At 64.1% G+C, this 115,343-nt stretch carries 105 protein-coding genes and 1 pseudogene (2 of these 106 running past the window's edge); 50 read left to right on the top strand and 56 right to left on the bottom strand.

All coding sequences use genetic code 11. The features are described 5' to 3' along the window. The 7 genes from HYR72_11720 to gloB all read left to right on the top strand — a co-directional run. Positions 1 to 852: the 3' portion of an aspartate aminotransferase family protein gene (locus tag HYR72_11720; GenBank protein ID MBI1815640.1), read on the top strand. It extends 441 nt beyond the left edge of the window; the window shows 852 of its 1,293 coding nt (coding positions 442-1,293); the start codon falls outside the window, past its left edge; it ends in the stop codon at positions 850 to 852. After that, on the top strand, positions 849 to 1,871 hold the full coding sequence (locus HYR72_11715) for a Gfo/Idh/MocA family oxidoreductase (GenBank protein MBI1815639.1): 1,023 nt from the start codon (positions 849 to 851) through the stop codon (positions 1,869 to 1,871). The genes HYR72_11720 and HYR72_11715 overlap by 4 nt, the downstream gene beginning before the upstream one ends. 9 nt (positions 1,872 to 1,880) lie before the next feature. Then, the gene (locus HYR72_11710) at positions 1,881 to 3,074 is read left to right on the top strand and encodes a CDP-alcohol phosphatidyltransferase family protein (GenBank protein MBI1815638.1); all 1,194 of its coding nucleotides are present in this window, start codon (positions 1,881 to 1,883) and stop codon (positions 3,072 to 3,074) included. 219 nt (positions 3,075 to 3,293) lie between these two features. Continuing rightward, positions 3,294 to 3,467: a hypothetical protein gene (locus HYR72_11705; GenBank protein MBI1815637.1), complete on the top strand. Its 174-nt coding sequence runs from the start codon at positions 3,294 to 3,296 to the stop codon at positions 3,465 to 3,467. Positions 3,468 to 3,602: 135 nt separating this feature from the next. Beyond that, positions 3,603 to 4,694 carry a flippase-like domain-containing protein gene (locus tag HYR72_11700; GenBank protein MBI1815636.1) on the top strand — a complete coding sequence of 364 codons (1,092 nt, stop codon included), beginning with the start codon at positions 3,603 to 3,605 and terminating at the stop codon, positions 4,692 to 4,694. Positions 4,695 to 4,708: 14 nt separating this feature from the next. Next, on the top strand, positions 4,709 to 5,578 hold the full coding sequence (hpnK, locus tag HYR72_11695) for a hopanoid biosynthesis-associated protein HpnK (protein ID MBI1815635.1): 870 nt from the start codon (positions 4,709 to 4,711) through the stop codon (positions 5,576 to 5,578). Positions 5,579 to 5,632: 54 nt separating this feature from the next. Next, positions 5,633 to 6,400 carry a hydroxyacylglutathione hydrolase gene (gene gloB / locus HYR72_11690; protein MBI1815634.1) on the top strand — a complete coding sequence of 256 codons (768 nt, stop codon included), beginning with the start codon at positions 5,633 to 5,635 and terminating at the stop codon, positions 6,398 to 6,400. 82 nt (positions 6,401 to 6,482) lie between these two features. Here gloB and HYR72_11685 read toward each other — a convergent pair whose 3' ends face one another. Both HYR72_11685 and HYR72_11680 read right to left on the bottom strand, forming a co-directional pair. Further along, positions 6,483 to 7,265, bottom strand: a complete 783-nt coding sequence (locus HYR72_11685) for a DNRLRE domain-containing protein (protein MBI1815633.1) — start codon at positions 7,263 to 7,265, stop codon at positions 6,483 to 6,485. Positions 7,266 to 7,323: 58 nt separating this feature from the next. Further along, positions 7,324 to 9,690, bottom strand: coding sequence for a glycoside hydrolase family 3 C-terminal domain-containing protein (locus tag HYR72_11680; protein ID MBI1815632.1), 2,367 nt, complete (start codon positions 9,688 to 9,690; stop codon positions 7,324 to 7,326). A gap of 128 nt (positions 9,691 to 9,818) precedes the next feature. On the opposite strand from HYR72_11680, the gene HYR72_11675 reads away from it, so the two are divergent. Together HYR72_11675 and pyrF are read left to right on the top strand one after the other, a co-directional pair. Beyond that, positions 9,819 to 11,537 carry a proline--tRNA ligase gene (locus HYR72_11675; protein MBI1815631.1) on the top strand — a complete coding sequence of 573 codons (1,719 nt, stop codon included), beginning with the start codon at positions 9,819 to 9,821 and terminating at the stop codon, positions 11,535 to 11,537. Positions 11,538 to 11,572: 35 nt separating this feature from the next. Then, positions 11,573 to 12,337: an orotidine-5'-phosphate decarboxylase gene (gene pyrF / locus HYR72_11670; GenBank protein MBI1815630.1), complete on the top strand. Its 765-nt coding sequence runs from the start codon at positions 11,573 to 11,575 to the stop codon at positions 12,335 to 12,337. Positions 12,338 to 12,450: 113 nt separating this feature from the next. Here the strand turns inward: pyrF and HYR72_11665 are convergent, their stop codons facing one another. Further along, complete coding sequence (locus tag HYR72_11665) at positions 12,451 to 12,912, bottom strand: hypothetical protein (GenBank protein ID MBI1815629.1); 462 nt, start codon at positions 12,910 to 12,912, stop codon at positions 12,451 to 12,453. 222 nt (positions 12,913 to 13,134) lie between these two features. Here HYR72_11665 and HYR72_11660 point away from each other — a divergent pair, with 222 nt between their 5' ends. The 5 genes from HYR72_11660 (at position 13,135) to HYR72_11640 (ending at position 22,631) form a co-directional block, all read left to right on the top strand. Further along, complete coding sequence (locus HYR72_11660) at positions 13,135 to 14,244, top strand: gluconate 2-dehydrogenase subunit 3 family protein (GenBank protein ID MBI1815628.1); 1,110 nt, start codon at positions 13,135 to 13,137, stop codon at positions 14,242 to 14,244. After that, positions 14,241 to 16,010 carry a GMC family oxidoreductase gene (locus HYR72_11655; protein MBI1815627.1) on the top strand — a complete coding sequence of 590 codons (1,770 nt, stop codon included), beginning with the start codon at positions 14,241 to 14,243 and terminating at the stop codon, positions 16,008 to 16,010. The genes HYR72_11660 and HYR72_11655 overlap by 4 nt, the downstream gene beginning before the upstream one ends. A 138-nt stretch (positions 16,011 to 16,148) precedes the next feature. Beyond that, complete coding sequence (gene hpnI, locus HYR72_11650; protein ID MBI1815626.1) at positions 16,149 to 17,399, top strand: bacteriohopanetetrol glucosamine biosynthesis glycosyltransferase HpnI; 1,251 nt, start codon at positions 16,149 to 16,151, stop codon at positions 17,397 to 17,399. 137 nt (positions 17,400 to 17,536) lie between these two features. Further along, positions 17,537 to 21,196: a hypothetical protein gene (locus HYR72_11645; protein ID MBI1815625.1), complete on the top strand. Its 3,660-nt coding sequence runs from the start codon at positions 17,537 to 17,539 to the stop codon at positions 21,194 to 21,196. Positions 21,197 to 21,239: 43 nt separating this feature from the next. Next, entirely contained in the window at positions 21,240 to 22,631 is a 1,392-nt protein-coding gene (locus HYR72_11640; GenBank protein ID MBI1815624.1) for an NAD(P)/FAD-dependent oxidoreductase, read from the top strand. Between the two features lie 33 nt (positions 22,632 to 22,664). Here HYR72_11640 and HYR72_11635 read toward each other — a convergent pair whose 3' ends face one another. Genes HYR72_11635 through nthB form a run of 5 tightly spaced genes read right to left on the bottom strand, consistent with a single transcriptional unit; the run spans position 22,665 to position 25,181 of the window. Then, the gene (locus tag HYR72_11635) at positions 22,665 to 23,048 is read right to left on the bottom strand and encodes a nitroreductase family deazaflavin-dependent oxidoreductase (GenBank protein ID MBI1815623.1); all 384 of its coding nucleotides are present in this window, start codon (positions 23,046 to 23,048) and stop codon (positions 22,665 to 22,667) included. After that, entirely contained in the window at positions 23,045 to 23,536 is a 492-nt protein-coding gene (locus HYR72_11630; protein MBI1815622.1) for an isoprenylcysteine carboxylmethyltransferase family protein, read from the bottom strand. The genes HYR72_11635 and HYR72_11630 overlap by 4 nt, the downstream gene beginning before the upstream one ends. Before the next feature lie 21 nt (positions 23,537 to 23,557). Next, a complete protein-coding gene (locus tag HYR72_11625) occupies positions 23,558 to 23,956 on the bottom strand; it encodes an SRPBCC domain-containing protein (GenBank protein ID MBI1815621.1) in 399 nt (132 codons plus the stop codon). Between the two features lie 8 nt (positions 23,957 to 23,964). Continuing rightward, entirely contained in the window at positions 23,965 to 24,555 is a 591-nt protein-coding gene (gene nthA / locus HYR72_11620; GenBank protein ID MBI1815620.1) for a nitrile hydratase subunit alpha, read from the bottom strand. Beyond that, complete coding sequence (nthB, locus tag HYR72_11615) at positions 24,552 to 25,181, bottom strand: nitrile hydratase subunit beta (GenBank protein ID MBI1815619.1); 630 nt, start codon at positions 25,179 to 25,181, stop codon at positions 24,552 to 24,554. Before nthB ends, nthA begins: the two co-directional genes overlap by 4 nt. A gap of 381 nt (positions 25,182 to 25,562) precedes the next feature. Between nthB and HYR72_11610 the strand changes: the two genes are divergently transcribed. Together HYR72_11610 and HYR72_11605 are read left to right on the top strand one after the other, a co-directional pair. After that, the gene (locus HYR72_11610; GenBank protein MBI1815618.1) at positions 25,563 to 25,751 is read left to right on the top strand and encodes a hypothetical protein; all 189 of its coding nucleotides are present in this window, start codon (positions 25,563 to 25,565) and stop codon (positions 25,749 to 25,751) included. Positions 25,752 to 25,755: 4 nt separating this feature from the next. Next, entirely contained in the window at positions 25,756 to 26,331 is a 576-nt protein-coding gene (locus HYR72_11605; protein MBI1815617.1) for a CoA pyrophosphatase, read from the top strand. A 71-nt stretch (positions 26,332 to 26,402) separates the two neighbouring features. Here HYR72_11605 and HYR72_11600 read toward each other — a convergent pair whose 3' ends face one another. From HYR72_11600 to rmuC, 5 genes are all read right to left on the bottom strand, one after another. Beyond that, positions 26,403 to 26,795 (bottom strand): YkgJ family cysteine cluster protein, encoded by a 393-nt coding sequence (locus HYR72_11600; GenBank protein MBI1815616.1) that lies wholly within the window; start codon positions 26,793 to 26,795, stop codon positions 26,403 to 26,405. A 120-nt stretch (positions 26,796 to 26,915) separates the two neighbouring features. Then, on the bottom strand, positions 26,916 to 27,701 hold the full coding sequence (locus HYR72_11595; protein ID MBI1815615.1) for a hypothetical protein: 786 nt from the start codon (positions 27,699 to 27,701) through the stop codon (positions 26,916 to 26,918). Positions 27,702 to 27,843: 142 nt separating this feature from the next. Then, positions 27,844 to 28,566 (bottom strand): nucleotidyltransferase family protein, encoded by a 723-nt coding sequence (locus HYR72_11590; protein ID MBI1815614.1) that lies wholly within the window; start codon positions 28,564 to 28,566, stop codon positions 27,844 to 27,846. A 96-nt stretch (positions 28,567 to 28,662) separates the two neighbouring features. Further along, entirely contained in the window at positions 28,663 to 29,733 is a 1,071-nt protein-coding gene (locus HYR72_11585) for a phosphotransferase (GenBank protein MBI1815613.1), read from the bottom strand. A 287-nt stretch (positions 29,734 to 30,020) separates the two neighbouring features. Next, on the bottom strand, positions 30,021 to 31,421 hold the full coding sequence (gene rmuC / locus HYR72_11580; protein ID MBI1815612.1) for a DNA recombination protein RmuC: 1,401 nt from the start codon (positions 31,419 to 31,421) through the stop codon (positions 30,021 to 30,023). A 164-nt stretch (positions 31,422 to 31,585) separates the two neighbouring features. Between rmuC and HYR72_11575 the strand changes: the two genes are divergently transcribed. From HYR72_11575 to HYR72_11555, 5 genes are all read left to right on the top strand, one after another. Beyond that, positions 31,586 to 32,245, top strand: coding sequence for a MotA/TolQ/ExbB proton channel family protein (locus tag HYR72_11575; GenBank protein MBI1815611.1), 660 nt, complete (start codon positions 31,586 to 31,588; stop codon positions 32,243 to 32,245). Next, a complete protein-coding gene (locus tag HYR72_11570) occupies positions 32,226 to 32,657 on the top strand; it encodes a biopolymer transporter ExbD (protein MBI1815610.1) in 432 nt (143 codons plus the stop codon). Before HYR72_11575 ends, HYR72_11570 begins: the two co-directional genes overlap by 20 nt. A gap of 41 nt (positions 32,658 to 32,698) precedes the next feature. Then, positions 32,699 to 33,121: a GxxExxY protein gene (locus HYR72_11565; protein ID MBI1815609.1), complete on the top strand. Its 423-nt coding sequence runs from the start codon at positions 32,699 to 32,701 to the stop codon at positions 33,119 to 33,121. Positions 33,122 to 33,147: 26 nt separating this feature from the next. After that, positions 33,148 to 33,513, top strand: coding sequence for a helix-turn-helix transcriptional regulator (locus HYR72_11560; protein MBI1815608.1), 366 nt, complete (start codon positions 33,148 to 33,150; stop codon positions 33,511 to 33,513). 358 nt (positions 33,514 to 33,871) lie between these two features. After that, positions 33,872 to 34,969, top strand: coding sequence for an AlkZ family DNA glycosylase (locus tag HYR72_11555; GenBank protein ID MBI1815607.1), 1,098 nt, complete (start codon positions 33,872 to 33,874; stop codon positions 34,967 to 34,969). A 210-nt stretch (positions 34,970 to 35,179) separates the two neighbouring features. Here HYR72_11555 and HYR72_11550 read toward each other — a convergent pair whose 3' ends face one another. The 15 genes from HYR72_11550 to HYR72_11480 form a co-directional block, all read right to left on the bottom strand. Further along, positions 35,180 to 35,956, bottom strand: coding sequence for a DUF4435 domain-containing protein (locus tag HYR72_11550; GenBank protein MBI1815606.1), 777 nt, complete (start codon positions 35,954 to 35,956; stop codon positions 35,180 to 35,182). 77 nt (positions 35,957 to 36,033) lie between these two features. Beyond that, a complete protein-coding gene (locus HYR72_11545; GenBank protein ID MBI1815605.1) occupies positions 36,034 to 37,371 on the bottom strand; it encodes an AAA family ATPase in 1,338 nt (445 codons plus the stop codon). Positions 37,372 to 37,980: 609 nt separating this feature from the next. Further along, entirely contained in the window at positions 37,981 to 38,406 is a 426-nt protein-coding gene (locus HYR72_11540; protein ID MBI1815604.1) for an OsmC family protein, read from the bottom strand. A 183-nt stretch (positions 38,407 to 38,589) separates the two neighbouring features. Continuing rightward, a complete protein-coding gene (locus HYR72_11535; protein ID MBI1815603.1) occupies positions 38,590 to 38,988 on the bottom strand; it encodes a PPOX class F420-dependent oxidoreductase in 399 nt (132 codons plus the stop codon). A 163-nt stretch (positions 38,989 to 39,151) separates the two neighbouring features. After that, entirely contained in the window at positions 39,152 to 39,520 is a 369-nt protein-coding gene (locus tag HYR72_11530) for a type II toxin-antitoxin system VapC family toxin (protein ID MBI1815602.1), read from the bottom strand. Continuing rightward, positions 39,517 to 39,765: a type II toxin-antitoxin system prevent-host-death family antitoxin gene (locus HYR72_11525; protein MBI1815601.1), complete on the bottom strand. Its 249-nt coding sequence runs from the start codon at positions 39,763 to 39,765 to the stop codon at positions 39,517 to 39,519. The genes HYR72_11530 and HYR72_11525 overlap by 4 nt, the downstream gene beginning before the upstream one ends. A 93-nt stretch (positions 39,766 to 39,858) precedes the next feature. Next, on the bottom strand, positions 39,859 to 40,731 hold the full coding sequence (locus HYR72_11520; protein MBI1815600.1) for a thioesterase family protein: 873 nt from the start codon (positions 40,729 to 40,731) through the stop codon (positions 39,859 to 39,861). A gap of 71 nt (positions 40,732 to 40,802) precedes the next feature. Beyond that, positions 40,803 to 42,404, bottom strand: a complete 1,602-nt coding sequence (locus HYR72_11515) for a hypothetical protein (GenBank protein ID MBI1815599.1) — start codon at positions 42,402 to 42,404, stop codon at positions 40,803 to 40,805. Between the two features lies 1 nt (position 42,405). Continuing rightward, entirely contained in the window at positions 42,406 to 43,704 is a 1,299-nt protein-coding gene (locus tag HYR72_11510; protein MBI1815598.1) for a DUF1566 domain-containing protein, read from the bottom strand. A gap of 627 nt (positions 43,705 to 44,331) precedes the next feature. Continuing rightward, on the bottom strand, positions 44,332 to 44,751 hold the full coding sequence (locus tag HYR72_11505; protein ID MBI1815597.1) for a Zn-ribbon domain-containing OB-fold protein: 420 nt from the start codon (positions 44,749 to 44,751) through the stop codon (positions 44,332 to 44,334). Between the two features lie 3 nt (positions 44,752 to 44,754). After that, positions 44,755 to 45,918 carry a thiolase family protein gene (locus HYR72_11500; protein ID MBI1815596.1) on the bottom strand — a complete coding sequence of 388 codons (1,164 nt, stop codon included), beginning with the start codon at positions 45,916 to 45,918 and terminating at the stop codon, positions 44,755 to 44,757. A gap of 117 nt (positions 45,919 to 46,035) precedes the next feature. After that, positions 46,036 to 49,230 carry a VWA domain-containing protein gene (locus HYR72_11495; protein MBI1815595.1) on the bottom strand — a complete coding sequence of 1,065 codons (3,195 nt, stop codon included), beginning with the start codon at positions 49,228 to 49,230 and terminating at the stop codon, positions 46,036 to 46,038. Between the two features lie 107 nt (positions 49,231 to 49,337). Continuing rightward, on the bottom strand, positions 49,338 to 50,150 hold the full coding sequence (locus tag HYR72_11490; GenBank protein MBI1815594.1) for a CbbQ/NirQ/NorQ/GpvN family protein: 813 nt from the start codon (positions 50,148 to 50,150) through the stop codon (positions 49,338 to 49,340). Positions 50,151 to 50,204: 54 nt separating this feature from the next. After that, positions 50,205 to 50,891, bottom strand: a complete 687-nt coding sequence (locus tag HYR72_11485; GenBank protein MBI1815593.1) for a DNA-3-methyladenine glycosylase — start codon at positions 50,889 to 50,891, stop codon at positions 50,205 to 50,207. Positions 50,892 to 50,953: 62 nt separating this feature from the next. Continuing rightward, complete coding sequence (locus HYR72_11480) at positions 50,954 to 52,144, bottom strand: tetratricopeptide repeat protein (GenBank protein MBI1815592.1); 1,191 nt, start codon at positions 52,142 to 52,144, stop codon at positions 50,954 to 50,956. A 209-nt stretch (positions 52,145 to 52,353) separates the two neighbouring features. Here HYR72_11480 and HYR72_11475 point away from each other — a divergent pair, with 209 nt between their 5' ends. From HYR72_11475 to HYR72_11465, 3 genes are all read left to right on the top strand, one after another. Continuing rightward, positions 52,354 to 52,920, top strand: a complete 567-nt coding sequence (locus HYR72_11475) for a hypothetical protein (protein MBI1815591.1) — start codon at positions 52,354 to 52,356, stop codon at positions 52,918 to 52,920. An 84-nt stretch (positions 52,921 to 53,004) separates the two neighbouring features. Then, on the top strand, positions 53,005 to 54,060 hold the full coding sequence (gene selD / locus HYR72_11470) for a selenide, water dikinase SelD (protein ID MBI1815590.1): 1,056 nt from the start codon (positions 53,005 to 53,007) through the stop codon (positions 54,058 to 54,060). Between the two features lie 1,177 nt (positions 54,061 to 55,237). Continuing rightward, complete coding sequence (locus tag HYR72_11465; protein ID MBI1815589.1) at positions 55,238 to 55,987, top strand: hypothetical protein; 750 nt, start codon at positions 55,238 to 55,240, stop codon at positions 55,985 to 55,987. A 171-nt stretch (positions 55,988 to 56,158) separates the two neighbouring features. Here HYR72_11465 and HYR72_11460 read toward each other — a convergent pair whose 3' ends face one another. The 6 genes from HYR72_11460 to HYR72_11435 all read right to left on the bottom strand — a co-directional run bounded on the left by HYR72_11460 (position 56,159) and on the right by HYR72_11435 (position 62,028). Further along, entirely contained in the window at positions 56,159 to 56,908 is a 750-nt protein-coding gene (locus HYR72_11460; protein MBI1815588.1) for an SDR family oxidoreductase, read from the bottom strand. 3 nt (positions 56,909 to 56,911) lie between these two features. Then, complete coding sequence (locus HYR72_11455) at positions 56,912 to 57,334, bottom strand: VOC family protein (protein ID MBI1815587.1); 423 nt, start codon at positions 57,332 to 57,334, stop codon at positions 56,912 to 56,914. A gap of 1 nt (position 57,335) precedes the next feature. Then, entirely contained in the window at positions 57,336 to 57,746 is a 411-nt protein-coding gene (gene mce, locus HYR72_11450) for a methylmalonyl-CoA epimerase (protein MBI1815586.1), read from the bottom strand. A gap of 150 nt (positions 57,747 to 57,896) precedes the next feature. Then, positions 57,897 to 58,676, bottom strand: a complete 780-nt coding sequence (gene lexA / locus HYR72_11445) for a repressor LexA (GenBank protein MBI1815585.1) — start codon at positions 58,674 to 58,676, stop codon at positions 57,897 to 57,899. 60 nt (positions 58,677 to 58,736) lie between these two features. After that, positions 58,737 to 60,668, bottom strand: coding sequence for an ABC transporter ATP-binding protein (locus HYR72_11440; GenBank protein MBI1815584.1), 1,932 nt, complete (start codon positions 60,666 to 60,668; stop codon positions 58,737 to 58,739). A gap of 31 nt (positions 60,669 to 60,699) precedes the next feature. Beyond that, positions 60,700 to 62,028, bottom strand: coding sequence for a hypothetical protein (locus tag HYR72_11435; GenBank protein MBI1815583.1), 1,329 nt, complete (start codon positions 62,026 to 62,028; stop codon positions 60,700 to 60,702). Positions 62,029 to 62,141: 113 nt separating this feature from the next. Between HYR72_11435 and HYR72_11430 the strand changes: the two genes are divergently transcribed. Beyond that, a complete protein-coding gene (locus HYR72_11430; protein MBI1815582.1) occupies positions 62,142 to 62,408 on the top strand; it encodes a BolA family transcriptional regulator in 267 nt (88 codons plus the stop codon). Between the two features lie 10 nt (positions 62,409 to 62,418). Here HYR72_11430 and HYR72_11425 read toward each other — a convergent pair whose 3' ends face one another. The 10 genes from HYR72_11425 to HYR72_11380 form a co-directional block, all read right to left on the bottom strand. After that, the gene (locus tag HYR72_11425; GenBank protein ID MBI1815581.1) at positions 62,419 to 62,661 is read right to left on the bottom strand and encodes a hypothetical protein; all 243 of its coding nucleotides are present in this window, start codon (positions 62,659 to 62,661) and stop codon (positions 62,419 to 62,421) included. 119 nt (positions 62,662 to 62,780) lie between these two features. Beyond that, positions 62,781 to 67,271, bottom strand: a complete 4,491-nt coding sequence (locus HYR72_11420; GenBank protein MBI1815580.1) for a response regulator — start codon at positions 67,269 to 67,271, stop codon at positions 62,781 to 62,783. An 11-nt stretch (positions 67,272 to 67,282) separates the two neighbouring features. Further along, complete coding sequence (cheB, locus tag HYR72_11415; protein MBI1815579.1) at positions 67,283 to 68,506, bottom strand: chemotaxis-specific protein-glutamate methyltransferase CheB; 1,224 nt, start codon at positions 68,504 to 68,506, stop codon at positions 67,283 to 67,285. A 20-nt stretch (positions 68,507 to 68,526) separates the two neighbouring features. Next, positions 68,527 to 71,889 carry an Hpt domain-containing protein gene (locus tag HYR72_11410; GenBank protein ID MBI1815578.1) on the bottom strand — a complete coding sequence of 1,121 codons (3,363 nt, stop codon included), beginning with the start codon at positions 71,887 to 71,889 and terminating at the stop codon, positions 68,527 to 68,529. After that, entirely contained in the window at positions 71,889 to 72,803 is a 915-nt protein-coding gene (locus tag HYR72_11405; protein MBI1815577.1) for a protein-glutamate O-methyltransferase CheR, read from the bottom strand. The genes HYR72_11410 and HYR72_11405 overlap by 1 nt, the downstream gene beginning before the upstream one ends. A 27-nt stretch (positions 72,804 to 72,830) precedes the next feature. After that, positions 72,831 to 75,413 carry a HAMP domain-containing protein gene (locus tag HYR72_11400; GenBank protein MBI1815576.1) on the bottom strand — a complete coding sequence of 861 codons (2,583 nt, stop codon included), beginning with the start codon at positions 75,411 to 75,413 and terminating at the stop codon, positions 72,831 to 72,833. 10 nt (positions 75,414 to 75,423) lie between these two features. Then, the gene (locus tag HYR72_11395; protein MBI1815575.1) at positions 75,424 to 75,987 is read right to left on the bottom strand and encodes a purine-binding chemotaxis protein CheW; all 564 of its coding nucleotides are present in this window, start codon (positions 75,985 to 75,987) and stop codon (positions 75,424 to 75,426) included. Then, positions 75,984 to 76,343: a response regulator gene (locus tag HYR72_11390; GenBank protein MBI1815574.1), complete on the bottom strand. Its 360-nt coding sequence runs from the start codon at positions 76,341 to 76,343 to the stop codon at positions 75,984 to 75,986. Before HYR72_11390 ends, HYR72_11395 begins: the two co-directional genes overlap by 4 nt. Before the next feature lie 30 nt (positions 76,344 to 76,373). Next, positions 76,374 to 77,780: a response regulator gene (locus HYR72_11385; GenBank protein ID MBI1815573.1), complete on the bottom strand. Its 1,407-nt coding sequence runs from the start codon at positions 77,778 to 77,780 to the stop codon at positions 76,374 to 76,376. Between the two features lie 32 nt (positions 77,781 to 77,812). Continuing rightward, entirely contained in the window at positions 77,813 to 78,823 is a 1,011-nt protein-coding gene (locus tag HYR72_11380) for a chemotaxis protein CheW (GenBank protein MBI1815572.1), read from the bottom strand. Positions 78,824 to 79,303: 480 nt separating this feature from the next. Here HYR72_11380 and HYR72_11375 point away from each other — a divergent pair, with 480 nt between their 5' ends. From HYR72_11375 to HYR72_11365, 3 genes are all read left to right on the top strand, one after another. Next, on the top strand, positions 79,304 to 81,208 hold the full coding sequence (locus tag HYR72_11375; protein MBI1815571.1) for a DUF1329 domain-containing protein: 1,905 nt from the start codon (positions 79,304 to 79,306) through the stop codon (positions 81,206 to 81,208). Positions 81,209 to 81,685: 477 nt separating this feature from the next. Continuing rightward, entirely contained in the window at positions 81,686 to 83,287 is a 1,602-nt protein-coding gene (locus HYR72_11370) for a DUF1329 domain-containing protein (GenBank protein MBI1815570.1), read from the top strand. A gap of 118 nt (positions 83,288 to 83,405) precedes the next feature. After that, positions 83,406 to 85,169: a penicillin-binding protein activator gene (locus HYR72_11365; GenBank protein MBI1815569.1), complete on the top strand. Its 1,764-nt coding sequence runs from the start codon at positions 83,406 to 83,408 to the stop codon at positions 85,167 to 85,169. A gap of 44 nt (positions 85,170 to 85,213) precedes the next feature. Here the strand turns inward: HYR72_11365 and HYR72_11360 are convergent, their stop codons facing one another. The 8 genes from HYR72_11360 to lptC form a co-directional block, all read right to left on the bottom strand. After that, a complete protein-coding gene (locus HYR72_11360) occupies positions 85,214 to 85,486 on the bottom strand; it encodes an HPr family phosphocarrier protein (GenBank protein ID MBI1815568.1) in 273 nt (90 codons plus the stop codon). 22 nt (positions 85,487 to 85,508) lie between these two features. Beyond that, on the bottom strand, positions 85,509 to 86,339 hold the full coding sequence (rapZ, locus tag HYR72_11355) for an RNase adapter RapZ (GenBank protein MBI1815567.1): 831 nt from the start codon (positions 86,337 to 86,339) through the stop codon (positions 85,509 to 85,511). 69 nt (positions 86,340 to 86,408) lie between these two features. Continuing rightward, entirely contained in the window at positions 86,409 to 86,870 is a 462-nt protein-coding gene (locus tag HYR72_11350; GenBank protein MBI1815566.1) for a PTS sugar transporter subunit IIA, read from the bottom strand. 9 nt (positions 86,871 to 86,879) lie between these two features. Next, positions 86,880 to 87,410 (bottom strand): ribosome-associated translation inhibitor RaiA, encoded by a 531-nt coding sequence (raiA, locus tag HYR72_11345; GenBank protein MBI1815565.1) that lies wholly within the window; start codon positions 87,408 to 87,410, stop codon positions 86,880 to 86,882. Positions 87,411 to 87,454: 44 nt separating this feature from the next. Beyond that, a complete protein-coding gene (gene rpoN, locus HYR72_11340; protein ID MBI1815564.1) occupies positions 87,455 to 88,942 on the bottom strand; it encodes an RNA polymerase factor sigma-54 in 1,488 nt (495 codons plus the stop codon). 9 nt (positions 88,943 to 88,951) lie between these two features. After that, positions 88,952 to 89,668: an LPS export ABC transporter ATP-binding protein gene (lptB, locus tag HYR72_11335; GenBank protein ID MBI1815563.1), complete on the bottom strand. Its 717-nt coding sequence runs from the start codon at positions 89,666 to 89,668 to the stop codon at positions 88,952 to 88,954. Between the two features lie 44 nt (positions 89,669 to 89,712). Then, positions 89,713 to 90,315, bottom strand: coding sequence for a hypothetical protein (locus HYR72_11330; protein MBI1815562.1), 603 nt, complete (start codon positions 90,313 to 90,315; stop codon positions 89,713 to 89,715). Further along, positions 90,290 to 90,901 carry an LPS export ABC transporter periplasmic protein LptC gene (gene lptC / locus HYR72_11325; GenBank protein MBI1815561.1) on the bottom strand — a complete coding sequence of 204 codons (612 nt, stop codon included), beginning with the start codon at positions 90,899 to 90,901 and terminating at the stop codon, positions 90,290 to 90,292. Before lptC ends, HYR72_11330 begins: the two co-directional genes overlap by 26 nt. A 171-nt stretch (positions 90,902 to 91,072) precedes the next feature. On the opposite strand from lptC, the gene rpmE reads away from it, so the two are divergent. The 8 genes from rpmE to hisF all read left to right on the top strand — a co-directional run bounded on the left by rpmE (position 91,073) and on the right by hisF (position 97,914). After that, complete coding sequence (gene rpmE, locus HYR72_11320) at positions 91,073 to 91,285, top strand: 50S ribosomal protein L31 (protein ID MBI1815560.1); 213 nt, start codon at positions 91,073 to 91,075, stop codon at positions 91,283 to 91,285. Positions 91,286 to 91,619: 334 nt separating this feature from the next. Then, on the top strand, positions 91,620 to 92,690 hold the full coding sequence (prfA, locus tag HYR72_11315; protein ID MBI1815559.1) for a peptide chain release factor 1: 1,071 nt from the start codon (positions 91,620 to 91,622) through the stop codon (positions 92,688 to 92,690). After that, complete coding sequence (gene prmC / locus HYR72_11310) at positions 92,687 to 93,580, top strand: peptide chain release factor N(5)-glutamine methyltransferase (protein MBI1815558.1); 894 nt, start codon at positions 92,687 to 92,689, stop codon at positions 93,578 to 93,580. The genes prfA and prmC overlap by 4 nt, the downstream gene beginning before the upstream one ends. Then, entirely contained in the window at positions 93,573 to 94,883 is a 1,311-nt protein-coding gene (gene hisD, locus HYR72_11305) for a histidinol dehydrogenase (protein MBI1815557.1), read from the top strand. Before prmC ends, hisD begins: the two co-directional genes overlap by 8 nt. After that, positions 94,883 to 95,515, top strand: a complete 633-nt coding sequence (gene hisB, locus HYR72_11300) for an imidazoleglycerol-phosphate dehydratase HisB (GenBank protein ID MBI1815556.1) — start codon at positions 94,883 to 94,885, stop codon at positions 95,513 to 95,515. Before hisD ends, hisB begins: the two co-directional genes overlap by 1 nt. Positions 95,516 to 95,651: 136 nt before the next feature. Continuing rightward, a complete protein-coding gene (hisH, locus tag HYR72_11295) occupies positions 95,652 to 96,374 on the top strand; it encodes an imidazole glycerol phosphate synthase subunit HisH (GenBank protein MBI1815555.1) in 723 nt (240 codons plus the stop codon). Beyond that, positions 96,368 to 97,099, top strand: a complete 732-nt coding sequence (gene hisA, locus HYR72_11290) for a 1-(5-phosphoribosyl)-5-[(5-phosphoribosylamino)methylideneamino]imidazole-4-carboxamide isomerase (protein ID MBI1815554.1) — start codon at positions 96,368 to 96,370, stop codon at positions 97,097 to 97,099. The genes hisH and hisA overlap by 7 nt, the downstream gene beginning before the upstream one ends. Then, complete coding sequence (gene hisF / locus HYR72_11285; GenBank protein MBI1815553.1) at positions 97,099 to 97,914, top strand: imidazole glycerol phosphate synthase subunit HisF; 816 nt, start codon at positions 97,099 to 97,101, stop codon at positions 97,912 to 97,914. The genes hisA and hisF overlap by 1 nt, the downstream gene beginning before the upstream one ends. A 319-nt stretch (positions 97,915 to 98,233) precedes the next feature. Here hisF and HYR72_11280 read toward each other — a convergent pair whose 3' ends face one another. Further along, complete coding sequence (locus HYR72_11280; GenBank protein MBI1815552.1) at positions 98,234 to 99,886, bottom strand: PD40 domain-containing protein; 1,653 nt, start codon at positions 99,884 to 99,886, stop codon at positions 98,234 to 98,236. 206 nt (positions 99,887 to 100,092) lie between these two features. On the opposite strand from HYR72_11280, the gene HYR72_11275 reads away from it, so the two are divergent. Next, positions 100,093 to 101,136, top strand: a complete 1,044-nt coding sequence (locus tag HYR72_11275; protein ID MBI1815551.1) for a ferritin-like domain-containing protein — start codon at positions 100,093 to 100,095, stop codon at positions 101,134 to 101,136. A 72-nt stretch (positions 101,137 to 101,208) separates the two neighbouring features. Here HYR72_11275 and glgC read toward each other — a convergent pair whose 3' ends face one another. The 3 genes from glgC to HYR72_11260 form a co-directional block, all read right to left on the bottom strand. Further along, entirely contained in the window at positions 101,209 to 102,459 is a 1,251-nt protein-coding gene (gene glgC, locus HYR72_11270; protein ID MBI1815550.1) for a glucose-1-phosphate adenylyltransferase, read from the bottom strand. A 169-nt stretch (positions 102,460 to 102,628) separates the two neighbouring features. Next, complete coding sequence (locus HYR72_11265; GenBank protein MBI1815549.1) at positions 102,629 to 102,865, bottom strand: DUF4926 domain-containing protein; 237 nt, start codon at positions 102,863 to 102,865, stop codon at positions 102,629 to 102,631. An 8-nt stretch (positions 102,866 to 102,873) separates the two neighbouring features. Next, positions 102,874 to 103,140: a hypothetical protein gene (locus tag HYR72_11260; GenBank protein MBI1815548.1), complete on the bottom strand. Its 267-nt coding sequence runs from the start codon at positions 103,138 to 103,140 to the stop codon at positions 102,874 to 102,876. 248 nt (positions 103,141 to 103,388) lie between these two features. Here HYR72_11260 and HYR72_11255 point away from each other — a divergent pair, with 248 nt between their 5' ends. From HYR72_11255 to HYR72_11195, 13 genes and pseudogenes are all read left to right on the top strand, one after another. Then, positions 103,389 to 104,057, top strand: a complete 669-nt coding sequence (locus HYR72_11255) for a site-2 protease family protein (protein ID MBI1815547.1) — start codon at positions 103,389 to 103,391, stop codon at positions 104,055 to 104,057. 103 nt (positions 104,058 to 104,160) lie between these two features. Then, the gene (trpS, locus tag HYR72_11250) at positions 104,161 to 105,141 is read left to right on the top strand and encodes a tryptophan--tRNA ligase (GenBank protein MBI1815546.1); all 981 of its coding nucleotides are present in this window, start codon (positions 104,161 to 104,163) and stop codon (positions 105,139 to 105,141) included. Between the two features lie 17 nt (positions 105,142 to 105,158). After that, positions 105,159 to 106,070 (top strand): segregation/condensation protein A, encoded by a 912-nt coding sequence (locus tag HYR72_11245; GenBank protein MBI1815545.1) that lies wholly within the window; start codon positions 105,159 to 105,161, stop codon positions 106,068 to 106,070. Then, positions 106,063 to 106,680, top strand: a pseudogene (gene scpB, locus HYR72_11240) (SMC-Scp complex subunit ScpB). The gene HYR72_11245 and the pseudogene scpB overlap by 8 nt, the downstream one beginning before the upstream one ends. A 73-nt stretch (positions 106,681 to 106,753) precedes the next feature. Continuing rightward, a complete protein-coding gene (locus HYR72_11235; GenBank protein ID MBI1815544.1) occupies positions 106,754 to 107,476 on the top strand; it encodes an rRNA pseudouridine synthase in 723 nt (240 codons plus the stop codon). 15 nt (positions 107,477 to 107,491) lie between these two features. After that, a complete protein-coding gene (locus HYR72_11230) occupies positions 107,492 to 108,262 on the top strand; it encodes an enoyl-CoA hydratase/isomerase family protein (protein ID MBI1815543.1) in 771 nt (256 codons plus the stop codon). A 207-nt stretch (positions 108,263 to 108,469) separates the two neighbouring features. Continuing rightward, positions 108,470 to 109,657 (top strand): MFS transporter, encoded by a 1,188-nt coding sequence (locus tag HYR72_11225; protein MBI1815542.1) that lies wholly within the window; start codon positions 108,470 to 108,472, stop codon positions 109,655 to 109,657. Between the two features lie 74 nt (positions 109,658 to 109,731). Continuing rightward, positions 109,732 to 110,829, top strand: a complete 1,098-nt coding sequence (locus HYR72_11220) for an LLM class flavin-dependent oxidoreductase (GenBank protein ID MBI1815541.1) — start codon at positions 109,732 to 109,734, stop codon at positions 110,827 to 110,829. Positions 110,830 to 110,990: 161 nt separating this feature from the next. After that, the gene (locus tag HYR72_11215; protein MBI1815540.1) at positions 110,991 to 112,343 is read left to right on the top strand and encodes a cytochrome P450; all 1,353 of its coding nucleotides are present in this window, start codon (positions 110,991 to 110,993) and stop codon (positions 112,341 to 112,343) included. A 103-nt stretch (positions 112,344 to 112,446) separates the two neighbouring features. Beyond that, positions 112,447 to 113,022 carry an SIS domain-containing protein gene (locus HYR72_11210; protein ID MBI1815539.1) on the top strand — a complete coding sequence of 192 codons (576 nt, stop codon included), beginning with the start codon at positions 112,447 to 112,449 and terminating at the stop codon, positions 113,020 to 113,022. Between the two features lie 41 nt (positions 113,023 to 113,063). Continuing rightward, a complete protein-coding gene (rfbB, locus tag HYR72_11205; protein MBI1815538.1) occupies positions 113,064 to 114,107 on the top strand; it encodes a dTDP-glucose 4,6-dehydratase in 1,044 nt (347 codons plus the stop codon). Beyond that, positions 114,091 to 115,020: a decaprenyl-phosphate phosphoribosyltransferase gene (locus HYR72_11200; protein MBI1815537.1), complete on the top strand. Its 930-nt coding sequence runs from the start codon at positions 114,091 to 114,093 to the stop codon at positions 115,018 to 115,020. Before rfbB ends, HYR72_11200 begins: the two co-directional genes overlap by 17 nt. Continuing rightward, positions 115,017 to 115,343, top strand: the 5' portion of a protein-coding gene (locus HYR72_11195) for a cupin domain-containing protein (GenBank protein MBI1815536.1). Its footprint extends 54 nt past the window's final position; 327 of the gene's 381 nt are visible here — the first part of the coding sequence; it begins with the start codon at positions 115,017 to 115,019; its stop codon lies beyond the right edge, outside the window. The genes HYR72_11200 and HYR72_11195 overlap by 4 nt, the downstream gene beginning before the upstream one ends.

The raw sequence follows: 115,343 nt of genomic DNA, 5'->3' as shown, positions 1-115,343 counted from the left end.
CAGAAGTGGGGACCGCTCCCCGGTGGCACGTATCAAGTGCCGTACGCCGACTGCTACCGCTGCCCACTCAAGCTGAACTACCCCGACTGTGGCGTCGCGTGTCTCGACTTCATGCGCCAGAGTCTCAAGACGACCACCGCGGGCATGATCGCGGCCGTGCTCATCGAACCCATGCAGGGCACCGCCGGCAACGTGATTCCACCGCCGGAATTCCTGCCGGGCGTGCGTGACATCGCGCATGAAAACGACGCGCTCTTGATCGTAGATGAAATGATCACCGGCTTCGGGCGCACCGGCTTGCCGTTCGGCTGCAATCACACCAACGTCGAGCCCGACGTGATGACCATCGGCAAAGGTTTTGGCAACGGCTTCCCGGTCACCGGCCTGATGTCGACGGACGAGATCACCGCCGCGCCACCGTTTTCGAAGGCGAGTTCCTCGTCGTCGAGTTACGGCGGCAATGCGCTCGCGGCGACCGCCGCGCTGACGACAGTGGAGACGATTCTCGACGAGGGCCTGATCGACAACGCCGCGCGTGTTGGCGCCTTCCTGCTCGACGAGTTGCGCGGCTTGCAGGAGAAGTACGAGTTCATTGGCGACGTGCGTGGCGCCGGGCTGCTGCTCGGCATGGACCTGGTGAAGAACCGCGCGACCAAGGAGCCGCTGGCGCGCGAGGTGTCGGAGGAGATCTTTCTCGGTGCGTTACGGCGCGGGCTGCTGCTGATGGGCTACTTCTCGCGCGTCCGCATCAATCCGCCGTTGATTCTGAGCGAAAGCGAAGCCCGTGACGGCGTCGCGATTCTCGACGAAGTGTTCGCCGATGTGGCGCGCAGCGGGCGGTACCGGCAATGAGCGCTCCACTGCGCGGTGCGATCATAGGGTTTGGCAACGTGGCCGAGCGCGGGCATCTGCCTGCGTGGTTGGAACATCAGGATATGCGCATCGTCGCCGTCGCCGATTCCGATGCGACGCGCCAAGCGCGCGCCCGAGCGCTCTTGCCGGACGCGACAGTGGGCGGTGATGCGGCCGAACTGTTCGCCAGCGTCGCGCTGGATTTCGTCGACATCGCGACGCCGCCGACGTCGCACGTGCCGTTGATCGTTGCCGCTGCGGCCGCCGGGCTCCACATCATTTGCGAAAAGCCGCTCGCCATCTCGGCACCGGACTACGCGCAAGTTTACGAGGCGGTGAGCCGCGCCGGGGTCACGTTGTTCACGGTCCACAATTGGAAATACTCCGAGCCGTTTCGCCGCGTGCGGATGCTGCTCGACGACGGCGCGATCGGACCGCTGACCGGCATCTCGTTCGAGACCACGCGTAACGGCTGCGCCGGTAGCGTCGGTGACGATTGGCGCACGGACGGCGTGCGCGCCGGCGGCGGTATCCTGGTCGATCATGGCTGGCACGCCTTCTACTTGATGATGGCGCTGGCCAATGAACGGCCGCGCGCGATCCGCGCGCAACTGGCGCGCCGCCGTTACCGAACGGCCGATGTCGAAGACAGCGCACAGTGCACGATAGAATTTCCCTCGCTGACGGGGCGACTAGATCTCACCTGGGCCGGAGATGAGCGCCGGACGCGCTGGCAGTTGGATGGCCGCGACGGCCACATCGAGGTCGATGACGATCGCGTCTCGGTGCAGCGCCGCGGCTCGGACGAGTCATTTGTGTGCGCTCAATCACTGTCGGCGGGATCGCACCATCCCGAGTGGTTCGCGGCGGTGATCGACGCGTTCCGCCGCGAAATCCTCGATCCCAGCGTCCGCGGCGAGAACTTGGCCGAAGCCGAGCAGTGCGTGCAATTGCTATCGCAAGCGTACGCGTCCCACGCCGCGGCGCGCGTACAACCGCTGCCCGCCGTCACGCGTTAACTTTTCACTGTGAACACTGCATTGATTTTGCCGCCGACGGCGGAAAGCTTTCGCACCATCGCCGGGCTGCCGTTGATTGTGCGGACGCTGCACAGTGCTGTGCGCAGCGGCTTCGAGCGCGTCGTGGTGATGCCGGGCAGCGAGACCGCCCGCCTGCAGACGCTGTTGGCGAGCGATGCCCGTCTCCGCCTCGTCGAACTCGCCGAGCAGCCGCCGGCCCGCGTTATTCGCGAAGGGCAGGTCGTCGTCATTCCAGGCGACTGCTTGGTGACACCGGCGACGCTGAATCAGATCTACGACACGCGCTTGAACGGTCGGTCCGTTGTCTTCAGCCCGGCGACCGGCGGCGAACCGCTGCTGCTCTGCCGCGCCGCCACGCTAGCGGAACTCGATGGCGCGCTCGAGAGTGGCAGCTCGACCCGCTGGCGCGCGCTCGGTGAAACCGATGCGACGGCTTTGACCGGCGCGGTGTGCGCGCGCGTCACCGACGATGCCTCCGCGCGCGCCGCAGAAACTGAACTGTACGCTCAGTTGCGGGCCGCCACCGCCGCGAACGATGGCCCGTTGGCGCGCTGGATCGATCGTTCGGTGTCGCAGTGGATCAGTCGCCGCTTGGTGCAAACGTCGCTACGGCCGAATCACATCACCATCATCGGCACCAGCGTCGGGTTGCTCGCCGCGTGGTGCATCGCGCGCGGGATCTACGGCTTCGAAGTTCTCGGGACGCTGCTGTTTCTGCTCGCCACCGTGATCGATGGTTGCGACGGCGAGGTGGCGCGGCTCAAGTTTCAAGAAACTCCGTTCGGGCAGACGTTCGATGTCGCCACCGACAACATCGTGCACGTCGCGATCTTCATCGCCCTTGGCCTTGGGCAGTACCGCCACCACCCCGACGGGTCCTATGGCGCGGTGATGGCGTTGCTGCTCGGCGGCTTCGCATGCGCGGCGGCGGCGGGCTACTGGTGTATCCTGCGGCACCCGGAGACGATGCGCACGAGCGGTCCGCCGCAAACGACCAAAGGCCGTATTCGTCGCGTGATGCTGCGCGGCTTCGAGGCGCTGCTCAATCGCGACTTCGCGTACCTGCTGTTCATCCTGGCCTTGGCCGACCGGCTGCACTGGTTCCTGTGGGGTGCGGCATTCGGTAGCTACGGGTTCGCCGCCGCGCTGGTCTGGATTTACCGCTGGCGCGACGCCGCCTGAAGTCTCGCCGATTTCTCGCGGTTGTCAGCGCGCCGCCGTCATCCGCTCGTCGTTCTCACCAACTTCGCCAATCCGATTGACCGGTCGTTCGGTCGCCCACGCGCCGCATCAACTCACAAGCCGGCCGCATCGGTCGATCCTCTAGCTGGCATGCGGCCTGCTCTTCCTCAAAGGCACAAAGGCATGGCGTTTGGCCGCACAACGAATCAAGGAGGTCCGATGAAAGCTCTCAAGCCTCGCACGACATTGTTTGACGTGGTTCGCATCGTTCAAGATCACGAGCCGTCTGACCAACGAGTGGTCGCGATCCTCACCGAGCTGGTGACCTCGGGCCGTCTGGTGTTTGCGCCCACGTCCGCCGAGCCCACGACCATCACCGATCTTGCCGCGTAACGCGGTTCGCTAGTCCCCCCCGGGCGGACGGGGCCTCCACCCTCCTCTGGCTCCGTCCGCCTCCCCCCTTCGCCCGCACAACACCTGCTGCTCGTGAACCTTGCTGCGGTTGCGCAATCCGTATACGTGGCAAGCGTGGCTGCGTCCCGCCGACGCGCTACGGGGGACACGACGACGAACGCATCGGATCAGGAACGCCCGAGCAACGGGGGCGCTGCCAGCGGCTCTGCGCGCTGGTTGCGGCTGCTGGAGCGCGGCCTTTTGGTGGGCGGCTTGGTGTTGTTTGCCGTGCTCCTGCATGAGATCGGCGCGCGCGTAGTCTTCGACAACGTGCGGGTGGTAGGGTGGGGCATCGTCCTGATCGTGGCGCAGGAAATTCTCGCCTACACGTTCAACACCTTGGGATGGTGGTTTGCGTTTCCGCCGCCGGGGCCGCCGATTCCGTTCGCGCAGTTGCTGAGCGCGCGCATGGCCGGCGATGCGATCAACTACGTCACGCCGACGGCGACAATCGGCGGGGAGTTCGTGCGCGTTCGCTTGCTGCGCGCCCGTGGCGCCACGACCTCGGTGGTGGCGTCGGTGGCGATCGCCAAGGTTGCGCAGACGGTCGGGCAAGTGGCGTTCATCGTCATGGGATTGATCCTGGTGCTCGATCGGGCGCCGCTGCCGGCGGCGTTGCGACGCGGAGTGTTGATCGGGGTCGCCGTGATGGCGGCGGTGGCATCGGCCCTGCTGATCGCGCAACGGCGCGGGCTGTTTGCGCCCGCGTTTCGTGCGCTGCAACGGACCGGCCTGGCGGCCGACCGCTTGACCGCACGGCTGCAACGTCTCGATGCCGAGATCGCCGCATTCCACGTCTCCAGCACCTGGGGCTTTGTCGCTTCGGCGGGCTGCTTCTTCGTTGGCTGGTGTCTCGGCGTGCTCGAAATCTATTTGATCCTGTACTTTCTCGGCGTCCCTGCCACTGTAGAACGCGCGCTGACCATCGAAGTGCTGTCCGCCACCATCGATGGGATGTTGTTCTTCGTTCCCGGAAAAGTCGGCACCCAAGAAGGCGGCAAGGTGTTGATCTTCACGCTGCTCGGTCTCGACGCGGCCAAAGGTCTTTCGCTGGGCATCCTGCGGCGGATTCGCGAACTGGTATGGGCGGGGATCGGCCTGCTGTTGCTGTCGCGCGCACACACGCTGCCGCAACCGGTTGCCGATCCCGCGGCGCTTGGCAACTGAACCACGTGCTAGCCATGACCGAGCGGAAGCGTCTGATCGTCTCCGCCGACGACTTCGGCATGTCGCCGGGCGTGAACGCGGCGATCGTGGAAGCGCATCGCGATGGCATTCTGACCGACGCCAGCTTGATGGTGAGCGGCGCTGCGGCGGATGAAGCCGTCGAACTGGCGCGCGCAGTGCCGCGGTTGAGCGTCGGCTTGCACTTGGTGCTCGCGCAAGGCCGCGCGACCTTGCCGCCGCGCACGATTCCCGATCTCGTCGACGGTGACGGTTTCTTTCGCAATCAGCCGATTCGCGCCGCGCTCGGATATTTTTTTACGCCGGGTGTGCGGGCGCAGGTGCAACGCGAGGTCGAAGCGCAGATCGAAAAATTTCTCGCCACTGGGCTGCCGCTCTCACACGTCGACGGCCATGTGAACATCCACATGCACCCGACGATCGTCAACATCTTGCTCGCGGTCGCCGATCGTTACGGCATCCGCGCCCTGCGACTCACGCGCGAGCCGCTGCGCATGGCGCTGCGCCTCAACCGTGAGCACGCGCCACGCAAAGTCGCCGAAGGGCTGACGTTCAGCGCGCTGAGCGCCTATGCGCGGCCGCGCATAGGCGCACGCAATCTCAGTTGTCCCGATCGCTTGTTTGGGTTGCATCAGAGCGGGCACATCACCGAGGTGTATCTTTCCCAACTGCTGTCGCTCCTCACGCAGGGTGTCACGGAACTGTACTGCCATCCCGCTCATCTCGACGACGAAGCGCGGCGTTGGCGCCCGCCCGACTACGAGAGCGAAGCCGAGCTACGCGCGTTGACTAGCCCGCGCATCGCGGAGCAGATCCGCGCGCTCGGCATCGAGTTGATGTCCTACCGCGACCTCGCGAGTGGCTGACTGGTGCTAGCCACGAGCGACTGGTAGGAATCCGTTCACTCATCCGGAGGACTCATGAAGGTCATCCCCATTGCGCAACTGATGGACAACTACGCCTATCTCGTCATCGACGAGGGCACCAAGTCGGCTGGCGTCGTCGACTGCGCCGAAGCGGAGCCGGTGCTGAGCGTGGTCGCGCGCGAGGGCGTCGCGCTCACCGCGATCTTGCCGACGCACCATCACCTCGACCATGTCGGCGGCAACGAGGATTTGTTGCGCGCGAAGCCTGGACTCACGGTGTACGGCGTCGATCAACGCATTCCCGGCCTCACCGATCGCGTTGAAGACCTCTCGACGGTGCGCGTCGGCAACTTGAGCGCCCGGGTGTTGTTCATTCCGGCGCACACCACCGGCCACATCGCCTACTACTTCGACCGTGATCGAGCGGTCTTCACCGGCGACACGTTATTCGCGGGCGGCTGCGGCCGCTTGTTCGAAGGCGATGCGGCGATGATGATCGGATCGCTATCCAAATTGATGGCGCTGCCGGACGACACGCAGGTGTACTTCGGCCACGAATACACCGAGAAGAATCTGCGCTTCGCGCTCTCGTTGGAACCGAAGAACGTCGATTTGCGCAAGAAGTACGACTGGGTGACCGAGCAAGCCAAGCGCAATCAGCCGACGACGCCAACCAGCATCGGCTCGGAGAAGGAGACCAATCCGTTCTTCCGCTGGCGCAGCCCCGAGCTGCGCGCGAGCATCGAGCAGAACTATCCCGGTGTGGCGATGGACGACGTCAGCGTGTTCGCCAAGACGCGCGCCTTGAAGGATGTGTTCTAGCGTCGCGTAAGGTGCTTCGCGCCGCGCACCAGCAATCAGTCCGTGACAGCGGGAGCCGCGAATCGGTAAGGCGCCGTCCTAGTCAGGTGAGATGCAGGCGGCGCGCGGCGATCAACGTCAGCAAGGCCGCCAAGACGAGCAGTGACACGCTGGAGAGCGTTGGCGCCGCCGGACGAGGTGGGTCGAATTCAATCGTCAGCTCGGGGACCGATGTCGTGTCGAGGTTTTCGCGCGTGTTGAATCGCTTCGCGGTTCCGGCGCTTTGCTCGTCGCCCTGCAGGAGCCAACCGAAATTGTTCGTCGGGTCGTCGAGCCAACCTTGGACGTCGGCGACCATTGCCGGAGTGGAACCCCACGTATAGTCGCCGTTGCCGCTGATCGAGATCGAGGCGCTGACGCTCGCGACGAAGTCGCCGCCGGCATTGGTCCATAAGTCCGTGCTGAAGAAGCGGTGCAGCCATGTGGCATCGCCGGTGGTCGCCGCCGTGCCGCCGCCGCCACCCATGATCTGGGCGTCGGACGTGCCTTCACCCCAATCGGCGCTGGCCCGGCGCAGAACGACTGACTCCGACCCGGCGATCGTCTGCGACATCGTGAGCGTCAACTGCGCGCTGCGAATCTTGGCTCCGGCCGGCAGCGTGCTCGCCACGTCGAAGGCGATCAGCGCGCGCCGGATCGAGCCGTTCTTTTGATTGGTGCGGCCGACGAACAAGAACTGCCCGGCGCCGTTGCTGAGTGCGCCCGTCGCGCTCTCGTAGAGCGTGTTGTCCTTGCTCGGAGTCATCGTCGTGACTCCGGCGAACGCGGAGTCGATCCACATCATCGTTGCCACCGCAAACCCAACCATGATCGTCGCGCGCCGCATTCGCTCCTCCTCGGTATGAAGTGACAGGGCTATAGTGCGCTCCCCCCTGTGCGTCAAACTATCTGCGCGACCGCACGGTGACCGGGGTCGAGAATACGCGCGCGGTCCCGATAACGGCGAGGTCGCCGACGATCTCGACCGTCGCGGTTTGCCGAATGTCGTCCGACGAACTGCCGACCATGATCTCGATCGCGCCAGGTTCGACGACGAAATTCATCTGGCGATCGACGAAGGCGAGCTGACTCACGGCGAGTTCGAAGCTCACGGTTTTCTGCTCACCCGGTTGTAGCGCCACGCGCACGAACCCTTTCAACTCCTTCACCGGACGCGTGACGCTCGCGACCACGTCGTGCGTGTAGAGTTGCACGACCTCCTCCCCCACGCGCTCACCGGCATTGGCCACATCGACGCGAATGCGCAGCGTATCGCCGGCGGTCACTCTCTCGGGCCTAACCTCCAGCGAGCCGTATTTGAACTCCGTAAAACTCAACCCGTGTCCGAACGGGAACAGCGGCTTGGCGCTCAGCCCGACGTAGTCGCCCTTCCAATGCGACCGGCCGCCGGACGGCTTGTGGTTGTAGTAGACCGGCACCTGACCCACCGAGCGCGGTAGCGAGATCGGCAGCTTGCCACCTGGATTGATGTCGCCGAACAAGACGTCGGCGACGGCGCTGCCACCTTCCTCTCCCGGCACCCACGCTTCGACAATCGCGGGCACGTGCTCGGCGATCCATTGGAGCGCGAGCGGCCTTCCGTTGATGAGTACCACGACGACCGGCGTACCGGTGGCGACGACGGCTTCGACCAACTGCTGCTGCACACCGGTGAGGCCGAGATCGGCGCGATCGATCGACTCACCGCTTGTGCAGCCATCGACCAATCCGGATTTCTCGCCAACCACCACCACCGCCACCTCGGCCTTGCGGGCCGCGTCGACCGCGGCGGCAAAGCCGTCGGTACTGACTCCAATGATGTCGCAACCTAGCGCGCTATGAACGGTCGTGCGCGGCGAGACGACCGCTTTGATTCCGTCGAGCACCGTGACCATCGGCACGCAGTGCTGCGCTAGGTTCACCGAACCCGCCGGCCGCGGCGACATGTCGCCTTCCTCGATCGCACCGAACATCATCTCGAGGTGCGCCGGGTAGTGATAGTCGCCCTGCAGAAGGCGAACGCTGTCGGCGCTCGGGCCGATCACGGCGATCGACCGCAGGTCTTTGCGCAGCGGCAGCAGGTTGCCGTCGTTCTTCAGCAGCACGATCGACTTCTGCGCGATCTCGCGCGCCAGCGCGCGCTGTGCGGATGTGTCGAACACCGCGGCCGCCGCGCCTGCATCGACGTAGGGACGTTCGAACAGACCGAGTTGGAATTTCATCCGCAGCACGCGGCGGACTGACGTGTCGACCAAGCCGACATCGACGCGTCCGGCTTCGATCGCGGCGCGCAGAGGCGCGCCGTAGCAGTGCAGCGCGGGCAACTCGACATCGATGCCGGCCTCGAGTGCGAAACGGGCGGCCTCGCCCTCATCGCGTGCGATGCGATGGTACTGGTGTAACGTCGCCACGGTGAAGTAGTCGGAGACGATCACGCCGTCGAATCCGAGCGCGCCACGGAGGAGATCACCGAGCAGCTCCTTGGATGACCCCAGTGGTACGCCGTCGATCTCGTTGTAGGCGTTCATGATCGAGGCGACCTTCGCTTCTTTGATCACTGCCGCAAATGGCGCGAGGTAGACTTCGAGCAACTCGCGCTTCGCGATGTGTGCCGGCGCCCAGTTCATGCCGCCTTCGGACGCGCCGTAGCCGAGAAAATGTTTGGCGGTGGCAACGATGCCCCGCGACAGGTCGTCGCCCTGCAAGCCGCGCACGTAGGCGATGCCCATCTGTGCAATGAGATATGGATCTTCGCCGAAGGTTTCCTCCGTGCGCCCCCAGCGCGGATCACGCGCGACATCGAGGACGGGAGCGAGCGAATGGTGCGCACCGACCGCGCGCATCTGGGCGCGGATCACGCCGGTCATGGATTCGATCAACGCCGGTTCCCACGTGCTGGCGAGTCCGATTGCTTGCGGGAAACAAGTTGCGCCGCGGGCGGTGTAGCCGGCGCAGCTCTCTTCGTGGATGATCGCCGGAATCCCGAGCCGGGTGTGCTCAAGCAGAAATGTCTGGATGCGATTGACCAGCGCGGCACTTTCACTGGGGCCAAGCACGGTGGCACCGCCGATGCGGGTAAGATGCCCGGTGCCGTGCACGAGCTTCTCGCGGGCCCGCGCTTCGGAGAAGACGCCATCGTCGAGCAAGCTGGTCGACCACACGCCGCCGATCTGCGCCAGCTTCTCCTCCAGCGTCATGCGTGACAGTAGATCACGTACCCGCGCGTCGAGGGGTTGGGTTGCGTCGCGATAGCGCGCTGGTGATTCCGCCATGCCGATCCTCCGTGGAAAGCCGGCAGGCTCTCTACACTGTCTCCGTATGCCACGACAATCCGATCGCACTTGACCTGCTTTCCGGCAGCTTCTAAGGTCGCCCCACTCTCACTACAGAAGGATCACTCGTGCGCTTTCGCCAGTCGCTGATTCCCACGCTCAAGGAAGTTCCCACCGACGCCGAGGTCATCAGCCATCAATTGATGGTGCGCGCCGGGATGATTCGCCAAGTCGCCCGCGGCATCTACGATTTTCTCCCGCTCGGGCTGCGCGTGGTGCGCAAGGTCGAACGGATCGTGCGCGAAGAAATGGACCGCGCCGGGGCGCAGGAGATTCTCATGCCCGCAATCTGCCCGGCCGAACTGTGGCAAGAGAGCGGGCGCTGGGATCGCTACGGCAAAGAGTTGCTGCGCATGAAGGACCGCTACGACCGTGACTTCTGCTTCGGCCCGACGCACGAGGAACTGGTCACCGACATCGTCCGGCGTGAAGTGCGTTCATATCGCGATCTGCCGCTCAATCTGTACCAAATTCAAGTCAAGTTCCGAGATGAGGTCCGGCCCCGCTTCGGCCTGATGCGCGGGCGCGAGTTCATCATGAAAGACGCGTACTCGTTCCACGTCGACGCCGACGATTGCTGGCGCGAGTATGAGAATATGGCGAAAGCCTACCGGCGCATCTTCGAGCGCTGCGGCCTGACGACGCGCCAGGTCGAGTCGGACACCGGTGCGATCGGCGGCAGCGCCGCGCATGAATTTCAGGTGCTCGCCGATTCCGGCGAAGACGCGATCGTGAGCTGCAACCGCTGCGAGTACGCCGCCAACGTCGAGCGCGCCGAAGTCGGGCCGATCCCGACGACGGCCGCGCCGCGGGCCGGCGAGATGCGCAAAGTGCGCACGCCCGGCAAGGGCAAGGTGGAAGCGGTCGCCGAGTTTCTCTCGGAGCCGCCCGACCGCTTCATCAAGACGCTGCTCTACGGCACCAGCAGCGGCACCACCGTGGCCGCGCTGGTGCGCGGCGATCACGAGATCAGCGATGCGAAGTTGAAGACCGCGCTGGGCGTGGAGTGGGTAGCGCTGGCCGACGAAGACACCGTGCGGCGGGTGTCGAACGCGCCGGTCGGATTCGCCGGGCCGTTCGGTCTCTCGGTCCAGATCATCGCCGATCACGCTCTGCGGGGGATCAGCGGCGCGGTCACTGGCGCCAACGAAGTGGATCATCACCTCGTCGACATCGACCAGGCCCGCGATCTTCCCGCGCTCCAGTTCGCCGACCTGCGCGCGGCGCGCGCGGGCGACCGGTGTCCGCGCTGTGACGGTGGCGTCTTCGAAGCGCACCGTGGCATCGAGGTCGGCAACATCTTCTATCTCGGCACCAAGTACAGCGTGCCGATGAAGGCGACCTACCTCGACGCCGGCGGCCAAGAGCACCCGATGGTGATGGGCTGCTACGGCATTGGTGTGACCCGCACCGCGGCGGCGGCGATCGAGCAGCACCACGACGCCAACGGCATCATCTGGCCGCTGGCGATCGCGCCGGCGCACGTCCACGTTGTGCCGGTGAACTGGAACGACGAGGCCTTACGCTCGGCCGCCGAGTCGCTTGTGGCTCAACTCGAACACGCGGGCATCGAGGTCTTGCTCGACGACCGCGACGAACGACCGGGAGTGAAGTTCAAGGACGCGGATCTGATCGGCATCCCGCTGCGCGTTACCGTCGGCGCCAAGAGCCTGGCGCGCGGCTGTGTGGAGTTCAAACACCGGCGCGACGCGCATGCGACTGACGTGCGCGTCGATGAAGTGGTCGAGCGCATCGCAACGATGGTGCGCACGGAGCTGGCCTCATGACCTTGCAGTGGCCGTTCGGCGGCCACCAGAGCGGGATGCGGTCGCGCCTCATCTTCGCGCTCGACGTGGGCTCGGTGCGCGAGGCGCTCGAACTGGTTGCCAAGCTGGCGCAGGACGTCGGCATGTTCAAGGTCGGCAAGCAACTCTTCCTGCATGCCGGCCCGCAGATCGTGCGCGACATCCGCGATCGCGGCGGCGAAGTGTTTCTCGATCTCAAGTTTCACGACATCCCGCGCACCGTTGCCAAAGCCGGCGTCGAAGCCGCGCGCATGGGCGCGCGCATGTTCGATCTGCACGCCTCCGGCAGTCTCGAGATGATGCAACGCACGGTCAACGAGGTCGGCAAAGTCTGCCGCAGTGAAGGCCTCCGCAAGCCGAAGATTCTCGCCGTCACTGTGCTGACCAGTCTGAACCGCGACGACCTCAAGCGCGTTGGCGTGATGAGCGGTGTCGAAGGTCAGGTGGTGCGCTTGGCGCGGCTCGCGAAGCTCGCCGGCATGGACGGTGTGATCACGTCGCCGCTCGAGATCGGCCGCATTCGCAAGGAGTGCGGACGCGGCTTCATCATCATCACCCCCGGTGCTCAAGCACAGGAGGGTGACGGCGACGATCCGAATCAGCAGCGCGCGATGACGTCCGAAGAAGCGGTCCGTGCCGGCGCTGACTACTTGATGGTAGGCCGGCCGATTCGGGACGCCAGCGATCCGGTCGCCGCCGCGCGCGACACTGTCGCCGCCATGGAGCGCGGCCTCGCCAGCGTCGAACGCCGCGTGCGGTTATTCAGCGAGCGGAAGCCGTGAACGTCGTGACTCGTGAACCGTGACTCGTGAGTGGCACAGGCTTCCAGCCTGTGGCTGTCCGACTACCTCCGGCGACTCACGCCTCACGGCTCACGATTCACGAGTCACGATTCTTACTTTTTCGCCGCTCCCCGTGGCCGCAGATCCATATCGGGCGGCGGTGCGTCGGGCAGCTTCCACACGATGTACGGCTTCTCCTTCAGTTCGTGGTAGGCGTTGGCCGCGTCGACGCACTTGTGGAAGGCCTCTTCGAAGGCGGCGAAGTCTTTCTTGTCCAGCGGCCCTTCGAGCGTCTTCCAGTTTTCTTCCATGTATTGATTCAGCGCGTCCTCGTGCTTCGGCCGGGTGAAGGCGCCGAGTTCGAACAGGCCTTTGATTTCCTTCCACTGGAACTTCGCCATCGGCCAGTTGCCGGCCTTGGCGGCGTAGAAGAGTTTCCACGTGCGGGCGCCGACCTCGGGCATGAGGCGGCCGAGGCCGGGCTGAATCGTCACCACGTCTTCGATCGACATGGCGCGGTGACCGCCGGTGAAGGTAAGTTCCTTGAGCTTCTCAGCAAGTTTTTCGTCGTCCATGAAGGAGTCCTCCGTAGCTGTGTTGGTTTCGCCGGAACGATCCGAGCGGATGGCGGCTGCTTAACCAAACCGTCGCCACGCCGTCAACCGTTGGTGAACGTTTGTTAGGCGGTCGCCCGGGGCTTCAAACCGAAACACTACCGAACCAGGTGGAGCTGCCGCGTTGGGTCACGGCTCTTTCGTTCTTGACAATCGAACACCCCCCGACTTAGAAGCCGCGCCATGTCGCGCGAGTCGAATGTTCGCTTCGACCTCCCACTCACGCGTCGGCAAGTCTTGCGGCTGGGTGCAATCGGCACCGTGGCGCTCGCGCTGCCAACGCGACGATTGCTCGCGCAGCGCGGCGGGGCGGCGGCCGGAGCGGTCGCGCCATTCCTCACGGCGGCGGAACTAACGACGGTGGATGCCGCGGTGTCGCGCATCATTCCGACTGATACGGTGCCGGGGGCGCACGAGGCGGGCGTCGCGGATTACATTCAAGGACTGCTGAGTGCGTTGCCGTTCGTTGACGCCAACTGCGACGATCGCCGCACGGCCGCCGACTTCACCGCCATCGCCCTGCGCCAGGGCACTGCCGACGACGCCGGCTGTCGCGGTGCCGACGTGAACGGCGACGGCGTGGTCGATGCGATCGATTTGCGCAGCGCCGAGGTTGCGTTCTTCGCGGCCCGCCCCATCTTCGGCGGCGGTCCGTTCAGCGGCCGGCAACCCTTCGGCGACTTCGCCGCCGGGCAGGCCACCGACGTGTTTCCCACGCCGAGCTTCGACAACGCGATCCCACTCAATCGCGTGCAGCGCTTGGCGTGGAAGGTGCGCCTCGATGGCGCCGCCAGCGTACCGGAGGTGGCGGACAATCCGCTCGCGACGACGCTCGACGAAGTCGACCTGCGGCGCAAGTATCGCGACGGCATCGCCGAGATCGAACAGATGAGTCACGAGCAGTTCAGCCAGCCGTTCGCGCGGCTCGCGCCCGATGATCAAGACACGATCCTCACGCTCATCAACCCCGACTTCGTGACCCTGCTCACCAACCATTCGGTTGAAGGGTTGCTCTGCGACCCGGTGTACGGCGGCAATCGCGATCGTATCGGCTGGCAATTGGTCGGCTTCGACGGCGACAGCCAACCGCTCGGTTACACGCTCGGCTTCGATGAGCTCACGCAGCAATACATCGAGCGGGCCGACAAGCCGAACTCGAAGCCCAACCCCAACGAGGGCTGTCACGCCTTCGGTTCGACCATGATTGCGTTCCTCACGGTGGTGGCGACCAACGATCTCACGAAGCCGAATGCCAAATTTCCCAGCCCATTCTGCTTCGAGGCTTCGACGTGAGCTTGCCGTCGACGGTGCCCAACGTTCTGGGCAACACGGCGCTCGACGCACCCTTCGATGTCGTGATCGTCGGCAGTGGGGCGGGCGGTTCAGCCGCCGCGCATGTGCTCGCCGGCGCCGGCATGAAGGTGCTCATCCTCGAAGCCGGCAACAACTACTTTCCCGGGCTCGACAACCCCGACCATCTGCCATTTCCGCTGTTCAGCAACGATGAGCTGAAGTTCGGCCGCCGCATGGTGTTGCAGGACCCGGTGGTGGAGCCGCGCACGTTTCGCCAGAGCGCGGCCGAGACGGCGCGCGCGCATCCGGACGTGAACGTGCTGGCGCGCAATGTCGGCGGCACCACGGTGCATGCCGACATGAAGTATCCGCGCTTCAACGAGATCGACTTCCGCCTGGCCTCGGCGCTGCGCGATGGCGGCCGAACCTTCGACGGCACCAGCTTCGTCGATTGGCCGCTCACGTACGATGAGCTGCAACCGTTCTACGTCACGGCCGAAAATTTGTCGGGCGTGAGCGGCCGCGCCGACGGGGAGGGGGCTGATCCGTTCGCGTCGCCACGTAGCGGCCCGTACCCGTTGCCGCCGACCGCGGAGATGTACGTCGCGCGCACCCTCGCCGATGGCGCACGCAAGAAGGGCTACCACCCCATACACTATCCCGGGGCGGTCAACTCGCGGCCCTACGGCGGGCGCCCGGCGTGCAACAACTGCGGCTTCTGCAGCGGCTTCGGCTGTCCCAACAACTCGAAGGGCTCGGCGGCGGTCACGACGTTACGGAGCGCGCTGCTCACCGGCAACTGCCAGGTGCGCTTCAATTGCTTTGCACGCCGCTTGGTACGCAACGGCAACAGCATTGCGGCGGTGGAGTACACCGACGCCGACGGTGCGATACAATCGGTCACCGCCGATCGCTTCATCCTCGCCGCCAGCGCGGTGGAGAGCGCGCGCTTGTGTTTGCTCTCCGATCGCGATGGGCCCGGGCTGGGCAACTCGAGCGATCAGCTCGGCCGCCATCTGATGTACCACTTCCAGACCACCGCCGTCGGCATCTTCAAGCAGCGCCTACACGGCGAACGGGGCAATTCGGTCAGCAACGGCATGGCCGACTTCCGCGGCGTGACCGAAGGCGGCATGAGTTTGCGCTCGGACGTTCCGCTCGGCGGCATCATCGAATTCGGCACCTCGTCGGAGCCGCTGCGTTCGAACAAGGCATTCCTGCGCCCGGACGCGTTGGCGTTCGCTCACTTGGTCGGCCTCCCGTTGAAGCAGTTGTTGGTCGAAGGCCCGTTTACCGCCCACATCGCGGTGTTGACGATGCAGGCCGAAGACGCACCGCAGCCGACCAATCGTGTACAACTCGATCCGACCGTGCGCGACGTGTACGGCTTGCCGGTGCCGATGGTGACGTACCAAAACCATGGCTTCGAACTCGACGCGCGCACCTTCTATCAGCCGAAGATGCTGCAGATCCTGGGCGCGGCCGGTGCGCAATTCGGATTCTTCCAGCCCTACGATCCCAGTGAGCCGCCCGACTCTCGCCACGTCATGGGCGGCTTGCGCATGGGCAGCGACCCGCACACGTCGGTGTGCGATCCGTTCGGGAAATTTCACGACCTCGACAACCTCTACAACGCCGACGGCGGCGTGTTCGTGACCAGTTCGGGGTACAATCCGACGCTGACGATCATCGCCCTCGCCTTGCGAACCGCCGGCCACATCGTCGCTCCCGGTCACGCGGAACGCGTGATCGCTTCGCACATTTGACTCGCTCACATTCACGCGCTACGAGGAACCAACGTCAGCATGACGGAGCCAACCGGCCGCGAGCCGGGCGGCTTTTTTTTGCGTCGCAGGCTGACCAGGTGGTTAAGGGAGTCACGAGCACGCCATGTGGGCGCCACTATGATGCTACCAGTCCTCCACGTCTCGGCGCTGCAAGCCGTGATCGGCATCGGGGTGTTGGCGTCGATCTGGTACTACCTGACCGTGCTCTACTCGGCACGGGAGTTCTTTCGCTGGGCTGACGGCCAACGCGCAGGCGCCGCGGCGGCACCACAGCCTGGCGTCTCAGTGCTCAAACCGCTCAAGGGTCTCGACGTCAATCTGTACGAGAATCTCGCAACCTTTTGTCGTCAGGATTACCGCGGCGCGTTCCAGGTGGTCTTCGGCGTCGCCGATGCCGGTGACAGCGCGATTGCCGTGGTGCGCCAACTGCAGCGCGACTTTTCCTCGCTCGACATCGAGTTGGTCATCGACCCGCGCGTGTACGGCACGAACTACAAGGTGAGCAACCTGCACAACATGTACGCGCGCGCTCGCCACGACGTGTTGGTGATCGCCGATAGCGATATCCGCGTGCCGCCAGACTATCTGTGCCGAGTGGTCGCGCCCCTGCACGATCCCGCCGTCGGCGTCGTGAGCTGCTTGTACAAAGCGGTGCGCCAAGGCGGCCTCCCGACGTTGGTCGAGTCGCTGTTCATCAGCACCGACTTCGACACCAACGTGATGGCGGCGCGCAAAGTGGAGAAGCCGAGCTACGCGTTCGGCGCAACCATGGCGCTGCGACGCGAGACGCTCGATGCCATCGGTGGCTTTCTCGCCATCCGCAACTATCTCGCCGACGACTACTACCTCGGCTACCTGGTTGCTCAACGCGGCTTGAAGTTGGTGTTGTCGGATCTCGTGGTCGAGACGGTCCTTGATGTCGGTCCCTGGGCACATCTCTTTCAACACCAAGTGCGCTGGGCGCGGACGTACCGCACCGTGCGCCCCGGCGGCTATTTTGGCAGCGTGTTCACCCAGGGCACCATGTGGGCGGTGTTCACGATGCTCTACTACGGGTTCAGTCCCACCAGTGTAGCGATTGCGGCAACCGTGATCGGCCTACGCCTGTGGTGCGCGAGTGCGATGTGCTTCCGCTACCTCCACACGGACAACACGCCGCTTCACATGCTGCTCGTCTTACCGAAGGATCTCTTCGTCTCCGCGGTGTGGCTGATTAGTTTTCTCGGCAACACGGTGAGATGGAGCGGTCACGATTTCCGCGTCCTGCGCGGCGGCGAGATGGTTCATGTTACCGCGCCCGCAACGACATCCGCTTGGCAACAACCCGCGCTCGCGGAGCCGACGTCATCGGCACCCGATTCACTCTAGCGACTCCCTTCTTCCATCGTGTGCGCACCACTCTCGTTGACCCTTCGGTCAACGCAGCGCGTCGATTTGTCTTGACCCTTTCGACTCCTCTCCTCTAAGACACGCGATGTCGGTTCGATCGCGGAAGGGGGCTCGTCATGAAACGGTGGATGGTTGCACTCACAATCGGCGTCGGAGTGTTCGTGGTTGGTCCCGCAATGGCGCACGCCGACGGCTTGCCGACACACAGCAGCGCAATTGCGGTGAGCAGCGACAACGCCGCCGTCTGGCTCGTCAACCCGGAATCTGGCACGGCCGCACGCATCGCGACCAGCAGCTTGACGAGGGTCGGCGAGTACGCGGTGGGTCGCAATCCTCGCACCCTCGCGCTCGACGCAACGCACGTGTTCGTCACCGCGCAGGACGACGATCTGATCGTCCGCTTCGACCAAACCGACGGAGGCAACGTCATTCGGCAGCAGCTGCAGTTCGGCTGCGCCCCGTTCGGCGTCGCCCTGAACGGCGACGGCACGCGCGTGTACGTCAGTTGTGAACGGACCGACACGTTGATCGTTCTGGATGCGGACCTTCACCAGCTCGCCGCGATTCCCGTCTTGGGAACGCCGCGCGGCATCGCCGTCAGCGCCGACGGTGCGCATGTTTACTTGTCGCACTATCTCACTAAGGAACCGAGCTCGACCGGCCACGTCAGCGAAATCGACGCGACGACCAACACCGTCGCGCGCACATTCGACATCCCGCTCGATACCAGCACCTGCGAGACGATCAACTCCGCGCCGGGCGTCTACAACTTCATGTCGGTGATCGCGCTGACGCCGCCCAACAGTCCCGCCGGCACGGCCAACCAAGTGTGGGTGGCGGGCACCAAGGAAAATGTCGCCGCCAAGGGGCTGTTCATTCGCAGCAGCTTTTTCAAAAACCTCCCCGAGGCGCAGCGCTTCCCGTTTCCGTTCAGCGGCTTTCCGGACGATGGCTCGACCTCGCGCCGGCGCAACATCTTCAAGCCGTCGTTTCACGAAATCATCCGCTCCTTCATCGCCAAGATTGATCTGACCACCGGCACGGTCAAGGAGTTCATCGACGTCAAGGGTGGCAACGCGCCCGCGGGTTTGGACTTCTCCGCCGACGGCACCATCGCCTACACCGTTGATCGCACGTCGAACCGCTTCGGACTCTTCAATTCGTTGCGTAGCGGCATCGTCAACGACGATCCGCCCGCGCACGGGCCTGGCAATTGCACCGCCAACCCCTTCGACATTCTCTACGAAGGGCCGCTGCTGATGAACCTGCCCCCGGAAGTCGAGCAGCGCGCCGATGAACCGACGCTGCTCGAAGTCGCCGGCGAGCCCAACGGTACCGCGCTGACCGGACTCGACTACGATGTCGACCTCAACGCGATGAAGCCGATCTCCGACGGCATCGGCACGACACCGATCGGCATCGCGGTGGCCCCGGACGGCGCGCGCGCGTACAGCGTCAACTCGCTCGCGCGCACGGTCACCGTCATCGACGTCCGCCCCGACAGCTATCGCTGCGCCACACCGCCGCACAATGCGTGTTCGACGCCGCTCGACTGCGCCTCGACCGGTCAGGGTGTGTGCGCCAACGGCATGCACGGCGGACAGATCCAACTGTGCATGAACGACGCCGAGTGCGATGCCGGCATCCGCTGCGTGCATCAGCGGAAATGTATGCCGCAGATTCTCGGCGTGGTGAACAGCACCGAGCATGATCCGCTGCCGCCGGAACTGCTGGACGGCGAAATTCTGTTCAGCACTTCGGCGCGCGATGCCAGCCTCGCCAACAACATCGGTCTCGACACGCCGGTGCCGCCCAGCAACTTTCAGGATCCGGCAACGTTGTCGAAGCCCGGCGCAGTCGTCAGCACCGGCCACGACGCCGAATATCTCGCGTGTACATCGTGTCACGCCGAAACCGGCAACGACGGCCGCACGTGGGACAACTCGCAGTTCGGCGCCAGCTTGCGTAACACCGGCGATCTGCGCGGCCGCGCGTCGCTCGCCCCTGGCACATGCAGTGACAAGGCCGCGGACTCCGCTAAGATTGATCATCCGTGCACGACGGACTCAGACTGCGGTAGCGGCTCACCGCTGACGACCTGTCAGGCCAACCTGAAATTCGTTCCGCTCGCCAATCCGTTGGTCGCGCCCGAAGCGCATCGCTTCTTCAATCCAATGGGCACCATTCACTGGAACGCCGATCGCGACGAGGTGGAAGACTTCGAGCATGCCTTCCGCACATTGCAAGGCGCGGGCGACTGCGACGGGAACGAACACTTGCCCGAGAAGTGCATCGGCGCCCTCATCATGCGCTCGCATACCACCGATCCGGTCAACGACTCCGACGATCTCGGCGCACCCAACCGGGCCATCCCCGGCACCAGCGGCATCGCCGGCATTCGCCTCACCCACATGGCCGACTACGTCTACAGCGAAACCGAGTACGTGCGGAATCCCAACATCGGCGCGCATGGTGAGGCGATTGTGTTCGCCGCCCAGCGCGGGCGCGCCATCTTCAACGATCCGCGCGTGGGTTGTGCACGCTGTCACAACGGCCCCTCCGACGAGAACCAACAATTCACCGACAAGCGGCCCCTGATGCCCGGCGAAGCCGGCTTCGATCCGAATCAGCCGGTGAGTGCTACCAATAACCCATACCTGCGACACGACGTCGGTACCGCCAACATCTTCGACAAGACCGATCCCTTCATGATCGCCGATACCACCGCCCCCGGCGGCGTCTTCCCCAATCGCGCGATGCCAATCCCGGGTAGTCGCGGCGCGCTCACCGAGTATCTCACCCCAACCTTGGTCGATGTGTGGAACACCGCGCCATATCTGCACGATGGCAGCGCGGCGACGTTGCTCGATGTCGTGATGCCGTGCAACTCGCACTTCGACGATTGCAACGCCGCCGGCACCGGCCGCAACGTCGACGACCGCCATGGTCGAACCTCGATCTTGTCGCGCACGCAGCTCGACGATCTGGTCGCATTCCTTAAGGCGCCGCACGGTCCCGTCGGCAACGCAGACGCTCGGGCGACACTCACCGTCACGACGGCCGCTACGGCGGCGCCCGACTTTGGTTTCACATTCCCGATCCCGATCACTGGAGCCCACATCGGTATGACCATCAACAGCCGCACGGGGATCGTCACGATGAACGGCGCCGACTTCCCCATTGGCGTGTTCCACACCATCGGTGGCGACGTGGTCTTCAACGTCGACGACAATGTCTTTACCGGCACGATCGACAGCGCCGGTAACATCTCCATCCCCAACGTCGGCATGACCCAGGCGTTGGAAGGTGCGCCGATTCGTTTCACGTTCAACCTCACGACCCAGACGTCGCAACTGCCGATGGACGACGATCCGAAACACACCATCAACGGCTCGGCGCTGAATCGATCGACTGGCACGGTCACGCTAGTCGACATTCAACTCAGCCCGCCCGACACCCCGGTGTTGGGCACGTCGACTCCCACCACGCTCAAGATTGTCGGCACACTGGATTATGCGCCGATGCAGATCGAGCGGGTCGGCGAAGTCACCGGCATGGTCACCGATGGCCAGGGTCATGCGGTAGTTGGCGCGTCCGTGCGCGGACGCGGGGGACGGCGCTCCGTCACGGACACCAATGGACACTTCCGCATCGCCCGGCTCGTTCTTGGTCAGCAGACGATTCGAGCGAGCCGGCGCGGCGTCGGGCGCGCGCAGATGGACGTGTTCCTGTCCGCCGCGGCGCAAATACGCGACGTGACGTTGCAACTGCACTGAGAAAGGATCGACACTTCACCACGCGGAGTTGCGAGGCCAGTTGATGTCACGGTGGGACGTCGTCGTCATCGGTGCCGGGCTCGGCGGCATGCTGACCGGCGCCATCTTGGCGCGCCGGGGCCGCCGCGTACTCGTGCTCGAACGCGAGCCACGTGCCGGTGGCCGCCTGCGCAGCTACGACGTTGACGGCTTCGTGGTCGACTGCGGCGCGTTCTTGTGGCCCAACAAACATCTCGATGAGGCGCTCGCCGCGGCCGGCGTCACCGACTGGATCGGATCCGAGATTCCCGCCGATCAGGTGATGCGTATCTTCGTGCAAGGTCTCAACGGCAAGCGCTTCGCGTTCCCATGGCTGGGGCGAGATCAGGCCGCGCTCGCCGACACGGTGCGAGAAGTCTATCGCATCTCACCGGAGGAGTTCCGCACCTTCAGCGGCGTCCTGGCGCAACTTGCGCAACTCGATGATGCCCAGACCGCCGTACTGATGCACACCACCGTCGGCGACTGGCTCGGCACCGCCGGCGCCAACCCCACGTCGGCCAACGCGCTGCGGCGCACGCTGATGCTGTTCGGCTCGAAGGAACCGATGCACGCGTCGATCGGTGAGTTCGCCCGCATGCTGCAACGCAACCGCACGCCGGGTCGGCCGGCAAAGCCCGAGTACTGCGGTGCCAATGCGATCGGCGGCGTGAGGGCGTTGGTTGAAGCGATACGGCACGCATTGGAACGCAACCATGCCGAGTTGCGCCTGGCCACGACGGTCGACGAGATCATCGTCGAAGGTCATCGCGCCACCGGAGTGTTGGCCCACGGCGCGGCCCCGTTCCAAGAACGCTTCGACGCCGACGCCGTGGTCAGCAACGTGCCGATCTGGGCCCTCTTCGATCTCATCTCCGATCGTCACTTTCCCAGCCAATTCGTCGCCAACGCGCATCACTACGCCAAGGTCGGCGGCACGGTGAGCGTCGCCTATGCGTTCGAAGACGTGCCGACGCTGCGCGAGACCGGCGCGCCCGATCGCTTCCTGGGCTGGACGCGTTTGCTCGTCGGCGCCACGCGCACGTTCGGCGGTGGCCTGATGTGGGCGTCGCTGCACTCGCCGCACAACGCGCCGCCCGGCAAGCACATCCTGCAAGGCATGCGACTGGTGCGCCCCGAAGTGCTCGGCGATCACGACGCCGTCGATCACATCGTTGCTGACTTCGACACGATGGTGCGCGAGATCTATCGCGACGTTGATGAGAAACTCCGCTGGCGCCGCCGCTGGGTCACCCGCGACGGCAGCGAATACATGATCTCGGCGGCTCCTCGACCCGACATCCGCGCCCCGTCGGTCGAGCACCTCTACTTCGTCGGCGAGACCATCAATCTTCCGTCGATCCAAATGGACGCCGCCGCACACTCCGCGCTCGAGTGCGCCCGACTGATCGGCTAGGCGAACAGCAGCGCTGTCTGCGCCCTTTGCGCTTCACTGCGTCCGCAAGCGGACGCGGAAGGCGCCGCCGTGGTCGGGCAGTCCGAACGTCTCGACCAACCACAGCAGCGGCCGGACGTACCAGTACTTCTGCCCCACTAACTCATTGACGTGCGCGCGCTCGGCGACCGCGGTGATGCGGCTCGCCGTGCCTTCGAACGTCTCGCCATCGATCTGCAACGACACCTTCGATCGCTTCTGCACGTTGCGCGTCCACTGACGTTGCACGTTCGAGGTCACGAGATAGATCGTGTCGCCCTCAACCAGGTACCAGATGGTCACTTCGTAGGGTTTGCCGCTCTTGCGACCATAGTGGGTCAAGCGCAGTGTCGAAGAGTCGGCCACACGGGCGAGGCGTTTCGCGAGCGTTGCGTTCATTGGAGGGGTCCTTCTTGGGAGTGCAGGTTCGGCAACCAACGTGGCACGCGCCGGCAGTAGGCGTCAAACGCCGCGCCGAACTGTCGTCGCAAGGTAGGCTCCTCGTACGTGAGGACGCGCAGGTGAAACAGCAGCATGAGCAACGTCACGTATGCGAGCAAGGTGGCGGACTCGAACAGCACGCCCTCGCCCGCAACGATCGATCCGACGCCGACGTACATCGGGTTGCGCGTAAATTGGTAGAGGCCGCGCACGACGAGTTGCTGCGGTGCATCGAGCGGGTTCGGGGTGCCGTGGCCGGCCGCAATGAAGTTCCACGCGCACCATAGATAGATGGCCACGCCCACAACGATGATCACCGCGCCGGCGAACCGTACGACCCCGAGCGGCAGCGGATATTCCATGTCCGACCGCAACAGCATCCGCGGCACCAGCACGGTGACTGATCCAGGCACGAAGATCGTGAACAGCAGGGTTCGAACAATCAATGACACGCGTTCGGTCATGGCTCAGGTGCGACGGTCGAGGTACGCGCGCCACGGTGTCCAGTAGTACTTCTCCCATCCGTGCTTGACGCCGTCGTAGTCGTGGTCGGCGACATTGACGTGCACGAGATCGATGCGACCGCCGGCGCCGTCGGGAGAAAAAGTCAGGACGAGAATCGAGTCCACATCGTCTTCTCGCCATTGGCTGGAGCGCCAGGTCTGCACAATGAGCCGCTGCGGCAGCGTATGCAACATGCGTCCCGAGAGCATGCCGTTGAACGCGCGAAACGGCGCGCCTGGCTCCGCAGCGATCGTGACCGGCGCACCCGTGATCGCCGCATGCCGCTCCGGATCGAGATAGGCATCGTACAAGTCGCCGGCGGGGGCTGAGAGTTGAACCGTTTGCTGAATCGTCTTCGGCATCGCTGCGCTCACAACCGCGCGATGCCGATCATCGCCTCGCGCGTGACGATTGCCGCCAGCTGTTCCTCGCTCCATCCGTCCGTGCCGGCGGGTCGCAGCGGCAGTACGAGGTAACGGGTCTCGGCGGTGGTATCCCACACGCGAATCTCGATCGACTCGGGAAGATCCGATCCCATCTCGCGCAATAGCGCGCGCGGCTCACGCACCACTCGCGCGCGGTAAGCGGGACTCTTGTACCAATCGGGCGGCAAGCCGAGCACCGGCCACGCGGTGCACGAACACTGCGTGCAGACGATCACGTTGTGAAGCGTAGGCGTGTCTTCGAGCACGACGATATATTCGCCTTGCGCTCCATAGAAGCCCAACTCGGCGCATGCGGCGGTGCCATCGTGCAGCAGCCGTTCTCGATAGGCCGGATTGATCCACGCGCGCGCGACAACCTTGGCGCCGTTCTGCGGACCGGTCTTGTCGGCGTAGCGTGTGGTCACCGAATCGATGAAGCCGTCCGGCACCAGTTGCTTGTCGCTCAGCGCCGTCTCCAGCGCCTGTGCGCGCGCCGCCGCGGTCGCAGGTGGAACGGGATATCGCGAGTCGCTCATGGCGCGTCCAAGTAGCTCTCCCACAAATCGACCACCACGGTCGCATTGTTCTCGGCTGCATCCGTCCACAACTCGCGCGCGGCGAAGCGCACATGATAGGTCGGCTCGCTGCGCTGCGGCAGACCGTGCGCGGCGACATCGGGGAACGAGAAGGGTGGGGCCACATGAATGACCACGCCCCGTTTGCCCCGCGCGTAGCGCGGTACCCGCGTATGGCCAACCGGATGCATTGTGCGGACGACCACTGCTTCGCCTACCGCGAAGCGTGGGCCGACGCGTTGAGCGACGTCAGTCGCACGCGGCGACAGCGCTGATCGCGACAGCGGAAAGACACCGCCGGCGCGCGCCTCCAGCTCGTCGTGGGTCAGGACGCCCTTTTCGACTAGCAACGTTGCGACACCGGTGAGCACGCGTTCGTAGTACGAGGCAGCCAAGTAATGCGCCGGGTTCATACGCTCGATCGCGTGGCGATACTCGTCGGCGTTGTACGCGCGCAGCACGACGATGCCGACAGCATTCAAGCCGAACACGCGCCGCTCCCATGGTTCGTGGAACACGGGTTCGTTCGGCTCGACCTCCACGCAACCAAACCCACTCATCCCGCCGAGATCGTGAATGCCATCCATAACGCGCCGCTCGCGCCCGATCTAGAGCCGCCGGGGTTCGCTTGTCAACGAGTTAGCCAATCGGTTGAAGGATTGCGTGCAGTCCAGTCACCGGAGCCGATCAGGCACAGCAATCGGGTCATCGAACCCAGAGGCCACCGTGTGCGTCCACATGCCCATAATTGGCATCGCAGCTCCGACGCGGCTGGACGAGCCATCGCGTGGGGCCGGCTCACAGAGACGTGGCCCATAGCCGAGCGCAGCGGGCGCGAATGAGAGCGCGAGGGAAAACCGCGCCGTCGGTTTTCCCTCGCTCCGTATGAGCGGTGCCGTTTCGGCCCGGAGACCCGCGTTGCGTCCATCGCACGATCCCCCTACACTAGCTTTCCACCCGGAGGCTTCATGACCACCCACACCGTCGTTCGCGCGCTCACGCTCACCAGCCGTTTGGTGTCGCCCGTCGTCACCACCGCGGCCTTGATCGGCCTGAGTATCTACGCGTGGCGGACGTGGATGCGGGTACGCGCGGAAGCGCAGTGGGAAGTCGACTGGGCGGCGTTTCAACAGCGGCACCTTGCGGACGACGAATGAAACCATGGACCTGAACGCGATTCGCGAACGGCTGCGGCACCATCAGCCGGCGGTCGCCGCGCACAACGGTTACTCGCGCGCCGCCGTGGCTATGATCCTGCGCGAACGCGAGCGGACCTGCGACGTCTTGCTGATCGAGCGCAGTGAGCGAGCGAATGATCCATGGTCGGGACACATGGCGCTGCCCGGCGGCCGCGAAGACGCGAACGACGGCGAGTTGTTCCACACCGCCGCGCGCGAGACCCACGAGGAAGTCGGCATCGACTTGCGCACCACGGCGGATCTGCTCGGTCACTTGGATGACGTGCAAGCCATCGCCCGCGATCGTCCGTTGGGCATGGTGATCCGTCCGTACGTCTACGCCCTCACTCGCGACGTCGTTCCCCAACCCGACCATCGCGAAGTCAAATCCACAGTCTGGCTGCCGCTCCCGTTTCTGACCACACCAGAAGCGAAAGGCACCTACATGCGCCGCCTCAACGGCAACGAGCAGGACTTCCCGGCCTTCGTCTACCAGGGCTACCGCGTGTGGGGCCTAACGTATCGCATGCTGACCGGCTTCCTCGAACTGCTCCGCTAATTCCGCATTCCCAGTCGGTGGTCCGACTCCGCCAATTCCGCATTCCGCAATCCGCAATCACAAGTCCGCAATCACAAGTCCGGCCGCCGGATCACAAACTCCATCACCTCGTCGTAGTGATAGCCGCAGTTCTGATCAGCGAGTTCCATTTCTCGAATGGGCTGGTCGTACCAAGGATAGCCGCGGCAAACGAGCGGGCGCTCCTCGTAGGCTTGGCAACGGCCGTCGTCACCGAGCTGATCGCAGCGATAGAGGTGCGCGTCCTTCGGCAGACGCAACACGTAGAACGGATTGCGCTCCAGCGCTTCGTCACGCGTCAGCGGATGCCAATGCTTGGCCGCGAACGGCATGTCGGAGGGAATGCCGAGCACACTGGTGATCGACGCCATCGCCCAAATCTCTTCGGGCGACTGCTGCAACGTCAACACGCGGCAACACGCGCCGCACTGATTGCAGAGGCTCATCGCTTCTCAGCAGCTAGTTGATCCTTCGTCCGGGATCGCTTGCACGGCCTACTCACTTTGGTTCGTATCCCAATCTCAGCGGAACCGCCGATTCGATGGAAGAGCGCCACCGACACCGGTTCATATCTTCCCATCGAGTAGTGCACAGATTGCCGACGCCCACTTGATCGCGTCGTATGCCGTGCTCCGAAGCGCCGGCTTACTGCCGTGGACGTCCCCCATGCTACGGCGAAGCGTCTGCAGCGCCTGGGCGGCGCGGTTGGTGGCGCATCGTACATCCTCTACGACGGAAGAGGCATCGGACTCCGACATACCCAATTCCACAAAGGCCTGCTCCATGTCATCGAACACGCAAAGCCGCTTGAAAGCGGTGTTTACCTTGGCTGAGAAGGAAACCTTTCCAGGATCGCCCAAGTCGAGAGAATGGTAGGCACTTTGGGTCGCGAGGTCCACCGCGCCGCATGCCGCGGTGATAGCGCCGCTCTCGTCACCATCAACAAGGCGAGCCGTCGCTTTTGCTATCTCGGAGGCCGACGATGGTGGGAGGTAGTGGGATTCTCGGGCATCCAGTAGGGCTACTGGAACAAACGTACCATCCAGGAACTGAAAGCCGTGGCGACTCAAGACTTCCTGGACTCGTGCTGCGATCTCAGGGTTCTGCTTCACGACTCTCTCAGCCAGGATACACAACGCGGTGACTTGAGCCTTGGCATCCAGCTCGCCGAATGCGAGGTCGATAGCGGGCAACACCGCAGCCCGCTTCTGGGCAGCTTGGCCCACAGGCAAACGAGTCATGTCGATCCCCGCAGCAGCCGCGATGTTCCGCGCATTCTGAATCGGCAGATCGCTGAATTCAGATCGGATCGCCGCGTAGAGTCGCTTGATCTCTTTGGGGCTCAGATCCATTCGACTTTCATCATGCCGCGGATTCGCCTATTGGCAGAGAGCCTCCGCACACGGCCCGCAGAATCGCTCACCGCGCAGCTCCTGCTTGCTCTACCAAGCGCCTCGCCTCAAGCTGTTACTGCGTACAGCAAATCGCCCGCTCTCACGGGGCGTTTAGAAACCGCAGATGTACGCTTGTCAAATCTCGACGACCCGTCTCTAAGCCGTCGGGCGTATCGATCACGCGCCAGTAGCCGTCGTAGCGATAGCCATACAGCACTTCGCCGGCTCGCAGTAGGTCGATCGCGGTGCGCTTGGCGATACTGTACACGCCGCGCTCCATGTACTCGAAGACGCGCGGCTCGAAGATCCACACGCCGCCGTACATCAGTGGCGTCAGGGGCATGGCGACTTCGGTGGGAACGCCGAGAAAACGGCGCACGCGATCGTCGGTATCGACTTCGATCGCGCCATAGCGCGCCACCTCCGGATCGTCGCGCAGCATCATCGTGCTGATCCCGCCGCGGGCGCGGTGGAATGCGAGCATCGCCGGCAGGTCGAGATCGACGATCGTGTCGGCGTTGAGGATCGCGAACGTGTCTTCGCGCAGAAAGGACTCCGCGTTCTTGATCGCGCCGCCGGTGTCGAGAATGGGATCTTCCTCGGAGTACGTGATGCGAACGCCGTACGCGCTCCCGTCACCCAACGCTGCGCGAATCTGTGCGCCGAGATGGTGCAGGTTGATCAGCACTTCGGTGATCCCCGCCGATCGTAGGAGCAGCAGCGGATACGCAATCAACGGCCGTCCCGCGACGTCGAGCAGCGGCTTGGGCGTGTGGTCGGTCGACGGACGCATGCGCGTACCGAAGCCGGCGGCGAGGATCATGGCGCGGGTCATGAGGGCAGTAGGCCGGGAAACAGTTGGCAGTAGGCAGGGGGCAGTAGGCAGCTTCGGAATCGGGCGGTCATGTGCGGCCGCCGATCAGTCGCGCAACTCGGGGAAATGTTGTGCGAGAATGGTCTGCACGCTGCTCAGCGCGGGATCGCGGGCGAGGAGGCGGCGGAGTTGCCGCAGCGTCGATGGCAAGTAGCGCAGGTAGCCCGGCTTGCCTTTCACCATGTTGAGATAGTGAAAGCGGCCGACGACTTTGAACGCCTTCTGCAACGCGCAGGCGAAGTATTGCGCGCGCAGCGCGTCGCGACTCCACGCGGGACCGCCACGCGCCTGCCATTGCCCGTGGTAGTAGTCGAGCAATTGGTCCTCCACCGCCGGCGTGATCTTGAGCGGCGTGTCGCGATCGCCGAGCAGTGTGCCGAGGTCGTAGGTCGCCGGTGCGAGCAGCGCGTCCTGAAAATCGATCACCCAGAGTCGGGCGTCGTGGACGAAGAGATTCCAACTGTGAAAATCGCGATGCGCGAGAAACCGTGGCGCAGCGCCGAGGTCAGCGGCGATCGCACCAAAGTGGCGGCGCAACTCGCCTAGCTCCGCGGGTGGAACAGGGTTCGGCAGACGCTTCTCCAATGCGTACTCGATGAAGTGTTCGAACTCCCAATTGAACAGCCGCTCGTCAAAGGCTTGTTGGAAGGCGACATGGTCGTCGTCCCGCCGGCGCGTACCGTCGAGCACGATCGTGAGCAACTGATCGATCGCGCGCTGATACCAGGTGACGATCTGCGCCGGCGGCAAGTCTTGGATGAAGTCCCACAGCGCCATGTCGCCAACGTCTTCGAGCACGAGGAACCCTCGCCGACCGGCGTCGAGATAGATCGCCGGCACGCGCACGCGCAGCGCGGCCAGCAGGCGATGCACAGTGACGAACGGCAGCTCGTGCGGCGGCGTTTTGAACACCGCCAACTCGTCGGACGAGATCGACTGGCCACTGTCAGCCAGGATCATCACCACGGCAGACGCGGGCACGCCGGCGCCGCGCAATCGCGCGCGCACGTAGCGCCGGGTCGACGCATCACCCGCCAGCGGCACGATCGCCTCCACGTCCGCGTTGGCGCCGAAGCACTCGATGAGAAGTATGCGAATGGCTTGCTCGTCAGGCACGCGCGACACTCTTCAGTAGTCGCAGGCTTTAGCCTGCGCCGGCTTTGCACACAAACTTCCGGCCGGCGCCCTTCGAGACGCCGCCAGAAGAAGGCGGCTCCTCAGGGCGAGCGGTTGGGTTGTGAGTTTACGATCTATTCTACCGCTCACGCTGAGGAGGACCCATCTTCTCAGGGGCCGTCTCGAAGCGCGCGGGCTTGGACGAGACCTCATGTGTAAGGGCGCCTGCGCTCCGAGCCGGCGCAACGTTCACGCCTCCGGGCGCACAGCCATGCGCCCGCTTCTCGTTACGCCTTGTCCGCCACCGACGGCAGCGGCAGCGTCACTTGCTCCTCGGGCGCCTGCAACGCGCGCGCGGTGGTCTCGATCGTGCGCGGCGCGTCGATCTCTTGCGCGGGACTGGCGCCCAACTCCTTGAAACGCCGCGCGCCGACGAGCACACGACTCTCAAACGAGCCGACGGCGCTGTTGTAGGATTCGACGCTGCGTTGCAGCGCTTTGCGCAAATCGTCGAAGTGCCCGGCCAGCGTCGCAATCCGTTCATAGAGCTGCTTGCCCAGATCGCTGATCTGCTGCGCGTTGGCGGCGAGTTGCTCCTGCGTCCATCCGTACGAAACGGCGCGCAGCAGAGCGATCAGCGTCGTCGGGGTGGCGAGCACGACGCGATTGGTGACGCCCTCCTCGATCAGCGACGGATCTTGTTCGAGCGCGGCGCTGAAGAAGGATTCGCCGGGCAAGAACATCACCACAAACTCAGGCGTCGACGGAAACTGCGACCAATACGCCTTGGAAGCCAGCTGGCTCATATGCGTGCGCAGTTGCCGCGCGTGGTCCTTCAGTTTGGCGACACGGGCCGCATCGTCCGGTGCTTCCAACGCATCGAGGTAGGCCTGCAGCGGCGTCTTGGCGTCGATCACGATCTGCTTACCGCCGGGTAATTTGATCACCACATCGGGACGCAGCCGGCCATCCTCCGTCGTCACGGTCTCCTGTTCGACAAAGTCGCAGTGCGCGATCATGCCGGCGAACTCGACCACGCGCTTGAGCTGAATCTCACCCCAGCGACCGCGTACCGTCGGCGACCGCAGCGCCTTCACCAAGTTGCCGGTCTCCGCTTGGAGCTTTTCTTGACTCTCCAGCAGCGACCGCACCTGCTGCGTCAAGCTGCCATACGCATGCTGGCGCGTTTGTTCGAGGGTCTGGATCTGCGCGTCAACCTTCTGCAGCGATTCCTTGAGCGGCATGACCAGAGTTTCGACCGCCTTCTGGCGTTGTTCGAGATCGCTCTTCGCGTCACCCTGAAACTTTTCCAACGTGGCCTTGGCGAGCTCGATGAACGATTGATTGTTGCTGCGCAGCGCGTCGCTTGAGAGCGCCTTGAAAGTGTCGGTGAGTTGCTGCGTCAGCTGCTCGATCTGAGCGAGCCGCTCGCTGGCGTTGCGGCGCTCGCTGTCCAGCGTCGCGTTCAATTCGGCGTGCTTGGCGGTGAGTTCGGTGACGCGTGCCCGCGCCTGCCGCAGCTCGTCGTCGGTCTGGGACGCGCGCGTCTGCGTCGCCTCGATCTCACGTTCGCGCGCGTTCAGCCGCTCGGCGAGCGCCGCCATCTGGGCCTGCGCGCGCGCGCGCGCGATCGCCCACATCGCAATCGCACCGCCGACCGCGCCTATGAGGAACCACATCACATCCATAACGGCGCCGAGCTATAACACGGAACTCGCCGGGCAGGCCATGTGTGAACGCCCGCGGGCCACCGACGTACCGTTGAATTGCGCGGCCTACAGGCCTCAGCTATAGCTCACGCGATGATTGTTCGTCCTGCTGTGCGGACGCCGTGCGCGGCAATCGCCTGACTATGACACCGACTGGATTCCTCGAACTGATCGAACACGGCGGCGTGGTGATGTACCCGTTGCTCGTGTGTTCGGTGGTGAGTCTCGCGGTCATCGTCGAGCGCTTGTGGTCGCTGCGGCGCACCACCGCGGGCTCGCGCCGGTTGCAGCGCGTAGCGCTGGAAGCCCTCGACGAGGGCGGTGTGACCGACGCGTTGGCGGTGTGTCGCCGCGATGATTCGCCGCTCGCGGCGGTGTATCGCGCGGTGTTGACCGGAACCGAGAAGGACGCTGACGCGCGCACCCGCATCGCCCAGCGCAAGCTCGCCGAAGCCGCGCGCGGCCTGAAGCGCTTCATCTGGCTGCTCGGCACGATCGGCAGCTTGGCGCCGTTCATCGGCTTGTTCGGCACCGTGCTGGGCATCATTCGTTCGTTTGAAAACATGGCGGCGGCAGGTTCGGGCGGTTTCGCAGTCGTGGCCGGTGGAATTTCCGAGGCGTTAATCGCCACCGCCGGCGGTTTGCTGGTCGGCGTGCTGTCGATTTTCGCCTACAACGCGTTCATCGTTCGCATCAACAATCACGCCGCGGTCCTGCGCGAGTGGGCGGACGAGTTCCTGATGCAACTCACCGCGCCAGCGGCGCGCGAAGGGAGCCACCCGCGTGTCGCTCAGTCCCGTTGATGTCGAGGGTGGCGGCGACGGCGGCGACATCGTCGCGGAGATCAACGTCACTCCGCTCACCGACATCTTTTTGGTGCTGCTGATCATCTTCATGGTGACCAGCACGGCGCTGACGCAGCAAGGCACGAAGGTCAACTTGCCCCGCGCCGGCACCGGCGGCAGCGAGCCGGCAAGTATCATCATCACCGCCACGGCGGATCATCGCATCGAGTTGAACGGCAAGACCGTCGCGCTCGACGCCCTGCGCTCCGCGCTGCAAGCCGCGCTGGAAAAAGCCACCGAGAAGCACGTCATCCTGCAAGGCGACCGTACCGTGATCCTCGAAGACGCGGTGCAGATCATGACGATCGCGAAGGAAGCCGGCGCCGAGAAGCTCGCCATCGCCACCGAACCGCAAGCGACGAAACGATGAGGGGCCTGAACTCTACCGCCGAGAGCGCTGAGGCCGCCGAGATGCAACCCAATCTGGACACGGTGACGGAGCGAATCATTGGAGCCGCGATCGATGTTCATACGGAACTCGGTCCTGGACTGCTGGAGTCCACCTATGAAGCCTGCCTCGTGTTCGAGCTGACGCGATCTGGATTGACGGTAGAGCGACAAAAGTCCTTGCCGGTCACCTACAAGAATGTTCAGCTCGACTGCGGATATCGAATTGACCTACTGGTGGAGGGGGTTGTCGTTGTCGAACTCAAGGCGGTCGATCATTTGGACCCCGTTCACGAAGCACAGCTTCTTTCATACCTGAAACTATCAGGTTGCACGGTTGGATTGCTGATTAATTTCAATGTGAAGGTGTTGAAGGACGGGCTCCGCCGCCTTGTTCTCGGCTACTCGGATCAGTCGTCTCTGCGCGCTCCGCGTTCTCGGCGGTAGAATCCTTAGGCATGTAGGAACAGTCGGTGGCGACGAAGCGAACTTCTCCATCATCATCGATCGGCGACTACATCCGCCGCCAACGCGAGTTGGCAAACATCTCGCTCCGCAAGATGGCGGAGATGAGTGGCGTGTCGGCGGGCGTGTTGCGCGAGATCGAAGAAGGCTTGCGCAATCCCAGCCGCACGCTCGTGCAGTCGATCGCCACCGCGTTACGGCTGTCGGCCGAAACACTCCAGTTGCAAGCCGGAGTCATCGATCCGCGCGGTGTCGACGAATCCGATTCCGTCCGCGAGATCAACCGCGATCCACATCTGACCGACCGCCAGCGCGAGATGCTCGTCGAAATCTACGGCGCGTTTCGCGCGGTGAACCGCGCCAAGCGCGAGTAGGGGCACCACTGGGCTCGACGCGTCGGCCGCACCGTCATTGGCGTAGACTGCTGCTCGTCGATGCGATAGCCCGCACCCCCGACCAACCTTGATCTGACAAAGCTTCACCGCCGAGAACGCAGAGATCGCGGAGAGAGAGTCGGCACAATAGTATTCGAGTAGTTTTCTAAACCTCATTGGCAATGGACTTTCGTTTGGCCCCATCGTGGTCTCCCGCTCTCTGGCTCGGCGCTCTCGGCGTGCTCTGCCGTGAATCCGCTCTTGTCACATCAGGGCCAACGTGAGCGCGACCGCACCAACGGTCAGCGCGGAAGACGCGCGGCGGCTCCTCGTCAACCATCTCGGACTGGCGCGGGTGATGGGACGCGGCGCGCGTGGTGTGCGGGCGATGCTCGATCGGCTCGGTTGCGTGCAGATCGACCCGCTCGATCCGATGGGCACGAACGCTGATCTTGTCGCGCTCGCTCGCGTCGACGGTATCGTGCGTGGCGATGTCTATCGACACCTCCTGCCCGGTCACGCGTTCGAGCACTTCGCGAAGGAGCGCTGTCTGATCGTGACGCGCGCATTCCCGTACTGGCGCGATCAAGCGATCGAGACGCCGTGGTGGCGACTGGCGGAACGGACGCACAAGGTCGATCCGAAGATCCTCCGCGCGGTACTCGCCGAGGTGCGCGCGCGCGGCCCGATCTCGGCCGCCGAACTCGAAGATCATGGCCGCGTCGTGCCGGTGAACTGGAGCGGCTGGAAGGGCACCGCGAAAGCGACGAGTATGGCGCTCGAAATCCTGTGGACGCAGTGCCGCATCGTCGTCTGCGGCCGCGACCGATCGCGCGGCAAGCTCTACGATGTCCCCGACCGCGCGCTCGCGCACGTGCACGGATTACAGTGCGAGCACGCCTTCGAGCGCTTCGCCTTGCTCGAACGCGTGCAGTCAACCGGCCTATTGGCGCGCAGCGGCGGCGCGTGCTGGTCCATGCTCCGCGCGGCGCGGACATCGGGGTTGGTGGACGAGCTGATCGCCGAGGGCGCGATCGAAGCGGTGACGATCGACGGCGCGAGTCGACAGTATCTTGCCCCGCGCGGCTTCCGTGATCGCAAAGCGATCGATCCCGACGATCGCATGCGCATCCTCGGCCCGCTCGACGCGCTCTTGTGGGACCGCGATCTGGTGCGCCAACTGTGGGGCTTCGAGTACGTGTGGGAAGTTTACAAGCCGGCCAAGTTGCGCCGCTGGGGATATTACGTCAGCCCCCTGTTGCACCGCGGCGAGTTGGTCGGAAGGGTTGAAGGCCGCGTCGTGGACAACACGCTGGTGATCGAACGCCTCTATCGCGAACCAGATCACGAGCTGGACGAGCAGGCGCTCGACGCGGCGCTACAGCGGCACGCCGAAGCCTGCGGCGCCGACCGAGTGAAGCGCCCGCGACGCGCCAAGCGCAGCGATCGAGTCTGAGGCATTGAAGAGAGCGTGCGGGGGCAGCGAGAAGCGGCGAGCCAATCTCCGAAGATTTTGCGATCTCCTCTCGCTGCCTGACGGAAGCGTCGCGGCGAGACTCCAGCGGCATTCGCCGGTGACCCGGGACCGTTGCAATATTCTACTTTCAAGGGCTGACCCTGGAGCTTGGCAAAGCTGCGACCGCGGTCAACCGCTTTGGAGACCGGCCTAGTATGGCAGTAGTTTGAACCCTTGATTTCTTGCCTCCCAATCGCGCAGCTCTTGATGAAGGGCCGTCGTCGCGAACTCGTGCCGGTCGCAGGCCAGACGCAGAGATCGTTCAAGCGCAGTTGGCGTGATGGCGACGGCAGGCTGAGAGCCAATGATTCTCCGCAAGAGAAACGACAAGACGGCCACGACATCATGGCCGTTGCAGACAACAAAAGGGTCGTACCCGTTCGCCTCTAACCGGCGCACGGCGCGCTCAAGCTCGGGTCCGTCCAACTCTGGTCGCTGCGAATGATTTTTCACTTCTCGCACCATCCGAGCATAGTCAACCTGGAGAAGGTCCGGATCAACAAAGGCTGGAATGTCTAGACCATCGAAACGCAACCCAATTTTCTTGCGCCTTGATTCCAACCGTAGATGCCCGAGCGGGAGTGAGAGTTTGTTGAGAGCAGTTCGCACCGACATCTCGACAGTATCCTCAAAGTGTTGAAGTTTCGCTGGACTTGCATACTCCGCCAACAACCGATCGAGAGCGCCCGACGCTATCAGCATCATCTCGATATCGTGGGTATCGCCTCGCACGATATTGTCCCTCGATGCTGCCCCATCGATCGAATCGAAATCTGCGTCTACGATTCCGACGACTCCTGCAAATCCGTCGGCATCCAGGATGCTGATCGCCTCGCAGACTTTTTCCTTATCTCCCGCTATACGAATCTGACACGCATCGGGTTCAGTGAGTTGCTGGAAGAGCAACTGGTCATCACGGCCCTCCACCAGGGCGAATGCTCCCGCAAATTGCGTCCGAAGTAGCCGGACCTCGTTCGCAATAACCGCGGGAGATCGCCTCGGGGTCACTTCGGCCCCTTGAGCTCCACCGTCAGGTCCCAGCGATCACCTATGACTTGGGGCGAATGCGTGGCGATGATCGCGTCAAATCTCGAGAGCTGAGCCATCTGCGCAAGATCGTTTAGAAAGGCTTCTTGCCAGGCGATGTGTAGCGAGAGTTCTGGCTCATCGATCAAAATCAGCGTGTTGTCGCTCGTGCGGAACAACAGCTCGTACAGTAGTACGAGTTCGTGCTGCTCTCCCGATGAAAGCACGCCAGGATCAAGCGGTGTTCCGTTGGCATTGACAACCTGAAAGCCGTTTTGATTTACCGTGACCCCTTTGTAAATGAAGCGACCATTGATTATCTTCTTGAAGAGGTCGACCTTCGCAAGGACCTTATCAAAAACACAGAGCTTCCGTTCCGCGTCTTGCGCGAAAACTGAGAGAACGCTCCGTTTGGTTTCGTCAACCTGCGCTAGGAATTGCCCGCCCCATTGCTCGGGCTCACGACCGAGGAGACCAGCCTCTACCAGCCTTGCACGCTTCCCCTCAATCTCCGCCAGTCGACTACGGAGCGACTCCATGGTTACGTCGGAACGCTCCGGTTCGGCGACAAGACGTGCTGGGAATGTACGGTCTAAGGATTGTGAGAGTGTGCCGTACTCGGCGAGCGTTTGCTTGACGATCTCGCCGAGTTGCTGCGCGTAACGACGCACCGCAGGCTCGCGAGATTGAACCGGGAAGTGACGTGACTCTCTGCGGGTCAAAGGGGTGTACAGCCGTTCGGTGTTTATGAAGCGTACTGGAACAGCCAGCCTGATGTCGCGGAGCCATCCTGGGGTGTCCGATTCTTGAGACTGAGGGCCGATCGGAAGATGCTCGCTGTAGTCAGCGAGGACATCGTTCAGCGAGAGAATCTCGCCAGTGGATCGCTGCCGCCAGCTCTGTGGGCCAACTTGATCGAGATCGTCGATGAGGTTCTCGATTGACCCGATTGGGATGGGTAGTTGCTCCGGCCTCGTGTCGGGCCTTGGGGTGAAGGTGTCTGTATCCGTTGCACCGCCGTGGTGGGAAAAACAAATGGTGCCCCCCCCTCTCTCCGATCCCGCGGTTGGCTTGGTAACCGTGCGGACGACCGACACGGATTCACCATTGTCGAACACCAGATGGAGTTCGCGAAACGGCAGGCGCCGAAGCGCCGCATTCGAAGCTTTGAAGAAGCCTTCGATCATCCGAAGAATCATCGTCTTCCCAAACCCGTTTGGGCCGTGGATGATGGTAATTCGTTCGTTGAGCTTGAGAGGAATTTCGTATGTGAAGCGGTCGAACAGTCCCCCGACCAATGCTGTCTTTAGTCTCATTTCTTTGCTCCTCTCTCGAACCGTACACCCACTCACTGAACGTAAGGATACCTTCAGGCCAGGTTCGCCACTGTGGTGTAGACGTTTGTAGCGCTTTCAGTAGAGTCTCACCAGGCAACGCGCTCTTCCGATCTTGGCGCGCCGGCCGCTCGCGTCTTTTGGAGGCCGATCGCGAAGCCCTCTCGGAGCAACGGTGCTAGAGGTTACGTGGTTCGCCGTTTGGACATAGGCGATCAGCGGCAGTCAGGGCCGCACCCCCACCTTCACCCCCCCCGATGCCGTGCACCTCGTGAATCGCCCGGTGACCACGACCCCCACTGTTCTGCTTCGACCGATCACCAGACGGCGTTGCCGTAGTCGCGGCGAATGGCGCTGTCCTTGGTCAGTAGGGCGCTGTCGCCCAGCGTCGCCCGCCTCACGATGATGCGATCGAAAGAATCGCGCGTCTAACTCAGCTCGATTGCCGATTCGATCACCGCCGCAAATGGAAGATCGCACACCTGCAGGCCGAGCCGCGCCAAGAGGCCGCGAACTGACGTTAGAGGCAACCCTGGTGCACCGACCACGACGGTAACGCGCCCTCGGCTCGCTCGCCCCACCGCGCCACCTTTACGGTGCGAGCGTGGCAGCCATCGTGATGGTCGCGTTCAGCAAGCGTGAGATCGGGCAGCCTGACTTGGCGGCGCCGGCCGCGGTGTCGAATGCCGCTTGGGTTGCGCCGGGGACTTTCGCGCTCACGTCGAGGTGAATGGCCGTCACCGTCCACCCTGCGTCCAGCTTCTCCATCGTCAACATGGCCGTGGTGCGCAGCGTATCGGGAACGAGCCCGGCATTTCCAAGCTGTGCCGACAACGCCATGGTGAAACAGCCCGCGTGCGCCGCTGCAATCAGCTCCTCTGGATTGGTTCCCTTGCCGTTCTCGAATCGGGTGCTGAACGAGTACGGCGTCGCGGAGAGCACGCCGCTGTCCGTCGATAGGTTGCCTTTGCCGTCCTTGAGCGCGCCGTTCCAGACGGCAGACGCTTTTCGTTTCATGCATGCCTCCTGAAGAGTGCCGCGATCTTTATCAGCCCGTTGAAAAACCTCGCATGCTTCGAGACGCGCCGTCGGCGCTCCTCAGCATGAGCGGTTCTCCTCTTCTGCCACAACGTTTTCCCGCTCACCCTGAGGAGGCGCGAAGCGCCGTCTCGAAGGGCGCCCAACTTTTTCAATGGGCTTTTATGGCATCACCGACACCTGAGTCGGTTCGATCACGTAGATGACGCGGTGTTCGCCGGGACGACGAAATGGATACGCGTCCATGTCGAGGTACGTCTTGGCGAGCGCGTCGATGTGCGCGTCGGCGCCGGTCTCGGTGATGTCCACCACTTTGCCGCGAATCATCACGCAGCGGTAGGCGTTGTCCGGATCGACGACGGAGAGCGCGACGCGGCGGTCGCGTTCCATGTTCCTGTCCTTCACGCGGTCGCGCGCCGAGTTCACACGGATGTGGCGCCCGTCGTAGTCGAACCACACCGGCGAGACTTGCGGACTACCGTCGGGCATCACGGTCGCCAGATGCGCGAGCGCCTTCTTCTTCGTGAGATCCAAGAACGCTGCGGGGATTGTCTTAGCCATCATTACCTCCTTGCTGTCGGTTCCAAATCCAGTCGAGTGCAGGAGGGAGCATACCCCCGCATCTGCGCCAGGCAAGACGCGGCCCTGAGAAGGGTCTATTTCGCTCGCGTCTGGGATGCGGGTGTCACTCTCGGCCGTTGTGAGTGGGGCAGGGAGCGACTCTTCAGTCCCACACGATGGGCGCCTTGTACTCTCGCAAGAGCCGATCGGCAGACACGATCACCAGATCCTCGACGAGCGCCTGCGCCACAAGCAGTCGATCAAATGGATCACGGTGGTGCAGCGGGAGCGTTCGGACTTTATCGGCGTGGCGAATCGACACCGCAAGCTCGAGAAAGCCATAGTCCTCCAGCACCGCTTCGACGGGCGCCTTCGCGACGATGCGCCCAAGGCTACTCTTGATCGCGATCTCCCATGCCACGACTGCGCTCACGAAGACCACCTCGGCACTTTCGATCCGGCGCGAAACCGGGCGCGGCAGCTCGCCCGAGTCCCACCACACCAGAGTGTGCGTATCGAGCAGCAGCTTCACTTGCGGGTTCTCCCCTCGAAGAGGCGGAGGACGTCCTCTGGGAGCGGCTCGTCAAAGCCCTTCTTCAGGCGAAAGCGTCCCTTACCCTTCCCGGGCTTGCGCAACGTGCGATCGTTCGCCCCAAGAGCGACGATCTTCGCGCGCGGCTTTCCGGCACGCGCGACCACGATCACTTCTCCCTTGGCCGCGCGTTCGATGAGTTCCGGGAGTTGCGCCTTGGCTTGCGCCACATTGATCTGCTTCATTTGCCGCAGTGTGGCCCGGATGACCAAGTTGGTCAATCTCAAGCTCGCCCAAGCTCGCCCAAGCTCGCCCACGCTCACCCAAGCTTCGTCCCTTCATTCCTTCGGCGGGATAAGCCCCATCTCGCGAGCGCGCTGCAGCTCCTGCTCGTACTGCGGGTTGGGGCGGCTCATGTGTTTCGACGTGCCGGTTGCCAGCAGCTTCCCGTCCTCGCTCCACAGACGGGAGACGCAGCCGACCAGTCCGTCCTCCGCGACCAGGCAGACGCCGTCAGCGAGCATCCAGGTCTCGTCCGGCGCGAAGCGGTGAAATTGAACCATCAGGTCGAGGTTCGGAGTCAGAAAGGGAAACGGCCACTCGTGCGCCGCGATGGTGGCGTTCCAACCGGGGAAGTCGAGCCAGAAGAGTTGGCGCAGGGCGTCGGCCTGACGATCCGGAATCGGAGTTTCGGTGAAACGCAACCAGGTCTGCGACTCCGGTTGCCCAGGCGGCTGGCGCCAACGGACCGGGCGCCCCTCCATGCTGCGCCAGATCGGGTACCACTGATCATACTCTTCTCCGGCGAGATTCTGGTAGCTGCGCAATGCGTTCGGACCGGGGACTTGTGGCGCGGCGCCGAAGTCGTGTGTGTATCCGCGCAGCCCGTCGTCCACCATCCACACCGTGGCGGTCAGCAGCAATTTTTCTTGCTGCATGATCTCTACGCGCAACGACTCGGCACGCTTGCCGCCGCCGACCGACACGACGCGGACATCAACCGGCGCGAATTCGCCCACTGCGAGAAAGTGGCAATGAAAGCTGGCCGGGCGCGAGGCGCGACTGCGCACCATCGCCGCGCGCAGTGCGATCGCGGCCAGGTATCCGCCGTTCGGACCCCACACCGCCCACTTCGGCGACAGCTCGGCGCGATAGCGATCGGGCTCGCCCGGGATGATCTCAATGGAAGTGTCTGCGAGAAAGTCGGCCATCGTGCGTCAACCCGGACAGCAGTACGCGGTTGATGACCGATGCTCAAGAGCCGACGCGGGTAGGGTTTCGCTTAGGTTGGTGAACGCTTCGATGCGCCCGGGCCGAGCAGGACGTTCTCGAACGTCTCGCGCAGTGTCATGTCGCGCGCCGCCGCTGCGACGAGATCTTGCGCGACGCGTCCCTCGACGCCGAGGGGTATCAGCCACAGCTTCGGCTTCGCGTTTTCATCGGTCGGCTTCGCCAGCAAGGTGTACTGTCCCGGCTCCACGGCTTCAAACCGGAACGGTTGGCCGAGCGTCGCCTCCTGCCGTGCCGCCGTACTACTTTCGACGAAGGCGTTCGCGTGGTCGGTCCATTTCGTGAGTGAGCTGGGATCGCTGACGAGCTGTTGCAGGATGGGTCGGAGGCGAACCTCCACGGCGAATTCGTCGCTCTTGTCTCCTTCAATCGCCTGAACAACGCGTTCCACTTCTTGATACGCCTTCTCCGCTTCGATGGCGCGATGGCACGCGACGAGCCCGGCCTCGGCCTGCTTCACCGCGCGCGCGCCGTCCGAATTGGTGAGCGCTTCGATCAGGCGGGCCTCTTCGGAGTTCGATTCAAACTGCTGCAGCCGATCGGCGAACACGGTCGTGCGCGATTTGGTGTCGGGCGGCTGATCTCCGGCGGTCACCGCCGGTGCGCCCACCAATACGATATCCTCCCACTGGACGTGCCACTCCCCGCTGCACGCCACGCGTTGATTGGCGAACCCATAGGCCTCAATCGTTTTTGCCGGCAGCGAAGCCCCGCGGGCGTAAAAGCAGGTTTCGAATTCCGCCCCCGGCAGGAGCACGTCGCGTTCGCCGCCGGAACTGTTGGGGATGCGCAGTGGCGTGTCTTTCGCGGGCAGACCCCAGATCGCGTCCGCGATCTCTCTCGGCAACGGTCGTCCATTGTACAGCACGGTAGGGCCTTGAAAGCGGACCGCGACATCGTGCTTGTTCGCCGCGCTCCAGCAGAGGCGGTCCATCCCCGAGCCGTTTGCCAATACTGTCCCACTCTTCTGCACGAGTTGTGTACGCAGATACTCGTCGCGCAGTTGCCGAGCCTCGACTTCGAGCTTGGCCTGCACCGACGCGTGCAACTGCACCATCGTGTGGGCCGCCGTATCGGTTGCAATCCCAAGGGCGGCGATGCGCGGCGCGAGTTGGGTCAGCATCAGGTTGTAGCCGGGTTTCGCCGCCGCTAAACGCGCCTCGGCCTGCGGCATACAGATCCGCAGCGACGCGGCGTCATTCTCCGCTGCCGCGGTGGCGATGCCGTTTGCCGTCAGCGCCGCGCGCGCCCGTCGCAAGACTTCCGCCTTCGCACCGAGTTCCGTCTTGGCCGATTCGAGCACGCGTTGTCGCGCTTCGGCGACGGCCTCCTGTCGGTGCTCGCTGGCGAGGCTCGCCAGTTGCTCCATCAGCTTGCCACGAACCAACCGCACTTCGACGCGCTGCCACGGTAGCCCGCTGCGCTCCGACTCGGTCGGGAGGACGCGCCCACTGACTTCGGGTTTGCCGCACGCGGCCAGCGAGAGCAGCGAGGCAACGCCGATCAGTCGCACGAGTCGCCGATCGCCCGGTGCGCGCCAACCGATCCGGCGCCGAGCGACGTCTCTGCGATCGGAGAGCTTCGCGACGTTCACTTCAGGATCCTCGTCGAACGGCGCGCACGTGCAATGTGTCGCGTTTCTCGGCCGTGTAGATGTCGCCGTCACGGAACGACACGGCCCACGCCCGAGTCTTGTCGACCGAGAAGGTCGTGGAGGACCAGTACCCCGCCGACGCGGTCTGATTGCGTGGCCACGCCGCCGTGGCACACGGCTCCGCTGTGCAGGGCGGGACCGCGATCAACAGCGTCCGCAGCTCTTCCAGAGTTGGCAGGCGCCAGTCGTTGTGACCCGCGTAGTGCTGCTCATTGAGAGCAGTGATCCATTCTGCCGCCGCGCCTTGCCAGGGGAGGGCGACGACGACGTTGTGACGCTCAGCGCAGTCGGTCTCGGCACACTTCAGTTCCCACATCAGACCGGTGAGGCGATCGTTCGCGGTTCCGTTACCGTGGTCGACGAAGCGCTGCAGCGCGCCTTGGCTCTCGGCCGTGCAGCCGCTGTAGTCGAGCGTGCAACTGCTGAGACATGTCAGACCCGAATGAATGCAGCTCTCTTCCTGACCACAGTCGCCGCTGAAACCGAGGCTGCTACAGGTCGCACCGCCGAGCGCTTGGCCGTCGCACTCCTCTCCCGTCTCGACCACGCCGTTGCCGCAATTGGCGACCGGGGGTCCCGCGCTGGAACTCGGCGCGCGTGCCGCATCGCTCTTGTCGAGCGCGGCACCGCCCTTGCCCTTCAATGGCTGGGCGCTCGCCAGTTGCACACTGTCTAGCCCCATGTGTTCACGGCCGGTCATCGCCTGGACGCGGTCAACAACTTCGTCGATCGAGGGCGGTTCGCCATTCGTCTCGGCTTGGTGCTGTCCCCCGTCAGCGGCGGCTGGTGCCGTGCCACCAATCCCACCGAGAACGCCACCCACCATCGCCTTGCGAATCGACGCCGCGACCCGCTTGGTGTCCCGGTCGTGTTTGACTTCTTCTGGGGTATGTCGCGACATGAACGCATTGATCTTGTCCAAAAAACTCGGCTCTTGATTGCCGTCATCCTCGCGCTCGAGGTAGTCGGCCACCGAGCCCATGAGATTGCCTTTGATCTTCGGATACCCCCACACGCCGAGGACGAGGATGAGAACCAGGATGAGATCAATGCGTTTGATACCGCGCTTCTTCTTGACCCGGAGTACGGCTTGTTCTTGATGATCCTCGCAAAAGCGGCTGTGAGCCACGACGGGCTTGTCGCACTTCTGGCACTCCGTCGGATTCCCTTCCTCATCCATCAGTCCATTCAGCAGCCCATCAAGGACCTCTTTCTCGGATCGGATCTTTGACGTCGCCATCGTTCTTTTCCCCAAAATGTGAGCTCCCCACACTCAACTCGTGACGTACCGGCCCCGTCGCACAGCCGGCGACACGGGCGCGGTCAGTCTTCCGCAGGATCATTGGTCAGCATGATCCATGCCTCATTACAAACCACGAGTCTGAGGGAGCTGTCCGCACGCAGCGATGCTTCTTCGCCACCAGCCGTGCGGTTGGGTGCGTCGAATTGGACAGAAAGTGGCTGCACCTACAAATTATCGACGCCCGACACGGTGCTCAACGTGTTCGGGGCGTTGGGCCTGCCAAAGCGAGTCCTTGATCGGTCCAGCTCCCCTCGGGAGTCAGTCTCCGACCCAAAAAAATTGGGCTTGAATCCGTGGCGCCATACGGTACCTTCAAAGCAGTCTTCCGGATCGAGGTGTAGAATGCGCAAGAGCACAGGTCCCAGTAAGCCGTTGGCTTGGCCACAGAACATCTCGGAAGGTGTCGCGATTCAGCAGGAAGCAACCAGGAAGTGCCCGCACTGCACGGAGTCGGTTACAGCCGAGACGACCACCTGTCTTCACTGTGGGCAAGAGTTGCCCCCGGAACCGACGAAGGATCTCTGGGAAGGCTACGACCTATAGGACGCCTGCTGGCGTCTGCGATCAGGGTTCCGGCCGGAATTTGACCAACGTCACCTCGGGCGTGACGTCTTCGAAGACGACGGTGACCGGCGCGCCACAGCGGACTGCTTCGGGTGCACAGCCGACGATGTTGGTTGTCAAGCGCGGACCTTCGGCAAGTTCGACGATCGCGAGCACGTAGGGCACATCGGCGAATAGCTTGTTGGGCGGCCGCCGCACGACCGTGAACGAATACACTGTGCCCTTGCCCGACACTCGTTGCCATTCGAGATTGGAACCCAAACACTGCGGACAGAGGTGCCGCGGGTAGAAGAAGAATTGGTCGCAGTCACGGCAGCGCGGCAATTGTAGCTCGTGGCGCCTCGCCGCGTCCCAGAATGGCCGCGAATCCGGCGACGGCGTGGGCAGTGGCCTCACGTATTCTGTTTTCTCACGATTCACGACTCACGCCTCACGACTCAGCACCAACGAGCACTGCTCACTCATGATGCCGCCGTTGCCATTGACGAAGCCGAGCTGCGCATCGCGGACTTGACGTTCACCGCCGCGGCCCATGAGTTGGCGGATGCCTTCGATCACGTGGGTCATGCCGCCGGCGAGCCCCGGTTGTCCGAACGACAACTGTCCACCGTGGGTGTTGCACGGCAGGTCGCCGGCGTAAGTCAGATCGTGCTCGGCGACGAATCGACCGCCCTGACCCTTCTGACAGAAGCCGGCATCTTCCAACGTGATGCAGACGGTGATGGTGTAGCAGTCGTACGGTTGCACGAAGTGCATGTCGCGCGGCGTCAGCCCCGCCATTGCAAAAGCGGCCGGCGCGCTGACGCTGATCGGCGAGGTTGTGATGTCGCGCGAGTAGGTGATGTTGGAGTGGCGGCAGTGCTCCCCGGCGCCGAGCAGCCACACCGGTGGGTGCGGGGCGCGCAACGCTCGCTCCTTGCCGGTCATGATGTACGCCGCGCCGCCGGTACAGGGCTTGACGATTTCCAAGAGGTGGAGCGGATCGACGATCAACGGCGAGCGCAGCACGTCGTCGACGGTAATGGGCGTCACTCCGAACAACGCGTTGGGATTCTTGAGCGCGTTGGTGCGTTGATCGACGGCAATCTTGGCGAGCTGCTCCGGCGTGGTGCCGTACTCGAACATGTGCCGCTGCGCGATCAGCGCATAGCCGGTGTTGGCGGCGGCCGGACCGTAGGGCGCTTCGAACTCGCGCGTCAGCGAGATCGCCGGCCAATGCGATCCCGGCACGCGTCCAAACGTGTCGCCGGCCACGCACAGCACGGTGTGGCACATGCCGGCATCGATCGCCGCCGCGGCGCGCCACATCATGCCGGCGCTGCTAGCGCCGCCAATGTCGACCACGTCGAGGTAGCGCACCGACAACCCGAGATACTCGACCACCGAGCCGGGATAGATCATGCCGGTGTCGCCCACCGGGACACCACACAGCAGCCCGCCGATATCACGCGGCTCCAGGCCGGCGTCGTCGATCGCCGCACGCGCCATGCGCGCCATGATCGCCAGCGGCGTCAGCCCGCCCATATCCTTGACCGGCCGCATTTCAGCGATGCCGATGGCTGCAGCTTTGCCCCGCAGACTCATGATCGTGATGTCGTGACTCGTGTTCGTGGTTCGTGTGAAGGAAGAAGCACCTTGGTGAGAGATGCATACGCATCGTCGATTCGAGTCACGAGCACGAGCCACGAATCACGAGTCACGACGTCACCCGGCGCGCACGACGCGCTGATAGATCTTCGGTAACTCACGCGGCAAGGTGGCGATGTCTTCGAGCACGAGATAGCGCGACTCATCGCACATCTGGCGCAGGTAGTCGTGCCCGCCGCGATCGACGGTGATGCAGAAGGGCGTGATGCCGGCGGCCTCGGTCTCGCGCAACGCGACGGTGGTGTCGCGAATCCCGTAGACATTGCTGCGGCGATCTTGGCCGTAGTCGAAGTCTTGCGGAAAGCCGTCGCTGAGAAGAATGAGATGCTTCGAACGCGAGTTGATCGCGTTCATCTTCTCGGTCGCGTGGCGCAGCGCGGTGCCCATACGCGTGCTGCGCTTGGGCTCGATGCCGCCGATGCGCCCTTTCACCGCAGAGTTGAGGTTCTCCGAAAACGACTTCACCAGATAGAACTCGACGTTGTCGCGCCCCTGGCCGGAGAAGCCATAGACGGCGTAAGCGTCGCCGATTTCTTCGAGCGCCTGGGCCATGATCACCAGCGCTTCCTTGGTGACATCGATGATGCGGCGCATCGGCGGTTGAGGCGTGCGGCCGCGCACGGCGCTTTTCCCATCGTCGTCGTCAGGCGGGTAGATCTTCGGCGCCTGCTCGAGCGGCTCGTCGGTCGACGCGCTCATATCGAGCAGGAACAACGTCGCCACATCGCGCTCCTCGCGCTTGCGCGCGACGTAAAGCTTGCTCGATGGCGAGCGGCGCGCCTTGACCTCAACGCGCGCGCTGACCACAGCGTTGAGATCGAAATCCTCGCCGTCTTCGAGACCGCGCACGACGCGATACATCTCGGGACGGATTTTCTGGAACTGCTGGCGAATCCCAGGGATCATCGCGGCGTACTCGCTGAGGGTCTCGTTGAAGAACTCGCCGCCGTCGCTCTCCGGACTCAGCTCGCGTAAGCGACACCAGCGCGCTCGGTAGTCGCTAATGTGGTAGTCCCACTCGTCGTAGAGGAAACTCGGACCCGCCGCGCGATCCTCCAGCCAGCGGCGCACGCTGCCCTTGCCGCGCTCGGGATCCGCGAGTAGGCGGCGCAGTTCGTCGAGTTGCGCCGAAGGAATCTTGCCCATCAGGTCGGTAATGTAGAGCCCAATGCCGTCGGTGTCTTCGCCGGTGCCCTGCTTGATCTTGAGATCCGCGCCTTGTTCGAGCAGCCGCCGCAACTCGTCGAGCGAGAGCGGCTGTGCGCCCGCCGGCATGTCGTCGGGCGAGTGGTCGAGTTGGAAGCGCATGTCCTCGGGCAACGTGGCGTCGGCTTCCGGCATCGCGGCCGTCGGAACGCGCGGCGCCGCCGCATCTGCGGGCAGCGGCGTGTCGTCATCGTCGTACGGATCGAGAATGGTTTCGCCCGTCAGCTTGTCGAGCAGCAATCCACCGAACTCGAATTGGTCTTGTCGCAAGCGCCGCGGCGCGGTGGGATCGAGCAATTGCGCGGTCAGCGCCTCGGCTACCCGGAGCGCATCAGTGGCGGTGGCGCCGGGGGCGCCGAGCGGTGCGAGGCACGGCAGCACCACCGACGCGACGTTGTGCAGCCACTCGGGCGGCACCGCGTCGGTCGATTCACTCAGCGCCAGCGCCAGCGTCGCATCAAGAATCACCGTCCCGTCGGGCGGCGGCGCGCTCGGGTTGCTCCACACATCGAGCATGCGCACGCTCGCCCAGCGGATCTCCGCCGCCAAGCCGGGATACTCCACCATCACGCGGCGCGCGACGCGATAGCCATCCGCCACCAAGAACAACTCTTCGAGCAACGATGGGCGATCGTCGTGCTGCAGATACGCGGCCAGGTCGACATCGGGATTCGACGCATCGGGAACGACATCGTAGCTGCCGAACTCGCGGCGTCCGGCCAGGCCGGCCGCGACCACTCGATAGAGGCGCGTGTTGTCTTCGTGGGTCGACAAGCGATCGATGCGCAGCGGCAGCGCCACTTCATTCTCGGCGGGAAATTCCTCCAGCGGCGGGCGTAGCGAGAAACCGGTGTCGACGGTCCGCAGGCTGGCCGGCTCGCCGCTCAGCATCTGGACCAGTTTGCGCAAGACGCCCTGCACCTCTTCCAACGCAACGCCGGTGGAGTCGGCGCGCAGCAACTTCAGACTCGTGCGCGATTCGAGGGCGAAGTACGCCAGCCCAGCGTCGCCGTTTTCGCCGGCAATCGTTAGCCCGCGTTCGACCCACTTGGCGACGCCGTCGGCGTTGGTTTCCTCGTACGCCTTCGGCAGGCTGCGCAAGAGCGCGGCGGTTGCGCGTGGGAAGACATCCGCCACCCGTTGCGCCAACGCGAGGGCGCGCGCGCGATCGCTCGCCGGCACATCGAGGACCACCGCGCCCAACACCGGCAGCAACTCTTCGATCGAGCCGGCGATTGCGCGGCACGCCGTCTGCAGCGCCGCGAGCAGCTGACTGCGGTTGGCGGCCGGCACGCGTCGCAACGTCCGCGGCAGGTTACGATAGAACACGCTGGCTGTCTTCGGCGCATCGACCGCCAGACTGAGAGAGCAACGCAGCCAGGCGGAGCGGTCGGCGTCGGACCACCGGCGCACGCCGGCGGGGAGTTCGGCGAAGAACTCCGCTTCCTTCACCACTCGGCGCAACGTCGCGCCGAGGCCGGCCCACAGCGAGTATTGCTCCGCGTTGAACACCGGCAACGCCCACTCGGCCGCGCGCAGATAGGCTTGTGCGAGAAACTCTCCGTGCCAGCCGTGTTGGGTGTGCAACCGCACCGCAATCGCCGCCCAGGCATCGAGCTTCGCCAAATCGATTCGCCCCAGCAGCGGCGCCGTCGTCTCGAAAAATATTGCCGCCAACTTGCGTGACACGGCCGCGATCGTTCCGCCCACCCGAATCCAGCGTTCGAGCGCGCCGAGCCCGAGTGCCACCGCGTCGAGCACAGCCAAATCGAAGTAGGCCACCGCACCTTCGCGCACCATCGGTTCACAGGTGGCGAGGCCTTCGCCGAGCGCCACCCAGCGCGTAAAGTCGTCGCCGAAAGCGCGGTGCGCGTCGGCCGCGTGGAGGTAGAACCGCTGCGCAAGCGTGGCCGACTCGTGCGCGAGCCGATCACCGATGGCGAGCAGCTCGTCGTGCACCGCAGGGCCGAGCGCGACCGCGCGTTGCCGCGCGACTTTGCCCGCGGGATCGTCGAGCAGATGGGTCTCGTACCAGAGCTGGCGCATCTGGACGCAGCTCAAAGCTGCAAGCTGAAAGTTGAAGGCCGGACAGGCATCAGACGATCTGTGCGCTTTACACTTTCAACTTTTCGCTGGCGGACCGTAGGGCCGCCTCACGCAAAGATCGCTGCGGCGAGCTCTTCGATGGCGCGTTGGCTTTCCTGATCGTCGGTGAGCGACTTGCTCACAGCGACACCGCAGGCGCGGCGCGGCGAGACTCCTTTGCGGATGAGTTGCGCGGCGTAAATCAGCAGGCGCGTGCTGACCCCTTCTTCCAGCCCGGTCGCTTTGAGGTGGCGCACCTTCTCGCCCAGCTTCGCCAACTCCATCGCCTTTTCGATCGCCAGGCCGCTCTCGTGCGCGATGATCTGCGCCTCCTTGTCGCGCGGCGGGTAATCGAAATCGATGGTCACGAAGCGTTGGCGGGTAGAGTGCTTGAGATCCTTGAGCACGCTCTGGTAGCCCGGGTTGTAGGAGATCACGAGCAGGAAGTCGGGATGGGCCGCGATGATCTCGCCCTTCTTGTCGATCGGCAGAATGCGGCGATGATCCGTAAGTGGGTGAATGAGCACGATAGTGTCCTTGCGCGCCTCGACGATCTCGTCGAGGTAGCAGATGGTGCCGAACTTCACCGCTTGCGTGAGGGGGCCGTCGATCCACACCGTTTCGTCACCCTTGATGAGGTAGCGGCCGACGAGATCGCTGCCGGTGAGGTCTTCGTGACAGGCGACGGTGATGAGATCGCCGACGGCCTCGCTCGCTCCGTTGGCGGTGCTCCCGCGCAGCGTGTGCGCCATGTGCTCGACGAAGCGCGTCTTGCCGCAACCCGTGGGGCCTTTGAGCAGCACCGGCAAGCGACACGCATAGGCAGCGGAGAAGATGGCGACTTCATCGCCGACCGGAAGATAGTAAGGGGTATCGCTCACGCAGACTCCTTCAAAGGTGCCGGGATTCTAGGGGTGGGCAGACGGTAAAGCAATTCAACGCCGCGGCCGCGCCGACACGGCATCGCTGGCGTCGTCGTAGAAGCGCCACAACCGGCGCGCATGGGGGCCGGCATAGTCGATGCCGACGCGCGGCGCGGCCGCAATGCGGGCGGGCGGAACCCGCCGACCGCGCACGACGCGCAGCGGACCAGCGAGCAGATCCGCGCCGTTTGCGGCGCGATCGATGCCCATTGCGCGGCAGAGGTTGGCAGGGCCGCGCGCCAGCGCCGCGACAGGCGTGCGCTCATCACAACCACGACGGGCGCGCATGAGGTCGACGCCGTCGACGGGTTCGAGCGCACGGATCAGAATCGCCTCCGGTACATCGACCGCCGCGGCCACTACGTTGCAGCAGTAGTGCATGCCGTAGACGAAGTAGACGTAGGCGTGGCCCGCCGGCCCGTACATCACCTCGTTGCGTGGCGTGCGCCGACCGCCATACGAGTGTGCGGCGCGATCTTCTGGGCCGCGGTACGCTTCGACTTCAACGATGCGCCCGCTGGTCAGCCCGTCGGATGTTTCATGCACGAGGATGGCGCCGAGCAACGCCTTGGCTACTGTGACGGCGTCACGGGCGAAGAACCGGCGCGTGAGTCGTGAATCGTGAGGCGTGAGTCGTGACTGGGGAAGCGTAAATCGTGATCGGTGAGTCGTGATGCGTGAGTGGTCGGAGGCTGACATCTGACTCCCAAGAACCTACCCACCATTCACGATTCACGCCTCACGATTCACCACTCACGATCTCACTCGCTAATCGTCTCCATCGTTTCGCCGCTGGCACTGTCGACGAGTAGGACTTGCACGGGCTCGCTCACGTTGTGCGCGGTCTTCTGTTCTTTGATCTGGCCCCGAATGCGATCGCCGAGTTGTTTGCGGACGAAGTCGGGCATCGCGGTCATCGGGAAGTCGTGCAGCATCACTCGCACCGAGCGATCGCCGTCCCAATCGAAGCGATCGAGTTTCGCCGCGATGATTTGATGCGTGCGGAAGAATTTTTCGATGCCGGCTCGCAGGGTGTCCGCTGCTTCAGCGCCACCGCCGGGCGCAGGTGCGCCGCCTGAACCGGACATGCGGGCGAGGACCTGCTCGACCTGTTTGCGCGCGCGATCGTCGCTGGCAAGCTCGCGCGCTTTCTGTAACGCCGCGACCGCTTCGGCCGATCGCCCGGCGCGATGATACGCGAGGCCAAGGTTGAATTGGGCTTGGAAAAACTTGGGGTCGGCGGTGAGGATCTTTTGGTAGCTCGCGATCGCTTCATCGGTCTTGCCGGCCGCCAATTGCATCGTAGCGAGATCGGTCTGCACCATCTGATCGTCGGGTTTCACCGTCAAGTAGCGTCGATAGTACTCGATCGCCTTCTCGGGCTGTTCGCGATCGAACGCGATGTTGCCGAGATCGCGGAGCGCGTCGGTGTTGTCTGGCTCTTTGTCGAGGACATGTTGGAACGACAACTGCGCCTCGGGAAGATAGCTCGAGTCGACTTGTCCAGCGCGGTACTGGACCTCGGCTAACTGTTTCCACATTGCAACGTTGTCCGGCTGCGCCTCGGCGGCCTTGGCCATGTCACGAATGGTTTGCTTGACATCGTCAGGGATCTGCACCGGCGGATGGCCCTCGGGCATCGTGCCGCCCATACTGCCGCCAACATTCGGTGCGGCGCCGCCAGCGGCCGCCGGTGCCCCTGGGGCCGTAGCGGAGGACTCATGCGGCGGTACGGAGGGTGGCGCCTTCGGGTTCAACAACCCGATCGATACCGCGCCACCGGCGATCAAGAGCACGGAACCCACTACCACGATCGGCGCGTAGCGTCCGAGCGTGAAGGTAGTACCAGGTGCGCGCTTCGCACCGGGCACTTTCGTACCGCACTCGACGCAGAAGTTCGCTTCGGCAACCAGTTTGGCGCCGCACTGGACGCAAAAGCGTGCGTCAGCCACTAGCGGACCCTCATTGTCTCGCGGACGTGTTGAATAGCCTGAACGGCGCCAGCGTCGGTAGGGAGCGAATCATCGGGGCGTGACCGTAGCAACAATCGCCGAGGGAGCCAACAGCGGGATGCGGCGTGTCAACAGTAGCCCGCCGCCTTCTCTTGCGCGGCGATTTCAGGAATAATCCGCGCGCGTTGCGCGGAGGAGGAATAGGTTCCATGGGTCGAATGAATCGCTGGCTCCCGTTGCTGTTCGTCGGCAGCCTCATCAGCTCGTGTACGTGTCACAAGCAAGTGGAGGAGATCGCCCAGGCGCCGACGCCGGCGGGTCACGGCACCGGCTTCGCCAGCTCGCGCCCGACGCTGCACGCCCCGGCGATGGCGGCGTCGCCCGCGATGCCGCCCACTCAACCGCAAGCCGACGTCGCCAGCCCGACACCGGTGACCGAAGCGGGGCAGTTGCCGCCAGATTTCCCGACCGATGTGCCGATGATGGAAGGATTCGAAGTCGCCGATATCCACAAGCTGCCCGCCGACGCCAAAGCCGTGATCATCCGCGCGCAGCAGGAGCGCAAGGAGGTTTACGACTTTTATGAGAAGGATCTCCGCGCCAAGGGCTGGGTCATCGAACAGAACTATCAGGGTAAGGAGCAATCCTTCCTCGGTTTCAAGAAAGGCAACACGATCCTCAACGTGACCGTCGCCAACGACCACAAGAATCCCGGCAAGCGCATCATCTCCATGATGTACCAGGAGGACCATCCGCCCGAGTTCGGCGATTTCTGAGTCGGCGATTTCTGAATCGATGACCGGTTGCAACTGATCACCCGTTGCGTCGTGTTGCCCATGCGCGTGTGGTAAGACGCGCGCATGGACGATCGAGCGCGTATTCGCCTCACCTCGTTCAGTCACGGCGCGGGTTGAGCCTGCAAAATCGGCCCAAAGGATCTCGTTGAGATCCTGCGCAAACTGCCCGCCGCGCCGGCGGACTCGAACCTCTTGGTCGGCACCGAAACGTCCGACGACGCCGCGGTGTATCGTCTGACGCCCGACCTCGCCATCGTCCAAACGGTCGACTACATCACGCCATTGGTCGACGACCCGTACGCGTACGGCCAGATCGCCGCGGCCAACGCGTTGAGTGATGTGTATGCGATGGGCGCACGCCCGATCGTTGCGCTCAACATTGTCGCCTTCCCGGCAACCGAGTTGCCGCTCGAAATTTTGGGAGAGATCCTGCGTGGCGGTGCCGACAAAGCGCATGAAGCCAACGTCTCCGTCGTCGGTGGTCACTCCGTGGATGACCGCGAACCCAAATACGGCATGGCGGTGACCGGCGTGGTTCACCCCGACAAGATCATTCGCAACTCGCGCGCGCAGCCGGGCGACCGCTTGATCCTGACCAAGCCGCTGGGGATGGGGATCATCTCGACCGCGATCAAGCGTGACCTGGCGTCAACCGATCTGATCGAACGGGCCATCGCGATCATGAGCATGCTCAATCGCGCCGCCGCCGAGGCGGCGATCGCCATCGGTGTGCATGCAGCTACCGACGTGACGGGTTTCGGTTTGCTTGGGCATCTGCACGAAATGACCGCCGGTAGTGGCCTCAGCGCCCGTATCTCCGCCCGGCAAGTACCGGTGCTGCCTGAGGTGCCACAGCTTGCACGTGATGGCATCGTCCCCGGTGGCAGCCGTCGCAACCTGACTTTTGCTGAGGACTTCGCTCAGTTCGATCCGAGTGTGTCGCCCGAAACCAAATTGGTTCTGGCCGACGCGCAGACCTCGGGCGGCCTGCTGCTCGCTGTGGCAGAGCGCAAGAGGGCAGAATTGCAGCGAGCGCTGCACGATCATGGCGTCGTCACAGTGGCGGATATCGGCGAACTTTTCGACGATCCCACAGGCCTTATTCGTGTGATAGCCTAGCGGCAAGACGGCAAATCCGTGGCATATATTCTGCTCGTTGAACCCTGAAATGCGCGCCCCCAAACCCCTGCTCCTCGCCCTGATGGTGACCGTCGGCAGTCTCTGGACATCGCCGGCCGGCGCCACCACCTTCGTCCTCATGAAAGAGCGCGCCCTGTTGGATCAATCGGTCGCGGTCGTGATTGGGACAGTCACCCACATCGAGTCGGCTAGCCGCGACGATAGCAGCCCGGTCCACACCTACGTGTCGCTCGACACCGATCAGGTACTGATGGGCGACCTACCCGATGGCGGGCAGATCATTTTGAAGGAGCCGGGCGGATCGGTCGGCACACGCACAGAGGCAGTTTTCGGGGCACCGGAGTTTTGGGTCGGCGAGCGTTCTCTGCTGTTCCTCAGCCGCAACCACGACGGGACACTGCAGACCACCGCGTTGACCATGGGGAAATACTCGATCGACTACAACGCGCACGGCGAGCTGCAGGCACGCCGCGACTTCGGCGGTGCTCTGGTCTTGGTTCCGGTCAACGGGGAGTTGCGCATCGCTCCGGCGCCGCGCGCGACCAAGCTCGAACGGTTGAAGCGGCGCGTGCACAAGCTGGCTGCGATGCGCACCGCTGGCTATGAGCCACCGATCGTCGTCGAACCGCCCGAGGTTCGCGAGAACATTCCGCGCGAGACCCGCGACGCGTTCGTTCTGCTCGGGAGCGCGCGATGGTTTCAACCCGACAGCGATTTACCGGTGAACTACGCGATCGACACCACCGGCGATGCGAAGATCGGCCCCACCGAGTCACGTAACGCGATCCTCGATGCGATGGCCGCCTGGAGCAACGTCCCTAACTCCAGCATCGTCCTCGGCGATGGCGGCGACACCGGTCCATCCGCCTTCAACACCTGTTCGGGCAGCAACCGCTTGGTGTTCAACGATCCATTCAACGAGATCACCAACCCGTCGAGTTGCAGCGGTATCCTCGCCATCGGCGGATATTGTTCGGGCGGTGCGACCAAGGTCGTCAACGGCACCACCTTCTCGCAAATCGCGCTCGGCAAGGTGACCTTCAACAACGGCTGGTCGACTTGTTCGTTCTGGAATCGCTGCAACCTCAGCGAGGTGGCCACCCACGAGATGGGACATTCAATCGGCTTGGGACATTCGCTCGACAACACCGCGACCATGGCAGCAATCGCGCACTTCGACGGCCGTTGCGCCGGCGTCAAGGCGGACGACATGGCCGCCGTCCAGTTCGTATATCCTGGCACGCGCGCGGGTGGCGGCGTGCCGACATCAACTCCAGCACCAACATCGACTCGGACCCCGACTCGCCCAACGGCAACAAGGACGGCAACCGCAACGTTGCGCCCGTCCAACACCCGAACGCCGACGATCACCCGCACGCGCACGCGCACCGCGACCGCGACGCCTACCCGCACAAAGACTCACCTTCCGACGATCACGCGGACCCCGACCATCACCCGCACGCCGACGCGCACCTCGACCCGCACGCGAACACGCACCGCCACGCGGACGCGGACGGCGACCATCACGCCGATCGGCTTCAAGTCACCAACGCGAACCGTCACCCGGACCGCGACTATAACCGCGACGCCGACTTCATCTTCAACGTCGACTGTGACCGCGGTCCCGACAGGAACCAACACCCTCTTGCCGACGCAGACCGACACGCCGGAACCCACCACAACCGATACACCCGAACCAACGGCTACGGACACACCCGAACCGACCGTCACCGACACACCAGAACCGACAACGACGGACACGCCGGAACCGACCGCGACCGACACACCCGAGCCGACGGCCACCGACACCGACACGCCGACGCCAACCGATACTCCGACACCCGACGGCGGCGTCCCGCTGCGCTTCCATCAATCACGCGCCGATCGCATACGCGCGCGCCAGTAGACAGGGCGGGCTTCGCCCGCGCAGCTCAAAATTGAAAGTCCAAAGTCGAAGGTAGCTGGCAAAAGTCGTCGCGCAGCGCGACGCACGATCGCCGCCGCGCTGCGTATTGCCTTGATGGCGCCGCGATCCTCCCGAATCACGAGTCACGAACCACGAACACGAATCACGACCTCACATCCATGCGCCGCCATCGACGCGCAGGATCTTCCCGGTAACGAAGCTGGCATCGTCGCTGGCGAGGTAGACCGCGGCCTTGCCGATATCTTCCGGTTGCCCGGGCCGGCCGAGCGGGATGCCGGCTATGAGGGTGTCGCCGTAAAACTTGACCATCTTCTCGCCCATGTCGCTCATGATCAGCCCGGGCGCGATACAGTTCACGCGCACGCGCGACGGCGCGCACTCCCTCGCCAACGACTTGGTCAGCGCGTTCACCGCCGCCTTGGCGCAGTAGTATGGCGCGCCCATTGCGCCGCACGCATCGGCACCGATCGAGGAGATCAGAATGATACTGCCTTGGCCGCGGTCGACGAGGTGCTTCGCGGTGGCCTTGCACGTGTAGAAAACGCCGTGCAAGTTGACGCCGATGACCTTGTGCCAATGCTCAACGTCGAGGTCCCACACCGACTGCACGCGCGAGGCTACGCCGGAGTTGGCCACGACGATGTCGAGGCGGCCGAAATGACCGAGCGCGCGCTCGACCATTGCCTGCACCTGCGGCCACTCCGCCACGTCGGCGTGGATTGCGATCGCTTTGCGACCGAGGGCTTCGATCGCGCGCACGGTTTCTTTCGCCGCCGCCTCATCGCGCCGGTAGTTCACCGCCACGTCGGCACCTTCGCGCGCGAATTCGAGCGCGATCCCGCGCCCGATCCCGCGCGAACTTCCGGTGACCAACGCGATCTTCCCGTCGAGTTTTCCCACTGCCTACTGTCCACTGCCGACTGCCGACTTCTTCCGTTCCATGAACTGCAGCAACACGCCGTGCGTCGCTTTGGGGCTGATGAACGCGAGCCGTCCGTCGGGAACCGGCATGATCGCACCGACTTTGATCCCTTTCGCTGTCAACGCCTGGGTCGCCTGATCCAGGTCGTCGACCTCGAGCGAGAGCACGTACATCCCTTCGCCCTGCTCGGTGAGAAATTTCGTCGCCGGGTTCTCTGGCTTGGTCGGCGTGAACAGTTCGAGCTGCGCGTCGCCGACTTGCAGGAACGCGTTGCGGAGCCCGAGCTGCGCATTCTCGCCGCGGCGCACAACCGGAAAAGCAAAGTTGGTGGTGAACGTCTGCACCGCCGCGTCCAAATCCTTCACCACGATGGCGAGGTGATCGATCTTCTTCGCCAGGGCCATCTCAGTGATCCTCGGGAAACGGTTGCGCGTACTCGACCAGTACGCCATGGCTCGCCTTTGGGTGCAGGAAGCAGATCATCCCGGCGAGACCCTTGCGCGGGGCTTTGTCGAGCACCGCGATACCCTTTGCCATCGTCGCCTCCAGCTCCTTCGCCACGTTGTCGGTCTCGAAGCAGACGTGATGAATGCCCTCGCCCCGTTTGTCGAGAAATTTGGCCACACCGCCGTTCGCGTTGATCGGTTCGAGCAACTCGATCTCGCTGTTGCCGATGGTCAGCAGCGCCGCCTTGACCCCTTGATCTTCAACCGTCGCCACCTTGTGAACCGGCAGACCGAGCGTGTCGCGGTAGAACGCGTACGCGGCTTCGAGATTTCGCACGACGATACCAACGTGATGGATCTTCTTCAGCATGGCGGCATGCTTAATCCATCGCCCCGGTGCAGACAAGGCGTCTCGGGAGCCACATTTTGGGAAGAAGCTCGGACACCCACGGGGGTTGGACTCGGCGCGTTCGCTTCAGCTATCAGCGCCGTGTCGTAATCATCCCGCGCGAGTGGACTCTCAATGCAGCAACGTCTCCGACGGGCCCGGCGGTGGCGCGGGGGCGAAGCGCTGCATGCGGCGGATGAGGTTGTTGGCTTCGGTGATCAGCGCGCGGCGGAGACCGGGCTTGGCGGTGCGGCCGAGCCAGTCGCGCAGCGCCTGCAGATCGCGCCCCAACTCCGCCATCTGCGGTAACTGATTGCGACGGCGGCGATCGTGCTTCGCTTGCTCCAGCACCATCTGCCAACGCGCGAGCTGCGCGTCGATGGCGTTGAGCGACATCTCGAACATGTCTTCAGTTTGTTGCGATGGCGGTTCGGGTGGGCGACGTACCGGTGATGGATGACGGACCGACCGCGCCGGTTCGTGCTGGCCAAAACCATACTTGCGCATCACCCCGACCACCACGCCACGGATGCAAATGTTGTCGCCGCGGACGATCAGCGGCAGCAACGCCGGATTGGCCGGTTGCAATCGGATCGCGCCGTCAGACTCGCGGAAGAATTTCTTCACTGTCACGCAGCCGTCGATCTCGGCGACCACCGTCTGACCGTTCTCCGCCGTCTCGCACGGTTGGACGATCAGAAAGTCGCCGTCGTGAATCCCTTCGTCGATCATCGAGGTGCCGCGCACGCGCAGCGCGAACACTTTGCGGCCGCCCCACAGCGCCGCCGGCACGCTCAACGTGTCGTCGACGACGAACGCCTTGTACGGCTCGCCCGCCGCGACTACCCCGAGCAGTGGAATCTCGATGGTCTCGTCGACCAACCCTTCGTGTAACTCGAACGCCGCCTCCATCGTCGCCTCCTTCATGGCCTGGATCGTATGCGAAGATTGGGCGAAGATCAAGCGGCCCAGCTAGCGTCGGGCAGCGGCGGGAAGTCGCTCCTCCGGCTCTGGCCGCGGTGGTGAATCGCTGATGTGGCGGAACTGCTCTTCGTACAACTGCGTATACAACCCGCCGCGCGCCAGCAGCTCCGGGTGCGGTCCGATCTCGCGCACTTCGCCGTCTTCGATCACCACGATGCGGTCGGCATTGATCACGGTCGAGAGCCGGTGCGCGATGATCAACGTCGTGCGGCCGAGCATCAATCTCCGTAGAGCGTCGTGAATCAAGTTCTCCGATTCCGAGTCGAGCGCCGAGGTCGCTTCGTCGAGAATCAAGATCGGCGGATCTTTCAGAAACGCGCGCGCGATGGCGATGCGCTGGCGTTGCCCACCCGAGAGCCGCATGCCGCGCTCGCCGATGAGCGTGAGATAGCCGTCCGGCAACTCATCGATAAACTCCGTCGCATTCGCCGCGCGCGCCGCCGAGAGCAACTCGGCATCCGTCGCGTCGGGTTTGGCGTACAGCAGGTTCTCGCGCAACGCGCCGCTGAACAGGATCGGGTCTTGCGGCACGATGCCGATCTGGTCGCGCAACGAGGCGAGCGTCACGCCGCGGATGTCGACGTCGTCGATCAGCAGCGCCCCGCCGGTCACGTCGTAAAAGCGCGGCAGCAGCGACACCAACGTCGACTTCCCGGCGCCGCTGCGGCCGACGATCGCCACGGTTTCGCCCGGCGCGATCGACAACGACACATGCGCCAACGCCGGGCGTCCGGCGCCGCGACTGGCGTAGCGAAACCCCACGTCGCGGAACTCGACGCGCCCGCTCACCCGCACCAGCGGCGGCGCGCCCGGCGTTTCCGCGACCTCGGGACGGATATCGAAGAACTCGAAGATGCGCTCCATGGCGGCCAACGAGTTGCTGATCACCACGCTCAGCTCGCTGAAGCGCTGCAACGGCAAGTACAAGCTGCTGAGGTACGCGTAGAACGCGATCATCGTCCCGACACTCAGCGTGCTGCGCAGGACCATCACACCCGCCACCCACACCACGATCAGCGGCGCGACGGCGGTGAGAAAGGTCGTCGCCGCTTGATTGCCCGATGAGAGCTGCACGTTGGTCATGGTGAGATCGAAGAGATCTTGGCTGGTGCGATAGAAGCGTTGCGCTTCGTAGTCCTCACGCCCGAACGCCTTGACCACGCCGACGCCGGCGATCTTTTCCTGCAGCTCGCCGGAGAAGTCTTCGATCATCTCCTGCACCGACCGACTGGCGGCTTTGATGCGCGGGCTGTAGTAGCGGATCATCAGCACGTAGATCGGAATCACGCCGAGGGCGACCCACGCCAGCCGGCGTTCGAGCACGAACAGAATCCACACCACGAAGCCGAGCGACGCGCTGTCCATCCACACGTTGGTGAGCGCGGAGCCGACGAAGTTCTGCGCCAGTTGGATGTCGCTGACGAAGCGGGCGACGATCGAGCCCGAGCGCCGTTCGTCGAAGAACGAGTGCGACATGCTCTGGATGTGTTGATACAGCGCGAAGCGCAGATCGAAGATGAGACGGTGCCCGGCTTGCCCGGCCCAGTAGCTGCGGTAGTAGCTCGCAACGCCGAGAACCCCGTACACCGCGAGCATGACCAGCGCGATCACCGTGAGTCGCCCGCTCGCCCCTGAGCCGAGCCACGGCGCGTACGCGAGTACGACGCCGCCAAGTTCGTCGAACCAGCGATTCGTGGCGTCGGCCGCGTGCGCCGAGTTCGCGGCGCCGCCTGCCAGCAACACGTCGGTGAGGTACTTGAGGAACAGCGGAAAGATCAACGGCAGGGTGAACTTGAACACACCACAGCCCGCCGCGCCGGCGATCAGCCAACGATGCGGCGCCACGTAGCCGAGGAAACGCAGCAGCGGCGTGCGCGCGTGACCCGTCGATGTTTCCGCCCGCGCTTCCGCTGACTGCATGCCTCCAGCGAAGCAGCCCCGGCGGGGTCGGTCAAGCGTCGCGCGATCGAATCGCTTTGACGATCTGACCGATCATCGATCGCTGTCGCCCGAAGAGCAACAGCACTGGAATCGCGAGCTGCACCAAGCTACCAAAGTCAGCCGAATGAACTGGGGCGACGCCGCAGCCGCTGCCAGAATTCATTCCAACCGGCGTTGATGTGGGTGTTGGCGTACCGGTCGGCGTCGGCGTCGGAAGAGCCGGCCCGATTGCAACAGCGTAGGCGTACCCGTACACTTCCAATGTATCCACCACCGTGTTTGTGACTGTGTCGATCACTGAGACCGAACCACGGCTGTGCGCAGAGTACTCGTTGGCCACATAGACATACCGGCCGCTTGGGGTAATCGCCAGCGACCACGGCTGTGTCCCCACCGCTATGGGCTCGCTCACCATTTCATTCGTCACGGTACTGATCGCCACGACAGCGCCCTGAAAACCCACCTCGTCCTTCACAGTAGGGATCAGGCTTATGCCATAGAGGCGCTGGTCGTCTGGCGTGATCGCAACCGGGCTAGCGGACCTCATACTCTGAAAGACGACCCCGGTGATCAGCTCGTCGCTCAGTACGTCGATGAGCCAGATGCCGTCCTGGGGACCCGCGACGTAGGCTCGCCTGCCATCATGAGTGAACGCGAAGGCCGTGGGGAAAAAACTACCCGGGCAGTAGCTATCAAAGGATGGGCAGTTGATGAATCCGCCAACTCGATTTGTGGCGACATCGATTACTGAGACGGTTTGATTTCCCGCCACGTAGACACGGGTACCGTCCGGGGTAATGCCGATGTCCGCGTTGGGCCAGGAAGCATACCCCGAACCAATCACTTGCCCAATCGAGCGGACCACCGCATTCGTAGCGGTGTCGATGACAGACACGGTCCCGGCGTATTCGTTCGTAGTGTACACGCGGCTGCCGTCTGGGGTGATGGCGATGCCATTGGGGGTGTGGCCCACGGGTATTGGCGCACCGATAGGCGCGTTCTGGATTGTGTCGATAACGGTCACGGTGTCGTCATCCTCGTTCGTGACGTAGGCGCGCGTGCCATCTGGCGCGACAGCTATCCCATATGGCGTGTGTCCGACCGGAATTGGCGGGCCGACCAGCCTGCGAGTGGCCGTATCGATGACGACAACCGCGCCGGGCTCAAAAGTGTGGCCGCCAGAGTACTGCTGCGGTGACGTTGTCACGTAGGCGAACGGCTGGGCGGCAACCTCGCCAGCACGCACAAGCGTCAAGACTGCCGCGAGGAACATGACGATCAATGCCGGCAGCACCTGACGGTCGGCAGGCCAGCGCATCTCGTCTACTGAAGAAGACATTGGATGGGTCCCTTACATGGATTGAAGTTCTTGGGTCAAACTGAAATCGGTTTGGCGCTCGTCGAGGTCACTTTCGATTGCAACCGATGGGGGCACTGCTACCATCGCTCCCGATGGACATGATGGAAACGATCGATCACGCCCTGCGCGAGCGATTGCACGCGCAGCAGATCGAGATCATCGACGACAGCCGCAAGCACGCGGGCCATGCCGGCGCGGGCAGTGGGGGGCACTACACGGTCACGGTGATCTCGGCCGACTTCGCCGGTAAGTCAGCGCTCGAACGCCATCGTATGGTGTACGCCGCGCTCGGCGACCTCATGCAGCGTGGCATCCACGCGCTGGCCCTCACCACGCGCGCGCCGGGCGAGGCGGGGTAGCGAAGACCGACTACTTCTTGCTGGCGGGCTTGGCTGGCGGCTGGGCGGCCTTGGTGTCGCTCTTCTGTTCGCCGCCTTGCTGGCACTTCTTCACATCGTCGATGCTGACGATCATTGTCTCGGCAACGTCTTCCACCGAGCGGCCGGTCGCGAGATACTTGCGCACTTGCTCGCAATTGACCGCGGCGGCCACCTGCGGCAAGGCCAGCAGGGCGACACCTACGACGGCGGACTTCACAACTCGTACACGCATTGCACCTGTTCTCCTTAGTGATGGAACCCCGCTCGCTCGTACCACTCGACCCGACGAGCGGCAATCGAGCCGCGCATCTCGCTCAACACCGATGACTTGTTGCAGACCGAAACGAACCGTTAGCCGGTTTGCAGCATCTTGGCGCCCTTGGCTTCGCCACCGGCCGCCGGCATGGGGATGCCGAGCCGATTGGCCAGAGCCAGGGCCAACTGCGCCGGCGATAGCGGGAACTCGCGCGCCGCGCGCAGCGCGTGCTGGCGAAACTCGGCGACGTTGCCCGGGGTCGGCAGCAGTACCGCCAGCGCGATGTCTCGCGTCTTGGGATCGGAGCGCAGCCGACTCACCAAGCGCAGCCCTTCGCCCCGCGGCAACGAGAAGTCGACCAACACCACATCGGGCTTGATCATCGGCAGCAGATCGACCGCTTGCCGGACGTCGAAGGCGACTGAGGTCGAGCAGCGTACGCGCGCCAGCACTTCGCGCAACGCGCCGGTCATCTCGACGTTGTCGCTGACCGCGAGCAGACGCTGCACCGAGCCACGCCGTTCCAGCAATCGCGTCACGCAGCCGTCGGGATCGATCGGTGCGGCGAAGAAGTCGACCTTGCCGAAGGCGAAGCCGCACGCCCCATCGGCACAGTACGCAAACACTTCGGCGTGCTCCGCATCAGCCGACACCGTCGACGTGATCGCGGCCAACGGATCGTGCGCCCGGTTGAGCAGATTGACCGCCAGCATATGCAAACCGTTGCTCGCTGCTGGTTGCCCATCGAGCGTGTTGAGATAGTGCGCTTCGGGCAACGGGCTGAGGAGCTCGCGCACGTGATCGCGGAAGGCTTTGTTCTCTTCGAGGTGAACCAGCGTGAGCGGCGCGCCACCTTTGATAGTGCGCGGCGGCGGTGGGGTGCCCGATGGAGTCGCGGCCGGCTTCGACGCGCCCGGCGCCGCAGCGTCGGCCATCGCAGGCTTGGCGGCGGCGGGCTCGGCGGACTTGGCTGGTGCACCGGGGCGAGCGGGCTGCGGCGGCATCCGCTCTTCTGGTTTCGGCCGCGCCGCGGCCGCCGAGGCCACCGCGCGCAGCTCGAGCATTTGCTGTTCGATGTCGGCGCGCTCTTGACGCACGAGGGCCAGTTGCGACACGGCGTCGTCGCAGGCCTGGCGCGTCAAGTTCAATTCTTCGTTGGCCTTCTGCAATTCGACCGTGCGCGCGTGCAGCGTCTCGGCCCGCTGATTGAGCTCGACCATGTAGCCGGCGACGGCCGCCGAGTGGCGCTGCGCGGCCTCGGCGTGCTGGCGCTCGATCTCCGCGATCTTGGCTTCCAGGCGCGTGTTGTCGGCCTTTTGCTTGCGTGTGTCGTCGCCAGTGGTGCGCTCGCGCCGCAACTTCTCGCACTCGCGTTCGAGTTGGCCGTTGAGCGCGGTCAGTTGATCGTTGCGCATGTGCAGCTCGCGCTGCTCGCTGTCGAGTTCCTCGATACGCAGACCAAGGGATTCCTGCGCCTGCAGGGCGCCGACTGTCTGGTCCTGCACCTCTTCAAGGTGGCGCGTGAGTTCGTCGCAGCGCTCTTGTAGCGCGCGCTCGCGCTCTTCGGCCGCCGACAACGATTCCGGCGACACGGCAGGCGCGACATCATGCGCTGACGCGAGCTGCGTCTGCAGCGCGTTGATCTCGTCTTCGCGTGCGATCGCGCGTTCGCTCAGCGACCGCGCTTCCTCGCGTGCGGCATCGAGGGCAGCCTGGCCGCTCGCCAACTGTACGCGCGTTGCCTCGATCTCTTGCCGCAGCGTCGCCTCGGCCGTGCGCCACGCGGCTTCTTGCTGCTCGACTTCCGCACCACCGGCCCGCAGCGTGGTGATCGTGCCCTCCAGCTCGTGCACCTGCGCATTGAGCGCACTCACCTGCTCGCGCGCGGCCGCGGCCTGCGCGGTTTCGTCGGCGAGGCGATCCGTGAGCGCGTCGCGCGCCGCCACCAATTCGGCTTCGCGTTGCGCCGCGGTTTGCTCCCAGGCCTCGATCTCGCCGGCGTGTTGTTGACGCAGCGCGGCCGCCTCATTGGTGAGTTCCTCGATGCGCGCCGCGCGCGTCTGCACCTCCGCTTCGAGATTCGCCAGTCGCCCGGCCAGCGCGCCACCTTCGGCGTCACGTCCAGTCAGAGATTCTTCCAGCGAGTGGATGCGGTTCTCTGCCGCCGCCAGCGCGTCTCGTTGCCCCGCCGCGTCGCTGCGCGTCGCCTCGATCTCCTGTTGCAGCGTGGCCTGCGCGGCCGCATGGGCCGCATGCGCGTCACGCCACTCGGCATCGCGTCGCTGGGTTTCCTGTTGTGCGGCCTGGAGTGCGGTTTCCACTTCGCGCATCCGTTCGCCGGCCGCCGCGGCCTGATCGCGCAGATGCGCGGCGCGGGATTGCTCCTCAGCGAGTTGGCCCGCCAAGGCATCGCGGGCGGCAACCAACTCGGCCTCGCGCTGCGCCGCGGTGGCTTGCCACTCGTCCAGCTCGCCCGAGTACTCCTGCCGCAGGGCCTCGACTTCGGTGGTGAGCTTCTGCACCCGTCCATCGCGCTCGCGCAGCTCGGTTTCGAGCTGGGCGATGCGATCCGAGAGCGCCTTGCGCGTAGTGTCCCGTTCCGCGAGTTGCGCTTCGAGCGCCCGTACTTGCGGGCGGATCGCATCGAGTGACACGGTACGCTTGGACAGTTCGGCGCGCGTCGTTTCGAGTTCCGCACTGAGCTGCTCGCGCGCTTGCTGGTCGTCGCTGCGCAACTGCGTCAGCTCGTCCTCGCGCTGCTGTAGGGTGATCCGCAGCGCCGCCACCTGGGCCGACAATGTCGCGCTCTCGGCCGAGCCGGCGGCGAGTTGCGCTTCGAGCGCGCTCACCCGGGCGTGGGCGCTATCAGCCGCCGCCTGCAGTTCCAGCGCCTGCTGTTGGCGCGCCGCCTCAGCCGCGGTGTGAAGCTGCGCGAGCTGTGCATCACGTTCGCTCACCGCGGCCGCGAGCGCGGTCAGTTGCGCCGACAGCTCACCGCCCTGCGCTTCGCGACTCGCGAGCTGTTCCTCCAGCGTGCGGACGCGGGCTGCAGTCTCGGCCGCGGTCGCCTGTGTGCTCTGCGCATCGCTGCGAGCGGCGTCGAGATCGCACTGCAACGCCTCCTGGGCCGCCCGGGCGTCGCCGGTAGCGGCCTGCATGTCAGCCACGTGCTGCTGGCGGAGTTGCTCGGCCGCGGCGACCAGTTCATCGATCCGCCGGCTGCGTGCGTTCAGCTCGGCGTCGAGCGCGGCGACCCGATCGGAGAGCGCGCGCTGCTCGGCGCTGGCGACTTCGAGCAGCTCGTCGCTCTCGCGCACGCGTTGCACCACGGTATCGCGCTCGGCGGCAAGCGCCGCGGTGCGTTCGGCCAGAGTCGCGCGCCCCGATTCGATCTCGTGGCGATGCTCTTCTTCGCGCTGGCGCGCCGCGGTTTCGAACACCGTGCGTTCGCGAGCGTGATCCTCATGGGCCGCGGCGATCTCTTCTTCCAACGTCACCCGCTGCGTGGTTGCGGTTGCGAGGGCCGCGTCCGCATCGTGCAGTCGAGCGGCGAGGGCGGTGGCTTCCTCGCGGGCGAGGATCGTCTGCGATTCCGTCTCTTCGAGCCGGCGGGCTAGGTCGTCGCGAGCGATGACCAATTCGGCTTCCCGCTGCGTCGCGGTGTCCTGCCACAGCGTCAACTCTTCCGCGTGAGCAATGCGGGTGGCCTCGATCTGCCGTTCGGAGTCGGCGTGCTGCTGTTGTGCGCTGGCCAGTTGCTGGACCAGCGACTCGATTTGCGCCGCGGTCGCCGCGCGATCGTCGGCATGTTGGCGCTGGAGATTCTCGATCGTGGCGTGCAACTCAGTCTCGCGCTGCTGGGCAACCGCAAGGTTCGCGACCAGTTGCGCTTCGCGTTGGGCGATCGTCTGCTGAGCTTCCGACGCGCGGCTGCGCTCCTGTTCCGATTCGTCGAGCGCCGCTTGCACGTGATCGCGATCCGCTTGCAGCGCGCTGAGCGAATCGTGGAGGGCGCGCTGCTGCTCCTCGAACGCTGCCAGCGTCTGCGCCAACTCGGCCTGCTGGGCGGCGGCCGCTTCCGCCGCCAGGGTGCGTTCGGCGATCGTGTGCTGCACGTCATCGAGCTGGGTCGTCAGCATTTCGATGCGCGCGCTGGCCTCCGTGTGTTCCGTTTGCAGGCGCTCAATTTCGCCTTCATGAATGCCGCTCTCGGTTTCGAGATCGGCGAGTCGAGCCTGAGCGGCATCGAGCGCGGTGGTCAGCTCGGCGTTAGCGGTCTGCAGGGCTTCGGTCGCGGCGTGGTGACGCGTGCGCGCGTCCTGCGCTTGTTCGGCGCGTTTGGTTTCGGCCTCCAAGCGCACGCGCATGGCTTGCGTGGTGCGCTTCAAGCCGTCGATCTGGGCGAGCGCTTCGCGCAGGCGCGACTCGGAGAGTTGGACCTTCTCGCGGGCGCCGCTCTCGGCCGCTTGCAGACGCTTGCTGAGGCTGTCCCGCTCGCGCCGCAGTTCGTCGATCGACGCCTGCAGACAGATCAGATCTTCAGGGCTCGGGGGGTTCGCGGTAGCCACGCGTTCGTCGCGATCCATCTTGGACTCGTTCACACCGTGGGCCCCGGAGAAATCGCGGACCGGGCGAGTCTCCGCTCAGCAATCGACGGCTTGTTGGCGACCTCGTCGAGGACCAGAATCGGATTCGGGGCCACACCGACGGCCGCGCACAGATATTCCGCCAAGCGCTCCGGCGGCATCTGCAGTTGGGCGCAGCCGGCGCGCACGGCGCAGCCGGGCATGCCCCAGACCACGGAGCTCTCCTCGTCTTGCACCATCGTGGCGGCACCGGCGGCGCGCAGGCGCTTCATCCCGTGCACGCCATCGTCGCCCATGCCGCTGAGCATCACGACTTGCAGCCGTGGCGCCACGCTGGCGAGACTCTCGAACAACACATCCACACTCGGCCGGTGCATGTTGCGACGCGCTTCGGCGTGCAATTTGATGTGATCGTTCGCGAACTCCATGTGGCAGCCACCCGGTGCGATGTACGCCACTCCCGGCACGATGGGATCACCGTGACGGGCTTCCACCACCGTGATCGCGCTGCGCTGATCGAGACTGTGCGCCAGATCGCTGGTGTACCCCGCGGGCATGTGTTGCACGATCAAGATGCACCCGGGGAAGGGCGCCGGCAGCAACGGCAACATGTCGCTGAGCGCGGCCGGACCGCCGGTGGAGGCGCCGATGGCAACAATCGGAAACAACTTCTCCGGCTTGACCGCACGTGGCCGCGGCCGCGCGGCCGCCGTGGAGCTGAGCGGTTCGATCGCGGCGGGACGGCGAACCATGCCAAACGAGGCCGTGCGCACGACGCGGACGCGCGCGGCGGCGCGCACCTTGCCGCGAATCTCGGCGGCCTGGAGATCGAGATCGAGACTGACCCCAACCTGCGAGGGCTTCTCAATGATCTCGACCGCGCCATAGTGCAGCGCCTGCGCCGCGGCCTTGCCCCCGCGCTTGGTGTACGAACTGATGATGACGATCGGCACCGGATGGCGGCCCATGATCACTTCGACCGCACGCAGGCCGTCGACGCGCGGCATGTTGACGTCCATGGTGATGGCGTCGGGCCGCAAGCGCTCGGCGAGTTCGATCGCCTCGGCGCCATCGCGCGCCGTGGCGATGACCTCGATGTCACCTTCTTCCTGCAAAATCTGCGTGATAGTCCGGCGCATCAGGCCGGAGTCATCCGCCACCAACACCCGCAGGCGGTGGTCACGCTCGATCGCGGGTGTCTCGTCCGGGCAAGCCCGCGCTTCTTCGCTCGACATCGACGTGCATCCCCCCAACTCTACCCGCTCAAGGAGGCCGAGCCATTGCCGCGCATCGGTTCGGCGCGACCTTCCATGAGACGCTCCAGTTCCGCCAGCAACTGCTCCTTGGTAAACGGCTTGGTGATGTAGCCTTGTGCACCGGCCTCCTGCGCGCGCCGGCGATGCTTCTCGCTCGAGCGCGAGCTGCAGACGATCACCGGCAAGTGTCGATACTGCGGATGCCGGCGAATCTCGGCGATCAACTCGTAGCCGTGCATCCGCGGCATCTCGAGGTCGGTCACCACAATGCGGAAGCGCCCGCTGGCGAGTTTCTCCATCGCGTCGATGCCATCGACGGCGGTCTCCACTTCCAATCCACCACTCTCGACGAAGCGTTGCGCCAGCTTGCGCACGCTGATCGAATCGTCGACCACCAGCACCGCGCGCGCTTCGACCACCGGCGCGTCGGAGGACTCATTCATGATGAAGGTCGGTTGGCGATCGGCCACTGCTGCCAGCACGTCGAAGAGACGGCCGACGTGGAGGACGAAGATCACTGCACCGGCACCGGAAATCGTCGCCCCCGACAGGAACGGATGCGCATCGAGCACGCGGCCGAGCGGCCGGATCACCACTTCCTGTTGCGCTTGTACACGATCCACGATCAACGCCAGCGCGCGCTCACCGGCACGCAACAGCACCGCGACCCCGTGTTCGCTCGGCACGGTTTCCCCGACCAACGGCGCGAGCAGCAGTACCGGCAGCAACTCGTTGCGGACGCGCAGCATGCGCTGGCCATCGACGTCGACGAGTTCCGACATCTCGACCGCGATGACCTGTTCGACGAAGTCGACGGGCAAGCCATAGACCTGCGGGCCGGCTTCCAAGAGCAGCACTTCGTCGATCGAAGTCGTGGTCGGCAACGCGATCCGGATCGTCGTGCCCAGCCCGTCCTTCGAGTCGACCAGCAGGCTGCCGTTGAGCTTGGTGATGTCGCGAGCAACCACGTCCATGCCCACGCCGCGGCCGGACAGATCGGTGACCGTCTCGCCGGTGCTGAAGCCGGGGCGGAAGATGAGCGGTAACAGTTGCTCGCGCGAAGGGGCGACCGAGGGGGCAATCAGGCCGAGCGTACGGCCGCGCGCGGCGATGGCGTCGAAGTCGAGCCCGGCGCCGTCGTCTTGCACGAACAGCAGCACGCTATTGTGGCGCTGCGTAGCAGAGATGCGAATGGTGCCGACGGTGGCCTTGCCGCCGGCTTGCCGCACGGCCGGTGATTCGATGCCGTGCGAGACCGCGTTGCGCACCATGTGCAGCAGCGGCGCGTAGAGCGCTTCGACGATCGACTTGTCGAGTTGAACGTCGGTGCCCTCGAAGTGCAGGTCGACCAGCTTGCCTTCCTGGCGCGCGGCGTCGCGCACCGGGCGGAGCAGGCGGCGGAACAAGGTGTCGAGCGGCACCAGTCGCAGCCGCGTGATCTGGCGCTGTAGACCGGTGGTGATCTTGGAGAACTGGCGTGCCTCTTCGCCAAAAGCGTCGATGAAGCCGCCCAATTGATCGGCGATCTCGCCGGTGTCGGTGGCCAGCTCGATGACGCTGCGGGAGAGGATGTTGATGTCGTCGTATTTGTCGAATTCGAGATCGGTGAAGAAATCGTCCGCCGATCCGCCGCGCTCGGTAGCGCCGTGGGTCTCGCCTCCGTTGGTCGGACGCGGCGCGCTGGCGGCGCGCCCAGGTGCCATGGTCATTTGGCGATCGCCGGTGTTGAACTCGTAGCGCCCCTGGAAGCCCTCGATGATTTCGGCCAGGCGCGTGCGGCAGAAGTAGAGCTTGTCGCGCAGTTCCGCGAACGCTTGGATCTTGCGATCCATGCGGGTGCGACTGACGACCAGCTGACCCACCTGGTTCATCAGCGCATCGAGGCGGGAGGCCTGCACGCGCACGATGCTGGTTTCGGAATCGGCGCCGCGCGCCGCCAGCGATTCCGGCGCCATGTCGCCTTCTGCCTCCGGCACGCCAGTTACACGGCGGCCGGAGACCTCGGCCTCCACCGGCGTCGGCGCCGCCATCATCAACGTGGTCACCTCGGCCCCCACGTCGCCGAGGATCGTGCGCTGCTCGTCACGCACTCCGCGGGCGGTGTTGATCAAGCCGGTCACCGAGTCGGTGAGGCGGAAGAGGAAGTCGACGAGTTTGACGGCGTCGACTGACACTTCGGAATCGAGCACCGCTTCGAGCAGCGATTCGCCGTGATGGAGTTGCTCGGCGACGCGTTCGAGGCCGACCGCCGCTGCCGCGCCCTTGAGGGTATGGAAGTGACGGAACAAGGCCTGCAACAGCTCGCGATCGTCGGGCTGGCGTTCGAGCTGCAAGAGCAAGTGCTCGGAGGCCTCGATCGCCTCGGTGGCGTCGATGGTAAACGCATCGAGCAGTTCGCGGTCAAGATCGGCGACGTTGGCGTCGACCAACAGTGGCGGCGCCAACCTCGGCAACGCCGGTGGTGGCTTGCCGGCGGCCGCGAACACTTTGGCCATCGCCTCGTAGGTTGTGGCCAGGAAGTCAGGTGCCAGCGGCAACCGGTCCGGCTGTTCCGCCGGCGCGCCGAAAGCATCCTGCAACTGCTTGCCGATGGTGGACAGATCGTTGAGTCCCACCATCGCCGCCGAACCCTTGATGGTGTGGAAGATGCGCGACAGCTGCTTACACACGTCGGCCTGCTGCGTCGGTTCGGCGAGCAGCGCGATGAGGTTGGGCACACGTTCGAGGTGCGACTCCAACTCGGCGGCAAAAATTTCGGCCAGTTCCTTCGCCCACTCATCGTCGGCGGTGGGCGCGGACTCGGCGTGCGCGGCGGTCTCGGATTCGTCCGCCTCGTCGCCCTCGGCGTCATCGCTCTCTGCATCTTCGCTCTCTGCATCTGCGGGTTCGTCGGCCGGCGGCGCGGAGTCGGCTGCGGCTCCCAGGTCGATGCTCGCATCGACCTCGTGCAGATAGGTTCGGGTGCGTGCGGAGAATGTGAGCAGCAACTCGGTGTAGAGATTTTCCTGAGTCTCTGGATTGGTTCCGGCGAGGCAGTCTTCGAGCAAGCGGTCGATCACCGGCAGGGCGGCTTGCATTTGGCGGAAGATGGCGAGGGCTTCGCCGGCGTCGCTCTGGCCGTGCGTTTCGGCTACTTCGGCGACGCGGTCGATGACGCTGCCCGCGCGGCTCAAGTAGGTCAGTCCGACGAGCGACGCCGTCCCCTTTAGCGAGTGACCGAGCGCGCGCATTTCATCGAGCGCGGCGGTATCGCGTGGGTTGGAGATCAACTGTTCGAGGCGGGCCTCCATGCCGTGGAGGAACCGCCGGACGTCGTCGCGGAAAAGTTCCCTGATGTTGTCAATGCTAAACCGGTCGGCCATTAGCTCGCGCTCCCCGTTCCGCTGGCAGCCATCCTGCCGAACGGAGCACTCTCGCCACCGTGTCCGACAATCGCCGTGGGGCGCAGCCCGCGGCGAAAGATCACCGTTCCGTTGGTGCGAATGGGCTCAAGAATGTCGCGGTGGGCTTGGAGGGAATCGGCAAAACCGGGGACGAAGAATCCGCCCCGGCGCAAGGCCGCCACCAGGTTGCGCACGAGGGCATCGCGCTGGGCGCCTTGAAAGTAGATCAACACGTTGCGGCAGAAGATGACATCAACCTGCGTCACCGGGAGTGCCCCAGTCAGATTGCAGCGCAGCCAGCGCAGGGAACGCCGCAGCCCCGGGATGATCTCGAACTCGGACCCGACCGGCTGCAGATAGTGATCGCGCCGCCACGGATCCAGCATGGCGACTTCACGGGCCGAGTAGCGGCCCCGTGCCGCCCGCTCGATGGCATCCCCGCTCACGTCCAACCCCACCACCTCCACTTCGATGTCTTCGAGCAGCGGCCGCGACTCCTCGGCGATCATCGCCAGGGAGTACGCTTCTTGGCCGGTGGAACAGCCTGCACTGATCAAGCGCAGGCGGCGCCGGCCGTCGCGGACCGCGTCGCGCACCAGTTGCGGGAGAATGAAACGCGCCAGGGCGTGAAACTGGCCCGGGTCACGCAGAAAACTGGTTTCGTGAATGCATAGGCGTTCGATCAACGTCTGCAACTCACCGCCGCTCACCGGGCTTTCCTGCAACAAGCGGGCGTAGTCGCCGAAACTCAATGCAAGATCACGCATACGAGTGGCCACATGGCTACTGAGGTGCGCTTCGTGCGGCCCACCGAGGTAGAGCCCGCAGCGAGCCGCCACCGCGTCGCGCACCCAGGCGACCTGCCAATCGGGAAGTTCGAGGGTACGCGTCATGGCGGCCCGTGCTCGACAGCAATCGCGTCAGATCGTGGTGGCGTGCCCGTTGCCGGTGGCGTCGGGATCTTCGAGCGCGACCACCTGCGCCGTCGGGGCCCCGGGTTCCGCATGGCCGTTGCCATTGCCGATGGTCTCGACGCGGAACAACCCGATCTGCGCATTCAGTTCCGACGAGACTTCGATCAGCGACGCGGTGCTGTGCTGCGTCTGTTCCGACGACACCTGGGCCTGGCGAGCGACATCCGAGATACTCAACATCGCGTCGCTCAAGCTGGTGGCACCGCGCACCTGCTGGTTGGCAGCCAACGAGATTTCGGCGATCAGCTCGGCGCTCTGCACCGACGCCCGTAAGATGCGGTCGAGGGCGTTTCCGGCTTCCGACACCAACCCGAGCTGCTGTTCGACGTGTTCGGCTTGGCGCTCCATGCCACTCACCGAGTCGTTGGTCTCGGCCTGGATCGCGGCGATCAAGCGCGCGATTTCCTCCGCGGCCCCTTCGGTACGTTCCGCCAGCTTGCGGACTTCGTCGGCAACGACGGTGAAGCCGAGGCCGTGTTCACCGGCGCGCGCCGCTTCGATGGCGGCGTTGAGGGCGAGCATGTTGGTCTGCGCCGAGATCTTCTGAATCGTGCCGATGATGGTGGAGATTTCCATCGAGCGCTCACCCAGCCGCTTGATCTTGACGGCGGAGGCGCGGGTGTTCTTCTCCAGCGCATCCATGCCGATGACGACGCGTTTAACCACATTCCCGCCCTGGTGCGCGGCTTCTTCAGCGCGCTTGGCGGCTTCAGCGGCGACCGTCGCGTTCTCGGACACCGATTGAATGTTCGAGGTCATTTCCTGCACCGCCGCGGTGGTGCTGGTGATGTCAGAAGTCTGGCGCGCTGAGCCTTGCGCGAGTTGCTCGGCGGAGGCCTGAATCTGGGTCGCGGACGAAACCACGCGGGCTGATACGCCTTTAAGGTGCTTGATCAGTTCGCCAACGTTCTCGAACATCAGGTTGAGCGCGTCCGCCAGGTTACCCAGCACGCCGCTGCCGACTTGCGCCCGCTCCGTCAAGTCGCCTTCCGAGGCGCCGGCCACCACGGTCAGCAGATCGCGAATTTCGTTCTGCAGCCGCTTGCCTTCTTCTTCGGCTTGCACCAGGGCATCGACGCGTTCGTCGAGCATCTGGTTGAAACCGGTGGCGAGCAACCCCAGCTCGTTGCGCGCCTTGACCTTGGCGCGGGCGCGGAAGTTGCCTTGTTGAATCTCGCGCATCGTGCCGGCCAATGCCCGCACCGGGCGTGTCAGCAGCGTGGAGTACAACAGCGTGAAGACAACGACGAGAGCGATCAATCCGCCACCGATCTGAAGGCTCAAGGTGCGCAGCCGTTCCACAGGCCGGAGCGCTTCGGCTTCGCTGATCTCGGCGACGATACCCCACTGCAGACCGCGAATCTCGACCGGGGTCGAGGCACCGAGCACACGGGTGGACATATAATTCTCGTAGGCAGGCGTCTCGCCCGGGGAGGGGTACGTCAATCCGTCGTTCACCGCCATCACCGCCGCCGTATCGACCTTGTTTTGGAGCACTGTCGTCCCGGTCTGGCCCATAATGGTTCCTGACGGCGTCTCCTGATTCATGAAGCGGCTGTCGCTGCGCATGAGGAAATCGCGCCCAACCAGATACGTCTCGCCGCTTTCGCCCATACCGACTTCTTCCCACTTCTGGTCGGCAGTCATGATGCTGTTGATCCCGGCAATCGGCACCTGCACGATCACGACGCCGGTCTTCTGGCCGTTTTCGAACACCGGGGCGCCGGCAAAGGCCATAGCCTTGCCGCCCAGCGGAAAGTATTGCTTGAAGTCGACCACCAAGTAGTCGCCCTCGCGCGACTCGGCTTGCAAACGTCGGAACAGTTTGCCGATCGTTTCGTCACGGTACGGACCATCGAGTAGATTGGTCTGGAAGTCCGTTCCCTTGGACACCGAGTAGATGATGCGGCCGGTGTTGGCGTCAATCAGATAGAGATCTTGAAAGCGGAACTTTTCGACCATGCTGCGGAAGATCGGATGCCAGATCGAATGATAGGCGGTGTACCGGGTGCCGTCATTGCTACTTTCGAAAAGCTGTTTGCTGCCCTCGGGGTTCGGATTCATGGCTACGTAAGCCGATTGCAACCACACCGCCGAGCGTTGCGGCAGCAAGAGCGACTTGAGGTCGATGCGTTCGCGCCGAATATCGCGTTCGTATCGTTTTTCGAGGAACTGCTTGAGCGCCAGCATGTGGTCCTTCATGCCCGGCCCATCGGTGACGGGATCACTGTCCAACTCGCGAGTGGCGTTGTTGAACTGCTTGATCGCTAGCACGGTGCTGGGGTTGCGGGCGATCGTGATGACCTGGTCTTCCACCAGGCGGAAGTGGCGTTCGATCTCGCGCTTCTTGTTGTCGCGGATCGATTGCAGCTGCCGCACGGCCTGTTGGCGCAGCGCGTCGGCGCCGACTTGATAGCTCTGCCAGCCCAAGAAGCCGAGCGCACCAACGGTGAGCGGGACGAAGAAGAGGATCAGCTGCAGACGAATCGGCACTCTGAATCCTCTTGCTGGGGTAATCTTCTCGGCCATGGTGGACCTCCTATTGGTTCCTCATTGAAACGTTGCCAACGGCTCGGGCGCCCTCGTCGGCCCCCGGCGGGCGTTGGCTGAAGCGCGTGCTCACCGACGTGACGGCTTCGGCGACCAACCGCTGGGCATCGAGTACGGTGACGACTCCGGTAGAACTGGGCCAGTAGCCGCGGAAGAGATGATGCGCCGCAGTATCGTCGGGATGGGCCTTGATCTCGCCGCTGTCAATCGAGCGGACGTCGCGCACGCGATCAACCACCAACCCGATCTCGACGTCGCCCGCGGACACGACGAGGATCTGATCGTCGGTACTATACAGGCGCGTCGGCATGTCGAGCAGACTATCGAGTTGCACCAACGGCAACACCTCGCCGCGCAGATTGATGACACCGATGAGCGAAGGCGGGGCTTGGGGCACGGGGGTGGCCGGCTCGCCGGTCAACACCTCGCGCGCCGCGGTGACACTGACCCCGAACTCGCGTCCGCTGCGCGTGAAGATGCAGTAGTCCTCGCCCAGGTGGGCGAGGCGGGCGCTCAATCGGGTCGCGAGATCGAAGTGTAGAGAGTCGCTCACACGAACCTCCTCACCATGGTGACGAGATCGTCGGGGCTGAACGGCTTCGTCAGATAGTCGGACGCCCCCTGCTTCTGCCCCCAAAAGCGATCACTTTCGCCGTTCTTGGAGCTGACGATCACCACCGGAATCTCCTTCGTGGTGACGTCGCGTTTGAGTTGGCGGCAGGTGGCAAAGCCGTCTTGTCCCGGCATCACCACGTCGAGCAAGATGAGATCCGGGAGTTCGGTGCGGGCGCGCTCGACCGCCTCGAGGCCGTTGCTGGCCTGAATGCAGTCGTAACCCTTTGGCGTCAGCGCATCGGCGATCAACTGCACCTCGCTGCGGATATCGTCGACAATCAAAACTTTAGGCATTGGTCCCTCACACACTTGGGTTCGATTTGTTCACAGAGTGGCCGGTGCAGACATTGACACTTCGGCGCGGAGCAGAGCCGGCGCCGCTGTGATCGGCGTCTCACCGAGTTCATTTTCCAGCTCGAAGGCGGAGCTCAGTACGGTGGCGAAGCCGCGCTCGGAGAGTGCCACGGCGCGCGCGGCGGGGTCGTCCGGACCCGTCGCACGGTTCGCATCGGCCAAGCCGATCACAGTCATTGCGCGCGCTTCGGGCAGACGCTGCACATTGCGGAGCTGGTCCCACAACGCGCCCGACCACGTGGTCTCGGCGATCAGGTAGGACGGCCCGTACAGGCGCGTCATCATCGGCAACTGCCTGAAGCCTTCGCTGATAGTGAATACCTGCCAGTCGGGATGTGCCGACAGCAGCGAACGGATTTGCTGGTGAACCGCGCTGTCGCGATGACACGCGACCAAGATCCGCTGGTGGCTCGCTGCCATCTCGTTTTCGACCGCGCCCGCGACCACGGCGCGGAACAGCAGACGGCACGAACGGCGGAAGGTATCGAGCAGCGTTTCGTCAAGCGAGCGCACCGAACCGTCGCTGTAGAGCGTGTAGCGCGCGCCCGAGCGCGCGTGCTGCAGCGCCTCGCTCAGCTCGTTGCCGAGTCGCTCCATCAAGCCGGTATAGGAGGCGGCTTCATCGGCGGCCGCACCGGTGGCGGTATCGACTTCTTCGACGTACACACCTTCGAGACCGGCGCGCAGCGTCTCGAACATGACTTCGAGTATCTCGCGACGCGCTGCGTCGCTGAGTCCGGTGTCGATTGGGGCGTTGACTCGCTCGTCGCTCTCAAGGTCTTCCAGGTCGTCATGCCCGTTGGCACGGGCGATCTGGTCGGCGCTGTACGCGTAGGCGCTGCCGTTGGTGGCTGCGGGCGTCGCGGCCGACGTGAACTCAGGCGCGACCCTGACCGACGCGGGGGGCGGAGTCATGACTGGCATTGCGGCGGGCGGCGGAGTTCCTGGCAGCGCCGGGGCCTCGTGCACCGACATCGTCGACTTGACCAACTCGCCGGCTGCACCCTTCGCGAGTACTTCGGCGACGATGCTGGTGACGACTTGCGGTTTGAAGGGCTTGGCGATGTAGCTGACGACGTTACCGATGTCTTGATAGGCCTGCCGGATTTCAGCCCCTTTCGCCGAAATCAGCACGACTGGAATATGAGCCGTCTCGGGATCGTCGGCAAGCCGACGACACACCTCGGTTCCGCGCATGTCGGGCAAAATGAAGTCGAGTAGGATGAGCGCGGGCTTGAACGACTTGGCCTTCTCAAGGGCTTCGGCACCATCACCCGCGAGATCCAAGACATAGCCCGCGGGCTTGAGCACGATCTCGAGCGCCTTGCGGATCGTCAAGCTGTCGTCCACGCCGAGAATTCGTGGCTTCTCATCCATCGCGTGTCTCCTTCTTCCTTCCTCAGGACGCGCTAACGAAGGTGCCGGCCACGACGTTCTTCGCTCAGTTGCTCAGTCACCTCGACCAGCAACCACAGGGCGGAATCGTCGATCCGTTGCGGATACACCGCGGTCTCGGTGGGCTCGAAGCGATACGCTCCCTCGCGCGCCGCGAGGATGCGGCGGAGCGCGCCGCGCCCCCATTCGCCGGGCACGCGCGCATCCGCGATACGGCCCAGATCAAGGAAGATTTCGGTAGCCTCGCCGCCGGCCGGCTGGACGATCACGGTGCCGGTTCGGCGGGCCGTGCTCAGAGCTACCAAATCGCGCAGCAGGGTCTCGGCCGCCATGTCCCCCGCCACCGCGCCATCGCCGGCCCCCGCCTCGTGCTCTTGCACGTGCTTGAGCACCAGACGCGCCGCGCCGGCGGCGCGGGTCCGACCGTTGCGGCGACTCAGCCGCGCGTAGTTCTTCAAGCCCGCCGGCGTCGGATTGCGTCGTAGCTCGGCGGTCAGTTCCACCAACTCGGCCTGACGGTCGCGGAAGGCCTGCGCCTCCTTCAGTAGCGGATCAAGCTGTTCGCGCAGCGTCCCACTGAGAATCCGATTTGGTTCGAGCAGCCCGTGCATCTTGCCATCCAGATCCACCAGGTAACCGACGCTGAGTCCGCCGTCGCGAACCAATGTGCTTGCCACCGGGACCTTGGTGCCGAGGTCCAGATCGCGAACACCAACGCAGGAATCGACCTGGAGGGCGAGCAGGAAGGATCCCGCCCTGACGACCATCAGAGCCGAACGATCGGTGGCGCCGAGGAGTCCGTTGAGGCCGAAAGCTTCGCGGAGATCGATGACTAGAGCGGGCTGTCCGCGGTGAATGAGAAAGCGGCCGACACTGTCACCCTCCTTCACCAGGTGCAGCGGCGCGTCTTCGCGCTGGTACACGGCCTCGACCCAGTCGAGGTGGATGCAAAAGGGCCCGTCGTCGACGGTAAAGACCAGTACGCGAGCTGTGCGGCTTGCCTCTGCAATCGCTGGGTTCGTCATAACTCCTCCGCTTCGTCGCAGGAATGAGCAGGAGGTATGCCACTTGGCTTGTGAGATGGCGGCTTCCCGAACTTGTGAGCGGCTTCGTGTCGCGGTGGTACCCATTTAACGCAGCGTTCAACATGCGTCACAGCAAGCGGGCCGCGCTCATAAGCGCAGGGCACTCGGCCTTCATCTCAGCACGGCGGGTAGCAAAGAGCGGGGTCGGCTGCGGTGAACCGCGTCAACCAGCCAAGCCATTTGCAGCGGCTGGACAAGTGGCCGGCATGGCTAGAACCGCCGCAGCAACGCGCCGCAGCGTTCAGTTCCGCACCGAGACGTTCGCGGTTGTCCAACCAGGCGCGGACTCTCAATTGGTCGCGTCCCTCATCCAGAAGGCGCCCGATCTGCGAGGCTAGATGCGCGGGGAGTCGAGCTAACAAGGGCGCTCAGCGCTCGGCCGGCATAGGTTGGACGCCTCGTCAACTGAGTAGCGCAGTGATGTGCGAAGGCCTCCCCAGTGCGGCTTCGGAGTCGAATGGCGTTGCTGGCATGGCTTCTGCTGTTTCATTTGCTGAACTCATGGAGGTCTACATGATGATAAGGCGACACCTTCCGACGTGTCTCGGCCTAGCGGCATTCGTACTGCTGCTAGGGGTTGGCGCTCTGCGCGCACAAAACGTTGACTGGGGCGATCTGTTCGATGAAGGGCAGAAGCCCGCGCCCAAAGCGCAGCCCGCGCCTGCGCCAGCGGTCGTTCCGGCACCAGCGGCAGCTGTACCGGCCGCGAAACCGTTGACGTTGGAAGACTCTCTGCGTCGTAAACCAATCGCGAAAGCAGCGCCAGCGGCTGCACCGGCCGCGCCCGCACGCCGGGTGGCCAAGGCTCCCGCCGTACCGGCACCCAAACGTGTAGCGGCTCCGCAGCCGGTGCCGCAAGTTTCCGAGCCGGTCACGGCACGAGTCGCCGAGACGGCTGCCGAGCCCGTGGTTGCTACTGCGCCAGCGACGGCTCCAATGGCGGCCGAGCGCGAAGCCGCGGCGGTCGCCGAGGCCGAACCGCGGGTCGCTGCCGTCGCTGTAGAACGCGCGGCGCCCCTTGAAGCGCCCAGGGCCAAGCCCCAGCCTCCAGAGCAAATCGCAAAACTCGACTTCCCGAAAGCCGCCCCGGCCGCACCGGCCGACGAGGGCGATGGCAAATCGTGGACCCTCGACAGCAACAACTGGCAACAAGGCGAAGGCCTGCTCCCGCCGACGGTGCTCAAGCGCGTGAAGGAGGGCCAATACTTCTACAAGGTTTCGCCCGTTGATCCCGAGAAGTTCAAACAGAACTACTCGAAGCCCTTCTGGGCGGCGAGCGAAGCCAATGACGGGAAGTACGACGTCGATCCGGCAACCTGCGGCCTGAAGGACTTGAAGACCGGCAAGGCGCCGGAGTTTTACTTCGGTTATCCGTTCCCGCGAATCGACGCCAAGAACGATCCCATGGCCGCGTGCAAGATGGCGTGGAACTTCACCGCCGCCAATCAGATGCAAAATGGCGCGGGAGCCACGTTCTCTCTCAACGGGATCGACGGTAGCGGTGAGTTCAAGCGCATCAAGCTATGGCTGCACGCGCAATCATTCCACGGCCGGTCGGCCGGGCCGATTGCGAACCCTGAAAACCTACGCGACGAGTCGATGACCCAGGTGCTTGAGCCGCAGGACATCGACGGCGTGGGCGGGCTCACCAAGCGCGTGAACGACTGGACGTCGCAGGACGAGACGTGGTTCTACGTACCATCCACCCGACGTGTCCGACGCGTCAACGCTGCCACGCGGTCGGATCCGGTTGCCGGGCTTGACATCTTCGGCGACGATCTCAACTGCTACGCAGGCAAGGTCGAGTACTACAAATGGAAGCTAGTTGGCGAGACCGACATCTTGGCACCCGTGCTGAGGCCGTACGCACTGCCGCAGAAACAAATTACTGAGACCCGATCCGAAGTGGAGATCCCGTACTTCCGGGCCTCGTACGAAACGCCGGGGAGCAAGGGCGCGCCGTGGCTGGTGGTGGAGAACCTCACCCTCGTCCCCCGCCCGGTGTGGATCATCGAAGGCCAGGCCGACGATCCGTACTACAATTTCGGCAAGGTCATCATGTACATGGATAAGGACATGTATAGGATCTACTGGAAGCTTGTTCACAACAAAGCTGGCGAATACTTCTACAATGCCATGTGCGCGTACCACTGGTCCAAGAGCGCCGATGGAAGTTTCTCGGCCGTTACACCGAACATGGTCGTCGGTGTGAACGATAAGACGAACCGGGCAGCACTCGGTGGTCGCTACAAGACGCAATTTCTCGAGAGCAAGTACGAGGACTCCTATTTCACTCTGCACCACCTGACGCACATGTCGGACTAAGCAACGGCCGACAGACCGCGGACAGCGCGTGAGGTAGAAGGAGCAAGTCAGACAATGTTGAAGCTACGAACTCGGACCGTCCTGGCCTTGTCGGTCTGCACGGCCTTGGTCAGTGCCGCGAGCGCGCCGGCCCAGGTCGACTGGAGCGATCTGTACCCCGAGGAAGGCGGTAAGCCTGCCGCCAAAGCGCAACCGGCGCCCGCACCGCAGCCACAGCGGCCCGCGCCGGCTGCGCAGCCCAAAGCGCCAGCTGCCACGGTCGGCCACGCCCAGTCGTCCGCTCGGCCAGTCGCGAAACCGGTGGCTAAGGTACACGCGGCGCCGATCCGGCGTGCGGCCACATCCAAACCGAGTCGGCACGTCGCCAAGCCGAATCCGCCAAAGGATGATCGCGAATTCCCGTCGGCGGCGGCTGGGAGCACCGCGCCCCGACTCGCCGCGCGACGATCAAGCCCGCCGCCGGCGAGGATTGAACAAGTGAAAGCGGATGACACACCTGAGGCTAAGATCGAGCCGGCACCGCGCGTCGTCGAAGCGGAAGTTGTACCCGCAGCCGAGCCAGTTGCGGTGAAGCCGGAGGTCGTCGCCGCGCAGCCAGCGCCCGAGCCAGAACAGATCGCTGCCGCGCCGCAACCAGCAACCGCACCTGTCCCAATCAAGAAAGTCGAACCACCTGTGGTGCGCGAAAGCGCGCCAGCGGCCCTGCACGCAGCCGAACCGCCTCCCGTCGCTGCCGCGCCAAGGCGGGCCAAACCTGAGCCAGTGGTGGCAGAGGCTGCGCCAGCGCCCGCGCCCATCCAAGTCGCCGCCGCGCCGGTGGAAGCGGCGATGCTGCCTGCGAATAACAACAACACGTCGCGCGGCGCCTCGAGCGGCGGCCTTCTGCCGGTCGAGCCAGGGACGACAATCACCGACAAGAACATGGATCAGTATCCCGACGTGCTTACGCCTGGACTCGAGTGGGCGTTGCGCTACGGACTACGCATGAAGGTCATCGCCCCGCGCCGCATCGAAATGTTCCGCGAGTACCGTGAAGCCACCGAAAAGTACTCTGGGCAAGCGAAGCTGAGCCCTGACGGGCGTCGAGTGCTCAACTACACTGCGGGCCAGCCATTCCCCAATATCGACTCCAATGACCCGCAGGCTGCGCTGAAGATCATGTGGAACTACGATTACCGGTCTCAGATTACCGACGATCTCAACGCTCAGAACTTCGATGCCGACACCGGCTCATTCGCCAAGAATCGCGGCATGACGGTGGAGCGACACTACTTGATCGACTACCTGCGCCGTCTCAACTACACGGGCCGGCTCTTCGTCGATCCGAAGCCAACCTTGCCGAATCCCGAGGATGTCAGATTCAAGGAGTCCCTGCACCCGTTGAGCGAGCCGTTCGATCTTAAAGGTGTCGGCGCCACGTTCTACCGTTACAACGACGCGGACCGACAAGACGACAGTTGGCTGTACCTGCCGCAATTGCGCCGCGTCCGGCGCTTGTCGAGCGCGCAACGTTCGGACGCCTTGTTCGGACAAGATACGGACATCGACAGCTACTACGGCTATAACGGCCACATCGGCTGGGCGGACTGGAAACTCCTCGGCGAGCGCACCGTGATGGCCGTCATGCATGGACGAAACGTTCCCGTCAAGTGGCAGGAGCCAGAGGACTGGGTGTTTGATGATGTGTGGGAGCCTCGGCAGGTGTATGTCATCGAGGCCAACTCAAAGCTGCCGCAGTACGCCTACGGGAAACGCGTCCTCTACCTCGACAAACAAAGCTGGCTGGTGACGACCTCCGATATCTACGATCGGGCGGGCCAATTGTGGAAGGTATGGATCAACGATCACAGTTTCAAGAAGGAAGCGATTCCAGGCGCGAAGGTATCCCACTACGCGGACGAAATGGCCTTCGTGCACGCTCTCGTCATGCTCGACACTCAATTGGTTCACGCGACCAAAGCGGCGCTCCCCAGCACGCACACGCCGAACGAAGAGTGCATCTACCTTAACTTGGGCGACAAGTCCGGGACGTCGGAAGATTTCTTCACGGTGGCCAATTTGATTGCGTCGGGTCACTGATCCACCTGGGATGAGGGGCGCGCCGTGTCCCTCATCCCGCCCCCTACCATGCGTCGCTGGAAGCCGCCGGCACGCGAACCTTGACAAGTCGATGCGGATGCTTGGATATAGGCGGCCAATGAGACCACTACTGGCAGCGCTCCCCGCACTGGCCCTGCTGGCGGCCTGTACTCAGCCGGCGTCGCACTTGCCACCGGCGCCCTCGTACACGTTCCGCCAAGCGGAAGATGCCTTCGCGCGTGGCGACTACGTCGTCGCCGTCGCGAACTACCGCCGCTTCCTCGATGCCACTCCAGAGGAAGCCTATGTTCCGCGCGCCTACTATCAGCTCGCTCTCGCGCAACATCATCTGCACCAACAAGACGCGTCGCTGGCGACGCTCGATGAGTTGAAGCAACGCTACCCCACTCGCCATTGGGTGCAGGTGGATGCGCTGCGCGGCGACGACGAACTGGCTGAGGACAAACGGGTCCAGGCTCTGATCGCCTGGGAGCAAGCCTGGCAACAGGCCAGCCCGGCCGAACAAAGCCGTCTCCGCAGCCGCATCGAGTCGGTTGCGAAACAGTTGACCGACGATGAGCGCACGGAGGCCAACCAAGTCGTGCTCACCGCGGCGGTCCGTGAGATGACGGGCCTGAGCGACATGATGGCAGCGGCACCGATGCCGGAGAGCGGCGAGATCGAACTCTCTAAGTCCGCTGAGATCGAAGCTGATATCGCGCAGCCCGCGCCCCTGCCGGAGGGCGAGGCGGTTGCCGTGAGCGCAGCGCCTGAAGCCGCCGAAGCGGCCGCCACAGAAGAGTCCGAGCCCCCGCCTCCGGTCGGCAGCGAGACGATCGCCGCACTGCCAGTGCCGGAGGTAGCCTCGACCACCCGTGTTGCGTGCTTGCTCCCGCTCACTGGACCTGATCACGCATACGGCAAGCGGGCGCTAGCTGGCTTGCGGCTCGCGTTTGCCGACGCCCCACAACATCTGGTGATCCGTGACACTGGCGGCGATCCGGCCAACAGCGCCGCGTTGGTGCGCGCGCTCGATAAGGATCCGACGGTGCTCGCGGTGATCGGTCCGCTGCGCAGCAGCGAATCGGAAGTGGCGGCGCCAGTGGCGGAGCGTGAACATTTTCCCATGCTGTTGCTCTCGCAAAGCGAGGGGCTTGCTGGCGGATCGGTGTTCCAAGTCGCGATGACTCGCAATCAACAAGTGGTGCTGCTGGTGGGCTACGCGGTCGATACACTCAAAATCGAGCGCGCCGGCATCGTCTATCCCAACGATGGGTACGGCACCGCGTTCGCCGAAGCCTTCGAAGCCGCGTTCACCGCGCGCGGCGGTCACGTTGTCGGGACGGAAACCTACCAGCCAGGCGATACCGATTTTTCCACCATCACCGCTGTGGTGCGCGATTGGAGCGGTGCCGGGTTGCAGGCCGTCTTCATTCCCGACGCCGCCCGCATGGCGGTAGCGGTGGCCGCGCACGTGCGCAGTGAGGCCCCCGATGTCACGCTGCTGGGAACCGAGAGCTGGAACGACCCGGCGGCGCTTGCCGACGCGGGGGCGGCAATCAACGGAGCGATCTTCGCCGACTCGTTCTTTGCGAACAGCACACGGCCTTCGACGCGTGAGTTCGTGGAACACTTCGAGCGCGGTGCCGGCCGCGCGCCAACCGTGTTCGAGGCCCAAGCCTTCGATGCCGGCCTCGCCGTCCGCCGCGTGTTCGAGAACGGCGCGACCTCGCGTGAGCAAGTCACGGCACAGCTCACCTCGCTCTCCAACTTCGAAGGCGCCGGGGTGCTGCGGTCCACCGAGGGCGGCTTTCAACGCGATCTATCGGTGCTCCGTTACCGCGACGGACAGATCGAAGAGGTTGCACCCGCAGTCAATTGATTGCGATCGACGCTCTTCTGGCCCCGGCCCCATCCCGGGCCGGATCACTCTTCGTCGAACTTGCGGTCGAACAACGCACCGAGGGCGTCGAGGAGTTCTTCCGCTTGCGAGCCCACGGCTTCGATTTCAATCACGCTGCCTTGCGCGGCGGCCAGCATCATCAAGCTGATGATGCTCTTGCCATCGACGCTCTGACCATCTTTCGTGATGGTGACCTGCGCGTCGTACTTGTTCGCGGTCTGCACCAGCATCGCGGCTGCGCGCATGTGCAAGCCGAGGCGGTTCTGGACTTCGAAGGTTCGCCGCGCCGGTTCCATCACTGATTTCTTCTCAGCTCGCTCAGCGCCCGAGGTCGCGGTGGCGTATCTGCGTGGCCAAACCCTTTTCAGCGAAGATCGCGCTCAATCGCTCGACGATCGCCACCGACCGGTGCCGTCCGCCGGTGCAGCCTACGGCCACCGCGAGCGACGCTTTGCCTTCACGCTGATAGAGCGTGAGCACGAGTTCCAACAGGCCGCTGATCCGCTTGAGGAACTGGCGCCCCTCGTCGCGATCGAGCACGAACCGAGCGACCGTGGCATCAAGCCCGTCGCGATCGCGTAATTCGTCGACGAAGAACGGGTTGGTGAGGCAGCGCGCATCGAAGATCATCTCGGCATCGGTGGGCAGTCCGAACTTGTAGCCGAACGAGGTCAGCAGCAACCGCAGCGTACCCTTCTGCAGACCGGACGCGTAGAGCCGCGTCAGCTCGCCGCGCAACTGATGAACGTTGAGCACGCTGGTGTCGATGACGCGGTCGGCGCGTTCGCGGAGCCCGGCGATCGCTTCACGCTCGCGCGCAATGCCGGCGAGTGGCCCATCGTCGCCCGCGAGCGGGTGGGGCCGACGGGTCTCGCTGAAGCGACGCATCAGCACGTCATCGGCGGCGTCGAGGAAGAGAATCTCCACGCGCCAGCCTTGCCGCTGGAGGTCGTCAAGGATCGCCGGGTAGCCGTGCAGGAACTCGCGCTCACGCAGGTCGATGCCGAGGGCGACGCGGGTGATCCCTTCGGTCGCGGTTTCGCACAGTTCGAGCAAGCGCGGCAGCAACACCACCGGCAAGTTGTCGATGCAATAGTATCCCAAGTCTTCGAGGACGTGGATAGCGGTGCTCTTGCCGGCACCGGCCATACCACTGACGATGACGACGCCGAGAGTACGCTTCACGGTGAGGTCTCGCCGCGCGGCCGGCGTATCGCCTTAGAGCCGTTCATCCTCCTCCCGGATGATGCGGCAAAGTTCGGTCTGGTCGGGCGCCGCCAGCAAGCGGAGGCGGAACGCGCGATCCTTCAGCAAACGCGACACGCGCGCCAGTGCCTTGAGATGTTGGCCGACGGAATCGTCGGGCGCGACGAGCAAAAAAAACAGCTGCGTCGGGCGACCGTCGAGGGACTGAAAGTCGACGCCCTGCAGGTGGCGCCCGAAGGCTCCGAGCACTTCGTGCAACCCGGGTAGCTTGCCGTGCGGAATGGCGATGCCATCGCCGATCGCCGTGCTGCCGAGGCGTTCGCGTTCCCACAGCACTTCCACCAAACGCTCGGCGTTGATCGCCGGGTACTGCGCCGCGAGGTGCTCGGCCAACTCGCGCACGACCGTCTCCTTGGTTTGTCCCTGGAGCGACGGGATGACCAATTGATCCGACAGGATCTCGCTGATCTTCATTGGGACGCCTCAGGCGACCTCGGGCTCGATCAAGCCGTAGTTGCCGTCGCGCCGCCGGTAGATGACCCCGATCTCATCCGTGGCGGCGTTCTTGAACAGAAACACATCTTTCTTGAGGACGTTCATTTGCATTACGCCCTCCTCGACCGACATGGGCTTCACCGTGACGCGCTCGGTCTCGACCACCGGGCCGCGTCGGGCGCGCGTGGCGCGGGCCGGGGCAGCGGGCACGTCGTTCACCGAGTTGTCGTGCTTGCGGGCCTTGCGCTTGGTGGTGCGCTTGGCGACCTGCCGCTCGACCTTCGCCATGGCGAGGTCGATGGCGGAGTATAGATCGCCGGTCTCCTCGGTGGCGGTGAAACGCATGCGGTCGGCGGCCACGACGAGCTCCGCGATGTGGCGGTGCTTGTCGACTTCGAGCACCACGTGGGCGTCGAGGGGATGGTGGACGAACTTCTGCAGGCGCTCGGTCTTGGTCTCGGCGTAGCGACGCAACGCGTCGGTCGGCCGCACATGCCGGAAAGTTACCGTCACAGACATAGGAGCACTCCTCTTGAGCGAACAGAATCAGGTTGCGGCGGGCATCAGAACACTTGCCGCCGTTTCGACGACGGCAGGATCGCCATCATCTCGCGGTACTTGGCGACGGTACGGCGCGCGATGTCGATGCTCTCTTTGGCTAGCGTTTGGGCGATGTGTTGATCGCTGAGCGGATGGCGTGCGTCTTCGGCGGCGATGATGTTACGGATGCGCTCCTTCACGCTCTCGGCCGAGACATCTTCGCCACCGTCGCTGCGGTTGAGGCTGGAGGTGAAGAAAAATTTCAGCTCGAAGATTCCCTGCGAGGTATGAACGTACTTGTTCGCCGTGGCGCGACTAACGGTCGACTCGTGCATGCCGACGTCCATCGCGACGTCCTTGAGTACCAGCGGTTTCAAGTGCGCAATGCCCTTTTCGAGAAACTCGCGCTGGAACTTCACGATGCTGCTGGTCACCAAGTAGAGCGTTCGTTGGCGTTGGTGGATGCTCTTGATGAGCCAGGCGGCGGCGCGCATCTTCTCCTGGATGTAGCGCTTGGCGTCGCTGGTCTCGCTGTTGCCGAGCACGTTGCGGTAGAACGCGCTCACGCGCAAGCGCGGCATGCCCTCTTCGTTCAACACCACGATGAGTTCGCCATCGACCTTGTGGACCGACACGTCCGGTGTGATGTACCGCGTATCACCGCCACCGAAATTCCGGCCGGGTTTGGGCTCCAGCGTCGCGATGGTGCCGGCGGCTGCGACAACCTCTTCGATGGTGACGTTGAGCTCCTTGGCAATCTTGTCGTAGCGTTTGCTTTCGAGCAGGATGAGATGGTCCTTGACAATGGCGGCCGCTAGCGAGTCATCCTGCCCCTCGGCGTGCAACTGCAGGAGCAAACACTCGCGCAAATCACGCGCGCCGACACCGGGGGGATCGAGTTCCTGAATCCGTCCGAGCACGCGCTCGACGATCTCAATGTCTTGTCCGCTCTGGAACGCAACATCTTCGACCGCGACGCGCAGGTAGCCGGCGTCGTCCATGTTGCCGATCATGAGCGCCGCGACTGACTCCTCGATCGGATCGAGGCCGGACATACGCAGCTGCCAGATCAGGTGTTCGGTGAGCGACGACGCGCGCACCAGCGTGTTCTCGATCGACGGCCGATTTTCATCGTCGAAGTCGGCCGGCGTCGCGGTCGACCCCTGCCAATCGTTGCGATAGTTCTCGAGGTACTCCTTCCAATCGATTTCGTTGGAGTTGGTAGGTTCGACTTCACTGGTGGTTTCGCGCGGCAGCTCGACCGGCTCTTCCCAGGTATCGGCGCCCTCGGCGGACACCGGTTCGAGGTTCTCCTCGGTGCGTGGCCGCTCGGGCTCTTCGGCTTCCTGCGCAATCCCTTCTTCGAGCGCCGGGTTATCGGTCAGTTCCTGATCGATGAGTTCTTCGAGTTCGGCGCGAGAGACCTGCAGGATCTTGATGGCTTGACGCAGCTGGGGCGTCATCACCAGTTGCTGGCTGAGTTTCTGATACAGACGCGTTTCGAGAGCCATGATGGTGCTCTACAGCGTGAAGCGCTCGCCGAGGTAGATCTCGCGCGCGAGCGGGCTATTGGCAATGGCGTCCGGTGGCCCTTCTTCGAGGATAGCCCCGGCATTCAAGATATACGCGCGATCGCAAATCCCGAGCGTCTCGCGCACGTTGTGGTCGGTGATCAGCACTCCGATGCCTCGGTCCCTTAGTTGACCGACTATGTTCTGAATGTCCAGCACCGCAATCGGGTCGATGCCCGCGAACGGCTCATCGAGCAACATGAAACTCGGCTCGGTGACCAAGGCGCGGGTGATCTCGACGCGGCGGCGCTCCCCGCCGGAGAGCGAGAAGGCCTTGTTCTTGGCGAGGTGAGCGATGCTCAGTTCTTCGAGGAGTGCGGCCAGCCGCTCGCTACGCTCCTCGTGGCTGAGTGGTAGGGTTTCGAGGATCGCGCGGATGTTCTCCTCCACGGTCAATTTGCGGAAGACCGACGGCTCCTGCGGCAGATAGCTGATGCCCTTGCGCGCGCGCTGGTACATGGGGAAGCGGGTCACGTCCTCGCCGTCGAGCAGCACGGCGCCACGGTCGGGCCGAATCAGGCCGACGATCGCGTAGAAAGTGGTCGTCTTGCCGGCTCCGTTGGGGCCGAGCAAGCCGACCACTTCGCCGGCGCGGACGTTGACGCTCACGTCGCGTAAGATATCGCGACCACCGAGCCGCTTGCACAGATGCTGTGCCGCCAACACGCCGGTGCTGGGGCTGCCGTCGCCGTTACTGTGCCCGTTCGTGGTCACTGTTTCTCCGCGCTCGCCTGGTGCTCGGTGGCCGCCGTGGGTGGAACGAGCACGGCATGCACACGATTGTCGCCACCTTCTACCACACTGCGACCCTGATCGAGGTACACCACCACACGGTCTCCGGCGACGCGATTGTCGCCGTCGTGGAGCACCGCATCTTCGCTGAGCGTTACGGTCTTTGCCGTTTGATCGAAGACCGCGCGACCGCCGGTGGCAACCCGCGAGCCCTTGCCGATGCGCACCTCGCCCTCGGCCACGATCTCCTTCAAGCGATCACGATCGGCCGCATGCTCATCAAAATGAACCGTCAGTGTTTTACTGCGCAGCTGCAAGTCGCCCTGGGTCACCTCGACACCGCCGCGGTACACGAGCACGTGGTTCTTGTAGTCGAACTCCAACATGTCGGCGGTGATGCGAATCGGCTCCTTGCTCGAGCCGAGCGAAAAATCGCCCAAGAACCCCGAACGACTCGAGTCTGCGGCGCCAACGGGTTCCGTAGCGGCAGCTAGCGACGCCATGCCGCCAGCCGTGGGACATAGCGCCACCGCGAAGGCCAGCGCTCCTGCGAGCCTACGGGCGCGGCGCAGGTCGATCATGGGGAGCCTCTTGGTGTGATCCGGGCCGCAACGTCATCTCGACGTTGCGAAAGACGCGGAGCCGCTGCGCTGCTACGTCCACTTCCATCCGATCCCCACTCAGATCCAGCTCACGGCCGGTAATGTTGACTCGTTGCGGCGAAGAGATCCGATCGGTGGCGCGCAAATACTGGGCGCGATCAGTGCGTACGGTGTAGTCGGCGAATTGCACTTCAATGCCGCCCGTCAGGTCGACTTGCCGCAACTCGCGACCGTCGAGACTGATGCGGCCGGTTTGACCGCTCAAGCCGATTGAGCGGCCGTCTTTGAGAAACAACCGCACCATGGGTTCTTGCACCACCACCTCGTGCTCATCCTCCAGGTACTGCGCCTCACGCGCGGCGATTTCCCACACGGTTCGGCCGTCCTGCGTTTTGATGCGGTGAAAATCCTGGATGCGTTGCGCGATCTGCGGCAGCAGATCCAAGCCGGTTTGCGCGGCTTCCTGCTTCCACTGCGCGCGCAAGCTCTGGGTGATCAGAAAACCAATGCCCCCAAGCAGCCCTAGCACGATCGCAACAACACTCAGGCGGAGACGGTTTCTCATGGCGAATCTGACGAGGCTGCGAGTTTCGAGCAAGAAAAATACCACCCCCTCCCAAGGGAGTAAAGGTGATGTGCGACGAGCCGGCCCGCATGCCCGCAGTCTGTTGTTGTAGAAATTTCGAAATCAATCTGGCTTGCACGGGGGCTAGCCAGCTGCTATTCAAGCCGCCTCATGAAAGAGGGTATACATCCGAAGTACGCCACGGCCCGCATCGTCTGCTCGTGCGGCCACGTGATCGAAACGCGCTCAACGGTGCCAGAGATCCATGTCGAAATCTGCTCCAGTTGCCATCCGTTTTTCACCGGTACGCAGAAGTTGCTGGATACGGCTGGGCGCATCGAAAAATTCCGGCGCAAGTACGGCATTCAATCCGAAGCGCAGTAGCGACTCGCAGGCGACCGCCTGCGATTGTCGGCGGCATGAAAAGGGCGTGGGGCCAGTCCCCGGCGCCCTTTTTTTATTTTCGCTGACGGGCCTTGCACAAAAAGTGGAAAGGCGCGACCGGCGACGGACGCGGCAAATGAATTTGCGTGCTTCGAGGAACGCCAAGTCGCCCTCCGGCGACTCCCCGCCTCGCACGAAAGCAACGGCGGTGGTGGGATTGGGAGCCTGCGCAGGCAGGCTTGGCGCTGCTTGTAGCGCGCGGTTTCAACCGCTGCGCGGAGTCAGTGAAGCGTTCGTACCGGACTCCTTGCGCAAAGCCCCAGTGACGTGACCCATGTTGCAGAAACTCGAAGACGTCGAACGGCGCTACGTCGAGCTCGAGCGCAAGCTCGTCGATCCCGAGCTCATCGCCAATCGCAAGGAGTACGCCCGCCTCGGCAAGGAACGTGCGGACATCGAGGAACTGGTCGCGCGCTACCGCGAGTGGAAGCTCCTGCGCGACGAGGTCGAAGATCACCGCGCGCTGCTGGACGATGCCGATCCCGAGATGCGCGACATGGCCAAGACCGAACTCCCCGGCTTGCGCGAGCGGTTGGTCGCCATCGAAGAGCAGTTGCGAGTGTTGCTGCTGCCCAAGGACCCCAACGACGAGCGTAACGTCATGCTCGAAATCCGCGCGGGGCCGGGCGGTGAAGAGGCCAGCCTGTTCGCCGCCAGTCTGTACCGCATGTACAGCCGGTTTGCCGAGGAACACAAGTGGCGGGTGGAGCTGATGAGCGCGAACCCGACCGGTCTCGGCGGCTACAAAGAGGTCATCGCGCTGATCGAAGGACGCGGGGCGTATAGCCAGTTGAAGTTCGAAGGCGGTGTCCACCGCGTGCAACGGGTGCCGGTTACCGAAGCCTCGGGCCGCATCCACACTTCGACCGCGACCGTGGCGGTGTTGCCGGAAGCCGACGAAGTCGACGTCCAACTCGACGAAGTGAAGGATCTGCGTATCGACGTCTATCGCTCGTCGGGGCCGGGCGGGCAGAGCGTCAACACCACCGACTCGGCGGTGCGCGTGACGCATTTGCCCACCGGTCTCGTTGTGTCGTGCCAGGACGAGAAATCGCAGCACAAGAACAAGGCGAAGGGCATCAAGATCTTGCGCGCGCGCCTGCTCGAGCGCGCGCAACGGGAGCAGCAGGAGAAGGAAGCCGCCAGCCGCCGCGGCATGGTCGGCACCGGCGACCGCTCAGAGCGCATTCGTACCTACAACTTCCCGCAGGGACGCGTGACCGATCACCGCATCAACCTGACAGTGCACCAGATCGATCGCGTCATGGACGGTGAACTGTCACCGCTCATCAACGCGTTGATCACCCACTACCAGGCGCAGTCGCTCAAGTCGGAGAACGGATGACTCCCGTGGCCGAATTGTCGCCGCCAGCGACAGCAGCGGACGTGCTCGCCGCGGCGACCGCTCGCTTGGCGCGAGCGGGGATCGACACCGCTCGCCTTGACGCCGAAGTGTTGCTGGCGCACGCGCTCGGACGATCGCGCACGCACCTGCTGGCCGCGCTACGCGACACGCTGCCGGACGGCGCTGCCGCGGCCTTCGAGCCGCTGCTCGCGCGTCGAATCCGCCGCGAACCCGTTGCGTACATCACCGGCCGGCAAGAGTTCTGGTCGCTCGATTTTGTCGTCGGTCCGGACGTGCTGATTCCTCGGCCCGAGACCGAGCTGATGGTGGAGATCGTGGCGCGCTGGCTGCGCGAGCACCCGACTGCGCACCCACGCGTCGCCGATATCGGCACCGGCAGCGGCTGCATCGCGGTCGCGCTGGCGCACGAAGTGCCGAGCGCCGAAGTGTGGGCGAGCGATCTATCGCCGGCGGCGCTCGCGGTGGCGCGCGTCAACGCGGAGCGTCTCGGAGTCGCCGCGCGGATTCGTTTCGTCGCCGGGGATCTGCTGGCCCCACTGACCGATGCGGCGCCGTTCGATCTGATCTGTTCCAATCCACCGTACGTTGCAATGGATGATTCGGATGCGCTGCAACCCGAGTTAGGCTACGAGCCGGCGACGGCGCTGTTTGCCGATGGCGACGGCTTAGCCGTGATTCGCCAGATCCTCCTCAGTGCGCCAGCGTTGCTCACGCGCAGCGGTGCACTGTTGATCGAGATCGGATGCGGACAAGCCGACACGGCGCGCGCGTTGGCCGCCGCCGCTGGGTTTGGCCGCGTCGAAATTCGCGCTGACTACGCCGGCATCCCGCGCGTGTTGGTGGCGAGCGAGGCGTGCTGTGATGGCTGACACCATTCGCCTGCTCCACACGACGCAACGCGACTTCGCGCGCCAGTTTGCCGCCATTCGCGAGCGCGATGCGACCGCCAGCCCGCAGGTCGAAGCGCAAGCGCGGCGAATTGTGGACGCGGTGAAGCGCCGCGGCGATCGCGCGTTGATCGAGTTCACGCGCCGCTTTGACGGCGTGCAGCTCACTCCGGCGCGGCTGCGAGTGAGTCAGGCCGAGATCGATGCGGCGCTGCGCGCGTTGCGTCCAGCGGCGTTGCGCGCGCTGCGCGCGGCGGCACGGCGCATCGAGGCCTTTCACCGCCGGCAGCGCCAGTCGTCGTGGAGTTACCGCGACGCGGCGGGATTCACGCTGGGGCAGCGGATCACGCCGCTACGCCGCGTCGGACTCTACGTCCCCGGCGGTCACGGCTCGTATCCCTCGTCGGTGCTGATGAACGCGATCCCGGCGCGCGTGGCGGTCGTGGACGAAGTCATCATGGTGTCGCCGGCGGGTCGCGACGGTTACAATCCGGCGGTGCTGGCGGCGGCGTCGATTGCCGGCGTTCATGCCGTGTATCGCGTCGGCGGCGCGCAAGCGGTCGCCGCGCTCGCCTACGGAACCCGTACCGTGCCGAAGGTCGACAAGATCGTCGGGCCCGGCAACGCGTGGGTGCAAGCGGCGAAGCGCCAAGTGTACGGCATCGTCGATATCGACAAGATCGCCGGCCCGAGCGAAGTGGTGGTGGTTGCTGATCGCAGCGTTCCGGCGGCATTTGCCGCGGCGGATCTTCTTGCGCAAGCCGAGCACGGCAGCGGTGATGAGTGTGCGGTGTTGCTGACGCCGTCGCAGCGCGTAGCTGAGAACGTGCGCGCCGCAATCGATGTGCAATTGCCGGCGTTGCCGCGCCGCGCCGCGATCGCGCGCGTGCTGCGGCGGCGCGGCGCGCTGGTAGTCGTGCGCAATCTCGACGAGGCCATCGATCTCGCCGAGCAGATCGCTCCCGAGCATTTGGAGTTGCTCATCGCGAACGCCGCGCGTTACGTCCCGCGCATCCGCAACGCCGGCGCGGTATTCGTCGGCGCCGATGCGCCGGCGCCGCTGGGCGACTACGCCGCCGGGCCGAATCACGTGTTGCCGACCGGGGGCAGCGCGCGTTTCGCGTCGCCGCTCGGCGTCTACGATTTCGTCAAACGCACCAGCGTGATCAGCGCGAGCCGCGGTGCGCTGCGCACGCTCGCGCCAGCAATCTGTACGCTCGCGGAAATGGAAGGCTACCAGGCGCACGCCGCCGCCGTGCGCGTGCGTCTCAATGGAGGTCGATGATGGCACAGGCTCGCGTCAAGAAGACCAAACGTCCCGCCGCCCACGACGGCCGGCAGGCGCGTATCGCGCGCACCACCAAGGAGACCGACATCACGGTCCAGCTCAAGATCGACGGCAGCGGCCGCTACGACATCGAGACCGGCGTGCCGTTTCTCAATCACATGCTCGAGATATTCAGCCGTCATGGCTTCTTCGATCTCACCGTGCGGGCGACCGGTGACATCGACATCGATCAGCACCACACCGTCGAGGATGTCGGCCTGACGCTGGGCGAAGCGTTGCGCTCCGCGCTTGGCGACAAGGCTGGCATCCGCCGCTTCGGCGACGCGTCGTGTCCGCTCGATGAAGCGCTGGTGACCGCGGTGGTCGACCTGAGCGGTCGGCCGTACTTGGCGTACAACCTGAAGATCAAGCAGGCGCGCGTCGGCAACTTCGACACCGAGCTGATCCACGATTTCTTGCTCGCGCTGACGAACCAGGTGGGGATGAACCTGCACCTCAACATGAGCCAAGGCCGCAACCCGCACCATATCATCGAGGCCGGATTCAAAGCGCTCGCCCGTGCGCTCGACAAGGCGACGCAGCTCGATCCGCGTGTTAGCGGGGTGCTGTCGACGAAGGGAGTGCTGTAGGCGGCAGGCAGATCGCCTCTCGCGCATCGTCGGAGACAATGGCGTTTCGATTCAAAATGTCTTCGGTAGGGTGGGCACTGCCCACCGTCCGGAAGCGCGGTGGGCAGTGCCCACCCTACGGCATAGACGGAAAATCATGAGCGATCAGCCATCAGCCATCAGCCACCAACCAGCCATCGCCATCATCGACTATGGCATGGGCAATCTGCGCAGCGTGCAGAACGCGCTGGCGAAGGTGGGCGCGCGGGCGGAGATCGCCCGCGATGTGAACCGCATCGAGGCGGCGGCCGGCGTCGTGCTGCCGGGCGTCGGTGCGTTCGGTGCGTGCATGGACAATCTGCGGACGTACCAACTGATCGACCCGATCAAGCGGGTAATCGCGCGCGGCACACCGTTTCTCGGCATCTGCCTCGGCATGCAGTTGCTGTTCGACGAGAGCGAAGAGTTCGGACCGGTACCGGGCCTCGGAATCCTTCCCGGTCGCGTGGTGAAGTTCACGTCGGATTCGGATCTGAAGATTCCGCACATTGGTTGGAATCAGATCCGCAAGACTCAGAACGTGCCGCACCTCGCTGGCGTGGACGACGGCGCGTTCGTCTACTTCGTGCACTCGTACTACGTCGTACCCGCCGACCCGGCGTTGACGGCGACGAGTACGGACTATGGCGTCACCTTCGCCTCGGCCATCGCGCGCGACAATTTGTTCGCGAGCCAGTACCACCCGGAGAAGAGCCAGGCGGTGGGACAGGTCATTCTGCGAAATTTTTCGGCGCTGGTCGCAGCGCAGAACGCCGGGGATTCACCGTCCATCAGCCATCAGCCATCAGCCATCAGCCACAAGCCAAAGGCCCCATGCTGATCATTCCCGCCATCGATCTCAAAGGCGGTCGCTGCGTGCGGCTGCTGCGCGGCGAGATGGCCGCTGAAACCGTGTACGGCGACGATCCCATCGCGATGGGGCGGCGCTGGGTCAGCGAAGGCGCGGAGTACTTGCACGTCGTCGATCTCGACGGCGCGGTGTCGGGCGCGCCGGTGAACGGCGACGCGATCGCGGCGCTGTGCGCGGCGTTGCCGATCCCGATCGAAGTCGGTGGTGGCGTGCGCACGGTCGAGCGGGCGGCGCAATTGCTGGCCGCCGGCGCGGATCGCGTGATCTTCGGCACCGCCGCGCTGGCGCATCCCGAAGTCGTGGCGCTCGCGTGCGAGCGCTTTCCCGGCCGCATCGCCGTCGGCATCGACGCGCGCGACGGCAAAGTGGCGGTGCAGGGTTGGACGGAAACGAGTCAGACCACCGCGATCGACCTCGCGCGCCGGGTCGAGGCGTTCGGCGTCGTGCGCATCATCTACACCGACATCAGTCGCGACGGCACGCAGCAAGGCGTCAACGTCGAGGCGACGCGTGCGCTGGCCGACGCGATCACGATTCCGGTGATCGCCTCGGGCGGTGTCGGCTCGCTGGCCGACATCACCGCGCTGTTGCCCTGTGCGGCGGCAGGCGTCGCTGCGGTCATCGTTGGCCGCGCGTTGTACACCGGCGCGGTCAAGCTCGCCGAGGCGATCGCTGCGGCGCGAGGAGCGGCGTAGTGCTCGCGAAGCGCATCATTCCCTGCCTCGATGTGAAAGAAGGCCGCGTCGTCAAGGGCGTGAACTTCGTTGGCCTGCGCGACGCGGGCGATCCGGTCGAGGTCGCCGAGCGCTACGATGCCGAAGGCGCCGACGAGCTATGCTTCCTCGACATCACCGCCTCGCACGAACGCCGCAAGATTATTCTCGACGTGGTCGCGCGCACCGCTGAGACCGTCTTCATGCCGCTCACGGTTGGTGGCGGAGTGCGTGAGCTGCAAGATGTCCGCGACCTGCTCAACGCCGGTGCCGACAAGGTGTCGATCAACACCGCCGCGGTGCAGCACCCCGACTTCGTCCAAGCCGCCGCCGAGAAGTTCGGCTGCCAATGCATCGTGGTGGCGATTGATGCGAAACGAGTGTCAGGTTCGCAAGCCATCAGCGATCAGCGATCAGCCATCAGCGCTCCCCGATGGGAAGTATTCACCCACGGTGGGCGCAATCCGACCGGGCTCGACGCCATCGAGTGGGCCCGCCGGATGGAATCGTTCGGCGCTGGTGAGATCTTGCTCACGAGCATGGACCGCGACGGCACCAAGGCGGGTTACGACATCGCGCTGACCCGTGCGATCGCCGATGCCGTGCGCGTGCCGGTGATCGCCTCGGGAGGCGTCGGCACGCTCGACCACATCTACGACGGCCTCACCGCCGGCGGCGCGACCGCCGCCTTGGCGGCGTCGATCTTCCACTACCGCGAGTTCACCGTGCGCCAGTGCAAGGAGTATCTCCGCGGGCGCGGCGTAGCGGTGCGGCTGCTCGCGGAGAGTCAACGCTGAGCCGCCGGCCTCGCTCAATGCCGACTCAATCCGAAGGTCCCATGGTCTCAGGTACAGAGGCCGCCCGACCGCGTGAAGTAGGCACCGCTAATTGTATTCCCGTTGACTGAACCCACCAGGTCTATCTGCGTGTTCACCGCGTTCGACAGCGATCCGGCTCAAAACGCGCCGGATACTCGGCCGCTCTGACCGCCGTTGCTGTTCCACGTGTCCGACCGTTCGCCGCTCAAACTCACAGGGATCGGTGTCTGTGTTGGCGTGACGGTTGGCCGCAGCGTCGCCGTGAACACGACCGTCGCTGTCGGCGTGCGCGTTGTAGTCAGGGTCTGTGTCCGCGTAGGGGGTATCGGGGTTCCTGTCTGAGGGGTCCCGGCGTTGTCGTCGCGGTGGGTAACTGCGTGGCGGTGCGGCGGGTAACTGCGTGGCGGTGCGCGATGGCGTTCCGCGTTGGCCCACGCGTCGGGGCCGCCACTCCGCAATCATACAGTGCGTTGTTGACCGCGATCACGAGGCAATCAACTGTGACCTCGCCGGTTGCGTTGCAATCAAAGCTCAAGTTCATGCACGCGCCGAGCGGCGCAATCCCCAGAGCGATGTTGACCCCGATCACTAGCTCGTCGACCGTGACCTGCCCCGAATTGTCACAGTCGCCCGCGCAGAATCCTACGGTTCGCCGCGGAGTCGGGATGATCGGCGTCGACCTGGTGGGGGAGGGTGTCGCCGTGGCGGTAGCAGTAGGTAGCGGCGTGTCGGAGCCGAGGGGAATGGCAGCGACAAAAAGCTCCGATAGGTGGTCGGGGTTTTCTCCGGTGAGATCCTCATTCGAAATGAAGATCAGATGCCGCCCTGGCCCGTCGAAGGCGAGGTCGCCGGCATAGCGTGGGACACCGGGGAGATCCTGCCGCCCCGAGGAGGTGAAAAGCACGCTCTCCCACTCATCGCCCGAGCCCGAATTGTCGCCCTGCAGGACGGCAATCCGGCTCCCGTCCCCGTTCACCGCGATCTTGACGTCCCAGAAGTCGGGCACATCGAGAAGAAACGTGGGGTCATCGCCGATCCGCTGACGGAAGAGCTTGCGGCCGTGTGCGATGTCGTCGGCATCGCAGCTCGTGAAAGCGGTGAACACCCGGACCGTAGCGTCTCCGCTGAGCCCCACCCCGAGCTGCCGGCCGCACGGCCCGCAGCGCGAGCTTTCGGCAGGCAGGAAGAGCGATACCGTCTGGCCCGTATGAAGGTCGTAGCGGTAGACGCTGCCATCGACCGGACAGGTATCTTTGACATAATACTCTGCAAAGAGAATGAAGCGCCCATCTTCGTTGAGAAAGCCGACCTGAGCCGTAGTCCCCTTGGTCACCTGCGTAAGGGGTTTGCCGTCACGCCACAAGAAGACCTGATAACGCCCATCGGGATTCTGGCCGGTGTAATTGCCATTCGAGACGAACGCGATGGATTTTCCGTCCGAAGCGATCGTAGGCACCTCGTTGTCCACGATCACCGCTCCGGTTACCGTCGAGTTGGTAATCGGCACGAATTCGTTGTTGCGCAGGAGGACGATTTCGAGGTTGCCATCAGCGTTCTGGCCGGTCACGTTGGCCGAGCAGGCCATCACCACCGCACTGCCGTCTCGGTTTGGCCTCGGGAATTCACATTGTCCACTGGTTACGTTGGTCAGCGCGTGGCGCGCCAGGTCCTCGGTCGTAACCTCGAACACGTTCACCTTGTCGTTGAAGACAATCGCTGAACCGTCGTAACTGATCGCTGCGTGGTACAGCCCGTCATCGGACTGCACGTCGGGTGGAAGAATCTGGCGGACGTTCGATGCCCCACGGGTCAGCGCGTGCGTCGGCGGGCGCGGCGTCGCCGTGATCTGCGCCGCTGCCGGTCCGCGCATCACGAGCGACAGGCAACCCGCTACGAGACCACGGAACAGCGAGAGCCGCCGGGCATGCATCGCTAGCCACTCGAATGTCATAGCGACGTACCCCAACGAATCATGACTCACCCTTTCGACATGCGCCCTATCACTTTGACTAGACGACGCCGGCGACCGTACTCCACATTGCGGCGAGTCGTCAATTCGGGGATGCGAAGCGATCGCATCGAGGGTCGCTCTGTGCGAAGCCCGCACACTGATCGTTTCGTTTGCCAGCCTCAGCGGCGCGTGACAGAGTTGGGCATATGGGCGCCCCCGCAACCACCGACCACTACCAAGCGCCGATGGATGTCGTATGGCAGTTCGATTACCTGATCGACATCGAAAAGTTGCGCGAGCTGTACTCCAAGGCGAAGCGATTGCAGTGGGACGCGGAGCAGCAGATCGACTGGACGCAGGCGATCGATCCGTCGCAGCCGCTGATGGACGACGCGCGCTCGACGGTCATGCAGATTCCGTTCATGCAGCGGCTCGACGCTCGCCGCAAGGCGGCGTTCAACGCGCACAATACGGCGTACATTCTGTCGCAGTTCCTGCACGGCGAACAGGGTGCGCTGATGGTTGCCGCGCAGCAGGTCCACGCGGTGCCGGACTACGAGGCCAAACTCTACGCCGCGACGCAGACGATGGACGAAGCGCGCCACGTCGAAGTGTTTGCGCGCTACGTCCGCAAGCTCGCTGAGATCTATCCGATCTCGCCGTCGCTAAAGATCTTGATCGACCTCACCTTGCAAGCCGATCATTGGGTGAAGGTGTGTCTCGGCATGCAGATGATCATCGAAGGATTGGCGCTCGGCGCGTTTCACAACATGCGGCGCACGACCACCGATCCGTTGCTTCGCCAGATCGTCGAGTTGGTGCTGCGGGACGAGGCCCGCCACGTTGCCTTCGGTCACGTATATGTCGCCGAAGCGATCCGCGACATGCACGCCGACGAGCGCGAGGATGCGGCCCAGTTCACCTTCGAGGCGATGCGCTACATGGTCGAGGCCAACGGCGGCGGCCGCCGCCGCGGCGAAGCGACCATTCCCGAGCCGGGGTATCTGCAAGTCTTGGAGCACAGCGATATTGATCCCGCCGACTTCGTCGCCGGCATTGCCGAGGCACGAGCGCAGGGCATCCGACCGGAACGTGCCGTTGGCGCCATTCACGCCTTCAAGGACCTGATGATGCCGGCGCTGGTTCGCGTCGGCGCCGTCACCGAACGCACCCGCGCGCTGTACGCGGAAGCCCAAATCAAAGTGTACGACGACACCACGAGGCTTGAAGCGTTGGAAGACGTATCGTGACTCGTGCTCGTGATTCGTGATCGGGTCGGATCTGAGCCCGACGAGCACGAGTCACGAGCACGAGCCACGATTTCACCAATTCCGCGACAACAGATCGGGCGTGTCCGGAGCCTTCTCGACCACGACGATGCCGTTCTGCGAAACGGTGTGCCGTTCGCAATCGCGGCCGAAGTCTTCGCCGATCGAGTCGCCTGGGGCCACGCACACGTTTTTGTCGATGATGGCGCGGCGCACGCGGGCGCCGGCACCAATCACGACGTTGTCCATCAAGACCGAATCGCGCACCTCGGCGCCGCCGTCGACCACGACGTTGCGGCCGAGGATGGAATCCTTCACGTAGCCGCCGCTCAGTAGACAACCGCTGGCGAGCACCGACTGCACGGCGACACCGCGCCGACCCTCTTCGTCGAAAACGAACTTCGCGGGTGGATCGTTGAAGCGCGCGGTCATGATCGGCCACTGCCAGTTGTAGAGATTGAGCTGCGGCACGACGCTTTTGAGGTCCATATTGGCTTCGTAGAACGCTTCGATGCTGCCGACGTCGCGCCAGTACGCGTACTCACCTTCGTTGAGGCCGGGGATGCGGTTGCGGCGAAAGTCGTACGCGTACACCGGATGCGTGGCGGTGATGGCGGGTAGCACGTCTTTGCCGAAGTCGTACAGTTGAGTGCCGCCGGTGGTCTCGCCGAGCACTTGCTTCAGCACGTCGCCGTTGAAGATGTAGTTGCCCATCGACGCGAACGACTCGTCTGGGCGGCCCGGGATCGCCGGCGGATCGCTGGGCTTCTCGACGAAGCCGGTCACCCGCCACTGATCGTTGACCGCCACCACGCCGAACTGCGTCGCGCTCGCCCGCGGCACCGGAAGGCACGAGACGGTGGCCGCGGCGCCGGTGCGCAAGTGGAAGTCGAGCATCTGGCGGACGTTCATCTTGTAGATGTGGTCGGCGCTGAAGACCAAGACCAAGTCGGCGCCGGAGTCGCGCACGAGGTTGAGATTCTGAAAGATCGCGTCGGCCGTGCCGCGGTACCACACGTCGCCGAGTTTCATCTGCGCCGGCACGGCGCGGATGAAGCCGTCGCGGCCGCCGACGCGCCAGGTCCAGCCGCGTTCGAGATGCTCGACCAGCGACTGCGCCTTGTACTGGGTCAGGATGTAAATCGAGCGCAGGTCGGAGTTGACCAGGTTGCTGAGCACGAAGTCGACGATGCGGTAGCGGCCGCCGAACGGCACCGCCGGCTTCGAGCGATCCTTGGTAAGCGGGTAGAGCCGTTCGCCCTTACCGCCCGCCATGACGAACGCGAGAATGCGTGGCCGTGCCATGGTGGCGGAGTGTATGGAATCCGCAGCGCCGGCTCAATCGGAATCGCTCGCCCCAAAGCGAAGATGGGATGAAACCGCCGATGGGCGCCGATCAACGCCGATGGTCTTCGTTTAACTCGTCGCTCACCATGACGGTCTCAATCACGAAGGATCTCGTATACCGCAGCGGTCACGAGCTGGCGGCCGACAGTTCGCGAGCGTGGGTGATCTCGCGATGCGAGACGGCGCGAACGTGTGACGCCTCAAGAGTGACGACCGCTGCCGTATGTCCGTCGAGCGCGACGAACTCCACCTCGTATGCCCCTCCGTCTCGGTACACGTGCACCACGGTTCCCACGTCGCCGGGTTCCAGATTTTCGTCGGGCACAGCGGCAGTCAAGACAACTCGTTCGTGTTCCTTGATCATATTCGCTCCTATTGCTCGTGTGGATACGCTGTGACGAGCCGCGGTGCGTCCAGCCCGCGTTCGACGATCCAAATGGTGCGAACCGAGTGCGATCGTTTTCCAGCTATCTCCATCGAACCGTCGACAACATACTTCCACCCGTGGTGCGATTCCACCCGTTTCGTGACCTCTGCGATGAGAGCGAGCTTGCGCAATGCCTCTGCCATGGCCTGCCAATTGTCATGGTCGAACCCCAAAGCCTGAAAGAATGCCGCCTTGCCGCCGGTGTGCGGCATTCAAGAGATACTCAGTGATCTTCTCTCGCTCGACTATCGCGCGGGTGGCGTTGGGGAGCTTCATTCCCTGGCGTTCGCGTCGAAGGCGAGGATGGGTGGCCGTGTCATGGTGGCGGAGTGTACGGAATCCGCGGCGCCGGCTCAATCACGAATCGAACTTCCGACACCTTCGTAGAACACCGGCCGCAAGGCCCGCCAATGGCTGACACTGCGTGGCGGCTGTGTGGCCTTTCTGCTACGGTTTCGTCGTGCCCGAGAATATCCAAACCATCGTGCAAGGGGTGTGCGTGTGGGCGCTGCCGGTGTTGGCGGCCGTCATTCTGCACGAGCTGGCGCACGGGGTGGTCGCGTACTGGTGCGGTGACGACACGGCGATGCAAGCCGGGCGGCTGACGCTCAACCCGATCGCCCACATCGATCCGCTCGGCAGCATCGTCATCCCGCTGATGTTGATCGTCACCGGGGCGCCGTTTCTGTTCGGCTACGCGAAGCCGGTGCCGGTCAATTTCGGAAACCTGCGCAATCCCAAGCGCGATATGGTGTTGGTCGCGGGCGCGGGGCCGATGATGAACGTGATCCTGGCGATTCTCAGCGCGGGCGTCCTGAAGCTGATCGTCGGGCTGGCGCCCCGCGGCGAGGAACTAAGCGGGATCGCCGCCGCGGTGCTCACCCCGCTGGCGATGATGGCGGCGCGCAGCGTCGGCTTCAACGTCGTGTTGGCGGTGTTCAACATGCTGCCGATCCCGCCGCTCGACGGGGGGCGCGTTTTGGTGGGGCTGCTGCCGCGCGCGCAAGCGATCGTGGTTGCTCGGCTCGAACGCTATGGGATGATGATCGTCTTCATGCTGCTCATGACGCGCTCGCTCGGCCGCGTGATCAATCCCGTGATCAACCTCTTTATCCGTGTACTGTTGTGAGATAGTGGAGCAGACGTTGGGTGGGGGCGGGGAGCCGGTGGTGAGTCCATTGCAGCCGAAGTTTCCAGCACAGTCGCAGTTACCAGGGATCATTGTCAGCGGCATGCGGCCGACGGCGCAGTTGCACCTTGGCAACCTCCTCGGTGCGTTGCGCAATTGGATTCGCCTGCAGAGCGAACGCCAGTGCTTCTTCTTCGTCGCTGATTGGCACACGCTGACGACAGCGAGCGAGAGCGAAGGACTGGCGCAGCGCACGCGCGACATGGTGACCGATTGGCTAGCCGCGGGACTCGATCCGGAACGCACCGTGATCTTCCGCCAGTCTGCCGTGAAGGAACACGCCGAACTCCATCTGCTGCTGTCGATGATCATCCCGACGCCATGGCTGTTGCGCAACCCGACGGTGAAGGAGCAAGCGCGCGATCTGGGTTTGATCCAAGGCGAAGACGACGCCGAGATGACCAAGATCAACTATGGCCACCTCGGCTATCCCGTGCTGCAGGCCGCCGACATCATCATGTACAAGGCCACCGCGGTGCCGGTCGGCATCGACCAGGCGCCGCACATCGAGATCACCCGCGAGATCGTGCGCCGCTTCAACAACTTCTATGGTCCGGTGTTTCCCGAGCCGGACACGCTGCTCACCGAGGTGCCCAAGATTCCCGGCACCGACGGCCGCAAGATGAGCAAGAGCTACAACAACGCGGTCTACCTCTCCGACTCCGCCAAAGATGTCGACGCGAAGTTGAGCCGCATGATGACCGACCCGCGGCGTGTGCGGCGCACCGACGCGGGCGAGCCCAACGATTGCCCGGCGTTCAACCTGCACCGCATCTATTGCACCCCCGACGAGATCGAGTACGTGACCGCCGGTTGCCGCACCGCCGGCATCGGCTGTCTCGAGTGCAAGAAGATCATGATTAAGCACGTCAACGCTGAACTCGATCCGCTCCGCGAGCGCCGCGCCGAATTCGAGCGCCACCCGCAGACGGTCACCGATGTCCTCGAACAGGGTAACCAGCGTGCTCGCGCCGTCGCTGAGCAGACGATGGCCGAAGTCCGCTCGGCGATGCACTTGGACTAGTGGGCGAGTGAGTGACGATGAGTGACGAGAGCCAAGAATTCATCTCCGACGCGGCCGACGACGACGAGGCCGTCGGATCGCGGACGCCGCCGTATCGCGTCAAGCTCGAAGTCTTCGAGGGACCGCTCGATCTGTTGCTGCACTTGATCAAGCGCGAGGAGGTCGAGATCGTCGACATACCGATCGCGACCATCACCGACCAGTACCTTGCCCACCTCGACGTGATGCGCGATCTCAATCTCGACATTGCCGGCGAGTTTCTGGTGATGGCGGCGACGCTGACGCTGATCAAGTCGCGTCTGCTGCTGCCGCCAACCGAGGGTGAAGGCGACGACGAGGAGGAAGTCGATTCGCGCGCTGACCTCGTGCGGCAGCTCCTCGAATATCAACGCTTCCGCGAGGTGGCGCAGCAACTCGGCGAGCGCCCGTTGCTCCGCCGCGATGTCTTCACACGCGAGCCTTCGCTCGATGAAGTCGAGCCCGCTGCCGATGAGGGCTTGCCGCAGATCCGCGCCAGCATCTGGGATCTGCTCACCGCGTTCCAGGCCGTACTCAAGCGCGCGCGTCCCGAAGCCGTCCACGAAGTCATCACCGAGCGCATCTCGTTGCGCGACCGCGTGCAGTCGTTGTTGCAGACTCTCAGCATCGCCAAGTCGATCGAATTCGACAGTCTGTTTGACGAGGACGCGAGCCGGATGGAAATTATCGTCACGTTCCTCGCCGTGCTCGAACTGATGCGCATGCAAGCGATACAGGCGGTGCAGGAGCAGCTCTTCGATCGCATCGTCATCACACTGCGGGTGGCGGACATCCGCAGCGTCTCGCTCGACTTGTCCGACGAATACGAGGGGGGAATTGTCGCAGCCGAATCCGTAGTGGCAGAGGTTGCGGCAGGGGAGGAAGTGGACGATGAGTCTCACGATGGATGAGGTGGACGAGCAGACCAAGCCGATCGACGACCCGATCGAGTCGGAGGACATCGGCGAGATCGACGCCGCCGCGGAGGCCGAACCGACGACCGATGCGGCAACCGAGTTCTCGCGCCTCGACTCGATTGTCGAAAGCATGCTGTTTGCCGCCGGCACCCCGGTGGCGCTGCGCCGTCTGGTGCAATTGCTCGACGGGCCGAGCGCGAAGGAGATCATCGCCGCGGCCAAGCGTCTGCAGCACGCGTATGACCACGCGCATCGGGGTTTGCGGCTGGTCGAAGTGGCCGGCGGCTACCAATTTCGCACCGCGCCGGAGAACGCCGACTGGGTTCGCACGCTGTTACGCGAGAAACCCGCGCGCATCGGCCGCGCGACGTTGGAGACGCTCGCGATCATCGCGTATAAGCAACCGGCGACGCGGGCGGAGATCGAGGCCATCCGTGGAGTCGATGTCGAGGGCGCGCTGACGTCGCTCCTCGCCAAGCGGTTGATCAAAATCGCCGGCCGCAAGGAGACCGTGGGCCGGCCGCTGCTCTACACGACCACGCCGGAGTTCCTCGAAGTCTTCGGCCTTAAGGACCTCAACGACTTGCCCGCCCTGAAGGAGCTAACAGCCGGTGAAACCAGCAACGACACGTCCGAGACCTCCGTCCAAACCGACGACGGAACCGAAACATCCCACGATCCCGGTGCGCTTACAGAAGCTCCTGAGTCAGGCCGGCGTGAGTTCGCGGCGGATGGCGGAACAATTGATCCGCGCGGGGAAGGTGCGGATCAACGGCCGCGTGGTGACGGAACTGGGAACGAAGGCGGACCCGCGGACGGATCGGATCAGCGTTAACGGCCGCGCGCTGCCCACCGTCACCGATCTGCACTACATTCTGCTCTACAAACCCGTCGGCGTGGTGACCACGTTGTCCGATCCCGAAGGCCGCACAACAGTGCGCGACCTGTTGCCGGACGTGCGAGTGCGCGTCTTCCCGGTCGGACGACTCGATTTTCACTCCGCCGGTCTGCTGCTGCTGACCAACGACGGCGAGCTGGCGCAGCGGTTGACGCATCCGCGCTACGGCATCGCCAAGACCTATCGCGTGAAAGTACGGGGCACGCCGGACGAGCCGGTGTTGCTGCGCCTGCGCACGGGGGTGCGCATCGAAGGCGGCCTGACCGCGCCGGCGGAAGTGCGAGTGATCGAAGCGCGCGACAAGAAGGCGTGGCTGGAGATCGTCGTGCGGGAAGGTCGCAAGCGCGAGATTCGTCAGATGTGCGAGCAGGTCGGCTTGTCGGTGGAGAAGCTGGTGCGCATCCAACTCGGCCCGCTGCACCTCGGCAAACTTGCTCCGGGCGCGCATCGCGCACTGACATTTCGCGAGATCACGGCGCTGCGTACCGCAGTGGGGTTGTGAACCTGGAGGCTTCGCATGACGATTGAAACCCGTGACGTTGATGGCGGTGTTCGCATTCTGACGCTGAATCGCCCGCCGGCCAACGCGATCAACGCTGAGTTGATGAACGACCTCCACACTGTGTGCGAGGCGGCGAAGAACGATGGTGCCGTTCGGTCGGTGATCGTCACCGGTAGCGGGAAGTTCTTCAGCGGCGGACTTGATCTCAAGATGCTGACGACCGCCGCCCAAGGCGGCACCGGTTCGGGGTTCGGGAGCAAAGACGGCGTCTTCAGTTTGTGGACGCTTTCCAAGCCAACGATTGCGATGGTGAACGGTCACGCGATCGCCGGCGGCGGAATCATTTTGCTCGCTTGCGACGTGCGCATCGCCGCGCGTGGCAACGCCAAGATCGGCCTCAACGAGACCGCTATCGGCCTGCCGTTACCGACCGGCGCGTTCGAGATCACCGCGCTTGCGCTCAGCAATCGGCAAGCACGCACCATCATGCTCGACGCCGAGTTGCACAACCCCGACCGCGCCCGCGATCTCGGCATGCTCGACGACGTCGTCGAGCCGTCCGATCTCGAGCGCGTGTGCATCGAGAAAGCGCGCCTGCTCGGCTCGTACTCACAACCCGCCTACGCTCACACCAAGCGCCTCCTGCAGCAACACGCCGTCGACGCAGTCGTCACTGAAACCGACGCCCAACGCCGCGCCACCTTCGACGTGTGGACCTCGCCCGAAACCATGCAGGCGTTGATGAAGCAGTTGTCAGGGATTTCGTCGAGCGGCCTGAAGAAGTGAAGGACCTCCTTCGCAGCAAAGAATGACCGGCCCGATCGTGACCTCCGGTCTAAGTAGTTCGGAAAGCTCGAAGTGATCGGCCTATGACAGTCGTGTGATCGAACGCCTTGAAGCGGGCACCGACTCTCCGGCAAGGTTGACGCCGTGTCGGTCGGCCGGACCACAACTGCCGCACCAATGAGCCGCCGCCACGGTGCTCGGAACGCAATGAACTCGCGCGAAACATCGACGGCGACTTTGCTCGTCACCTACGGCGGGCTGCGCACGGTGCTCTTCCCGATTCCGATCATCACTATCTTCTGGAAGGACCAGATCGGGATGTCGCTGACTGACATCATGCTGCTGCAGACGATGTTTTCGATCGCCGCAGTCCTCTTCGAGTTTCCGTCGGGCTACGCGGCCGATCGACTGGGACGCCGCACGTCGCTGTTGATCGGGGCGGTCCTGTGGATCGCCGGCTGGCTGCTCTACGCGATGGGCACGAGCTTCATCGGGATGATTGCTGCCGAGGTCGTGCTCGGCGGCGGAATCGCCTTTGCCTCGGGGGCGGACAGCGCGTTGCTGTTCACCGCCCTGCAACAGTCTGATCGGACCGGCGAGTATCCCAGATGGGAAGGGCGTCTGCGGGCGGCGTCCCAGACCAGCGAGGCGATGTCTTCGGCTCTCGGCGGTTACCTCTATGCGCTCAGCCCGCGTCTGCCGTTTTGGCTGCAACTGCCGTTCGCACTGATGACCCTTGGAACGGTGACGGCGATGCAGGAACCACCGCGGGAGCATGCCTCGCAGCAAGTCTCGCACATGGTCGAAGCGTGGCGGATCGTGCGGCATACACTGCTCCACCACGCACGACTGCGCGCGGCAGTCGCGCTGAGCGTCGTGCTCAGTCTGTCGACTTTCGTCATGGTCTGGCTGATCCAGCTCTACATGCAGAGCCGGGGCATTCCGGAGTTCTGGTTCGGCCCGTTGTGGGCATTCGCCAGTCTCTATCTCGCGTCGGTGTCGCTCTTCAGCGCGCGCGTGGCGCAGCGGACGAGCCGCAATGCTGTCTTGTTCGCCTGTTGTCTGCTGATCCCGATCGGCTACGGCGCGCTTGCTTTCAGCACGTCGGCGAACGCCGTGACCTTCTACCTGTGCTTCATGACGATCCGCGGCTTGCAAGCGCCGATTCTCGTCAGCGCCCTGCAAAATGATGCGCCCGACGACACGCGCGCGAGTGTGCTGTCGTTGAACGCGCTCTGCTTCCGCTTGGGCTTTGTTCTCATCGGACCGCCGGTGGGCATGCTCGTCGATCGGCTCGGCATGGAAACGACTCTGATGCTGCTGGGCATCGTGTTCTCCACCGCGGCGCTCGCCGCGTTCAGCGCCTTTCGGCGCGCGCACGCGCTCGCGACTTGACGCGTGGCCCGCGCGTCGTGCTAAGCCAACGCGACGTACCCTAAGCCTACGCGGCGCTGGAATCTGGAGGACGCATGAAGATCGACTTGCTCTACGAGATGGAGATGCTCAAGCCGTGGCACGCGCGCAGCGAGTACGAGTGTTATTGGCAAGCGTTGGCGCAGGCGGAGCTGGCGGACAGGATGGGCTTCGATACCCTGTGGGAGGTCGAGCATCACTTCCTCACCGAGTTCTCGCATTCGTCGGCGCCGGAGGTCTTTCTCGCAACGGTCGCGGCGCGCACCCAGCGCCTTCGCATCGGCCACGGCGTGACGTTGCTGCCGTATCCGTTCAACCATCCAATCAGAGTCGCCGAGCGCGCCGCGGTGCTCGACATCATGAGCAACGGCCGGCTCGAGTTCGGCACCGGTCGGTCGAGCCTGTACGAGCAACAAGCGTTCGGCATCAAGTTCGAGGACAGCCGCTCGATGTGGCAGGAAGCGCTCGCAGTTATCCCGCGCATGTGGACGGAGGATCCGTTTCCGGCGTACACCGGCAAGCACTTCTCCATTCCCGAACGCTCGATCATTCCCAAGCCGATTCAGAAACCGCATCCGCCGCTGTGGGTAGCGGCGACCAGCCCGGAGAGTTGGCAGCTCGCCGGCCAACTCGGCATCGGCGCGCTCGGGTTGACGTTGTTCCTGACGGTCGGTGAAGTGGCGGAACAGATCAAGACCTATCATGCCGCGCAGCGTGCGCAGACACCGATTGGTAAAGCCGTGAACAATCAAGTCGGCGCCTTCACCATCGTGCACTGCGCGGAGACGAACGAGCAGGCGCGCACCAACGGCGGTCACGACGCCGCGCTGTGGTACATGCGCTACGCGTTCCAGGTGCTCGCCGCACGCGGCCGCGAGGCGCAGCAGATCGGGCCGTACGAAGAATTCCGCAAGGCGCACCCGATCATCGCCAAGGTCATCGACAACAGCGTCACGTTTGACGAGCTCGACGCGGAAGACATGGTGATCGTCGGCGATCCCGACAAATGCATCCGCAAACTCGAAGCCTACAAGGCCGCCGGCATCGACCGTGTGCTCTGTCTGATGCAAGCCGGCCGCATCCCGCACGAAGCCGTGCTGCGCTCGATCGAGCTCTTCGGGAAACATGTGATCCCCCACATCGGCGCGATCTGATCGCGAACAGCCCGCGGCATCCCCGGCATCTTGATGCCGACACTTACAACCGATGGCGGTGGACTCGTCCTTCGCCGGGTGAGTGTCCGTCCGTAGTCGACCAGTAGGGGCTGGCCTTCGCCTTGCTCTCGCGCATGTCTGTGGCAACGCAAGGAGCAACGGTGATCGAGCCGATCGCCAGACCGAGGCGCGCACCCGCGCCGCGCTTTCGCACGCCATTGGGCTTCTTCATCGAGGCGCGCCGTGATCCGTTCGGGTACCCCGCCGCCTTGGCTGCCGAGTTCGGCGACGTGGTGCGCATTCCGGGGCCTTTTCGGGGCCACATTCTCTTTCACCCCGACCACGTGAAGCACGTACTGCAGGACAACAATCGTAACTACGTCAAGGGCAAGCTGATCGCGAAGGCGAAGCCGCTGCTGGGAGAGGGCCTGTTCACCAGCGAAGGCGACTTCTGGCGTCGGCAGCGACGTTTGGCGCAACCCGCATTTCATCGGCAGCGAATAGAAAGCTTCGCCACTACCATGACCGATGCGACCACTCGCGCACTCGATCGTTGGCAGAGTGCGCGCTCGGGGCCATTCGATCTGATGGCCGCGATGTCCGACCTGACGCTTGGGATCGTTGGCCGCACGCTGTTCAGTATCGATCTCGCGGGCGATAGCAACGAGGTCGGTCGCGCGATGCTCGTGGCACTGGAACATCTGACGCATCTGGTCACGCACCCGTTCGCGCTGCCACTGGCGATTCCGACGCCACGCAACCTGCGCTTTCGACGCGCACGCCGCGAACTGGATCGCGTGGTGTTCGACATCATCGCCCAGCGCCGCCGCAGCGGCGCCGATGCGCCCGACTTCTTGTCGATGCTGTTGCAGGCCAGCGACGCCGATACCGGGGAACGTATGAGCGATCGCCAACTGCGCGATGAGGTGATGACCTTCGTGCTGGCGGGTCACGAAACCACCGCGGTCACGCTCGCCTGGACGTGGCATCTGCTCGCGGACCATCCGGACGTGGAATCGCGCCTGCGCGCCGAAGTCGCCGCGGCGCTCGGCAACCGCGTGCCGACGATTGCGGATCTGCCGCAGTTGCGTTTCACGCGCCAGGTAGTCGATGAGACGCTGCGCCTGTATCCGCCCGTGTCCGGCATCGGACGGCAGGCCATCAACACTGATGAAGTCGGCGGCTTCGAAATTCCCGCCAACTCGGTCATCTTTCTCAGCCCCTACGTCACCCACCGCCATCGCGATTGGTGGGACAACCCCGATCAGTTCGACCCCGACCGCTTTACGCCCGAGCGCTCGGCCAGCCGCCATCGCTTCGCTTACTTTCCCTTCAGCGGCGGACCTCGACTGTGTATCGGCAACGAGTTCGCCCTGATGGAAGCGCAGCTGATCCTGGCGATGATCGTCCAACGCTATCGCCTGACGCGCGTCCCCGGACACACGCCCCAGCCTGAGCTGCGCGTGACGATGCGACCGCGCAATGGCGTGCTGATGACCTTGCATCCAGCGTGAGCGGTGCGGCGGGCCAGTCGATCGCCCCTTTTGCGTTTGTCGAGCTTACAGCTTCGGACTTGACCGTGTGCCGACGCGGCAGGTACAAGTTCGGCCGCCTGGCATGACGGACTTACGCGCCTATCTCGATCGCACGGCTGCGCTGGCGCAGCAGATGCCGCTCGACGTGATCGAAACGGTGATTCAACGGATCGTCGACGCCGGCGACACCGACCACACGATCTTCGTGCTCGGCAACGGCGGCAGCGCGGCGACCGCTTCGCACTTCGCCAACGACCTCGGCAAGGGCGATGTGACCGGCTCGCCGCGTCGCTTGCGGGTGATGGCTCTGACCGACAATGTGCCGCTGATGACGGCGTGGGCGAACGACACCGAATACCGGCGCGTGTTTGCCGAGCAGTTGCGCAACTTCGTGCGCGCCGGCGACGTCGTCATCGGCGTCAGTGCGAGCGGTCGTTCGCCCAATGTGCTCGAAGCGATGCGGCTTGGGCGCGCCGCCGGCGCGTGTACGATCGGTTTCACCGGCCAGAGCGGCGGCGAGTTGAAGGACTTGGTCGATCATTGCGTCCGCGTTCCGAGCGACAACGTGCAGCACATCGAAGACTTTCACCTGGTGGCGTTTCATCTCGTCTACGCGCACCTGCGCGACACCTACCTCAACCGGCCCGACGGCAGATAGGGTTCGACTGCCGCGGCCGGCACGGCTAGACTAGTCATCGCATGAAGATTCTGGTTACCGGCGGCGCGGGCTTCATCGGCGCCAACTACGTGCGGATGGTGCTCGCCGAGCACCCCGAGGACGAGATGGCCAACCTCGACGTGCTGACGTACGCCGGCAATCTCGAAAATCTCGCCGGACTCGAAACGCATCCGCGCTATCGCTTCGTTCGCGGCGACATTGCCGACCGGGCGTTGGTGACCACGCTGCTCGACGAGGGCGTCGATGCGGTCGTCAACTTCGCCGCCGAGTCGCATGTCGATCGCAGCATCGATGACCCCGACGCGTTTTTGCACACCAATGTCGCCGGCACGCTGGCGCTGCTCGACTGCGCCCGGCGCGCTGGCGTGAAGCGGTTCGTGCAGGTTTCCACCGACGAGGTTTACGGTAGCTTGGGGCCGACCGGCGCGTTCACCGAAGAGTCTCCGCTTCAGCCGAGCAGCCCGTACGCCGCGAGCAAAGCCGCGGCGGACTTGCTCGCCCTGTCGTTCCGCACCACCTACGGCTTGCCGGTGATGGTGACGCGTTGTTCGAACAATTTCGGCCCCTATCAGTTTCCGGAGAAGGTCATTCCGCTGTTCGTCACCAACCTGCTCAATGACCAGCCAGTGCCGCTCTACGGCGACGGCATGAACGTGCGCGATTGGATTCACGTCGCGGATCACTGCGCCGCGGTCGATCTCGTGCTGCGTCGCGGCGAGCCGGGTGAGGTCTACAACATCGGCGCGCGCAGCGAGCAGACCAATCGCGCGCTCACCGAGATGATTCTGGCGGAGTTGGGGAAGCCGGCGTCGCTGGTGCGGCACGTAACCGATCGACTCGGCCACGATCGCCGTTATGCGATGGACCCAGCGAAGATCGAACGTGCGCTGGGTTGGATTCCACGCCACGAATTTGCGGCCGCGCTGCGCGCAACCGTAGCCTGGTATCGCGACAACCGTGCGTGGTGGGAACACATCAAGAGCGGCGCCTATACCGACTACTACGAACGCATGTACGGCGAGCGCTTGCGCCACAGTGCCGGGAGCCATGGAAAGCGCGCGTAACGCAGAGGTTGCGGCCGTGGAAACTGGACGGGCCGCGGTGCTGTGGGACTACGTGCAACTGATGCGCCCGTGGCAGTGGCACAAGAACACGGTGGTGTATGCCGCGCTGATTTTCTCCAAGCACCTATTTGTGATGCACGACACGCTGCTCGTGACCGCCGGCTTCGCGGTGTTTTGTCTGATTGCGAGCGGCGCGTACGTGATGAATGACATCCGTGATTGCGACCGCGACCGGCAGCATCCGCTCAAATCGCGTCGACCGCTGCCGGCTGGACGTGTCAGCCGCTCGGCTGCCATCGGTTTGTCCACGGTGCTGGTCGCCGGCGGTCTGGGCAGCGCGGCGCTCTTGGGCAGCGGCTTCGCAGCGTTGGTGGGTTTCTATTTCGCGCTGCAGGTGGCGTACACGTTTCAGCTCAAAGAAGTCGTGATCCTCGACGTGATGACGATCGCCGCGGGCTTCGTGATCCGCGCCATCGCCGGCGGTGTGGTGATCAACGTGCCGGTATCGCCCTGGCTGATCATCTGCACCTTCTTGCTGATGACGTTCCTCGGTTTCTCGAAGCGCCGGCACGAGCTGGTGCTGCTTGAAGCGCGTGCCACCGAGCACCGCGCGAGTCTCAAGGAATACAGCCCGTACTTTCTGGATCAAATGATCTCCGTGGTCACCGCGTCGACGGTGGTTGCGTATGCCATCTACACCGCGTCGCCGGAAGTGATTCACAAACTCGGCACCGACAAGCTGTACGTGACGATTCCCTTCGTGCTGTTCGGAATTTTTCGCTACCTCTATCTCGTGCATCAGCGCGAAGAGGGCGGGAATCCGGCGCAGTTGCTGCTGAACGATCGGCCGTTGCTAATCGATCTCGTACTCTGGATCGTCACCGCGACGATGCTGATCTATCTTGGGCTATGAAGCACGCCACAGCACATCCGGCACGCCGCGTCGACAAGCCGTGGGGTTATGAGTTGATCTGGGCGCACACCGAACGCTACGTGGGCAAGACCCTGCACATCGAGAAGGGCAGCGCACTCAGCTACCAGTACCACCGGCAGAAGGACGAGACGATTCACGTGCTGAGCGGCCGCCTGCAACTCGAAGTGGCCGAAGGCGACGAGCCGCGCCGCGTGATCGTGTTGACGCCGGGCGAGAGCTTTCGCATCCACACCGGACTGCGCCATCGAATGATCGCCATCGAGACCTGCGATGTGCTCGAAGCGTCCACAGCGGAGCTCGAC

It is taken from the genome of Deltaproteobacteria bacterium (assembly GCA_016178705.1).
Lineage (GTDB): Bacteria > Desulfobacterota > Binatia > HRBIN30 > JACQVA1 > JACOST01.
Note: the sequence above shows the minus strand (reverse complement) of the source record. Positions and strands in the feature narration are given on the sequence as shown.

Coding starts and splice junctions, on each gene's coding strand:
- HYR72_11420 (MBI1815580.1), bottom strand. CDS start 67,271: ATGGATCGCGACGAACGCGTGGCTACCGCGAACCCCCCGAGCCCTGAA.
- HYR72_11475 (MBI1815591.1), top strand. CDS start 52,354: ATGGGTCGAATGAATCGCTGGCTCCCGTTGCTGTTCGTCGGCAGCCTC.
- HYR72_11275 (MBI1815551.1), top strand. CDS start 100,093: ATGGGCGCCCCCGCAACCACCGACCACTACCAAGCGCCGATGGATGTC.
- prmC (MBI1815558.1), top strand. CDS start 92,687: ATGACTCCCGTGGCCGAATTGTCGCCGCCAGCGACAGCAGCGGACGTG.
- HYR72_11565 (MBI1815609.1), top strand. CDS start 32,699: ATGCAACCCAATCTGGACACGGTGACGGAGCGAATCATTGGAGCCGCG.
- HYR72_11405 (MBI1815577.1), bottom strand. CDS start 72,803: ATGACGCGTACCCTCGAACTTCCCGATTGGCAGGTCGCCTGGGTGCGC.
- HYR72_11455 (MBI1815587.1), bottom strand. CDS start 57,334: ATGGCCCTGGCGAAGAAGATCGATCACCTCGCCATCGTGGTGAAGGAT.
- hpnI (MBI1815626.1), top strand. CDS start 16,149: ATGATGCTACCAGTCCTCCACGTCTCGGCGCTGCAAGCCGTGATCGGC.
- HYR72_11635 (MBI1815623.1), bottom strand. CDS start 23,048: ATGAACGCAACGCTCGCGAAACGCCTCGCCCGTGTGGCCGACTCTTCG.
- rapZ (MBI1815567.1), bottom strand. CDS start 86,339: ATGGCCGGTGCCGGCAAGAGCACCGCTATCCACGTCCTCGAAGACTTG.
- HYR72_11425 (MBI1815581.1), bottom strand. CDS start 62,661: ATGCGTGTACGAGTTGTGAAGTCCGCCGTCGTAGGTGTCGCCCTGCTG.
- HYR72_11385 (MBI1815573.1), bottom strand. CDS start 77,780: ATGGATGAGAAGCCACGAATTCTCGGCGTGGACGACAGCTTGACGATC.
- lexA (MBI1815585.1), bottom strand. CDS start 58,676: ATGGAGGCGGCGTTCGAGTTACACGAAGGGTTGGTCGACGAGACCATC.
- HYR72_11575 (MBI1815611.1), top strand. CDS start 31,586: ATGACACCGACTGGATTCCTCGAACTGATCGAACACGGCGGCGTGGTG.
- HYR72_11545 (MBI1815605.1), bottom strand. CDS start 37,371: ATGAGACTAAAGACAGCATTGGTCGGGGGACTGTTCGACCGCTTCACA.
- gloB (MBI1815634.1), top strand. CDS start 5,633: ATGAAGGTCATCCCCATTGCGCAACTGATGGACAACTACGCCTATCTC.
- HYR72_11595 (MBI1815615.1), bottom strand. CDS start 27,701: ATGGATCTGAGCCCCAAAGAGATCAAGCGACTCTACGCGGCGATCCGA.
- HYR72_11225 (MBI1815542.1), top strand. CDS start 108,470: ATGAACTCGCGCGAAACATCGACGGCGACTTTGCTCGTCACCTACGGC.
- HYR72_11350 (MBI1815566.1), bottom strand. CDS start 86,870: ATGAAGATCAGCGAGATCCTGTCGGATCAATTGGTCATCCCGTCGCTC.
- HYR72_11380 (MBI1815572.1), bottom strand. CDS start 78,823: ATGACGAACCCAGCGATTGCAGAGGCAAGCCGCACAGCTCGCGTACTG.
- HYR72_11210 (MBI1815539.1), top strand. CDS start 112,447: ATGACGGACTTACGCGCCTATCTCGATCGCACGGCTGCGCTGGCGCAG.
- HYR72_11330 (MBI1815562.1), bottom strand. CDS start 90,315: ATGATCGACCTGCGCCGCGCCCGTAGGCTCGCAGGAGCGCTGGCCTTC.
- HYR72_11390 (MBI1815574.1), bottom strand. CDS start 76,343: ATGCCTAAAGTTTTGATTGTCGACGATATCCGCAGCGAGGTGCAGTTG.
- HYR72_11610 (MBI1815618.1), top strand. CDS start 25,563: ATGACCACCCACACCGTCGTTCGCGCGCTCACGCTCACCAGCCGTTTG.
- HYR72_11660 (MBI1815628.1), top strand. CDS start 13,135: ATGTCGCGCGAGTCGAATGTTCGCTTCGACCTCCCACTCACGCGTCGG.
- HYR72_11365 (MBI1815569.1), top strand. CDS start 83,406: ATGAGACCACTACTGGCAGCGCTCCCCGCACTGGCCCTGCTGGCGGCC.
- HYR72_11260 (MBI1815548.1), bottom strand. CDS start 103,140: ATGCCGCACACCGGCGGCAAGGCGGCATTCTTTCAGGCTTTGGGGTTC.
- HYR72_11265 (MBI1815549.1), bottom strand. CDS start 102,865: ATGATCAAGGAACACGAACGAGTTGTCTTGACTGCCGCTGTGCCCGAC.
- HYR72_11605 (MBI1815617.1), top strand. CDS start 25,756: ATGGACCTGAACGCGATTCGCGAACGGCTGCGGCACCATCAGCCGGCG.
- HYR72_11410 (MBI1815578.1), bottom strand. CDS start 71,889: ATGGCCGACCGGTTTAGCATTGACAACATCAGGGAACTTTTCCGCGAC.
- HYR72_11540 (MBI1815604.1), bottom strand. CDS start 38,406: ATGAAACGAAAAGCGTCTGCCGTCTGGAACGGCGCGCTCAAGGACGGC.
- pyrF (MBI1815630.1), top strand. CDS start 11,573: ATGCGGTCGCGCCTCATCTTCGCGCTCGACGTGGGCTCGGTGCGCGAG.
- nthA (MBI1815620.1), bottom strand. CDS start 24,555: ATGAGCGACTCGCGATATCCCGTTCCACCTGCGACCGCGGCGGCGCGC.
- HYR72_11510 (MBI1815598.1), bottom strand. CDS start 43,704: ATGGCGACGTCAAAGATCCGATCCGAGAAAGAGGTCCTTGATGGGCTG.
- HYR72_11220 (MBI1815541.1), top strand. CDS start 109,732: ATGAAGATCGACTTGCTCTACGAGATGGAGATGCTCAAGCCGTGGCAC.
- HYR72_11535 (MBI1815603.1), bottom strand. CDS start 38,988: ATGGCTAAGACAATCCCCGCAGCGTTCTTGGATCTCACGAAGAAGAAG.
- trpS (MBI1815546.1), top strand. CDS start 104,161: ATGCGGCCGACGGCGCAGTTGCACCTTGGCAACCTCCTCGGTGCGTTG.
- hisH (MBI1815555.1), top strand. CDS start 95,652: ATGAGCGATCAGCCATCAGCCATCAGCCACCAACCAGCCATCGCCATC.
- raiA (MBI1815565.1), bottom strand. CDS start 87,410: ATGTCTGTGACGGTAACTTTCCGGCATGTGCGGCCGACCGACGCGTTG.
- HYR72_11665 (MBI1815629.1), bottom strand. CDS start 12,912: ATGGACGACGAAAAACTTGCTGAGAAGCTCAAGGAACTTACCTTCACC.
- lptC (MBI1815561.1), bottom strand. CDS start 90,901: ATGAGAAACCGTCTCCGCCTGAGTGTTGTTGCGATCGTGCTAGGGCTG.
- HYR72_11485 (MBI1815593.1), bottom strand. CDS start 50,891: ATGTCAGCCTCCGACCACTCACGCATCACGACTCACCGATCACGATTT.
- HYR72_11435 (MBI1815583.1), bottom strand. CDS start 62,028: ATGTCTTCTTCAGTAGACGAGATGCGCTGGCCTGCCGACCGTCAGGTG.
- HYR72_11715 (MBI1815639.1), top strand. CDS start 849: ATGAGCGCTCCACTGCGCGGTGCGATCATAGGGTTTGGCAACGTGGCC.
- HYR72_11200 (MBI1815537.1), top strand. CDS start 114,091: ATGGAAAGCGCGCGTAACGCAGAGGTTGCGGCCGTGGAAACTGGACGG.
- HYR72_11590 (MBI1815614.1), bottom strand. CDS start 28,566: ATGATCCTCGCCGCCGGCTTCGGTACGCGCATGCGTCCGTCGACCGAC.
- HYR72_11625 (MBI1815621.1), bottom strand. CDS start 23,956: ATGCCGAAGACGATTCAGCAAACGGTTCAACTCTCAGCCCCCGCCGGC.
- HYR72_11440 (MBI1815584.1), bottom strand. CDS start 60,668: ATGCAGTCAGCGGAAGCGCGGGCGGAAACATCGACGGGTCACGCGCGC.
- HYR72_11525 (MBI1815601.1), bottom strand. CDS start 39,765: ATGAAGCAGATCAATGTGGCGCAAGCCAAGGCGCAACTCCCGGAACTC.
- HYR72_11360 (MBI1815568.1), bottom strand. CDS start 85,486: ATGGAACCGGCGCGGCGAACCTTCGAAGTCCAGAACCGCCTCGGCTTG.
- cheB (MBI1815579.1), bottom strand. CDS start 68,506: ATGTCGAGCGAAGAAGCGCGGGCTTGCCCGGACGAGACACCCGCGATC.
- HYR72_11600 (MBI1815616.1), bottom strand. CDS start 26,795: ATGAGCCTCTGCAATCAGTGCGGCGCGTGTTGCCGCGTGTTGACGTTG.
- hisD (MBI1815557.1), top strand. CDS start 93,573: ATGGCTGACACCATTCGCCTGCTCCACACGACGCAACGCGACTTCGCG.
- HYR72_11680 (MBI1815632.1), bottom strand. CDS start 9,690: ATGGCGGAATCACCAGCGCGCTATCGCGACGCAACCCAACCCCTCGAC.
- HYR72_11555 (MBI1815607.1), top strand. CDS start 33,872: ATGGGACGCGGCGCGCGTGGTGTGCGGGCGATGCTCGATCGGCTCGGT.
- nthB (MBI1815619.1), bottom strand. CDS start 25,181: ATGGATGGCATTCACGATCTCGGCGGGATGAGTGGGTTTGGTTGCGTG.
- HYR72_11430 (MBI1815582.1), top strand. CDS start 62,142: ATGGACATGATGGAAACGATCGATCACGCCCTGCGCGAGCGATTGCAC.
- HYR72_11245 (MBI1815545.1), top strand. CDS start 105,159: ATGAGTGACGAGAGCCAAGAATTCATCTCCGACGCGGCCGACGACGAC.
- rmuC (MBI1815612.1), bottom strand. CDS start 31,421: ATGGATGTGATGTGGTTCCTCATAGGCGCGGTCGGCGGTGCGATTGCG.
- HYR72_11230 (MBI1815543.1), top strand. CDS start 107,492: ATGACGATTGAAACCCGTGACGTTGATGGCGGTGTTCGCATTCTGACG.
- mce (MBI1815586.1), bottom strand. CDS start 57,746: ATGCTGAAGAAGATCCATCACGTTGGTATCGTCGTGCGAAATCTCGAA.
- rfbB (MBI1815538.1), top strand. CDS start 113,064: ATGAAGATTCTGGTTACCGGCGGCGCGGGCTTCATCGGCGCCAACTAC.
- HYR72_11280 (MBI1815552.1), bottom strand. CDS start 99,886: ATGACATTCGAGTGGCTAGCGATGCATGCCCGGCGGCTCTCGCTGTTC.
- HYR72_11495 (MBI1815595.1), bottom strand. CDS start 49,230: ATGCGCCAGCTCTGGTACGAGACCCATCTGCTCGACGATCCCGCGGGC.
- HYR72_11640 (MBI1815624.1), top strand. CDS start 21,240: ATGTCACGGTGGGACGTCGTCGTCATCGGTGCCGGGCTCGGCGGCATG.
- HYR72_11400 (MBI1815576.1), bottom strand. CDS start 75,413: ATGGCCGAGAAGATTACCCCAGCAAGAGGATTCAGAGTGCCGATTCGT.
- HYR72_11465 (MBI1815589.1), top strand. CDS start 55,238: ATGGCAGCAATCGCGCACTTCGACGGCCGTTGCGCCGGCGTCAAGGCG.
- prfA (MBI1815559.1), top strand. CDS start 91,620: ATGTTGCAGAAACTCGAAGACGTCGAACGGCGCTACGTCGAGCTCGAG.
- HYR72_11685 (MBI1815633.1), bottom strand. CDS start 7,265: ATGCGGCGCGCGACGATCATGGTTGGGTTTGCGGTGGCAACGATGATG.
- hisB (MBI1815556.1), top strand. CDS start 94,883: ATGGCACAGGCTCGCGTCAAGAAGACCAAACGTCCCGCCGCCCACGAC.
- HYR72_11520 (MBI1815600.1), bottom strand. CDS start 40,731: ATGGCCGACTTTCTCGCAGACACTTCCATTGAGATCATCCCGGGCGAG.
- rpmE (MBI1815560.1), top strand. CDS start 91,073: ATGAAAGAGGGTATACATCCGAAGTACGCCACGGCCCGCATCGTCTGC.
- HYR72_11645 (MBI1815625.1), top strand. CDS start 17,537: ATGAAACGGTGGATGGTTGCACTCACAATCGGCGTCGGAGTGTTCGTG.
- rpoN (MBI1815564.1), bottom strand. CDS start 88,942: ATGGCTCTCGAAACGCGTCTGTATCAGAAACTCAGCCAGCAACTGGTG.
- HYR72_11705 (MBI1815637.1), top strand. CDS start 3,294: ATGAAAGCTCTCAAGCCTCGCACGACATTGTTTGACGTGGTTCGCATC.
- HYR72_11375 (MBI1815571.1), top strand. CDS start 79,304: ATGTGCGAAGGCCTCCCCAGTGCGGCTTCGGAGTCGAATGGCGTTGCT.
- hisA (MBI1815554.1), top strand. CDS start 96,368: ATGCTGATCATTCCCGCCATCGATCTCAAAGGCGGTCGCTGCGTGCGG.
- hpnK (MBI1815635.1), top strand. CDS start 4,709: ATGACCGAGCGGAAGCGTCTGATCGTCTCCGCCGACGACTTCGGCATG.
- glgC (MBI1815550.1), bottom strand. CDS start 102,459: ATGGCACGGCCACGCATTCTCGCGTTCGTCATGGCGGGCGGTAAGGGC.